Origin of the sequence: Spirosoma oryzae (genome assembly GCF_003002825.1) — a bacterium.
GTDB lineage: Bacteria > Bacteroidota > Bacteroidia > Cytophagales > Spirosomataceae > Spirosoma > Spirosoma oryzae.
Genome location: NZ_PVTE01000014.1, coordinates 1 through 115,343, shown reverse-complemented (window position 1 = coordinate 115,343; position 115,343 = coordinate 1). Strand labels below are relative to the sequence as shown.

97 protein-coding genes, 2 tRNA genes and 1 pseudogene (1 of these 100 running past the window's edge) are annotated in these 115,343 nt (G+C 54.6%); 49 read left to right on the top strand and 51 right to left on the bottom strand.

The annotated features are described in order from the left end of the window. The 3 genes in view from CLV58_RS17000 to dnaE are tightly spaced (at most 11 nt apart) and all read left to right on the top strand, a layout consistent with a single transcriptional unit that may run on beyond the window. A protein-coding gene (locus CLV58_RS17000) for a hypothetical protein (RefSeq protein ID WP_106139025.1) crosses the window boundary here: on the top strand, positions 1 to 71 show its 3' portion. The gene continues 151 nt to the left of window position 1, outside the view; the window shows 71 of its 222 coding nt (coding positions 152–222); its start codon lies beyond the left edge, outside the window; the stop codon is at positions 69 to 71. Next, on the top strand, positions 61 to 399 hold the full coding sequence (locus CLV58_RS16995; protein ID WP_106139024.1) for a type II toxin-antitoxin system RelE/ParE family toxin: 339 nt from the start codon (positions 61 to 63) through the stop codon (positions 397 to 399). The genes CLV58_RS17000 and CLV58_RS16995 overlap by 11 nt, the downstream gene beginning before the upstream one ends. Positions 400 to 410: 11 nt before the next feature. Further along, positions 411 to 4,049: a DNA polymerase III subunit alpha gene (dnaE, locus tag CLV58_RS16990; RefSeq protein ID WP_106139023.1), complete on the top strand. Its 3,639-nt coding sequence runs from the start codon at positions 411 to 413 to the stop codon at positions 4,047 to 4,049. A gap of 9 nt (positions 4,050 to 4,058) precedes the next feature. Here dnaE and CLV58_RS16985 read toward each other — a convergent pair whose 3' ends face one another. After that, a complete protein-coding gene (locus CLV58_RS16985; protein ID WP_106139022.1) occupies positions 4,059 to 4,730 on the bottom strand; it encodes a DUF3226 domain-containing protein in 672 nt (223 codons plus the stop codon). Next, on the bottom strand, positions 4,727 to 5,827 hold the full coding sequence (locus CLV58_RS16980) for an AAA family ATPase (protein ID WP_106139021.1): 1,101 nt from the start codon (positions 5,825 to 5,827) through the stop codon (positions 4,727 to 4,729). Before CLV58_RS16980 ends, CLV58_RS16985 begins: the two co-directional genes overlap by 4 nt. Before the next feature lie 98 nt (positions 5,828 to 5,925). On the opposite strand from CLV58_RS16980, the gene CLV58_RS28995 reads away from it, so the two are divergent. Then, positions 5,926 to 6,048: a hypothetical protein gene (locus tag CLV58_RS28995; protein ID WP_281257925.1), complete on the top strand. Its 123-nt coding sequence runs from the start codon at positions 5,926 to 5,928 to the stop codon at positions 6,046 to 6,048. A 5-nt stretch (positions 6,049 to 6,053) separates the two neighbouring features. On the opposite strand, the gene CLV58_RS16975 is transcribed toward CLV58_RS28995, so the two are convergent. Next, the gene (locus tag CLV58_RS16975) at positions 6,054 to 7,676 is read right to left on the bottom strand and encodes a Na+/H+ antiporter (RefSeq protein ID WP_106139020.1); all 1,623 of its coding nucleotides are present in this window, start codon (positions 7,674 to 7,676) and stop codon (positions 6,054 to 6,056) included. A gap of 127 nt (positions 7,677 to 7,803) precedes the next feature. Then, positions 7,804 to 8,295: a hypothetical protein gene (locus CLV58_RS16970; protein ID WP_245882363.1), complete on the bottom strand. Its 492-nt coding sequence runs from the start codon at positions 8,293 to 8,295 to the stop codon at positions 7,804 to 7,806. Positions 8,296 to 8,437: 142 nt separating this feature from the next. On the opposite strand from CLV58_RS16970, the gene CLV58_RS16965 reads away from it, so the two are divergent. The 15 genes from CLV58_RS16965 (at position 8,438) to hemF (ending at position 29,100) form a co-directional block, all read left to right on the top strand. Next, positions 8,438 to 9,220 (top strand): prohibitin family protein, encoded by a 783-nt coding sequence (locus CLV58_RS16965; protein ID WP_106139019.1) that lies wholly within the window; start codon positions 8,438 to 8,440, stop codon positions 9,218 to 9,220. A 157-nt stretch (positions 9,221 to 9,377) separates the two neighbouring features. After that, on the top strand, positions 9,378 to 10,463 hold the full coding sequence (locus CLV58_RS16960) for a fasciclin domain-containing protein (RefSeq protein ID WP_106139018.1): 1,086 nt from the start codon (positions 9,378 to 9,380) through the stop codon (positions 10,461 to 10,463). Positions 10,464 to 10,682: 219 nt separating this feature from the next. After that, positions 10,683 to 13,799, top strand: a complete 3,117-nt coding sequence (gene polA / locus CLV58_RS16955) for a DNA polymerase I (protein ID WP_106139017.1) — start codon at positions 10,683 to 10,685, stop codon at positions 13,797 to 13,799. A gap of 369 nt (positions 13,800 to 14,168) precedes the next feature. After that, complete coding sequence (locus tag CLV58_RS16950; RefSeq protein WP_106139016.1) at positions 14,169 to 17,465, top strand: glycosyl hydrolase; 3,297 nt, start codon at positions 14,169 to 14,171, stop codon at positions 17,463 to 17,465. A gap of 420 nt (positions 17,466 to 17,885) precedes the next feature. Further along, positions 17,886 to 19,199, top strand: a complete 1,314-nt coding sequence (locus CLV58_RS16945; RefSeq protein ID WP_106139015.1) for an LVIVD repeat-containing protein — start codon at positions 17,886 to 17,888, stop codon at positions 19,197 to 19,199. A 1-nt stretch (position 19,200) separates the two neighbouring features. Next, positions 19,201 to 19,821 carry a hypothetical protein gene (locus tag CLV58_RS16935; protein ID WP_211300871.1) on the top strand — a complete coding sequence of 207 codons (621 nt, stop codon included), beginning with the start codon at positions 19,201 to 19,203 and terminating at the stop codon, positions 19,819 to 19,821. Positions 19,822 to 19,969: 148 nt separating this feature from the next. Further along, positions 19,970 to 21,163, top strand: a complete 1,194-nt coding sequence (locus tag CLV58_RS16930) for an MFS transporter (protein ID WP_106139014.1) — start codon at positions 19,970 to 19,972, stop codon at positions 21,161 to 21,163. Positions 21,164 to 21,473: 310 nt separating this feature from the next. Continuing rightward, on the top strand, positions 21,474 to 22,412 hold the full coding sequence (locus CLV58_RS16925; protein ID WP_106139013.1) for an SPFH domain-containing protein: 939 nt from the start codon (positions 21,474 to 21,476) through the stop codon (positions 22,410 to 22,412). Between the two features lie 70 nt (positions 22,413 to 22,482). Continuing rightward, on the top strand, positions 22,483 to 23,226 hold the full coding sequence (locus CLV58_RS16920) for a universal stress protein (protein ID WP_106139012.1): 744 nt from the start codon (positions 22,483 to 22,485) through the stop codon (positions 23,224 to 23,226). 102 nt (positions 23,227 to 23,328) lie between these two features. Then, positions 23,329 to 23,535 carry a hypothetical protein gene (locus tag CLV58_RS16915; protein WP_106139011.1) on the top strand — a complete coding sequence of 69 codons (207 nt, stop codon included), beginning with the start codon at positions 23,329 to 23,331 and terminating at the stop codon, positions 23,533 to 23,535. 437 nt (positions 23,536 to 23,972) lie between these two features. Beyond that, entirely contained in the window at positions 23,973 to 24,359 is a 387-nt protein-coding gene (locus CLV58_RS16910) for a hypothetical protein (RefSeq protein ID WP_106139010.1), read from the top strand. A 176-nt stretch (positions 24,360 to 24,535) separates the two neighbouring features. After that, on the top strand, positions 24,536 to 26,170 hold the full coding sequence (locus tag CLV58_RS16905) for a carboxylesterase/lipase family protein (protein ID WP_106139009.1): 1,635 nt from the start codon (positions 24,536 to 24,538) through the stop codon (positions 26,168 to 26,170). A 404-nt stretch (positions 26,171 to 26,574) separates the two neighbouring features. Next, a complete protein-coding gene (locus CLV58_RS16900; protein ID WP_106139008.1) occupies positions 26,575 to 27,051 on the top strand; it encodes a hypothetical protein in 477 nt (158 codons plus the stop codon). A gap of 472 nt (positions 27,052 to 27,523) precedes the next feature. Further along, positions 27,524 to 28,150: an ATP-binding protein gene (locus tag CLV58_RS16895; protein ID WP_106139007.1), complete on the top strand. Its 627-nt coding sequence runs from the start codon at positions 27,524 to 27,526 to the stop codon at positions 28,148 to 28,150. Positions 28,151 to 28,188: 38 nt separating this feature from the next. Next, positions 28,189 to 29,100 (top strand): oxygen-dependent coproporphyrinogen oxidase, encoded by a 912-nt coding sequence (hemF, locus tag CLV58_RS16890; protein WP_106139006.1) that lies wholly within the window; start codon positions 28,189 to 28,191, stop codon positions 29,098 to 29,100. A 222-nt stretch (positions 29,101 to 29,322) separates the two neighbouring features. On the opposite strand, the gene CLV58_RS16885 is transcribed toward hemF, so the two are convergent. Next, complete coding sequence (locus CLV58_RS16885) at positions 29,323 to 30,429, bottom strand: o-succinylbenzoate synthase (RefSeq protein ID WP_106139005.1); 1,107 nt, start codon at positions 30,427 to 30,429, stop codon at positions 29,323 to 29,325. 98 nt (positions 30,430 to 30,527) lie between these two features. On the opposite strand from CLV58_RS16885, the gene lpxK reads away from it, so the two are divergent. Next, the gene (gene lpxK, locus CLV58_RS16880; RefSeq protein ID WP_281257924.1) at positions 30,528 to 31,577 is read left to right on the top strand and encodes a tetraacyldisaccharide 4'-kinase; all 1,050 of its coding nucleotides are present in this window, start codon (positions 30,528 to 30,530) and stop codon (positions 31,575 to 31,577) included. A 61-nt stretch (positions 31,578 to 31,638) separates the two neighbouring features. After that, complete coding sequence (locus tag CLV58_RS16875; protein WP_106139004.1) at positions 31,639 to 33,630, top strand: putative porin; 1,992 nt, start codon at positions 31,639 to 31,641, stop codon at positions 33,628 to 33,630. 124 nt (positions 33,631 to 33,754) lie between these two features. Here the strand turns inward: CLV58_RS16875 and CLV58_RS16870 are convergent, their stop codons facing one another. Beyond that, a complete protein-coding gene (locus CLV58_RS16870; RefSeq protein ID WP_106139003.1) occupies positions 33,755 to 34,618 on the bottom strand; it encodes an AraC family transcriptional regulator in 864 nt (287 codons plus the stop codon). Between the two features lie 128 nt (positions 34,619 to 34,746). On the opposite strand from CLV58_RS16870, the gene CLV58_RS16865 reads away from it, so the two are divergent. From CLV58_RS16865 to CLV58_RS16840, 6 genes are all read left to right on the top strand, one after another. Further along, positions 34,747 to 35,733, top strand: a complete 987-nt coding sequence (locus CLV58_RS16865) for a phytanoyl-CoA dioxygenase family protein (protein ID WP_106139002.1) — start codon at positions 34,747 to 34,749, stop codon at positions 35,731 to 35,733. Between the two features lie 326 nt (positions 35,734 to 36,059). Continuing rightward, a complete protein-coding gene (locus tag CLV58_RS16860; protein WP_106139001.1) occupies positions 36,060 to 37,802 on the top strand; it encodes a GMC family oxidoreductase in 1,743 nt (580 codons plus the stop codon). A 45-nt stretch (positions 37,803 to 37,847) separates the two neighbouring features. Beyond that, the gene (locus tag CLV58_RS16855) at positions 37,848 to 38,303 is read left to right on the top strand and encodes a four helix bundle protein (RefSeq protein ID WP_106139000.1); all 456 of its coding nucleotides are present in this window, start codon (positions 37,848 to 37,850) and stop codon (positions 38,301 to 38,303) included. Between the two features lie 4 nt (positions 38,304 to 38,307). Continuing rightward, positions 38,308 to 38,946 (top strand): gluconate 2-dehydrogenase subunit 3 family protein, encoded by a 639-nt coding sequence (locus CLV58_RS16850; protein WP_106138999.1) that lies wholly within the window; start codon positions 38,308 to 38,310, stop codon positions 38,944 to 38,946. Positions 38,947 to 39,301: 355 nt separating this feature from the next. Beyond that, positions 39,302 to 40,825 carry a DEAD/DEAH box helicase gene (locus CLV58_RS16845; RefSeq protein ID WP_106139072.1) on the top strand — a complete coding sequence of 508 codons (1,524 nt, stop codon included), beginning with the start codon at positions 39,302 to 39,304 and terminating at the stop codon, positions 40,823 to 40,825. A 108-nt stretch (positions 40,826 to 40,933) separates the two neighbouring features. After that, entirely contained in the window at positions 40,934 to 42,445 is a 1,512-nt protein-coding gene (locus tag CLV58_RS16840) for a glycoside hydrolase family 32 protein (protein ID WP_106139071.1), read from the top strand. A gap of 381 nt (positions 42,446 to 42,826) precedes the next feature. Here the strand turns inward: CLV58_RS16840 and CLV58_RS16835 are convergent, their stop codons facing one another. Then, a complete protein-coding gene (locus CLV58_RS16835; protein WP_106138998.1) occupies positions 42,827 to 44,419 on the bottom strand; it encodes a bifunctional GNAT family N-acetyltransferase/carbon-nitrogen hydrolase family protein in 1,593 nt (530 codons plus the stop codon). Positions 44,420 to 44,772: 353 nt separating this feature from the next. On the opposite strand from CLV58_RS16835, the gene CLV58_RS16830 reads away from it, so the two are divergent. Continuing rightward, positions 44,773 to 45,084, top strand: coding sequence for a hypothetical protein (locus tag CLV58_RS16830; protein ID WP_106138997.1), 312 nt, complete (start codon positions 44,773 to 44,775; stop codon positions 45,082 to 45,084). Between the two features lie 424 nt (positions 45,085 to 45,508). Here CLV58_RS16830 and CLV58_RS16825 read toward each other — a convergent pair whose 3' ends face one another. Then, entirely contained in the window at positions 45,509 to 46,528 is a 1,020-nt protein-coding gene (locus tag CLV58_RS16825; RefSeq protein ID WP_106138996.1) for a threonine aldolase family protein, read from the bottom strand. 172 nt (positions 46,529 to 46,700) lie between these two features. Between CLV58_RS16825 and CLV58_RS16820 the strand changes: the two genes are divergently transcribed. The 5 genes from CLV58_RS16820 (at position 46,701) to CLV58_RS16800 (ending at position 50,443) form a co-directional block, all read left to right on the top strand. Then, positions 46,701 to 47,273 carry a Uma2 family endonuclease gene (locus CLV58_RS16820; protein ID WP_170108724.1) on the top strand — a complete coding sequence of 191 codons (573 nt, stop codon included), beginning with the start codon at positions 46,701 to 46,703 and terminating at the stop codon, positions 47,271 to 47,273. A gap of 84 nt (positions 47,274 to 47,357) precedes the next feature. Further along, positions 47,358 to 48,170, top strand: coding sequence for an inositol monophosphatase family protein (locus tag CLV58_RS16815; protein WP_106138994.1), 813 nt, complete (start codon positions 47,358 to 47,360; stop codon positions 48,168 to 48,170). Positions 48,171 to 48,276: 106 nt separating this feature from the next. Next, a complete protein-coding gene (locus CLV58_RS16810; RefSeq protein ID WP_106138993.1) occupies positions 48,277 to 48,822 on the top strand; it encodes a YfiT family bacillithiol transferase in 546 nt (181 codons plus the stop codon). Positions 48,823 to 48,839: 17 nt separating this feature from the next. Next, complete coding sequence (locus CLV58_RS16805; protein WP_106138992.1) at positions 48,840 to 49,019, top strand: FeoB-associated Cys-rich membrane protein; 180 nt, start codon at positions 48,840 to 48,842, stop codon at positions 49,017 to 49,019. A 47-nt stretch (positions 49,020 to 49,066) separates the two neighbouring features. Next, on the top strand, positions 49,067 to 50,443 hold the full coding sequence (locus tag CLV58_RS16800; protein WP_106138991.1) for a DUF4403 family protein: 1,377 nt from the start codon (positions 49,067 to 49,069) through the stop codon (positions 50,441 to 50,443). Positions 50,444 to 50,447: 4 nt separating this feature from the next. On the opposite strand, the gene CLV58_RS16795 is transcribed toward CLV58_RS16800, so the two are convergent. From CLV58_RS16795 to CLV58_RS16775, 5 genes are all read right to left on the bottom strand, one after another. Then, positions 50,448 to 51,080 carry a DNA-3-methyladenine glycosylase family protein gene (locus CLV58_RS16795; protein WP_106138990.1) on the bottom strand — a complete coding sequence of 211 codons (633 nt, stop codon included), beginning with the start codon at positions 51,078 to 51,080 and terminating at the stop codon, positions 50,448 to 50,450. 69 nt (positions 51,081 to 51,149) lie between these two features. Next, positions 51,150 to 51,494: a nuclear transport factor 2 family protein gene (locus CLV58_RS16790; protein WP_106138989.1), complete on the bottom strand. Its 345-nt coding sequence runs from the start codon at positions 51,492 to 51,494 to the stop codon at positions 51,150 to 51,152. A 155-nt stretch (positions 51,495 to 51,649) separates the two neighbouring features. Further along, positions 51,650 to 52,234, bottom strand: a complete 585-nt coding sequence (locus CLV58_RS16785) for a DUF1572 family protein (protein WP_106138988.1) — start codon at positions 52,232 to 52,234, stop codon at positions 51,650 to 51,652. 100 nt (positions 52,235 to 52,334) lie between these two features. Then, a complete protein-coding gene (locus CLV58_RS16780; protein ID WP_106138987.1) occupies positions 52,335 to 52,697 on the bottom strand; it encodes a hypothetical protein in 363 nt (120 codons plus the stop codon). A gap of 130 nt (positions 52,698 to 52,827) precedes the next feature. Next, a complete protein-coding gene (locus CLV58_RS16775) occupies positions 52,828 to 53,322 on the bottom strand; it encodes a methylated-DNA--[protein]-cysteine S-methyltransferase (protein ID WP_106138986.1) in 495 nt (164 codons plus the stop codon). A 316-nt stretch (positions 53,323 to 53,638) separates the two neighbouring features. Here CLV58_RS16775 and CLV58_RS16770 point away from each other — a divergent pair, with 316 nt between their 5' ends. Further along, positions 53,639 to 54,292, top strand: coding sequence for a class I SAM-dependent methyltransferase (locus CLV58_RS16770; RefSeq protein ID WP_211300870.1), 654 nt, complete (start codon positions 53,639 to 53,641; stop codon positions 54,290 to 54,292). A 7-nt stretch (positions 54,293 to 54,299) separates the two neighbouring features. Here the strand turns inward: CLV58_RS16770 and CLV58_RS16765 are convergent, their stop codons facing one another. Both CLV58_RS16765 and CLV58_RS16760 read right to left on the bottom strand, forming a co-directional pair. After that, positions 54,300 to 54,674: a hypothetical protein gene (locus tag CLV58_RS16765; RefSeq protein WP_106138984.1), complete on the bottom strand. Its 375-nt coding sequence runs from the start codon at positions 54,672 to 54,674 to the stop codon at positions 54,300 to 54,302. 45 nt (positions 54,675 to 54,719) lie between these two features. Beyond that, positions 54,720 to 55,340, bottom strand: coding sequence for an RNA polymerase sigma factor (locus tag CLV58_RS16760; RefSeq protein ID WP_245882362.1), 621 nt, complete (start codon positions 55,338 to 55,340; stop codon positions 54,720 to 54,722). A gap of 212 nt (positions 55,341 to 55,552) precedes the next feature. Between CLV58_RS16760 and CLV58_RS16755 the strand changes: the two genes are divergently transcribed. Beyond that, entirely contained in the window at positions 55,553 to 57,061 is a 1,509-nt protein-coding gene (locus tag CLV58_RS16755) for a glycine--tRNA ligase (RefSeq protein WP_106138982.1), read from the top strand. A 139-nt stretch (positions 57,062 to 57,200) separates the two neighbouring features. Here the strand turns inward: CLV58_RS16755 and CLV58_RS16750 are convergent, their stop codons facing one another. Next, positions 57,201 to 57,527, bottom strand: coding sequence for a LytR/AlgR family response regulator transcription factor (locus CLV58_RS16750; RefSeq protein ID WP_245882361.1), 327 nt, complete (start codon positions 57,525 to 57,527; stop codon positions 57,201 to 57,203). Between the two features lie 304 nt (positions 57,528 to 57,831). Beyond that, the gene (locus CLV58_RS16745; RefSeq protein WP_106138980.1) at positions 57,832 to 61,809 is read right to left on the bottom strand and encodes a hybrid sensor histidine kinase/response regulator transcription factor; all 3,978 of its coding nucleotides are present in this window, start codon (positions 61,807 to 61,809) and stop codon (positions 57,832 to 57,834) included. Positions 61,810 to 61,964: 155 nt separating this feature from the next. Here CLV58_RS16745 and CLV58_RS16740 point away from each other — a divergent pair, with 155 nt between their 5' ends. After that, positions 61,965 to 62,414, top strand: a complete 450-nt coding sequence (locus CLV58_RS16740) for an SRPBCC family protein (RefSeq protein ID WP_106138979.1) — start codon at positions 61,965 to 61,967, stop codon at positions 62,412 to 62,414. A gap of 146 nt (positions 62,415 to 62,560) precedes the next feature. After that, complete coding sequence (locus CLV58_RS16735; RefSeq protein ID WP_106138978.1) at positions 62,561 to 63,805, top strand: dicarboxylate/amino acid:cation symporter; 1,245 nt, start codon at positions 62,561 to 62,563, stop codon at positions 63,803 to 63,805. A gap of 56 nt (positions 63,806 to 63,861) precedes the next feature. Here CLV58_RS16735 and CLV58_RS16730 read toward each other — a convergent pair whose 3' ends face one another. From CLV58_RS16730 to CLV58_RS16705, 6 genes are all read right to left on the bottom strand, one after another. Further along, positions 63,862 to 64,098, bottom strand: coding sequence for a hypothetical protein (locus tag CLV58_RS16730; protein ID WP_106138977.1), 237 nt, complete (start codon positions 64,096 to 64,098; stop codon positions 63,862 to 63,864). A 112-nt stretch (positions 64,099 to 64,210) separates the two neighbouring features. Continuing rightward, the gene (gene ccsA / locus CLV58_RS16725; RefSeq protein WP_106138976.1) at positions 64,211 to 66,889 is read right to left on the bottom strand and encodes a cytochrome c biogenesis protein CcsA; all 2,679 of its coding nucleotides are present in this window, start codon (positions 66,887 to 66,889) and stop codon (positions 64,211 to 64,213) included. Positions 66,890 to 66,983: 94 nt separating this feature from the next. After that, on the bottom strand, positions 66,984 to 67,424 hold the full coding sequence (locus CLV58_RS16720; RefSeq protein ID WP_106138975.1) for a cytochrome c maturation protein CcmE domain-containing protein: 441 nt from the start codon (positions 67,422 to 67,424) through the stop codon (positions 66,984 to 66,986). A gap of 44 nt (positions 67,425 to 67,468) precedes the next feature. Then, the gene (locus CLV58_RS16715; RefSeq protein WP_106138974.1) at positions 67,469 to 67,735 is read right to left on the bottom strand and encodes a CcmD family protein; all 267 of its coding nucleotides are present in this window, start codon (positions 67,733 to 67,735) and stop codon (positions 67,469 to 67,471) included. A gap of 55 nt (positions 67,736 to 67,790) precedes the next feature. Continuing rightward, positions 67,791 to 68,450, bottom strand: a complete 660-nt coding sequence (gene ccsA / locus CLV58_RS16710) for a cytochrome c biogenesis protein CcsA (RefSeq protein ID WP_106138973.1) — start codon at positions 68,448 to 68,450, stop codon at positions 67,791 to 67,793. Between the two features lie 79 nt (positions 68,451 to 68,529). After that, positions 68,530 to 69,204, bottom strand: a complete 675-nt coding sequence (locus CLV58_RS16705; protein ID WP_106138972.1) for a heme exporter protein CcmB — start codon at positions 69,202 to 69,204, stop codon at positions 68,530 to 68,532. A gap of 61 nt (positions 69,205 to 69,265) precedes the next feature. Here CLV58_RS16705 and CLV58_RS16700 point away from each other — a divergent pair, with 61 nt between their 5' ends. Continuing rightward, on the top strand, positions 69,266 to 70,036 hold the full coding sequence (locus CLV58_RS16700; protein WP_106138971.1) for a sulfite exporter TauE/SafE family protein: 771 nt from the start codon (positions 69,266 to 69,268) through the stop codon (positions 70,034 to 70,036). Between the two features lie 87 nt (positions 70,037 to 70,123). On the opposite strand, the gene CLV58_RS16695 is transcribed toward CLV58_RS16700, so the two are convergent. The 3 genes from CLV58_RS16695 to metG all read right to left on the bottom strand — a co-directional run bounded on the left by CLV58_RS16695 (position 70,124) and on the right by metG (position 75,646). Then, entirely contained in the window at positions 70,124 to 71,185 is a 1,062-nt protein-coding gene (locus tag CLV58_RS16695) for an NAD-dependent epimerase/dehydratase family protein (protein WP_106138970.1), read from the bottom strand. A gap of 52 nt (positions 71,186 to 71,237) precedes the next feature. Further along, on the bottom strand, positions 71,238 to 73,208 hold the full coding sequence (locus CLV58_RS16690; protein ID WP_106138969.1) for a KUP/HAK/KT family potassium transporter: 1,971 nt from the start codon (positions 73,206 to 73,208) through the stop codon (positions 71,238 to 71,240). A gap of 386 nt (positions 73,209 to 73,594) precedes the next feature. Then, on the bottom strand, positions 73,595 to 75,646 hold the full coding sequence (gene metG / locus CLV58_RS16685; protein WP_106138968.1) for a methionine--tRNA ligase: 2,052 nt from the start codon (positions 75,644 to 75,646) through the stop codon (positions 73,595 to 73,597). Positions 75,647 to 76,116: 470 nt separating this feature from the next. Here metG and CLV58_RS16680 point away from each other — a divergent pair, with 470 nt between their 5' ends. Further along, positions 76,117 to 77,154: an NAD-dependent epimerase/dehydratase family protein gene (locus tag CLV58_RS16680; protein WP_106138967.1), complete on the top strand. Its 1,038-nt coding sequence runs from the start codon at positions 76,117 to 76,119 to the stop codon at positions 77,152 to 77,154. A gap of 115 nt (positions 77,155 to 77,269) precedes the next feature. Further along, positions 77,270 to 78,670, top strand: coding sequence for a tetratricopeptide repeat protein (locus CLV58_RS16675; protein WP_106138966.1), 1,401 nt, complete (start codon positions 77,270 to 77,272; stop codon positions 78,668 to 78,670). Between the two features lie 111 nt (positions 78,671 to 78,781). On the opposite strand, the gene CLV58_RS16670 is transcribed toward CLV58_RS16675, so the two are convergent. From CLV58_RS16670 to CLV58_RS16650, 5 genes are all read right to left on the bottom strand, one after another. Continuing rightward, positions 78,782 to 79,510 (bottom strand): carboxypeptidase-like regulatory domain-containing protein, encoded by a 729-nt coding sequence (locus CLV58_RS16670; RefSeq protein WP_106138965.1) that lies wholly within the window; start codon positions 79,508 to 79,510, stop codon positions 78,782 to 78,784. A 126-nt stretch (positions 79,511 to 79,636) separates the two neighbouring features. Next, positions 79,637 to 79,888, bottom strand: coding sequence for a hypothetical protein (locus CLV58_RS16665; RefSeq protein WP_106138964.1), 252 nt, complete (start codon positions 79,886 to 79,888; stop codon positions 79,637 to 79,639). Between the two features lie 103 nt (positions 79,889 to 79,991). Beyond that, complete coding sequence (locus CLV58_RS16660) at positions 79,992 to 80,825, bottom strand: phosphatidate cytidylyltransferase (RefSeq protein ID WP_106138963.1); 834 nt, start codon at positions 80,823 to 80,825, stop codon at positions 79,992 to 79,994. Next, positions 80,806 to 81,024, bottom strand: coding sequence for a putative signal transducing protein (locus CLV58_RS16655; protein ID WP_106138962.1), 219 nt, complete (start codon positions 81,022 to 81,024; stop codon positions 80,806 to 80,808). Before CLV58_RS16655 ends, CLV58_RS16660 begins: the two co-directional genes overlap by 20 nt. A gap of 73 nt (positions 81,025 to 81,097) precedes the next feature. Then, the gene (locus CLV58_RS16650; protein WP_342748921.1) at positions 81,098 to 82,045 is read right to left on the bottom strand and encodes a CPBP family intramembrane glutamic endopeptidase; all 948 of its coding nucleotides are present in this window, start codon (positions 82,043 to 82,045) and stop codon (positions 81,098 to 81,100) included. Between the two features lie 145 nt (positions 82,046 to 82,190). Between CLV58_RS16650 and dusB the strand changes: the two genes are divergently transcribed. The 5 genes from dusB (at position 82,191) to CLV58_RS16625 (ending at position 88,057) form a co-directional block, all read left to right on the top strand. Continuing rightward, positions 82,191 to 83,192 (top strand): tRNA dihydrouridine synthase DusB, encoded by a 1,002-nt coding sequence (gene dusB / locus CLV58_RS16645; RefSeq protein ID WP_106139069.1) that lies wholly within the window; start codon positions 82,191 to 82,193, stop codon positions 83,190 to 83,192. A gap of 93 nt (positions 83,193 to 83,285) precedes the next feature. Then, positions 83,286 to 83,786, top strand: a complete 501-nt coding sequence (locus CLV58_RS16640; RefSeq protein ID WP_106138961.1) for an acyl-CoA carboxylase biotin carboxyl carrier protein subunit — start codon at positions 83,286 to 83,288, stop codon at positions 83,784 to 83,786. A 132-nt stretch (positions 83,787 to 83,918) separates the two neighbouring features. Beyond that, the gene (pyrH, locus tag CLV58_RS16635) at positions 83,919 to 84,647 is read left to right on the top strand and encodes a UMP kinase (RefSeq protein WP_106138960.1); all 729 of its coding nucleotides are present in this window, start codon (positions 83,919 to 83,921) and stop codon (positions 84,645 to 84,647) included. Positions 84,648 to 84,741: 94 nt separating this feature from the next. Next, a complete protein-coding gene (gene frr / locus CLV58_RS16630; RefSeq protein ID WP_106138959.1) occupies positions 84,742 to 85,302 on the top strand; it encodes a ribosome recycling factor in 561 nt (186 codons plus the stop codon). Between the two features lie 166 nt (positions 85,303 to 85,468). After that, positions 85,469 to 88,057 carry a YfhO family protein gene (locus CLV58_RS16625; protein WP_106138958.1) on the top strand — a complete coding sequence of 863 codons (2,589 nt, stop codon included), beginning with the start codon at positions 85,469 to 85,471 and terminating at the stop codon, positions 88,055 to 88,057. A 171-nt stretch (positions 88,058 to 88,228) separates the two neighbouring features. On the opposite strand, the gene CLV58_RS16620 is transcribed toward CLV58_RS16625, so the two are convergent. The 7 genes from CLV58_RS16620 to coxB form a co-directional block, all read right to left on the bottom strand. Beyond that, entirely contained in the window at positions 88,229 to 89,620 is a 1,392-nt protein-coding gene (locus tag CLV58_RS16620; protein WP_106138957.1) for a cytochrome b N-terminal domain-containing protein, read from the bottom strand. 1 nt (position 89,621) lies between these two features. Then, positions 89,622 to 90,179 (bottom strand): QcrA and Rieske domain-containing protein, encoded by a 558-nt coding sequence (locus tag CLV58_RS16615; protein WP_211300869.1) that lies wholly within the window; start codon positions 90,177 to 90,179, stop codon positions 89,622 to 89,624. Next, positions 90,127 to 90,399 carry a cytochrome c oxidase subunit 4 gene (locus CLV58_RS16610; RefSeq protein ID WP_245882360.1) on the bottom strand — a complete coding sequence of 91 codons (273 nt, stop codon included), beginning with the start codon at positions 90,397 to 90,399 and terminating at the stop codon, positions 90,127 to 90,129. The genes CLV58_RS16615 and CLV58_RS16610 overlap by 53 nt, the downstream gene beginning before the upstream one ends. Positions 90,400 to 90,469: 70 nt before the next feature. Then, positions 90,470 to 91,327: a cytochrome c oxidase assembly protein gene (locus tag CLV58_RS16605; RefSeq protein ID WP_106138956.1), complete on the bottom strand. Its 858-nt coding sequence runs from the start codon at positions 91,325 to 91,327 to the stop codon at positions 90,470 to 90,472. Beyond that, positions 91,324 to 91,890, bottom strand: a complete 567-nt coding sequence (locus CLV58_RS16600) for a cytochrome c oxidase subunit 3 (protein WP_106138955.1) — start codon at positions 91,888 to 91,890, stop codon at positions 91,324 to 91,326. Before CLV58_RS16600 ends, CLV58_RS16605 begins: the two co-directional genes overlap by 4 nt. After that, positions 91,868 to 93,562, bottom strand: coding sequence for a cytochrome c oxidase subunit I (ctaD, locus tag CLV58_RS16595; protein WP_106138954.1), 1,695 nt, complete (start codon positions 93,560 to 93,562; stop codon positions 91,868 to 91,870). The genes CLV58_RS16600 and ctaD overlap by 23 nt, the downstream gene beginning before the upstream one ends. Beyond that, positions 93,559 to 94,503, bottom strand: a complete 945-nt coding sequence (gene coxB / locus CLV58_RS16590; RefSeq protein WP_170108723.1) for a cytochrome c oxidase subunit II — start codon at positions 94,501 to 94,503, stop codon at positions 93,559 to 93,561. The genes ctaD and coxB overlap by 4 nt, the downstream gene beginning before the upstream one ends. A 254-nt stretch (positions 94,504 to 94,757) precedes the next feature. On the opposite strand from coxB, the gene CLV58_RS16585 reads away from it, so the two are divergent. Beyond that, entirely contained in the window at positions 94,758 to 95,315 is a 558-nt protein-coding gene (locus CLV58_RS16585; RefSeq protein ID WP_106138952.1) for a DUF4136 domain-containing protein, read from the top strand. 153 nt (positions 95,316 to 95,468) lie between these two features. Here the strand turns inward: CLV58_RS16585 and CLV58_RS16580 are convergent, their stop codons facing one another. From CLV58_RS16580 to CLV58_RS16570, 4 genes and pseudogenes are all read right to left on the bottom strand, one after another. Further along, positions 95,469 to 96,740, bottom strand: coding sequence for a chloride channel protein (locus CLV58_RS16580; protein ID WP_106138951.1), 1,272 nt, complete (start codon positions 96,738 to 96,740; stop codon positions 95,469 to 95,471). A gap of 9 nt (positions 96,741 to 96,749) precedes the next feature. Further along, positions 96,750 to 98,000: a sensor histidine kinase gene (locus tag CLV58_RS29195; RefSeq protein WP_425443534.1), complete on the bottom strand. Its 1,251-nt coding sequence runs from the start codon at positions 97,998 to 98,000 to the stop codon at positions 96,750 to 96,752. A 27-nt stretch (positions 98,001 to 98,027) separates the two neighbouring features. Continuing rightward, positions 98,028 to 98,801: pseudogene (locus CLV58_RS29190) on the bottom strand (PAS domain-containing protein); the annotation flags it as partial. Positions 98,802 to 99,602: 801 nt separating this feature from the next. Beyond that, positions 99,603 to 99,692, bottom strand: a tRNA-Ser gene (locus CLV58_RS16570). Positions 99,693 to 99,891: 199 nt separating this feature from the next. On the opposite strand from CLV58_RS16570, the gene CLV58_RS16565 reads away from it, so the two are divergent. After that, positions 99,892 to 100,269, top strand: a complete 378-nt coding sequence (locus CLV58_RS16565) for a LytTR family DNA-binding domain-containing protein (protein WP_106138949.1) — start codon at positions 99,892 to 99,894, stop codon at positions 100,267 to 100,269. Here the strand turns inward: CLV58_RS16565 and CLV58_RS16560 are convergent. From CLV58_RS16560 to pdxH, 9 genes are all read right to left on the bottom strand, one after another. Further along, complete coding sequence (locus CLV58_RS16560) at positions 100,266 to 103,172, bottom strand: hypothetical protein (RefSeq protein WP_106138948.1); 2,907 nt, start codon at positions 103,170 to 103,172, stop codon at positions 100,266 to 100,268. The two genes, CLV58_RS16565 and CLV58_RS16560, sit on opposite strands and share 4 nt — an antisense overlap. A gap of 115 nt (positions 103,173 to 103,287) precedes the next feature. Beyond that, positions 103,288 to 103,911, bottom strand: coding sequence for a class I SAM-dependent methyltransferase (locus CLV58_RS16555; protein ID WP_245882359.1), 624 nt, complete (start codon positions 103,909 to 103,911; stop codon positions 103,288 to 103,290). 75 nt (positions 103,912 to 103,986) lie between these two features. Beyond that, positions 103,987 to 106,293, bottom strand: a complete 2,307-nt coding sequence (locus CLV58_RS16550) for a glycoside hydrolase family 65 protein (RefSeq protein ID WP_106138946.1) — start codon at positions 106,291 to 106,293, stop codon at positions 103,987 to 103,989. Between the two features lie 351 nt (positions 106,294 to 106,644). After that, on the bottom strand, positions 106,645 to 106,857 hold the full coding sequence (locus CLV58_RS16545; RefSeq protein ID WP_106138945.1) for a DUF2283 domain-containing protein: 213 nt from the start codon (positions 106,855 to 106,857) through the stop codon (positions 106,645 to 106,647). Then, entirely contained in the window at positions 106,845 to 107,168 is a 324-nt protein-coding gene (locus tag CLV58_RS16540) for a hypothetical protein (protein ID WP_211300868.1), read from the bottom strand. The genes CLV58_RS16545 and CLV58_RS16540 overlap by 13 nt, the downstream gene beginning before the upstream one ends. 175 nt (positions 107,169 to 107,343) lie before the next feature. After that, a complete protein-coding gene (gene acs, locus CLV58_RS16535) occupies positions 107,344 to 109,239 on the bottom strand; it encodes an acetate--CoA ligase (protein ID WP_106138944.1) in 1,896 nt (631 codons plus the stop codon). Between the two features lie 383 nt (positions 109,240 to 109,622). Beyond that, positions 109,623 to 109,841: a DUF6814 family protein gene (locus tag CLV58_RS16530; protein ID WP_106138943.1), complete on the bottom strand. Its 219-nt coding sequence runs from the start codon at positions 109,839 to 109,841 to the stop codon at positions 109,623 to 109,625. Positions 109,842 to 109,895: 54 nt separating this feature from the next. Beyond that, a complete protein-coding gene (locus CLV58_RS16525) occupies positions 109,896 to 111,470 on the bottom strand; it encodes an MFS transporter (protein WP_106138942.1) in 1,575 nt (524 codons plus the stop codon). Between the two features lie 242 nt (positions 111,471 to 111,712). Then, complete coding sequence (gene pdxH, locus CLV58_RS16520; RefSeq protein ID WP_106138941.1) at positions 111,713 to 112,363, bottom strand: pyridoxamine 5'-phosphate oxidase; 651 nt, start codon at positions 112,361 to 112,363, stop codon at positions 111,713 to 111,715. Between the two features lie 96 nt (positions 112,364 to 112,459). Between pdxH and CLV58_RS16515 the strand changes: the two genes are divergently transcribed. Then, entirely contained in the window at positions 112,460 to 114,823 is a 2,364-nt protein-coding gene (locus tag CLV58_RS16515) for a DUF349 domain-containing protein (RefSeq protein ID WP_106138940.1), read from the top strand. Between the two features lie 105 nt (positions 114,824 to 114,928). Further along, positions 114,929 to 115,012, top strand: a tRNA-Thr gene (locus CLV58_RS16510). The last annotated feature ends 331 nt before the right edge of the window (positions 115,013 to 115,343 follow it).

The following is a 115,343-nucleotide window of genomic DNA, read 5'->3' as shown; positions in this document are numbered from 1 at the left end:
TGATCCGGCAGGGGAAACTACCCCGTCGTACGTTTGCCGACCTCAAACGGGAGGGGAATAATGCCGAATAGCGTACTGCTCACCCCTCGTTTTGAAAGACGGTATAAACGATTCAGCAAAAAATTCGCTTCGCTAGAGGGTGAATTAGATGAACTTATTGCCGATCTGACAAAGTCTCCAACGATAGGCCAGTCGCTTGGGTCGGGGCTTTATAAAATTCGCCTGGCGGTGAAAAGTAAGGGCAAAGGAAAAAGTGGTGGTTTTCGGATTGTAAGTTATCTGGTTACGGAAAATGAAGACAACACAGACATTTTCCTGATCACCATGTACGACAAATCGGAAGATAGCAGCATCGATAAAGATACCCTGCTGGCTATGATAGCCGATTTGTCAGAATAGTTATACATCTTATGCAGTTTTCTCACCTCCATACGCATACCCAATATTCGCTGCTCGACGGGCAGGCCGACATCAAGAAGCTGATCAAGAAGGCAAAAGGTGACAATATGCCCGCCGTCGCGATTACCGACCACGGCAATATGTTCGGGGTGTTCGAGTTCGTCGCCGAAGCCAGTAAACAGGGGATCAAACCCATTGTCGGCTGCGAGTTCTATGTCGTCGACGACCACACGCGCAAGCAGTTTACCAAGGAGCAGAAGGACATTCGCTACCACCAGCTGTTGCTGGCGAAAAACCCGCAGGGCTACAAAAACCTGGCGAAACTGTGTTCGCTGGGCTACATGGAAGGGCTGTACGGCAAGTACCCCCGCGTCACGAAGGAGCTGATTGACAAATACAAGGAGGGCCTGATTGCGACGACCTGCTGCATCGGGGCTATCGTGCCGAAAACGATCCTGAAAAAAGGTGAGGAAGCGGGGGAAGCCGAGTTCAAATGGTGGCTCGACCGCTTCGGCGAAGACTATTACGTCGAACTGCAACGGCACGAGATTCCGGATCAGATCAAGGCCAACGAGGTGCTGGTCAAATTCGCCCGGAAATACAACGTCAAAATCATTGCGTCGAACGATTCGCACTATGTCGATCGCGACGACTGGGTCGCGCACGACATTCTGCTGTGCGTCAACACGGGCGAAAAGCAGAGCACACCGTCGATGAAGGAATTCAACGACGACGAAGCGATGCCTAAAAACACGCGGTTCGCGTTCTTCTCCGATCAGTTCTATTTCAAGAACACGCAGGAGATGACGACGCTGTTTGCCGATATGCCCGAAGCGATCGACAATACCAACGAGATCGTCGGCAAGGTCGAGACGCTGAAACTGAAGCGCGACATCCTGCTGCCCAACTTCCCGATTCCGGGTGAGTTCCAACTGCATGCCGACGACGTTGCCAACCAATGGGAGTTTCTGAAGCACCTGACCTACGAAGGGGCTCGGAAACGTTACGGCGAAATCGAAAGTCACGTACAGGAACGGCTTGACTTCGAGTTGTTTACCATCAAGACGATGGGTTTCGCCGGGTACTTCCTGATCGTGGCCGACTTCATTCAGGCCGGGCGTGATCTGGGTGTGATGGTAGGCCCCGGCCGGGGTTCGGCGGCTGGGTCGGCGGTAGCGTATTGCATCGGGATTACGAATATCGACCCTATCAAGTACGACCTGCTGTTTGAGCGATTCCTCAACCCCGACCGGAAGTCGATGCCCGATATCGATACGGACTTTGACGATGAAGGCCGGCAGAAGGTAATCGATTACGTCGTGCAGAAGTACGGCAAGCAACAGGTGGCGGCTATCGTGACCTACGGTACGATGGCGGCCAAATCGGCGATCAAAGACGTGTCGCGGGTGATGGACCTGCCCCTGTCCGATGCCAACGCCCTTGCCAAGCTGGTGCCGGACAAGCCGACCTACAACATGACGCTGCGCCGGATTTTCGAAGATCCGATCGACGGCCCCGGCGGACTGGCGAACGTAATTCAGCCGGAAGAAGTGGAAAATGTTCGGCGGATGCGGGCGCTCGAACTGGGCGACCAAAGCGTAGGCCGGACGATGAAACTCATCGATACCGAGAAGGTGCAGAACGTGCTGCAACAGGCGCGTCGGCTGGAGGGTACGGTGCGAAACACGGGCGTTCACGCGGCCGGTATCATCATCGCGCCCGACGACCTGTCGAATATCGTTCCCGTCTCGACCTCGAAAGATACGAACCTCATTATCACCCAGTATGAGGGCAAGGTGATCGAGGACGCCGGGGTTATCAAGATGGACTTTCTGGGGCTGCGCAACCTCACCATCATCAAGGAGTGTCTGCGGCTCATCAAGCAAAACCACGGTGGCCTGATTATCAACGGCGTCGAAACCGACATTGACGACATTCCGCTCGACGACCCGAAAGCCTACGAACTGTTTCAGCGCGGGGAAACGAACGCTATTTTCCAGTTCGAATCCGACGGGATGAAGAAGTACATGAAGGACCTCAAGCCTGACCGCTTCGAGGATCTGATTGCGATGAACGCCCTCTACCGTCCGGGTCCGATTCAGTACATCCCGACCTTCATCAACCGGAAACACGGCCGCGAGGAAGTCAAATACGACCTGCCCGAGATGGAGGAGTATCTGGCTGACACCTACGGCATTACGGTTTACCAGGAGCAGCTGATGCTGCTGTCGCAGAAGCTCGGCAACTTCACCAAAGGCGACGCCGACGTACTGCGGAAAGCGATGGGTAAGAAGGACCGCGCGACGCTCGACAAGATGAAGGGCAAGTTCATGGATGGTTGCGCGGCCAACAAGCTGAACGCAAAGATCTGCGAGAAGATCTGGACCGACTGGGAAGCCTTCGCGTCGTACGCGTTCAACAAGTCGCACTCGACCTGCTACGCGTTTGTGGCCTACCAGACGGCTTATCTCAAGACGTACTACAAGTCGGAATACATGGCGGCCGTTTTGACGAGCTGCCTGGGTAACATCGAAAAAATCACCTTCTTCCTTGAAGAGTGTAAGAACATCGGCATTCCCGTACTCGGCCCCGACGTCAACGAATCGGAGCGGGTATTTGGCGTGAATAAAAAGGGCGAAATCCGCTTTGGGCTGGCCGGTATCAAAGGTGCGGGCGACGCGGCCGTGGAAGCCATCATCGACGAGCGAACCGCCGGAGGGGAATACAAGGACGTATTCGACTTCATCATCCGGGTCAACCTGCGGACGGTGAACAAGAAAACGCTTGAATCGCTGGCCTATGCCGGTGCCTTCGACGCGCTGGAACCCGATTACCACCGGGCACAGTATTTTGACGTACCACCGACTGAAACCAGCCCGTTTCTGGAAAAAATCATCCGGTATGGCAACAACTACCACGCGGAGAAAGCGGCCGCGCAGCAGTCGCTGTTCGGTGCCATGATGGGGGGCGAGCCCATGCTGGCGCGTCCCAAACCACCCACGGTGCCGGCTTGGAATCAGATCGAGAAACTCAAATTCGAGAAAGAAGTCGTCGGCTTTTACATCACCGGTCATCCGCTCGATGAGTTCCGGCTGGAGATGGACGGTTTCTGCAACTGTACGCTCGACAAACTCTACGAGACTAAAACTGCCGAAATAAAAGTCGCCGGTATTGTGTCGTCGATGCAGGTGCGGATCACCAAGACCGGTAATCCGTTCTGTATCTTCAAGCTGGAAGATTACAACACATCTGTCGAACTGGCGCTGTTCGGCGACGACTACGTGCGGCTGGGGCAGTATGTCGACGTGGGTCGTTTCCTGCACATCACGGGCAAGACGCAGAATAAGTGGAACTCCGATCAGCTGGAATTTAAACCCGCGTCGATTCGGCTGCTCAACGAGATGCGCGAGAAGATGTGCAAGGAGCTGCGCGTGTCGCTCACCCTCGACGTGCTGAATGCGCAGTTGATCAGCCAGATCAACGACCTGATGAATGCCCATCCCGGCACCTGTAACCTGTCGCTGAATGTGGTCGACCCCGAAGAGCGGCTGGAGATCAGTCTGCAATCGCGCACGCTCAAAGTTTCGCCCGCCAACACCCTGCTCAACGCCCTCGACAGCCTGGCCGGGGTCAGTTACAAGGTGGCGTAGGAGTTTGATTTAGCTAAAAAGAGTGTTTAGCCACGCGGTAAATCGTTGACACAGGTGGGTATTGTGATCAAGCATTCTTGCTCTGATGGCAATACCCATCGGCTTTCCGGGCTCATCTTGCCAAGAAAGCCAAGTGTGAATTAAGGCCTTGGAGCGATGAACTGGTTTGAATAAACTACCTTGTCCTTTGGCTCTTGCATTATCGACTTCTGTCAGTGCTTGTTTGGCAATTGATAATGTCAAATCTCCGGGAGGAATCATTGTCGAAACAAAATCTTCCAGCATTCCAGGATACTGGACATTATCCGGCATAAGCCAGATTCCTATTTTGGGTTTCCGCCCAAACCCTGCTATGATTGTTCCATCCGGCGCGGGATCGTCAGAAACAGTATAACCTTCTCGTCTTAATAAGTCACGTATGCTTTGCCATCTTGCGGTGAGCGCCTGTTCGGGACTTTCTGTGTCGGCGTCAGCATCAATGACTATTCCTATTACCTCTAATTTTGTTTTTAGGAGGGATGCGAGCTTCAAGTTTACATTACTAACGCTTTCACAATCTACTATGTCAAAGTTATCCGCTAACTGACATGAATTTCGGACGTTGGCAACGACGTGTAAATCCTCTTTTCCCTCAACCAGTAGCTTTTTGAGCCAGTTCCTGCGGTTAATCTGTGTGTTCATCGAGGGTCAACATGGACGCGGGTTGTAGTTTGAACTTCTTCTGAATCGTATAAAGTCGCTTCAATATCACCGTCATAGTTATCGAGACGAATCATATAGCCAAAATCTTTCTTATATTGCTCATTGGCTAAAACGTTTGCAAAAGCATTTATGCAATCGTAGCTGTGAGTGGTGACAAATACTTGAATATTAAGGCGTTCCGCAACGGTGAAAACTACTTTCCAAAGTTGTTCTTGTACAGAATAATGTAGTCCGTTTTCGAATTCATCTAGTAAGAAATAACCATTTTCGCAATTGACCATCGCCAATATAATGGTTAATATGCGATTGATACCATCTCCCATTGAGCTTAAGAATATCGGAAAGTTGTGCCTTCTCAATTTTACCAAAGCTCTTCTTTCTTCCCTTTTGGAGCCCGACACAAAATTTATTAGATCAAGATCTGGTTCAATAATTTTGAGGGCGTCGATAGTTAAATCCTGCTTATGTGTTAGGGTGATTTTATCCCAAAGAAGTCCGTTTACATCGCGGCTTATTTCGTTCGTACGAACGAATTGTATGTTAGGATTTAAATTTAGAATACTAAAACTTCTGCCTAAGCGACGGTCAAGGCTGACTATGCGGGATACATCGGGTAAAGCTACTTCTAATCCTAACTTAGCATTGGCATCAAAATCAGAAATCAGTTTTCTACTTATACGATCCCCCTGCTCGTCGATTTCATCAAGATAGTTTACCAATCTCATTAGAACTACATCTGCATCCCTATATGATTCAGTTAATGTCTGTTGAATTCTAATTCCATCTTCTGGAAGAAAACCAGCTTTCCAATCCGAAAACAGACTTGAGATAGCCTGATAGTTCATTTCTAAGTACCCAGTCGCGTCCGTTAAGTTGCTATAACCAATTTCTCCCCTTGCTTCTAGGATTCGATATAGCCATTGTGGATTTGCTTCATGTACTAATATACTTGCTGCTTCCAGAATAGAAGTTTTACCCGTGTTGTTCTTTCCCAGAAGCAAGTTCACGCGCCCTAACTTTTCAATGGTCAGGTGCTTAAGATTACGATAATTATGAATTTCTAATGAGCGTAGCATTTTACACAAGGGATGCTGTTGATTCCAAAACTACGGCTTTTTGCTTACTCTTTGCTTTGCATGGTTCACACCCCGGCACCTGTAACTTGTCCTTGAACGTGGTTGATCCTGATGAGCGGCTGGAAATCAGCCTGCAATCGTGTACGCTCAAAGTCTCGCCCGCCAACACCCTGCTCAACGCCCTCGACAGCCTGGCCGGGGTCAGTTACAAGGTGGCGTAAGATACTCATACTTCACTGGTTGGGCGACGGATGGTGATCTGCTCAAGGTCGAGTTCAAACTCTTTTCGGCGGAGTAGTTCATCACTGTAAGCGTTTTGGCTGCGGAGCCGGGCCAGCTCCTGCCGGCGGACGCGGATCATCTCGATTTTCATTTCCTGATACCGGCGTAACGTACTGGCTGTTGGCGTATCGCTGTCAGGGGTGCTTTCAACCAAATAGCCGCCCGTATGAGTCAGTCGCTCGTATTTCCGGCGTTGATGGACAAACGGAACTAGCGTAACCGACTCGTGGCGATAGTGCCCCAGAATGTGTGCCAGTGCCGTTTTGGCCAGCCGTGTGTTTAATTCTACCTCGGCGTCGCGGCTGGTATCAGGTTCGGCAGGCGCGATGTTGAGCCAGTTGATCAGCCACGGCAACGGTAGTCCCTGCACAACCAGTGTGACGATAATGACGGTGAAGGCAATGAACATAATCAGTGTTCGAAACGGGAAGGGCGACTGATCGGGGAGGAGCATCGGTATCGTCAGGGCCGAAGCCAGCGTGACAATGCCGCGCATACCGCACCAGCCCAGCAGCACAACGACCCGCCAGCCCGGATAAGGGCTCTGGTCACGTAGTCGGCGACTCAATAGCCGGGGTAGGCAGGTTGCCGGAAACATCCATAGCATCCTGACGACGATCACGGCCAGACTAATCAACAGACCAAAGCCGATCGCTACAGGAAGCGAAATGCCCGCCCGCGAAAGGTGTGAGACAAGTAACGGCAGTTGCAGACCAATCAGGATAAAGACCAGCCCGTTGAGCAGAAACATTAGCGTTTCCCAAACCCCAAGCATTTGTAGCCGCGATGCTGATGTCAGAATCCGCTGGGAATGGTACGACAATACAAAACCGCCACTTACAACCGCCAGTACGCCCGACGCGCCAACGTGTTCAGCCGCCAGGTACATCAGATAAGGCGTCATCAGCGAAACAAGCGTGTCGATGCTTGGCGTTGTCGGCATCAGCCGGTGCATCAGACTCACCAGACTCGCTACGGCCAGTCCAATCAGAATACCGAAGACACTAGTTACCACAATGGCCTGCCCGAAATCCAGCGCCGAGAATGTACCCGACAGGATAGCGGTTACCGTAAAGCGAAATAGCATCAGACTGGCCGCATCGTTTACCAGACTTTCACCCTCCAGAACTGTGACGATGCGTGGGGGTAGTTTCAGCTTCTGGAAGATCGCTGTAGCGGCCAGTGCATCGGGTGGCGCAACCAGACTACCCAGCATAAAACCAAGTGCCAGCGGGAAGTTGGGAATCAGCAGGTGGGCTAATACGCCGACAAAAGCTGTCGTGGTAAACACCAGCCCGAAACCGTGCAGTAAGATCGGGCGTCGGTTGGCCCAGCATTCATGCCAGCAGGTGTTCCAGGCCGCCCGGTAGAGCAGGGGCGGTAACAGGACGATAAACAGCAGTTCATGCCGTAATCGTATGACGGGTAAACCCGGCAGCAGACTGATGCACAGCCCGGCAATAACCAGTAGAATCGGTGCAGAAATGCCGATTCGGGTGCTGAGCATAATCAGCACGATAATCAATAGCGACAGGCTAAGCGCGAGAATGAGATACCCTTCCAGCATGACAGCAGCACAGTAAGTGGTTGTTTGCTGATGGGTACGTATTGAAGTCGGCTGACGTGGTAAGCCGGATGGTTATTTGACATTTTTTAACAATTGCCTTGACGTGCTGTGGCTCGTCAAAGAGCAACTAGTGGCAAGGTGTTTTAGCAAGTCGGTAGCGGTAGGTGCCGCCGGGTTGTTTCAGTGTCCATTTGCCTTGGTGCTCAATGCGTTCGCCCTCGCCCCACGAAATGGAGTCGCCCGAGAGCGTCAGGATCAGCGCGTAGGTTTCGGTCATACCTTCGCCCGATCGTTGCCAGTCGGCCGTAATGGTGTTGCCGGATCGGGTGCCGGTAAATGACCCGCGCGCCCGGTCTTTTTCGTACGGATTGATGTCGATCTGCCCCGATGCGCGGTCACCCGCCAGGACCAGTCGAAGCGTCGTTGTGTCGCGGCTCAGTATCTCCCGGAAGCAGAGCGAGTCAGCAGATACCGGCGATTGGCTGACCGTCAGGGAGTCGGTCGCGGTTTTCTCCGTGCGGGCCGTTTGTGTTGAGCCGCAGCCCAGGCTGTACAGCAGCAGGGTGGTAAAGGTGCCTACGGCCAGGAGCCACTGGCGATAACCGGGACGTGTGGTCATAATGGATGCGTTGATTCTTAGATAAACGTAGTGCAGAGCGGGTTGTTGCCGGAAAGTTTAACAGCAACTTAACACCGGTTCAACGACCATTTAATTCGACGATGTGTCATTCGTGGCCATAACGCACTACACACTGTCAACTATGAAACGTAACCTGCTGTACCTGCTTACTCTCAGCGTTTTGTCATCCTGTACGATCATCCGGCAAGGGGAGGTCGGTGTCAAACGGCGGCTGGGTAAGCTCGATCCCAACGTGAAGGGCTCCGGTGTTCATGGGTATAATCCGCTGACGACGACGATTTTGCGGGTACCCATTCGCACCATCAATCTACCGTTGGCTGTCGAAAACCTGCCGTCAAAAGAAGGCCTGAACATCAGCGCGGAAATGGCTGTGCTGTACCGGATTGTCCCGGAGAAAGCCCCACAGGTACTCGCTACGATTGGCGAACGCTACGAAAACGTGGTGGTCGTCAGTGTATTCCGGTCAGCCGCAGCCGACGTGTGCGCCCGATTTTTTGCGAAGGATATGTATACCGGGCAACGGGAAGAAATCGAGCGGGAGATTGCCGATGAGATGCACAAGGTACTCGAACCACGGGGTATCGTCGTGGAAAGTGTGCTGATGAAAAGTATCGAGTTGCCGAAGGGGCTGGCGCAGTCGATCGAGCAGAAACTCGAAGCCGAGCAGCAGGCACAGCAGATGGACTTCGTGTTGCAGAAAGAACGCAAGGAGGCCGACCGAAAAGTGATCGAAGCCAAAGGCATTGCCGACGCGCAGAAAATTATTTCCGAGGGGCTGACCAAGCAGATTATCGAGTTCAAAAGCATCGAAGCCTTTCGTCAGCTAGCGACGTCGCCGAATACGAAAGTAATCGTGACCGACGGCAAAACACCAATGCTGATCTCATCAGCCGATGATAAATAAGGCGTGTTCGATACTAGTTTGCTCAATCAAATCCGGCAGTCCGTCATTGATTCCGGGCATCCGACCCGGACGGGGCAACAATTGCGGTTAGCCGGAAGTTTGAGAAGAGGAGCGAACTCTGAGTCGCTCGTATACTGTCTATTCCGACTCCTTTTCTATGTCAACCAATCGCCGGACGGTCATTTCCCGCACCGTTGCTTTCGTTTCCCTATCTGTACTGGCTATGCTGGGGTATCTGACGGCCTGCAAGCCCAACAATGATAACACCCCTACGCTGTCGACGATCAATGATCTGCTTGTCAACGGTAACGGTAGTGCCGGCAACCGGTTCACGCTGCTCAATCTGGCCATCCAGCGGGCCAACCTGGGGGCTACCCTGAGTCAGGCCGGAACATATACGCTGTTTGCCCCCACCGACGATGCGTTCAAATCCGCCGGTTATGCCGATGCCAATGCGATCAACAATCTGTCAGTAGCACAGTTACAGGCTATACTTCAATATCACCTGCTGGGCACCCGGCTCGATGCTACGTCGATTCCGACGGCATTCAACACACCACAGACAACGGCCGCCGGCAGTTCGCTGTATATCTCAAGAGGGACGTTGACGACGACGTCGTCGGCGACAGGTACGTCGACAACCGGCACTTCCACGACGGCCACGTCGACGTCGGCAACCTCGACCACGGCATCGGTATTTTCCGTCAATGGCGCACGGATTCTGTCGACGGGGACGGCTGCCAGCAACGGCGTTATTTACCCGATCAACCGGGTGCTGCTGCCGCCAGCTTTCGGCGACATTGCGGCTACCCTCCAGGCTATTCCGACGCTGTACCCCAGCCTATCGTTTTCGTTTCTGAGCGCGGCCGTTTCCCGCGCCGGTATCACGTCGGTGCTGACCTCGACCACAGCCCCCATCACGGTATTTGCGCCGACCAACGCAGCCTTCACAGCTGCCGTACCTGCCATACAATCGGTGGGGGACATCAACGCGATGCCGGTCGATTCGCTGCGCAAGATTCTGACGTACCACGTTGTACCGAGCCGGGTATACACACCACTGGTTACCGCCGGGTCGAGCCTGACGACGGCGCAGGGCGGTACGATTACCGTCGGTGCGAGTACAACTGCCCTGACCGTAACGGGTCGTCGGAACGGCGGCACGGCCTCGACCATTACCCTGCCCGACGTTACTGCCTCCAACGGAGTTATTCACGTCATCGACCGCTTGCTGCTGCCTTAGCAAGAATAGACTATTGTTTATCAAAACGGCCATTTCTGCGCAGAAATGGCCGTTTTTCATGTAGCTAGCTTACGAAAAACCGGAATCAAAACCGGGGCTGTCGTGTTATATAAAAAGGCACTGATCTGTCGTCAGGGCTGGTATCTTTGCGGGCGGTAGACCATCGATGTATCGACGCGTTACCGCCTTATTTTTCGTGTACTGTCTGCTTTTTTTCGCATGGCCAAACCCCAGAAGAAACTGTTTCTGCTCGACGCCCTCGCGTTGATCTACCGCGCTCATTTCGCCTTCAGCAAGTCGCCCCGGATTTCATCGCGTGGGGTCAACACCTCCGCCATTTTTGGCTTCATGAATGCCATGATCGAGGTGCTGACGAAGGAGAAACCAACGCATATCGGCGTCGCGTTCGACTCGTCGAAAAAGACGTTCCGGCACGAGCAATTCCCGGAGTACAAAGCCACGCGGCAGAAACAGCCCGAAGACATCAGCGTCGCGACACCCTACATCAAGCAGGTGATCGAGGCCATGCACATTCCGATTCTGATTCTGGATGGCTACGAGGCCGACGATATCATCGGAACCATCGCCAAGAAAGCGGCTCAGGCTGACTTCGAGGTATACATGATGACGCCTGACAAAGACTACGGGCAACTGGTTGAGGAACACGTACACATCTACAAACCAGCGTTCATGGGCAAGCCCGCCGAGAAGCAGGGGGTGAAGGAAGTGCTCGAACGCTGGCAGATCGAACGCATCGAACAGGTAACCGATATGCTGGGTCTTGTCGGCGATTCGGTCGATAACATTCCCGGTATCCCCGGCGTGGGCGAAAAGACCGCCCAGAAGCTCATTGCCGACTTTGGCTCGGTTGAAAACCTGATTGCCAACGCCGATCAGCTGAAAGGCAAGCTGCGCGAAAACGTGACCAATTTTGCGCAACAGGGGCTGCTCTCGAAGCAACTGGCAACTATTCATCTCGATGTGCCGCTTGCCTTCGATGAGGATAAACTGCGCCATACCGAATACGATAAACCCCGTCTGTCGGCCCTGCTCGATGAACTGGAATTCAAGCAGATGAAGGGCCGGTTGCTGGGTAGTAACTACGACGAGCAGCCACTGCCCACCGCGTTTCAGAATAAGCCGACGCAGGGGCAGATGAGTCTGTTCGACTCGCCGGGCGACGAAAATCCGGCCTTTCTGCCGTTTCCGAATATGGGGCGGTCCGGCGATCCGGCGGTCAACCCGTCCGGTGCCAGCGATCTGCCGTTCGATTTTGGCTCGATTGGAAGCGAAACCTCCGGCACAGATACGTCCGGTGCTGTTTCCGAACCCTCTGCACCAAAGAAGCGGACGAAGAAAACGCCGGTACAGATGCCTGTGGCCTCCGGGTCGGATGCCACACCTGATGCGGTGACCGACACGGTTACGACGGATGACACGCAGGGGAACGAAGTGACGGAAGCCCCCGCCTATCTGGACGTTTACCCCGATTATGAAATCGATGAGGTACAGCCCGAACGGCGAAAAACGATTCTGACCACCGTTCACGACTACCGGCTGGTCGATACCAACGAGTTGCGCGACAGCTTGGTCCATTTTCTGAATCAGCAGGAAAGTTTCTGCTTCGATTCGGAAACGACGGCCATCGATCCCGTCGAAGCGGATCTGGTAGGCCTATCGTTTGCCTATCGGACCGGCGAAGCATTCTACGTTCCCGTGCCGCCCGATCGGGCCGAAGCACAGGCGATTGTCGACCAGTTCAAGCCCGTTTTTGCTAATCCGGCCATTGAAAAGATCGGGCAGAACCTGAAATACGACCTGTTGATGCTGAAAAAGTACGGCGTGGAAGTGCAGGGTAAGCTGTTCGACACCATGATTGCCCACTACCTGATTGAGCCCGAAATGCGGCACAACATGGATATGATGGCGATGACGTACCTGAACTACAGTCCGGTCGAGATCGAATCGCTGATTGGCAAGAAAGGAAAAGGGCAGCTCACCATGCGCGACGTCGACATTCAGAAAGTGGTCGACTATGCCGGGGAAGACGCGGACATCACCCTTCAACTGAAACACACCTTCTCCCCCCAGCTCGAAAAAGACAACCTGCACAAGCTGTTCGATCAGGTCGAGATGCCGCTGGTACAGGTGCTGACTGACCTGGAACTGGAAGGCATCACGGTAGACACCAATGCGCTGGCCGAACTCTCCGCGACGCTGGAAACCGACATGCGGCAGGTGCAGCAGGAGATTTACGCCATCGCCGGCGAGACGTTCAACATTGGCTCGCCCAAGCAGCTCGGCGAAGTGCTGTTCGATAAACTCAAACTCGACAAGAACGCCAAAAAAACCCGGACCGGTCAGTACGCAACGGGCGAAGAAGTGCTGTCGAAACTCGAGGGCGACAATGAGATCGTGCAGAAAATTCTGGACTACCGCGAACTGATCAAGCTCAAGAATACCTACGTCGACGCGTTGCCCTTGCTCATCAGCAAACGCGACGGCCGGATTCATACGTCGTTCAATCAGGCCGTGGCCAGTACCGGGCGGCTGTCGTCGGCTAACCCGAACCTACAGAATATCCCGATTCGGACGCCACGGGGCCGGGAGATTCGCAAAGCGTTCGTCCCGCGTGGCCCCGAGTTTCAGATCATGTCGGCCGACTATTCGCAGATCGAATTGCGGATTATGGCCGCTTTCAGTGGCGATCAAACCATGCTCGAAGCGTTCAACAACGGCGTCGATATTCACACACAGACGGCCAGTAAGGTCTTCCACGTGGGGCTCGACGAGGTAACGGGTGACATGCGCCGGAAAGCCAAAACCATCAACTTCGGCATCATCTACGGGATCTCATCGTTCGGGCTGGCGCAGCGGCTCAAGATTCCGCGCAAAGAAGCGGCTCAGATCATCGAGGAATACTTCGCAGGCTTCCCGGCAGTGAAAGACTACATCGACCAGTGCATCGAAAAGGCGCGGGGCTTTGGTTATGCCGAAACGATCCTAGGCCGTCGTCGCTACCTCCGCGACATCAACTCGCGCAATCAGACCGACCGGATGTTTGCCGAGCGCAACGCCGTAAACGCCCCGATTCAGGGCAGCGCGGCCGATATGCTGAAGATCGCCATGATTCAGATTCACGAATTCATGCAAAAAGAGCAACTGAAGTCGAAAATGATCCTGACCGTACACGATGAACTTGTTTTCGACGCCCACCGCGACGAAATCGACTACCTGCGCGAACGTGTCGACCACATCATGAAGCACGCCATTCCGATGGCTGTCAAGATGGAAACGGGTATTGGCGTTGGCGAAAACTGGCTCGTCGCTCACTAGGACGTTCAGTGACAAGACTACCACACCTGTTTTAAGTCAGGGATTTCGCAGTGGCTGACCGAATGTACCCCCCGCCCCCTGAAGGGGGAGAAGTCCGCGCGTAGATTTCTCCCCCTTTAGGGGGCGGGGGGTAAAGGCAGAGAAGATATACATTGTAGTCACGCAAAAAAATCGCTGCTACTAGGTACACACCGGGTTGCAGCGATTTTTTGTTGCGTGTCGGTTTACGATCACCTGACTTTTTCTGCGACTGCGTGTACTTGGACGATCGGCTGGATTGACCATGAGGATGTTGAGCGCCGTTTCTGCTTTCGTAGGCTAAACCACCCTGGTGACATACACCGCTGGTCAACCTAAGCCTGTATTTGAATGAAAGCCCCTTTCCTGCTCTGCCTGCTCACTCCGGCGCTGGCCTTTGCCCAGCCCGCAACGATGCAGCAACAATTCCGGACGCCCCCGAACGCAGCAAAGCCCCGTGTGTGGTGGCACTGGATGAACGGCAATATCACGAAAGAAGGAATCAAGAAAGACCTCGACTGGATGAGTCGGGTTGGTATCGGTGGGTTTCAGAATTTCGACGCCAGCCTGTTTACGCCGGTCGTGGTGCCCAAAAAACTGGTGTTTATGACACCGGACTGGAAGGACGCGTTTCACTACGCCACCGACGTTGCCCGGACGAATCAACTCGAAATGGCCATTGCCGGGTCACCGGGCTGGAGCGTGACGGGTGGGCCGTGGGTGCCTGCATCGGATGCCATGAAAAAGTACGTCTGGAGCGAGATGCAGGTGACGGGTGGACAACCGTTTACCGGGAAACTGCCTACGCCCCCGGCGACAACGGGTAGTTTTCAGCAGGTGCCGATTGCTGTGCAGGGGATGACCGGAGGTACCACCCAAGCCCTGCCAACCTACTACCAGGATGCCGCCCTGATCGCTTATCGACTGCCTGCCGACGACCAGCCGTTTACGCAGCTGAATCCCAGGGTGTCGTCGAGCGGGGGGACCTTCGACCTGAAGGCCTTGACCGATGGTGACGTTCACAAGGCGACCTACCTGCCACCGACTGCCGTTGGCGAATCGATGTGGATTCAGTACGAATTCGACAAGCCACAAACGTTCCGGGCCTTTTCGATTGCCGGTGCGAACCACACGGCGCTGGAACAATTTAACGGCGGCCCCGAGAACCGGGCACTGAGCGTCAGCGACGATGGTGTAACATTCCGACCCGTCGCGACGATTCCCGGTAGTATCGTGCCGCAGAATACCCGGCGTATCCCGCCCACGACCGCCCGGTTCTTCCGGTTCACGTTTGTCACCCTGAAGCCCGAAGTCAATAGGTTTGCGGCTATGGCCGGGCAAACGGAAGCGCCGAAGCCGGAGGGTGTCAACGTTGCCGAACTGATGCTGTATAGCACCGACCGAATCGATCTGTTCGAAGACAAGGCGGGCTTTACGCCCTGGGTCGAAACGGGGCCGGGTATGGAGTCGGCGGTAGCGGGCGCTATTCCGCTGGCCGACATAGTCGACCTGACCAGGTATATGAAAGCCGATGGGTCACTGAACTGGACACCGCCCGCCGGTACGTGGCAGCTGGTGCGGTTGGGCTATTCGCTGACGGGGCGGCAGAATCACCCGGCTTCGCCCGAAGCGACGGGGCTAGAGGTCGATAAGCTCGACAAAGACGCTGTCCGGCGGTACATCAACACCTACCTCGACATGTACAGCGACGCTACCGGCGGGAAGCTGGGCACCGCAGGGCTGCAATACATGATTCTCGACAGCTACGAAGCCGGGCATATGACTTGGACGAAAGCCCTGCCCGACGAGTTTCGTAAACGCCGGGGCTACAGCCTGATTCCTTGGATTCCGGTGCTGACGGGGCGGGTGGTGAAAAGCTATACGGCCAGCGAAGGGTTTCTGTGGGACTTCCGCAAAACCATCGGCGAACTGATTGCCGAAAACCACTACGATCAGATTGGCGACGTACTGCATCAGCGCGGTATGAAACGGTACACCGAATCGCACGAGAACAAGCGAATTTTCCTGGCCGACGGGATGGACGTCAAGCGGAACGCCGATATTCCGATGTCGGCCATGTGGACGCCGGGTAGTCTGGCCGGTGGGGGCGAGGAGGAAATTCGTAGCAAAGCGGACATTCGCGAGTCGGCGTCGGTGGCGCACATCTACGGGCAGAATCTGGTAGCCGCCGAGTCGATGACGTCTATCGGTAACGCGTTCAGCTACGATCCGCAGCGCCTGAAGCGGACCGCCGATATGGAACTGGCGTCGGGGCTGAATCGCTTCGTTATTCACACGTCGGTACACCAGCCGCTCGACGATAAGAAACCCGGATTTTCGCTGGGGCCTTTCGGACAATACTTTACCCGGCAGGAGACCTGGGCGGAGCAGGCCAAACCGTGGATGACCTACCTTGGTCGCAGTTGTTACCTGTTGCAGCAGGGTAAACCCGTTGTCGACGTGCTGTACTACTACGGAGAGAATAAAAACATTACCTCGCTGTTCACGACCAAACTTGCCGATGTGTCGCCCGGCTACGAGTACGATTTCGTCAATGCCACAGCTTTGCTCAATGTCGTTCGGGCCGAAAAAGGCAAACTGGTCGTACCCAGCGGGCTGACGTACCAATTGCTGGTGCTGGATGAAAGCGCCCGGCAGATGACCCTGCCCGTGCTCCGAAAAATCGGGGAGCTGATAAAGGCGGGCGTGCCTGTGGCGGGCGTAAAGCCGGAACAGTCGCCCAGCCTGAGCGATGATCCGGCGACCTTCCGCACGCTGGTCGACCAGCTGTGGCGAAGTCCGAACGTCACGGTGGGAAAGCCGGTCGCCGAGGTGCTGAAGGCGCTCCGCGTACCGGAAGATGTACTCGTTCGCCAAGAGAAAGCGCCCGTGTTGTTTGTGCATCGGCAGACGGCTACCGAATCGATTTACTGGCTCAACAGTCGGAGCGACGAACCCAACGACGCGGAGGTCAGCTTCCGTATCGCGGGGCGAGTGCCAATGCTGTGGCATCCGCAGACGGGCAAGATCGAATCCGTCTCATACCGAATCGTCGACGGGCGAACCGTTATCCCGCTGCATTTCGACTCCTGGGACGCCTACTTTGTTGTTTTCGGTGAGCCAACCACGACCACGTCGTTCACGAGACCGGCGCGTACCGAAACAAGGGTCGCGTCGCTGACGACTCCCTGGCGCGTTCAATTCCCAACGGCATCGGGTAATCCGCGTTTGCTTACGTTCGACAAGCTGACGTCCTGGACCGACCATGCTGACGCGGCTGTCAGCTACTTCTCGGGGACGGCTACCTACCAGACCTCATTTGCCGTGCCAGACGTAGTCAAGAATGGGCAGTACGTGCTTGACCTGGGCGAGGTGAAAAATCTGGCGGAGGTGATCGTCAACGGAAAGAACGTGGGGATCGCCTGGAAAAAGCCGTTCCGACTCGATATATCGGAGGCCGTGAAAGCGGGGGATAATCAGCTCGAAATCCGGGTGACAAACCTGTGGCCCAACCGGCTTATCGGCGACGCACAGCCCGGAGCCGTGAAAACTACCTTTACGACCATGCCGTTTTATCAGGCAACGTCCCCACTTCTGCCATCGGGCCTCCTGGGGCCGGTACAGGTAGTAGTCAGCACCACGAACTAGCGATGGAAACACTGAGTCAGCAACAGATCGATCAGTTTATCGACACCAGGTACGTCAGCATCGAGTAGGCGTTTTCGGGTGAAACCGCCGATCGATGCCGCGCGCAACTGTGGCAGGTAATTGACCTGAAACCGGACAAGCCCGCGACCTGGACGCAGCCGGTGATCCGCGTGGGAGAAAAGCCAACGTTTATGGCCAGGCCGCCCCTGTTTGCCAAACGAGCCTTTACCCTCGACCAGCCGGCAGCGGCCTGCAGTCCGGTGGAGCGCGCGATTGTGCGCGCCATTTCTTCGTAGATGGTTATCCGGATCGTAGAATTTAGCTACCGTTTAATAAATCAATTGGCTATTCCTGAGGATGTTACAACGGTTAGTCAGTGGGTAGGGTCGTGGGGGTGTACTCTATTCCTGATCGACTGCTATGAAACGAATCCTCTACGTACTGGCGTGTATTCCCTTGCTGTGGACAGCCGTTGCCTGTACAGACAACTGCACCGAGACGCGCGTATTCCGGCAGTACACACCTGTTACCATGACAACCACGCAGGTGCGGCAGGGCGTGGGTATCTCCATCGCGCAGCCGCTGGTTAAGCCGGGTAAGATTTATACGAAAGATGGCTACCTGTTTATCAATGAGCTGAAAGAAGGGATTCACGTCATCGATAACCGCGACCCGTCGTCGCCCAAAACGCTGGCGTTTATCAACATACCCGGCAATGGCGACATCGCCGTTCGCGATCAGTATCTGTATGCCGATAGCTACATGGACCTGGTCACGTTCGACATCAGCGACATCGCCAACATCCATGAAGTAGCCCGCGTTGAAAATGTGTTTATGCAGGGGCAGTTCGACGGTGGCTGGTGGTCGTATCAGCCGGCCAACAACAACATGGTCATCAGCGATCAGCGTGTCGAGTACCGGACGCAGACGGTTCCGACGAACTGTGAAGCGACACCCGCACAACCCACTAGCTGGTGGACCGTCAACACGATGTTTGCGAGTAGTGTATCCAGCGATACCAAAGCCGGATCGGCGGGCGGTAGCAGCGGCACCGGTGGCTCGATGGCCCGTTTTGCCCTGTACGACAAGTTTCTTTATGCCGTCAGCTCGTCGGACATGAAACTCTTCAACGTGCAGCAGCCAGCCAAACCCACGTTCAGCAATACCGTGTCGATGAGCGGAGGTATTGAAACGATCTTTCCTTACAAAGACAAGCTGTTTATCGGTTCGCAGACGGGAATGCTGATCTACGACAACAGCAATCCGGCGCAACCCAAACCACTGTCGACGTTTAGTCACGCCCGTGTGTGCGATCCGGTCGTTGTCAATGGCAACACGGCATACGTGACCCTGCGGTCGGGGAGCACCTGCGCCGGCTTCACCAATCAGCTCGACGTGGTCGATGTCAGTAATCTGCTGAGTCCAAAGCTGGTGAAAAGCTATCCGATGCGCAATCCGCACGGGCTGGGGGTCGATTTTCCGAACCTGTTTATCTGCGAAGGCGATTACGGCCTGAAATCGTTCAACGCCAGCGATCCGCTGCAAATCGACAGGAATCTACAACAGTACATCGAAGACGTACAGGCGTACGACGTTATCCCAATGGGTACGGTGTCGGGACAGAAAATTCTGCTGATGATCGGGCGGGATGGTTTCTACCAGTTCGACTACAGCAATCCGGCCCGGCTACGGCTGCTCAGCAAAATTCCCGTCAACCGGCCTACGCTCACCTAGTATGGCACTCATTCGTACGATTGGCTGTCTGCTGGCTATGCTGGCGGGCAGCGTACCGGCGCTGTGGGCGCAGCTGCCGGTTGTGGAGCGATTGGAGCAGGCACACCCCTTTGTCAACTATACCGAGCTGGGCGGGCTGTTCGGGCGGGTTGCGTACCCGTCGGGCTTCGGATCGCCGACGGAGCAGGTCGAAAACAAAGTAAGCCTGACCATACAAACCTTCAACGGCGTACAGCTGCGGCCCCGGCTGGCGGTGGGTGGCGTCGTCGGTGTCGACTGGTATGCCAACGCATTGCTGTTGCCGGTTGGTGCCGGATTGCGCTACGACCTGACGCGGGTGGAACAAAACGGTGTCAATCTCTTCGTCTCGGCCGACGTTGGGTACGGCCTCACCTGGCTCAACAGAGCGTCGACGGGCAACGAACTGACGAAGGGTGGGCTGATGCTCAACCCCGGTCTTGGCCTGCGATTTGGTAAACCCGGTAAAGGAGCTTTTCTGCTGTCGCTCAGCTACAAACGGCAGACGGTCGACGCCAATAAACCGTTAGGCTGGAACGATATCCGGCGCGACGAACACCGCGTCTACAACCGGCTGGCCGTGCGACTGGGCCTTAGCTTTTAGTCGTTGTTGCACTGATTCGCTAAGAAATACGAACATTCGCAGGTAGTGAAACGAATTTCATTGTTTTGCATTTATCCAAGAATAACCGCCCCGTGCGGGACGATCAGTGGTACAAATAGTAGACTGATTGTAGGAGACTTGCAAACGTATGAAAAAGAACCTGCTGCCACTAACGATGGGTGGCTTCGGCATCGGCATGACGGAGTTCGTAATGATGGGTATCCTGCCTGACCTGGCCCGGACCCTAGACATCTCGATTCCCGTGGCTGGTCACCTGATTTCGGCCTACGCCTTGGGTGTGGTACTGGGCGCGCCCTTGCTGGTGGCCATTGCCGGCAATTATCCGCCGAAAAAAATTCTGCTGGGTCTGATGGCGATGTTCACGGTCTTCAACCTGCTGTCGTCGTTTGCGCCGAGTTATGAGATCATGCTCATTACCCGGTTGCTGTCGGGTTTGCCGCATGGCGCATTCTTCGGTGTCGGCGCGGTGGTTGCGAGTCGGCTGGCTGCCAAAGGCAAAGAAGCGCAATCGATTTCGATGATGTTTGCCGGCCTGACCGTCGCCAACATTGTCGGGGTGCCGCTTGGTACGTATATCGGTCATGAGCTAAGCTGGCGACTGACGTTCGTCGTCATCGGCGTTGTCGGACTGATCACACTGGCTGGGATCTACAAACTACTACCCGACATGCCGGTCGTTGGTCAGACCAACCTGCGCAAAGACCTGAAGCTGTTTACCTACGCGGAACCCTGGCTTATCTTGGGCATCACGGCGATCGGTACGGGTGGTCTGTTTGCCTGGTTCAGCTACATTGCCCCGCTGCTGACCGAGGTAGCCCACTTCCGGGCCGATCAGATTACCTGGATTCTGGTACTGGCCGGTATCGGTATGGCCGTGGGTAATTTGCTGTCGGGGATGGTTGCCGACCGGGTGTCGCCCATCAAAGCGACCATGCTCTTTCTGGGGCTGATGGCGGTCAGCCTGATTGTGGTTTACTACGTGTCGCCGTTCAAACTGCCGATTCTGGCGATGACGTTTGTGACGGGAGCTATCTCGTTCTCGTTGGGCGCACCCATTCAGATTCTGATGATTCGCGCATCGAACGGGTCCGAAATGCTGGCATCGTCGGTGACGCAGGCCGGTTTTAACATCGGGAACGCACTGGGTGCTTTTCTCGGCGGACTACCGATTGCTGCCGGACTTGGGTACGCATCACCGCAGTGGGTAGGCGCGGGCCTGGCCACCGCCGGTCTGCTACTGGGTGTGGTACTGTACATCCGTCAGCAAAACGTATCGTCGCCGACGGTCGACGTCGATATGCCGGAGGAAGTGCTGGCGTAACAAGCGAATTAACGAAATGCATCCGCCCCGCGAGAACCGTATTCCGGTCATCTCGCGGGGCGGATGCATGTTGAACAAACCCGACTTCGTTGCTATTAGTCGCTGTGTTCTTCAATGCGCTCGTGAATCTGCCGTAGCCGCAGCGAAATCAGGATTTACTTCGTCCGGAACCGGTACCAACAAGATGGCAATAGCCCGACATCAATGCCTGTGCACAAACGGAGTCAGTTTAAACCGTTAGTACGGTTTCACTAGTGTCGGATACTGACAAACCGGTAGCTTCGGTCTGTTAACCTAAACACACACTCCCATGCCGTTTTTGCTGATTCTCTTTTTTCTTGCTGCCCTGCTTGTCTTCCTGTCTGTCGTAATCGTACAGCAGGGTACCGTTGCCGTCGTCACGATTTTTGGCAAGTACGCCCGGATCATGATGCCCGGCCTGAATTTCAAAATCCCGTTTATCGAATTCATCTACCGGCGCGTGTCCATTCAGAACCAGTCGGTTGAACTGGCTTTTCAGGCGATCACGGCCGACCAGGCCAACGTCAACTTCAAGGCGATGCTGGTGTACTCGGTACTCAACCAGGAAGAAGAAACGATTAAGAACGTCGCCTTCAAATTCATCGACCAGGCTTCGTTCATGCAGGCCCTGATCCGTACCATCGAGGGGTCGATTCGGAGCTTCGTCGCTACCAAACGGCAGGCGGAAATTCTGGGCTTGCGGGGTGAAATCATCGAACACGTAAAAGCCCAGATCGACACCCTGCTCGAAAGCTGGGGCTATCACCTGATCGACCTGCAACTCAACGACATTGCGTTCGACGAAATCATCATGCGGTCGATGGCGCAGGTTGTCGCTTCATCGAACCTGAAAGCAGCCGCCGAAAATGAAGGGCAGGCCCTGCTTATCACCAAGACCAAAGCCGCCGAAGCAGAGGGGAACGCGATCCAGATTTCGGCCGAAGCCGAGAAAAATGCGTCGCAGCTGCGCGGACAGGGCGTAGCGTTATTTCGGGAGGAAGTGGCCAAGGGTATGGCCGAATCGGCGAAAGTCATGACCGAAGCCAAGCTCGACGCATCGCTGATTCTGTTCTCCATCTGGACGGAAGCCATCAAGCATTTTGCGGAAAACGGCAAAGGCAACGTCATCTTCCTCGACGGGTCGACAGAGGGAATGGACAAGACGATGAAGCAATTGCTGGCGGTGGAAAAGATGGGTGGTATTACCACGGAAAAACCGGCTCAGTAAACAAATTTCCGGTTGGGGGCGGGAATGTTGGCCGTTTCGTTAGTTCTTTCAGAAAGACCACTTCCTACGCATGAACACGTTACTCTTCCCGACCGATTTCACGACCACTACTGAAGCACCGCTGGCCTGGGCCCGTCTGTTTGCCCGCAAAACCGGCGCTACCATCACCTTATTGCACGTGTACCAGCCTATCGTTCCGGATACGACCTTACCCAGCGTTGCCGATCCGGGGGCTGGTATCGCGGTGAGTACGCCGGCATCGCTGGAGCTGGAAACCATCAGCCGTCAAAACCTGGAAGCGCTGGCCATGTCACTCCAAAGCGAGGGATTCTCGGTTGACGCTGATTGGCGAGTCGGGTCGGTCGAAGATGAAATCATTGACGCGGCCAAACAGTACAGGGCTGACCTGATCGTGATGGGCCGGTCGGATCTCAGCACGTTTTTCGATCGGTTATCGGGGACGTCCGTAAGCGATGTCGTCGATAACGTACGTTGCCCGGTGCTGGTTGTGCCAACACCCGATGAAAGTGGTAAGGCGACGTATCCGGCGGAAATAAAGTCAATCGCTTATGCCATGCAGCCGCAAACGCAGCAGAGTGACGTAGCCAGACAGACCGATTCGCTGGTCAACGCCTTCGATGCAACGCTGATGATTCTGACCGAAGAGCAGATGAAGCATACGCTGGCTGATTTGATTGTGATGGAGCTGTACCCGCAAACCGGTTTTCTGGATAAACTCTTTCACCCAAACTACGCTGCCGCGCTGATTACCAAGTCTGACGTGCCGGTGCTGGTTTATCATCAGCCGGATTGATAGATGGTCATACATTAAAAAGAGAGTAAAAAGGCAGGGTGATTGGGTTACCTATTCGCGGATGGCGTATCAACCCGTGAAACCGTAAAATTCACAATCACTATGAAATCTGTAGTTAAATCTACGCTCTTCTTCGCCGTAATGTTGTCAATGGCCGTTGGTTGCCAGTCTAAGAAAACCGAGTCGTCGGAAGCGGCTACCACCGACACGGCTACCGTCGTTGAAAGCGAAACCGTTGTTAGCGGTGATTCTGCCATGATGATGACGGACACAACGAAAGTTGTTATGCCCGACTCGACCAAGAAATAATAAATCGTTGCTTACACGGGTTGATCCCCGGTTCTGTTACTGACAGAGCCGGGGATTTTTTGTAAACGTTGGTCGCATCGAGGAACTGATAAAAGTAGGTAGAACCAACAGTAGGTAGCGAGAATCCAGGTATCGGTTTTATGCGTATAGACAGCGTCTCGATCCATGGTATTTCACTCACTCGTTATGAATCCTGCTGGTATACTGGTCTCCGCTATCTGCTGCTGGGTAGTTACAATTACTTATCTTGATGAAGCCGTACGCACCCGCGAGGGAAAGCTGTGCAAGGTAAAGTGTACGGCTGCGGCTTTATTGTATGCCTCAGTAGGAACGATCATGCTGTGGCTCGTCAGTACAACATAATCCGGCTGCCGGGTATCAGCAGGTTCGATTGGCCTGCGTATGGGAAGTTGACCGGAAACCGGTATGTTTAAGTTGTGAATCGACGCATACACCCCGACGATCTTGGCCAATCGCCCTACAAAGAGGTAATCCAAACGCTGACTTACCAATGGGTACAGGCTACCCTGCCCGCCGACGAACTGGTTTATGCCGATTACGTGCGGTCGGTCAGTACGCTGCTGCTGACCACGCAAAGCCCCGAGCGAACGACGACCATTGTGCAGGCCGTTCTTCAGCAGGCCATCGATCTCCGTAAAACAGCCGCCTGGGTAGATGAAGAGCTTAAATTCGAGGGTATGCTGGAGGGCGCTGATCGGGCCGATTTTCTCCTGTTCGAACTACATCAGGCTGGTTCCCCCGATGATGCCCAGCTCGACCGCTATAATGAACGGATCAAGCGATTCGCCACCAGGAGCGAATGACCTTGTCATCTAAGACACCGGGTTCACAGGGCATAGTGTAGCCCTGCCTGCGCATCCATATTCCTATCTAGCTGTTGGATACAGTAGTTTCTGCTGCTTTTAGCGTTTACGGTCAGAGGCAATATGTACAATAAACGTATTGCTTCTGATCGTGCATCCTAAAATCAATAACACCTATGAAAAACCTGATTATCGGTCTGGCACTGACGACCTGTGCTGTGCTGCCTGGCATGGCGCAGTCGGGCGCAGGGGCGCAGCCGCAGGCCAAAGTGGCCAACGGTACACTGGCTGGAACAGCCGAAGCGAGTGGCGTTCGGTCATTCAAGGGCATTCCGTTTGCCGCCCCACCCGTGGGTGATCTGCGCTGGAAAGAGCCCCAACCGGCGGCTAACTGGCAGGGCGTTCGGCAGGCAACCGCCTTCGGGCCACGCGCGATGCAGCGCCCCATTTTTGGCGACATGGGCTTCCGCTCGAATGGCGTTAGTGAAGACTGTCTGTACCTGAACGTCTGGACGCCCGCCAAATCGGCGAAGGAAAAACTGCCTGTGCTGGTTTATTACTATGGCGGTGGGTTTATGGCGGGCGATGGTTCCGAACCCCGTTACGACGGTGAAAGCATGGCCAAACAGGGAATCGTGGCCGTAACGGTCAACTACCGGCTCAATGTATTCGGTTTTATGGCGCACCCCGAACTGACCGCTGAGTCGTCGCACAAGGCGTCGGGTAACTACGGCTTGCTCGATCAGTACGCGGCCCTGAAATGGGTGCGCGACAACGTTGCTGCGTTTGGCGGTGATCCCAAGCGTATCACGATCGCTGGTGAGTCGGCCGGATCGGTGTCTGTAAGTGCGCTGATGGCGTCGCCCTTGTCGAAGGATATGCTGGCCGGGGCCATTGGTGAAAGTGGCTCGTTGCTGGGTACCTTGTCGCCGGTGTCGCTGGCCGACGGTGAGAAACAAGGAGTAGCGTTTGCCGAGCAGATGGGCGCTAAATCGCTGGCAGAACTGCGGGCTATCCCGGCGGAGAAGATACTGGCCGCGACGGCTCAGCCAAATACCCCCCGCTTCTCCGTCGTGGTCGATGGTTACTTTTTCCCGAAGTCGCCCCTGGCCATTTTCGAATCCGGGCAGCAGGCGCACGTGCCGCTGCTGGTCGGCTGGAACTCCGAGGAAATGAACTACCGCGCCATGCTTGGCAAGGAAGCGCCCACGGTCGATAATTATACAAGCGCGGTAAAAAGGATGTATCCGGAACAGGCCGATGCTATTTTGAAGCAGTACGCTGTTCAGTCGGACAGCGACGTTGAAACCGTAGCAACAAGTCTGGCCGGTGATCGCTTTATCGGGTTCAGCACCTGGAAATGGTCGGACTTGCAAAGTCAGACGGGCGGCAAGCCGGTCTATCGGTACATGTACACGCGGGCACGGCCGGCAATGACCGAAAAAATGGGCGATGCCACGCCGGGTTTAGCGGGTGGCGTGGTGAAAAGCAACGACCCTAACGCGATAAAAATGCCAGCCGCGAAAGGTGCTGTTCACTCGGCCGAGATCGAATATGCCATGGGCAATCTGGCGACAAACAGTGTATACGCCTGGACGCCCGACGACTACAACGTATCAAAAACGATGCAGCGGTACTTCGCCGGTTTCATCAAAACGGGTAATCCAAATAGCAAAGGGCTACCAAATTGGCCCGCTGTCGTACCCGGAAAACCAGCGAGTGTTATGTATATTGACGTGAATACGCGGGCTGAAACAGAAAAAAATCGGGACCGTTATCTACTACTTGACCGCTTTATGTTGAAGCAGTAATAAGCAGGTAAGTGTATTTCTTAACGTGCGAATCACCGGTCAATTTATAGGCCGGTGATTTTATTTTTTACGTCGTGCAGGAGTTCATTTCGATTGGTTCAGGCTTGTCTTACCTGATTGATAAACAATTGCGTAGCGTAGTTATTTGCCACGATCTTGGGCAATAAGCAGGTTGATGAAGACTGGAAGATAGCGACCGTGCTCGATTGATCGCAGTAGGTTCATCGAGTAATTTTGTGAAATAGTTCGCCGGGGAATTGACGCGAGAAAAGAGAAAAAACTAAAAGGTACGGGTAACTTTATCGTAAAATTGTGAGTTGCTACTAAACAGGAAAAAAAGCTTGCTTTAGGATTTCTATAAAGCGGTTTGTTACCTTTGTCCTGTCAAGAAAATTCACTGTCACATGAAAGCAAAAAATATTCGATTCTACAAACCCGAAGACAATAACGCCGAGAAAGAAACGAAACCGGCTGCCGAGAAAAAAGTGGTGAGCACCGGCTATATTTCAGGCGCGGGCAAACTGGTGTTTCCGATGAAATCGGTGGACCAAATCGGATTGAAGCCGGAAGAAGGCCAGTTTATGATCGGTACGCAGGAAGGCAAGCGTAAAATTAAAGCCCTTTATCTAGTTCCAGCGGGTGCGGATAATGAGGAAAGCTTTGTCATGGAGAAAGCTGCGAAGAGTTACACGATTTCGCTCGGCGCTATTCTACAGAAAGGAAAACTCGACTACGCCAGCACTAAATATACGTTTACGATAAAGCCGTTTTCATACAGCGAAGGTGTAACCGGTTATGAACTTCTGCTGAACGACACGACCGAAAAAGCACCGTACACCGGTAAGCCACGGGGCCGTAAACCAAAGAACGTAGAAGCCTAGAACATACAACTAAAAAAAGCCGCAGCTCATCACGAGTTGCGGCTTTTTTTATGCCTAGGTATACAAAAAGTGCTGACGTTGGTCGGGCGTAACGATTGAGAATTTCTGGCGTCAATTACTCCGCGTTCCTGCTCGTTACTGTGATTCGAGTTGTATCAGAAGAACGGACTTGGTATCCGATCCTGCGTACGTGTTGATTATCAGATGACAATCTTTCTGTTCGTTGCGTGTACACTGGGTAACGCCAGTTAGTCCGTATCGCGATTGCGATGTTTGGCTTTATACTAACCTGTTTCGTCGGCGAATGATCGTGTTTTCAGGACCGTGTAAATTATGATGAATAGCGAAAAATAGTACGGGAAACTGTTTATTTTTAAACGCGAATGAGTCAAAGGCTGTTTTTAGTATAGTTCAGTCACGCCGTAAAAGAATGGGCCTGTCGTAGCCCGTATTTCTCGTTTATCGATTCTGCATGACCCGAAACCAACTCGATGATCTGATTGCGCGGGGCGAAGGTACCCGGCTCGAATTTAAACGGACGATCTCAACGTCGCACCGGATTGCGCGTACACTGGCGGCTTTCGCCAACACCGCCGGTGGGACGCTATTGATTGGTGTTGCCGACGACGGACGTGTTGTCGGGGTACCGTCGGAACTGCGCGAAATGCGCCGGATCGAAGAAGCAACCGACCGGCTTGTCGACCCTCCGTTAGCGGTGAGCTACGAAGTGCAGAAACCCGATGGGCGCGTGATCCTGATCATTACGGTTGCCGAGAGCGAAGAAAAACCGCATTACGCCATCGACGAGCATAGTCGGCGTACGATCTACGTGCGGGCAAAAGATAAGTCGGTACCAACCAGCAAACTTATTCTGGGCAGTGAAAATGCCGATGCACACCTGCTCAAATCACCCACCGTGCGAACGCTGGTACAATACCTGCGCCGGAACGAGTCGATCACTGACGACAAACTCGCCAAGCTCATCAATATATCGGCGTACCGGGCGGGTAAACTCCTACGCCAACTCGCTGAGCAGGGGTTGCTACTGCTGATCGATAAGCAGCGGCCGACGCGCTACACGCTGAAATTAGGCGAGTGAGTGAACCGGGTTCGCCCAAAAACGGCGACCTTTGCGGCATGATTACCGATCAGACCCTCAGCAAAGAAACCATCAGTCAATTTTTTATGGATTTGCAGAACCGCATCTGTCAGTCGCTCGAAGCGGCCGATGGTGTGGGTCGATTCCGCACCGATGCCTGGGAACGACCGGGCGGGGGCGGTGGTCGCTCGCGAACGATCGCGGGAGGAGCTGTCATCGAGAAAGGGGGCGTTGGCTATTCGGCGGTACATGGCGAAGCAACGGAAGCCACGCTGCGGTCACTCAACCTGACCGAACCAGCGGAGTTCTACGCAACGGGGGTGTCGATTGTGCTGCACCCACACAGTCCGCGCGTGCCGATCATCCACATGAACGTGCGCTACTTCGAGATGAGCAGCGGACACAGCTGGTTTGGGGGCGGTATCGACCTGACTCCTCACTATGTCGATGATGCTGATGCACGGTGGTTTCATCAGTACCTCAAGACGGTCTGCGATCGGCACGATGCTGCGTACCACCCGCGCTTTAAAACCTGGGCCGACGAGTACTTCTACATCCCGCACCGGCAGGAAACACGGGGTGTCGGCGGTATTTTCTTCGATTACCTGAAACCTGCCAGTCCCGCCCATAAAGCCGATCTGTTTGCGTTTGTGCAAGACGTCGGTAACGCCTTCGCGCCCATCTACACGCACTTCATGGTCAACAACCGCGATCTGCCGTTCGGCGAGCGCGAGAAGCAGTGGCAACTGCTACGTCGGGGCCGGTATGTGGAATTTAACCTAGTCTGGGACCGGGGGACCAAGTTCGGTCTGGAAACGAATGGCCGTACGGAGTCGATTCTGATGAGTATGCCCCCGCAGGCCAACTGGATCTACGATTTCCACGCGGAACCCGCATCGCCCGAAGCCGATACACTCTCGAAACTGGTTAAGGGTATCGACTGGGTGTAGAAAGACGTTTGTGGGTACTGACAAGTTTTTTGACAGGATTCACAGGATGAACAGGATTTAGCGCCGGAACTTGCTGATTTCTCATGTCTCCAAGGTCTGTAGCGATCTCCCAGGTCTGTGAAGACACAGACCCCTTGCGGTAGCTGTTGCATGCAGGTCTGTGTCTTCACAGACCTAGGTGAAGATCCGGACTGGTTTTAGGCAGTTCCGACTGGCGGAATGCTAGTCCCTGGCCGATTTCAGCTCCGACAGGGTGCTGAAATCCCAGCGTTGGGCGGGATTGTAGTGAAGTGTACCAGCGACGATTGTGAGTGGGCTGTCGATGTTGTTGTGGTAGAGTTGCCCGGTACCCAGTCCTTGTGGGGCGAGGTTACGGAATTGGGCCGTATACTGCGCAATGGCATTCAACCCGATGTTCGACTCTAGCGCCGAAGTAATCCACCAGTCGATGTTGAGCCGGCCGGCCAGTTCGATCCATTCGTCGCAGTGGCGCATGCCACCCAGCAACGTTGGCTTCAGGATAATATACTGGGGCTGAATCTTCCGCAGCAGCCGGAACTTGTGCATGTACTCCATTTGGCCGATCAGCTCTTCGTCGAGTGCAATCGGTACGGGGGTACTGCGGCAGAGATCGGCCATCAGGTCCGGTTGCCCTGCCCGGACGGGCTGCTCGATGGAATGCAGCTGATACGTTGCCAGCCGTTCCAGCTTGCGCATCGCTTCGTCGGGCGAAAACGCGCCGTTGGCGTCGACCCGCAACGTAATCTGTTCCGCCGTATACTGACTGCGAATCATGGCCAGGAGGTCGCATTCCTGCTCGAAGTCGATAGCGCCAATCTTCAGCTTGATGGTTGTATAACCGGCTGCGAGTTTCTCATCAATCTGCTGCCGCATAAACGATTCACTGCCCATCCAGATCAGGCCGTTGATCGGCAGATTGCGGGTGCCGTTGGTGAAATCGGATGGAAACAGTATCCGCTGACCGCCCGCCAGAAAATCGTGCATGGCCGTTTCAAAGCCAAACAGAATACTGGGAAACGTTGGCTCGATCAGCTGATTCAGAATGATGGGAATATTCCAGCTGAACAGTTGCAGATCGAGGTCGGTAAACTGCTGACAGTAGTCCTGCAACTGCGATTCAAAATCGGGTCGATCGTCGTAACTCAGGCCCACCAGCGGTCCGCATTCGCCGTACCCAATAACCGTTGGATCGGTGGTATCATACAACCGAACGATGTACGACGTTTTTTCAGTCAGCGTCCCGCGCGACGTACCCGCTTCGAAGCGAAAATGCAACGTATGTTTCAGGTAGTCGGCCTTTAGACTCATCAGACAGGTGAAGGGAGGAGGAGATTCTGCAACCCTAAAAGTACTACTTTTGACTGCTCAGCAAGAGCAATGTTACGAAATTATTAGGTCGACAGGCAGTGAGTGGTAACATACTGGTTCCCCTGGGGTATCTGTACGGAAGCGTCATGCGGGTGCGTAATGCATTCTATGACAATGGATTATTTAAAAAAGAACGGCCTGCGCTTCGCGTAATCAGCGTGGGAAACCTTACCGTAGGTGGGACGGGAAAGACACCCCTGGTTGAGTTTTTGATTAAACGGTACCTTCCGCAAGACACTGGTCAATTGCCAGAAACCGCCACGTTGAGTCGGGGCTATGGCCGAAAAACCAGCGGCTTTCGTGTGGCTGCCAATACGGATACCGCCCAAACGCTGGGGGACGAACCCTTACAGATTTACCGGAAATTCGGGCACCTGATTCGGGTGTGCGTGGGTGAGCGACGTGCCGACGCGCTTCGGCAGATGCAGCAACTGTTCCCGCAGCTACGACAGGTTTTGCTCGACGATGCCTACCAGCACCGGGCCGTCGACCCGCACCTGAATCTGCTGCTGTCGGACTTTAACCGGCCGTTCTATACCGACTATCCGTTTCCGGCGGGGCGGCTGCGCGAAAGCCGGTCGGGCGCGAATCGGGCCGATGCGGTCATCATCACAAAATGCCCCGATGCCCTCTCCGCCGACGAACAGGAGCGGATTAAGCAGGCTGTGCGTCGCTATAGCCGGGCGGATGTACCGGTGCTATTTGCGGGTCTGCACTACGGACAGCCGGTTGCGTTTGCAACGCATCGGTCGGACGATACGCGCCAAAACGTCGTGCTTGTGTCCGGATTGGCTAACGCCGATCCGCTGGATGCGTACGTACGGCAGTCCTTCACTATGCACAAGCATCACCGCTTTGCCGATCACTATGCCTACCAGCGTGCTGATCTGGATCGCCTGTTGGCTGCGCTACCGGCTGGGACATCGTTGCTGACGACGGAAAAAGACTGGGTCAAGCTCGACGCGCTCCTGACCCCGGACGAACGGGCGACGTTACCGCTCTATTACCTGCCGATAGCGGTCCGTTTTTTGCCCGATTCTGCCCGGCAGTTCGATCAGTTGCTGGCTGCGTTCGACGCTAACTCTTAAAAAAAACTAACACGCGCACCGGTCTTCTAGGAACAGCCGCTTTTGCCGTACTTTTGAGTCAATGAATAGATGCATACCTTTTTTGGTGCTGTTGTTAAGTCTGGTCGGAACGGCCTGGGGGCAGCAGGTTCCGGGCGGATTCGGTAATACGGGCTTCGGAGCAACCCAGCCCATGTCGACCACCAATACATCGCCATCCGGAATCGACGACTCAACGAAAGTAATCTACGGCCCCACCACGACGCGCTATATACTGGAAGACGACGTACTGAACAATCGGCGTACACTGTATCCCGTCGATACGACGATGGACGAGGTGCACCGGTTTTTGTACGTGCAGCGGAGCCATAATCTGTACCAGGATCTGGGCGCACTGGGTACACCCATGCACCCGGTGTTTGTCAACGTTCCCGATCAGTTGGGGGCGCAGACGGGCTACACGGTGTTCGATGCCTACGCGTATCAGCCCCTGAGTGTGAAATACTACAACACCAAGTCGCCGTTTACGGATATGTACGTAGCGCTGGGGGGGCGGAATCAGAACATCCTTCGCTTCGATTTTGCCCAGAACATCACCCCGCGCTGGAACGTGGGCTTTGCCGTGCAGCGCTTCACATCGCAGAAACAATACGGCGTAGCTGGTACCAACGATCCCAACAAGTTACTGGCGCAGAACTGGAGCGGGGTGATTCATACGAATTACCGCTCAAAGAATGAGAAGTATACGCTGCTGGCGAATTTCATCAACATGAATCACTCGCTCGATGAGCAGGGTGGGGTGCTATCGGGTACGTCGGTGACGGGGGAAACGATCATTTATAACTATACCGGCAACTCCCGTTTGACGGGAAACTCGGTTGGTAATGGTTATTTCACGAGTCCTAACAGCAGCGAAATTCGTAACGACTACCATATCTACCAGCAGTTTGCGCCAGCCGAAGGCATTCAGCTCTTTCACCGACTCGACTACAAACGGCACAAGAATTTTTATCAGGATACGACGCTGGCTGTCAACGCGGGCTTTTATAAGGAAATTCTGGGTACCGCAGCGAATCTGGGCGATACATCGAAAATAGTGCTCGACGCGCGCTTCCGGTTACTCGAAAATCAGGTCGGTCTCAAAGGTATCTTCGAGCGGAACGGATCGGCGTTCAACTACCGGGCGTACTTGCGCAACCGAATCTATGGGCAGTACACGCAGTATGCCACCGGATACGCGCAATCCAACGAATACGAAACCCGTCGCTTTGAAACCTTTCTGGGGGGCTGGCTGGGCTACTACTTCCCCGACAGTCTGTCGCAGATCACTGCCGAAGCGGAATACCAGGTCGGAGGTGGCTACCGACTCCAGGGGCAGCTGACGAGTCGACTGCTGACGGCGGGGTATTCGTCGATCTTCGTACAACCAACGCTGTTGCAGGAGCGATTTCAGAGCAATATTATCAACTGGCGACGGGAAGGGTTCAACCTGCGGGGCTACAACCATGCGTTCGGCAAGCTGAACCTACGCTACCGCAAGCTGCAAATCGAACCGGGAGTCAATTATTACCTGCTGACCAATTACGTTTATTTCGATCAGCAGGCCATTGCCCAGCAGGCATCCGGCTCGTTTTCGGTGCTGCAAACAGGGCTGGGCTACCGGCTTGCGGCTGGTAAATTTCTGGCATCGGGACAAGCGTACTACACCTTGCAGTCGACCCGTAGTTACCTGCAAACGCCCCCCTTTTTCATGAACGCCCGCTTCCAGTATGAAGTGCTGTATGCCAAGGCGCTGTACATTCAGGTGGGGGTCGATCTGCATTACAAGTCGCCTTACTACGCCAACGCCTACATGCCCATTACCCAGCAGTTTTACCTGCAAAACAGTCAGCAGGTAGAAGGCTACATCCTTGCCGATCTGTACGCCAACCTGCGGGTCAATCGGACGCGTCTGTTTGTTAAGCTGACCCACGCTAATCAGGGCGTCCTACAACCCGGTTATTTCGTCGCGCCCAACTACCTGCAAATGCGTCGTGGCTTTGCCTTCGGTGTCGACTGGTACCTCTTCGATTAACGGTTTTCTGTTTACGGTTTACAGAAATTGGCCCGTTAGCGTATCGGCCATGAAAAGGTATCCAGTACGGAATAGTCGCCATGTAACGTGCCACCGTAATCCGAATACGGAAAACCGTAAACCATCATACCGTAAACCGACGCTTGAACCCCCTCGGGCTGTCGCCGGTTGCGCGCCGGAAGACGCGGTTGAAGTACGACAGGCTCTCGAAACCACTGCTGAAACAGGCTTCCGTGACGCTGCGTTGCTGACGCAGCAACAGCTTGGCCTGCTGCACGCGGTACTGATTGACGTATTCTGTAAAGGTCATGCGGGTCATCTGACGCATGTATCGGCAGAAGGCTTCGGGTGTCAGATTCGTCAGATCGGCGAGTTCGGCACTATCGAGTTTACGCTGGTAATGCTGTGCAACATAGTCGTGTACCCGTTGAATGCGATCCATCTGCCGTTGGCTATAGGGCGACTCAACGGGGTGGGGATGAAGCAGGGTCGCATCCGGAGCGGTGGCCAACTGATTGAAGATCGATAACAACTCGACAAACTGCGCAAACTGAGGCAGGCCGGGCAGGCGCAGCATCCGTTCACCAATCACAGCTTTCGTCGCTTCGCCAAACGCAATTGCCTGTCGCGACTGCTCGAAAAGCCGGCCAATGGCGGTCAACTCGGGCGTTTGTGTCAGACCCGTACCGAGAAAGGAAGGGCCTACCTGCACCACTACCTTGCGGTAATCGGTCCGGACGCCATAGTCGAAATTGAGATGCGGGATATACGGTCCGATCAGGACCAGGTCGCTACCCGTGAACCGGGACAGGTGGTCGCCAACCTGCCGGGTGCCGTCCGCCCGGTCGATGTACACCAGTTCGTATTCGGGGTGAAAGTGCCAGTAATAGAAGTCGTTCAGGTGGGGCGTCACCAGAATACGGAACGAACTATCGGCGTCCGGCCTGACCTCCTCTCGAACGAGTGTATCGCCCCCCTTTTTGACCATGATTGCCTTATTTTATGGGTCAAGCTATCGAAAAGATCAATAGCGTTCAACTATTGGCTAGTTACGTTGTACAATAGACGAGTGCGTTCGCTGAATTTTGTGGTATTAATTCACAAAATACTACTACGATGATCCCTGAACCACAGCAGACGATGGCCCCGACGATGGTACCCAACAACGCACATAAAGATATTCCCGGCAACCCGTCGACGGCCAAGAGTAGTCACCTCAAACTGAACGATCGTTCCAACGGAATGCCATTGCGCGTGCTGTCGGAGGCCGACTGGCAGTTCTGGGTGGAAAATGGCTATATCGTCATTTCCAACGCGGTGCCGCGCGAACAGGCGCAGCAACTGGCCGATCTGCTGTGGGAGTTTGAAGAGAAAGAGCCCAACGATCCATCGACCTGGTATGCGCCACCCCGCGCCGAAATGCAGATGAAAGAGCTGGTCGGTAGTGGGATGGTCGAACTGTACAACCACCCGTACGAATGGGCCAACCGGCAGACACAACGGGTGTACGACGCGTTCGTCGACATCTGGGGAACGGAGAAGCTGTGGGTCACCATCGACCGGGCGAATCTGAACCTGCCGCTCCGTCCACAGGACACGTTCAAAGGCTTTATTCACTGGGACTACGACCCCGAAACGCGTCCGCAGAACGTGCAGGGCGTGCTGGCACTGGCCGATCAGACCGATGAAAACATGGGTGGCTTTCAGTGCATTCCCGAACTGTACCGCACCTACGATACCTGGAAGCTGACGCAACCCGCCGACCGCAACCGGTTCCGCCCTGACATTTCGGACTTTGAGGACAAGCTGGTCAAAGTGAAAATGAACGCGGGTGATCTGTTGATCTTCAACAGTACGCTTCCCCACGGTATCCGGCCCAATCGATCGACCGGAAAGGTCCGGCTGGCGCAATACGTTTCGATGATGCCGGCTGAAGAAACAAACGAGGAGTTACGGCAATGGCGGATTCGGTCGTGGCGTGACCGGATCGCGCCCGAAGGCTACGCGTTTCCCGGCGATCCGCGTGGCTGGGAGCAGTCGCGCTACGCAACCGCCGAACTGTCCCCACTAGGCCGTCGGCTGCTGGGCCTGGACAGCTGGTAGCTGTGTAGCCTAGCCGGTGTGTAGCCTGGACCTCCAGGTCCGGGTGGACGCAAAGCGGCCTAAAAAGCTGCCGCCTGAATCAATTGGCCTGACGGCCACCCGGACGTGGGCGTTCAGGCTACATAACTACCAGGCTACCTAATTGTCAGGTATACATACTTTGATCAAAATAGGGTCGTTTTGGGTAAATAATGAGTATGTCGAGGGTAAATTTGGCTTGTACTCATAGAAGTCAGAGGTCGGTGCGCCCGTAATTGGCCGCCGACCTTTATTTTAGTCGTGCTGTTTCGACAGCCTGCTGTCTATTTCTAATCTCAACTAGTTGTATGGATCCCTTTCAGATCAAAAAAGCCCCGGTAGAATACGATGTAGCCATCGTTGGTTCGGGAGCCGGTGGGGGTATGGCCGCCTACTCGCTTGCCAAATCAGGGGCAAAAGTCGTGCTGCTCGAAGCCGGTGGTTATTTCGACCCTGCCGACCCAAAGTACATTACCCAATTAAAATGGCCGTGGGAATCGCCCCGGCGCGGTGCCAGTACGACCCGCCCGTTCGGTGATTTCGATGCCGCCTGGGGTGGCTGGGACATTGAAGGTGAACCGTACACGACCGCCAAAGGCACTGAGTTTCACTGGTTCCGGTCGCGGATGCTGGGTGGTCGTACGAACCACTGGGGCCGTATTTCGCTCCGCTTTGCTCCCGATGATTTCCGGCGTAAAACCATGACCGGTATCGGCGAAGACTGGCCAATCGGTTACGACGACCTCAAACCATTCTACGACCGCGTCGATAAGTTGATCGGGGTGTTCGGGTCGGTAGAAAACATGCCGTCGGAGCCCGATGGCTTTTTCCTGCCCCCACCCAAGCCGCGTCTGCACGAGCTGATGATTCGCAAAGGTGCCCGTAGTATCGGTATTCCCGTTATCCCGTCCCGGCTATCGATTCTGACCAAGCCCATCAACGACGAGCGTGGCCAGTGTTTTTACTGTAGTCAGTGTGGGCGGGCGTGTCAGGCCTATGCCGATTTCTCGTCGTCGTCGGTACTGGTGAAGCCAGCCATGAAAACGGGTAACGTTACGCTTATCAATGGAGCCATGGTCCGCGAAGTGCTGACCGATCCGGCGTCGGGCCTGTGTACGGGCGTGAGTTACGTCGATACGCAGACGTTGCAGGAGGTGACGATCAAGGCGAAAACGGTGGTGCTGGCGGCTAGTGCGGGTGAAACGGCGCGGCTGCTGCTCAACTCGAAATCGGGTCGGTTCCCCAACGGATTGGCCAATAGTAGTGGCGTGGTCGGTAAGTACATCAACGACTCCACCGGTGCCAGCCGGTCGGCCTTTATCCCGGCGCTGATGGACCGGAAGCGGTACAACGAAGACGGTGTCGGTGGTATGCACGTCTTCACGCCCTGGTGGCTCGACAACAAGAAACTGGATTTCCCGCGTGGGTACCACATCGAATACTGGGGTGGCATGGGTATGCCGGCCTACGGTTTCGGCTGGGGTATCGAAGCGATGAACGGCATGCTGGCCGCCCGTGATGGCTCGAAAAAGCCGGGTGGTGGCTACGGTGCCAGCCTGAAAGACGACTACCGCCGGTTCTACGGTGCCTACATCGGTATGGCCGGTCGGGGTGAGCCGGTACCGCTCGAAAGTAACTACTGCGAAATCGATCCCAACGTGGTCGACAAATACGGTATCCCGGTGCTGCGCTTCAACTACAAATGGTCGGACTACGAGATCAAGCAGGCGAAGCACATGCAGGATACGTTCGAAGAGATTATCCACGCGGCCGGTGGTATTGCCCTGGGCAACAAGCCCGGTGCCGAGACGAACTACGGACTGGAAGCACCCGGCAAAATCATTCACGAGGTCGGTACGGCGCGTATGGGGAAAGACCCGAAAAACTCGGTGCTGAACGGCTACCAGCAGGCGCACGACGTGAAAAACCTGTTCATCGTCGACGCGGCTCCGTTCCCCTCGCAGGGCGATAAAAACGTTACCTGGACGATTCTGGCCAGTTCGATGCGCACGTCGGAGTACATCGCGGATTTGGCAAAGAAGAAAGTTTAATTACAGTTTGTAGTTTGTTGTTCGTAGTTTGTGGTTAGTGCGTAAATGGCAACAATTCAACGATTTGAAGACCTGAAAGTCTGGCAGCAGGCGCGCGCTGTTGCCAAACACATTTACGTTCTCACAAAGACGACAAGTCTTTCCAGCGACTATGAACTACGAAATCAGATAAGTAGGTCCAGTGGTTCAGTGATGGATAATATTGCTGAAGGATTTGGGCGCGGAAGCCGAACCGAATTTATTCAGTTCTTAGGCTATTCGCTAGGATCAAATGATGAAATGAAGTCACAGCTATACCGTAGCCTTGACCGTAATCATCTTGACCAACACCAATTTGATGAGCTGTATCAACAGGTGGATGTAGTTACGAAAATGATAGTTGCATTTATACATTATCTGAAGCGAACAGAACACAGAGGTTTGAAATACAATACGACTGTTGGTGTCGAAGAGCCAAACTTGGTAAACTACGAACCACAAACTACAAACCACGAACAGTAAAAATATGAAACGCAGAGACCTGCTCAAAGGCATACCCGTGACAGCATTTGGCTTTGCTGTCAACCCCACGGAAGCGGCCGTTCCCGCACCCCCCGACGTTAAGCCCCTCAAGATACCCGGCGGGCGGCAGAAATTTGAAGCCGTGCGTGATGCGGCCCTGAACGCCGAGAAATTCTTTACCCCCCACGAACTACAAACCGTCACTGTGCTGTCGGACATTATCATTCCGGCCGATGCGAAGTCGGGTAGTGCGTCGCAGGCGGGTGTACCGGCCTTCATCGAGTTTATGATGAAAGACCAGCCCCGCAACCAGACACCCATGCGGGGCGGCATCCGGTGGCTCGACAACACCTGCACCAAGCGCTACGGGAAACCGTTTGTGCAGTGCACCAAAACGCAGCAGATCGACATGGTCGAGCAGATCGCCTACCCGGCCATCGCAAAGCCGGACATGACGCAGGGAGCCACGTTCTTTAGCATGATGCGCAACCTGACGGCCAGCGGCTTCTTCAGTAGCCAGATGGGTATCAAAGACATCGGCTACGTAGGTAACACACCCAACCAGTGGGACGGCGTTCCCGACGAGGTGTTGAAGCAATACGGCCTTGCCTACGAAGAGCGCGAGCTGAACATGGGCAAGTAAATTGGTTTTGAACTGTGATTCGTTTGATTCTGCTGATAGACTATGATTAGTTAAATCAACGGAATCAGTAAATCAGACAAATCACAGTTCAGGACCAAAAAAGCGCCCCCGTTACCGCACTGGTAGCGGGGGCGCTTTTTTAGTGAACGGACGGGAAGTGCCGGTTACTAAACGGGACAAAAGGCTGGCAATTCTGCTCCCTTTTTGCTATATTTGGCATAAATCAATCGAACCGTCGTAGCGACGGTGGGCTGACCAGGGAAACAAGGTCAGCGTTGTATCACATCAAGTAGCTGAACTCTTGACATTTTCCGAATTCAATCTCCACGACGACCTGTTGGCTGGCGTGGACGCCATGAACTACCTGAAGGCAACGCCCATTCAGGAAATGGCCATCCCCCGTATTCTGGAGGGAAAAGACCTGATCGCCAGTGCCCAGACCGGAACCGGCAAAACAGCCGCCTACCTCATTCCGTTGCTCGACAAGATTTCGCATGCCGACCACGACCACACCAGTACGCTGATTCTGGTGCCGACGCGTGAACTGGCCAAGCAGATCGACGAGCAGGTAGAAGGATTTGGCTACTTCGTACAGGCCAACAGCATTGCTATCTACGGCGGTGGTAAAGGCGATGACTGGGACAAGCAGCGGAAGGCGCTCGAAACGGGTGCCGACATCATCATCGCGACCCCCGGCCGGCTGATCGCACACATGCAGCTCGGCTACGTCAAGTTCGATAAGATCGACTACCTCGTCCTGGACGAAGCCGACAAGATGCTCGACATGGGCTTCTCCGATGACATTCTCAACATTGTCGACAAGATCCCGGCTAAACGGCAGACCCTGCTGTTTTCGGCGACCATGCCGAACAAGATTCGCACGTTCGCCAGCCGCATCCTGACCGAGCCTGAGGAAATCCGGTTGGCCGTGTCGAAGCCGGCGGCTGGTATCGATCAGCAGTTCTACCTGGCCTACGACAACCAGAAGCTGCCGTTGCTGGCGCATCTGATCAAGACCAGTCCCAAGCCCGTGAATAGCATGGTGCTGTTTACGTCGCGTAAGTCGGAAGTGAACAGTATCGTTCGAACGCTGAGCAAGCTGGGCTACGAAGCACGGGGCATCAGTTCCGATCTTGAACAGGATGCCCGTGAAGTTGTGCTGCGCGATTTTAAAAACAAGGCGTTCCCTATTCTGGTCGCGACCGATGTGCTCTCACGCGGTATCGATATCGACAACCTGACGCACGTGGTGAACTACGATACGCCCCGCGATGCCGAAGATTACGTACACCGTATCGGCCGGACGGCGCGGGCAGCGACTACCGGTACCGCCATCACGTTTATCAGCGATCAGGATCAGAACCGCATTGTCGCGATCGAGAAACTAATCGAGCGCGACCTCGACAAGCAGTCCATCACCGAAGAGCTGGGCATGGGTAAATCGCCCGTGTACGACCCGAAACGGTTTAGCGGCCTGCGTGGTAAAGGTGGCTCAGGCCGGGGTAACGGTGGGCGACCCGACAACCGGAGCCGCAGCAACGACCGTAGTCGGCCACCGCGCGAAAACCAACCGGCACCGGCTGAATCGGTACCGGTGGCAGAAGGTGTGGAAGGCGAAGCACCATCGGAAAAAAAGCGGCCATCGCGTAACGACCGTCGGCGACGGCGGAAGGGAAATAGTACCGCGCCTACGGCAGAACAGGCACCGATAGCGGCCGAGAATGGCGCTGTTGATGCGGGTAGTGTACAGTCTGCGGGAGCAGAGGGTGCAACGGCCGACAAACCGAAGCGTCGGAAGAAACGCCGGCGGCCAAGCGGAGAAAAGCGGACCAATGGCGAAACGGCTGCAGCGCCTGTACCAACGCCGGGAGTGGAGTAGTTGTACGGGCTCAGGGACGCTTTGCTAGCGAAATTGGCCGGTTTTTCGTTGATTTACACCATTAGAAAGGCAGCCTTGGGGGCTGCCTTTCAGTGTATAACGACTATGATGTATAAACGAATCGTCACAACTATCGCGCTGTTTGCCCTGACGTATGCCGCGTCTGCGCAACCGAGCCGGGAGCCGTACCGGGAACAGTTTCACTTCTCTCCCAAAGCGCACTGGATGAACGACCCCAATGGAATGGTCTACTACCAGGGTACGTATCACCTGTTTTTCCAGTACTACCCAAACGGTACGACCTGGGGACCGATGCATTGGGGGCACACGACGAGTAAAGACATGGTACACTGGCAGGAACAGCCCATTGCGCTTTATCCCGACAGTCTGGGCCTGATTTTCTCCGGTAGCGTAGTCGTCGATACCGACAATACCAGTGGATTCGGCAAGAACGGACAGGTGCCGCTCGTCGCCATTTTTACGCAGCACAACCAGACGCTGGAAAAGGCAAAATCCGACAAGTTTCAGTACCAGAGTATTGCGTACAGTCTCGATGCCGGTAAAACCTGGACGAAGTACGCAGGCAATCCGGTGCTGCCCAATCCCGGCATTGTCGACTTTCGCGATCCTAAAGTGCGGTGGTTTGCACCGACGAAACGCTGGATTATGACGCTGGCGACGAAGGACCGGATTACGTTTTATTCGTCATCTAACCTGAAAAACTGGACAAAGGAGAGCGAGTTCGGCGAGACGCTGGGCGCGCACGGTGGCGTTTGGGAATGCCCGGACCTGTTCCCACTGAACCATAACGGCAAGACCGTCTGGACGCTGCTGAGCAGTATCAACCCCGGTGGGCCCAACGGTGGCTCGGCCACGCAGTACTTTCTGGGTGATTTCGACGGGCATACGTTCAAACCCCTGACGACTAAAACGCGCTGGATGGATTATGGTCCCGACAACTACGCCGGTGTAACGTTTGCCAATACCGGGAACCGAACCATCCTGATGGGCTGGATGAGCAACTGGGATTACGCCAATGCGGTACCGACAGAGGGCTGGCGCAGTACGATGACGGTGCCCCGTGAGCTAGGCTTGCAAATGGCTGATAACGAGTTGTATCTGACGTCGGTGCCGGTGAAGGAGCTGAGTAGCCTGAACGGCAAAACGGCGACGCTAACGAATCTGAAGCTGACCGATAAACCGCAGGACCTGACGGCTCGGCTGGGTGGGAAAGCGACAACCTACACGTTGACCATGACTGCGCCCGCTCCGGCCGACGTCGAACTGATCCTGTCGAACAGTGCGGGCAATGAACTGCTGATCGGGTACGACAAAGCCAGTAACGTGTACTACATCGACCGCCGAAAATCAGGTAACGTTTCCTTCGAGAAAAGCTTTGCCCGACGCAGCACTGCGCCCCGTTTGTCGACGAGCAAGACACTGTCGCTGAGCCTGCTGGTCGACGTGGCTTCGGTTGAGCTGATCGCTGATGACGGCCTTGGCGTGATGACCGGTATTTTCTTTCCGGAGGAGGTTATGACGAAGCTGTCGATCCGTTCGTCGTCAGCGCTGGTCATTCCCAAACTAAGTTGTACACAGCTCAGGCCGGCATTGCCGTAAGCGATAGTCAATTAAAAATAATCTTCGTCTTCGCCAGCCGGACGTGGGCTAAACAGGCAGGAGAGGAATAGATAAAAAGTAGTTGATTTGACGCTGTGATAAACAGGCCGGGCCGTTTTTCTACCGTAGGCCGACGTTGGCGTTCGGATAAGTGACCGTTTTAGCGATATCGACATCATGGGCGGGGCTGGTTAGGTAATTATACGATCAAAGTACGGCCGTTGGTCCGGATGCGATGTTAAAGAGACATTAACTATCCTGAACGGGATATGGACCTTACCTCATAAATGGGTGGCTATCCCCGCGCTGGTCACTGAGTAATTATAGCAAAGGCTACTACCGATCCGGTAGTAGCCTTTGCTGCCTGGTGCCCTACGACTGTCAATTGGCAACCACGATCAACGGAGCGACCTGCTCGGGGCTGTTTTCCGGGTCAGCCTTGCGCTCGGCCGCTTTGCGGGCCGTCTTTTTGATTTTGACGTCGTACAGATCCGTTCGCCGGTCTTTCAGTACCTGAACCGAACCGTGTTCGTGCAGTTCTTTCAACAGACTCAGGTCGACGTCGGCAATCAGCACCATTTCCGTGTTGGGCGTAGCTTCGGCCTTGACCGCATTCGTCGGAAACTGAAAGTCCGACGGGGTAAACACCGCCGACTGCGCGAAATTAATGTCCATGTTGTGCACTTTCGGCAGGTTGCCAACGCAGCCCGCAATCGCAACATAACACTCATTCTCGATGGCGCGGGCCTGCGCGCAGTGACGCACGCGGGAATAGCCGTTCTGCGTATCGGTGAGGAAGGGAACAAACAGAATCTGAATACCCTGCTGTGCCAGAATCCGACCCAGTTCCGGAAACTCGACGTCGTAACAGATGACCATGCCGACTTTGCCACAGTCCGTATCGAAGGCGCGAATCTCATTGCCGCCGACCATGCCGTAGTGTTTCACTTCGTTGGGGGTGATGTGAATCTTCCGGTATTCTTCGTACGAACCGTCGCGCCGGTAGAGGTAAGCCACGTTGTATAATTTACCGTCATCGAGCAGCGGCATCGACCCGCCCACGATGTTCACATTGTATGAAATAGCCAGTTCACACAGCCGATCGCGAACCGGTACTGTATAGTCGGCCAGCCGGCGAATGGCAACCGGTTCGGGCAGGTCGTTGAATTCTGCCATCAACGGGGTGTTGAAGAATTCCGGCAGCACCATAAAGTCGGCCCGGTAGTCGCTGACCGCGTTGGCAAAAAACTCGACCTGATCCATAAACGCGTCGAGATTTTTGAACAGCCGCATCTGCCATTGAATAACGCCCAGCCGGATAATCGAGTCGGTATGCGGCTTCTTGTCTTTTTCGTCGACGTAATAGATGTTGATCCATTCCAGCAGCGTCGCGTATTCCTTCGACTCCGTGTCGCCGGGCAGATAACCGCGTAGCACCTTCCGGACGTGGAAGTCGTTCGAGAGTTGAAAGGTAAGCGTCGGGTCGTAAATCTCCTTTTGCTTCACCTTGGCGATGTACTCGCGAGGACTCAGATCGTCGGAGTACTTGTTGTAGTTCGGGATTCGTCCACCGGCAACGATACCTTTCAGGTTCAGCTGTTCGCAGAGTTCTTTGCGGGCATCGTACAGCCGCCGTCCCAGCCGCAGGTCGCGGTAGTCGGGGTGCACAAACACCTCGATGCCGTACATGTAATCCCCTTCGTCGTTGTGGGTTTTGAAGGTGTAGCCCCCCGTGATTTCGCTGTAGGTATGGGTGTCGCCGAAGTCGCTGTACCGCACCCGGATCGCCAGCGCACAGGCGACCACCCGACCATCGACTTCTACGCAGAATTGACCTTCCGGGAATATGTTGAGCAACTTATTGATTTTGCTTTTTTCCCAGTAGTCACCGCCGATGACGCTATACACTTCGACCATCGCTTCTTTGAGGTCCTGATAGTCGTCTTTCTGTAAAGTCCTTACCTGTATGTGCATGATTGTTACAAACTGTCTATAAACGAGCCGGTTGATTTGTTGGGTAGCTGCCTTACGGTAATTGGCCTGATTAGTTGGTCAGGCTTTGTGCCTTGCTCGTATAACAACGGGCTGGTTTTGATCCGTTCCAGCAAGCACCCGAAACTGCCAGATCGTCAGAAACTAATTAAGGCAGTTGCAGAGCGGTAAGTAACTGACTGTACGTGGTTTGTGAGTCTGTATGAACAAGTCTGTTGGTGCAGCTTACGCCGAAAATGTAACGCACGGGTAGCCGATCGACGAGAAAAAGACAGATGCGCTCACCGAAGCGCACAGTTATTGCATATGGAAGTAGGTCGCTAGATAAGCTATGTATGTCTCCCGAATTATCGCAAGCCGCGCTGGCCCTCGGTCTCGAATTTGTAGCTGATATCAGTTATAATCCACGCACAAACCAGTACCGTATCGACCTGGTAGAACCCTACCGTTCTGAGTTACCCAAAACGCAGAATTTTCTAACTGTCGATGTTCAGGAGTTTACGGTCGACAAGCTGCTGACGTTGTTTGAGCAAAAGGTGGTAGCGGTTTACGGCGACAAATACGAAGCCGCAAAACAAGTGCTTGTCCGGGCGAAAGAAAGCGTACATACAGCGCCTGATCCGAGCGAGACTCCATTCGATAAGTAACACCAGTTCGCCGGCCTGGTCGTGCGATATTGCCTACATTTGGGTCGGATCAACTGCTCGTCAGAGTAGTACCGGGCCGTTAAATTCACAGATGTCATGAGGTATTCAACCGTTGTCGTACTCGTTTTAGTGGCTGCTGCGGGTTGTTTTGCCGGCTACTGCTACGCCTTATTCGACTGGATACAGGATGTCAGAGGGGGCGTTTATCAGCACGAACGATTTGAAGGGTTTTGCGAAACCTCGGCTTTGGTGGGTTACCACGCGTACGGGCTACATTTTCTCCGTACCAGAAAAGCGTAGTGGTTAACTGGCCACGGCGTCGTATACAACAAAGCCCCGGCTCTTAGAGTCAGGGCTTTGTGCTTTTCTGTATTTGCGTTGTCAGATGACAGGTCGATCGTCTCGTACCAGCTTCGTACCTGTATCAGGCCGGGCGAAGGCGGTGGCCCAACTCGGTTAGCATGTCGTCGGTGAAGTCGAGGTGCGTCACGAACCGGACCAGGTGTTTGCCGAACGACACGGCCTTGATGCCTTTGTCGCCCAGCGAACTGACGTAGTCAGTGGCCAGTATCGTGTTGGGAAGCTGGAAGATGACGATGTTGGTATCGATCGGCAGAATGGCCTCGACCTCCGGCAGATGTTCCAGCATCGTTCCGATCTGGCGGGCGCGGGCATGGTCGAGTTTGAGTCGTTCGATATGGTGATCGAGGGCGTAAATACCGGCGGCCGCCAGAAAACCAGCCTGTCGCCAGCCTCCACCCATTAACTTCCGGTACCGGCGGGCCTGTTGAATCACAGCGGCTGTACCGAGCAGCATCGACCCCACCGGGCATCCTAATCCTTTCGACAGGCAAATGCTGATCGAATCGAACAACTGACCATAGGCATGGGTAGGATCGCCCGTTTCGATCAATGCGTTGAATAGGCGGGCTCCATCGAGGTGAAGAATCAGCCCGTGTTCGTCGCAGACCTGCCGGATTGCGGCAATCTCCGGAATGGTGTAGTAGCACCCTCCGCCTTTGTTGACCGTATTTTCCAGGACGACCAGCCGCGACAGGGGTTTGTGCGGGTCGGCAGGGGAGTAGATATGTTCCCGGATCAGGGCGGGCGTCAGTTTACCACGTTCCCCCTGTGGCAGGCTCGCTGAAGCCAGCGCATTGACCGAAATACCGCCCCCTTCATACTGATACACGTGCGACAGATAGTCGCAAATGACGTCGTCGCCGGGGCGACAGTGGGTCCGAATAGCCAACTGATTCGTCATCGTCCCACTGGCGCAAAACAGGGCCGCTTCCATGCCGAACAGGGCGGCAACTTTTGCTTCCAGTGCGTTGACCGTTGGGTCGTCGCCCAATACATCATCGCCCAGAGGAGCGGTAAACATAGCCTCGCGCATGGCGGGCGTAGGTTGAGTAACAGTGTCGCTGCGCAGATCGATAATCATAGAGTAAAGGTCGCTCAGAATGTACTAGACAACAAGCAAAAAGCCGGTTTACTGTCAGCTACTGGCCTTTTGTCAAACGGCTGTGTTGCATCGGCTACGTATTTCTGTAGTTTTACCGGCTAACTATCCACCGTATACTACTATGCAGAGCCCCGAATCATATACTAAAGCTATGACGGTTGAGGACTATTTAATCCGGGAAGAAAAAAGCGAAATTCGTCACGAGTTTTACAACGGTCAGGTGTATGCAATGGCTGGCGGCACCGTCAACCACAACCGGCTGATTCGGCGCGTGTCTAATATGTTAGAAGGGCAACCGTCACTAAACCGCTGTGGCATCTTCTCCGAGAATATAAAGGTTGATGTGATGCAGGGCGTTTACATGCCGTACCCGGATGTCGTAGTAACCTGTCATCCATTCGATCTGCGGGGCGACAACACCGTCGTGCGGCAACCCCGGCTTTTGATCGAAGTACTGTCGAAGTCGACCGCTTCGCACGATCGGGGGTTTAAGTGGCTGCGCTACCGGCGGATGCCATCGTTATGGTATTACATGCTGATTGATCAGTATACCATGACGGTCGAACTGTTCAGTCGTATCGAAGAGACGGACGAATGGATAAATACCATCTATGAGCATCCAAACGATATACTGGTGTTGCCTCGCCTGAATTGTGAACTGCCGATCAACGACATATACGCCGATATCGAATTGATTCCAGACGTCGAAGATGATGTAAATTAAGATCAACACAGAGGCACAAAGAATAGTAGTGAGTCGAAACCTTTGTGTTCTTTGTGCCGCCTCTGTGTTTAAAACCATTCTTTCGTGCAGTACAACCTATCTCAGATTACCGAACAGATCAGCGCCATTGCCATGGACGCTGGTGCCTTTTTGTTGCAGGAACGAAGCCACTTTCAGTCCGATGCCATCGAGTACAAAGGACTGAATAACCTGGTGTCGTACGTCGACAAGGAAACCGAAAAACAACTGGTGGAACGGCTAAGCCAACTGCTGCCGGAAGCGGGCTTCATCACCGAAGAGGGCACCACCGGTCAGGAGGCCGACCCGACGGCGCTGAACTGGATTATCGACCCGCTCGACGGAACGGCTAATTTCATCCACGGCCTGCCTGTCTTCTCCGTCAGTATCGGTCTCGCGCAGGGCAACACCCCCATTGCGGGCGTTATCTACGACCCGAACCGCGACGAATGTTTCGCGGGCTGGCAGGGTGGGGGTGCCTGGCTGACGCACAAGGGAACGCGCACCCGCATGCAGGTATCGTCGGCGGCAACGCTGGGCGAAAGCCTGATTGCCACGGGTTTTCCGTACTACCAGTTCGATCAGATGCAGCCATACCTGCACATTCTGGAATCGCTGATGCAGCAGACGCACGGCCTGCGCCGGATGGGTTCGGCGGCTATCGATCTGGCCTACGTAGCCTGCGGCCGGTTCGAAGCGTTTTATGAATACAACCTGAACTCGTGGGACATGGCTGCCGGGGTACTGCTCGTGCGCGAAGCGGGTGGCGTCGTCACTGACTTTGCTGGCGGTAACGAATTTCTATTCCGGGGCGACGTGCTGGCCGGTGGGCCGGTTCACACCGAGCTGATGGCCGTCGTGCAGCAATACTGGACTTAACTATACAGTTTACGGTTTACAGTTTTCGGTAGTTCAACAGCTCGACAACTGACGCGTCTGCCTGGCCGGGCACTGTAAACCGTGAACCAAAAACTGTAAACCGACTATGAAATTCACCACCGATCCCGACCCGCTGCGTTATCCAATCGGGCAGTATGATATGGCTACCGAGCCCGACGCCGAACAGGTACAGCAAAACATTGTTGCCATCGCGGCTTTACCGTTGAAACTGGCTGACCTGGTACAAAACTGGTCCGACGAGCAGCTTGACACGCCATATCGCCCCGGCGGCTGGACTGTTCGGCAATTGATTCACCACATCGCTGATAGCCATATCAACGCCTATCAACGGACCAAGCTAACGCTGACAGAAGCGAATCCGACAATCAAACCGTACGACGAAGCGCTTTGGGCCGAGCTACCCGACTCGTCGTTGCCCATTGCGCCGTCGCTTCACCTGCTGACGGCCTTGCATCAGCGCTGGGTGACGATGCTGCACAAGCTGTCGGGGGATGAATTACAGCGGACGTACTACCATCCCGGTATGCAGCAGTCGTTTACGCTGGCAGCGATGACGGGGCTGTATAACTGGCATGGCGAACATCACTTCCAGCACGCTTACCAACTGGCGCTACGGAACGGCTGGCTGTAAAACGCTGTTGAACGGGCATGCAGGAACTTATCATTGGACTCGTTTTTGTTGCCGCCCTGATCTACATGGGACGCCGATTGTACAGCAGCTTTTTTGTCAAGAAGGCAGGCTGCGGAAAAGGATGCGGCTGCGCGATAGATAGCCGCGCACAAGCGGTAAGGATACTGGAAAAAGGCAACCAAAACCGGGTATCCTAACATTTCACGGCCGGGTCCTGTTTACACGGATAGTAAACGCGTGACCGATGAGTCGTTTTTATACATATTGCGTTCTCTTTCTTTTTGCACTCGCTGGTTGTCAGCGTGTTAAGCCTGACTTGCCCGTAGCGCAGGCGTATGAGCCTGCCATCCCTGACCCCATTTCCTACCTGGCCGGTCAGATTACCTTTCCGGTTGCTGAACTGGAACGGAAAATCAACAGCGCACTCGACCCGGTTCTGGTCAAGGAAGATGCCTTCGAAGGAAAGAAGGGCGAGGCATGGCGACTGCGCGTCGAACGGACTGGCCCCGTTAAGATTCATTACGATGCGCAACAGGTTTTCTTTTCGGCTCCACTGCGGGTACTCTACAGCAATCCTATTGCGCTGACAAAGAAACGGAGAAGCCGTACGCTCTGTGCACTGGCCGTTAATTTCGCGTCGCCCCTGGCCGTGGGGGAAAACTGGCGGCTTACCACCCGCTCGCACCTCAAAGACTACCGCTGGATACAGAAGCCGACGGTGCAAATGCTGGGTATCAAGATCAACGTAACGAAGCTCGCCGATAAGATTCTTCAGAAGCGCCGGGCTGATATTGAAGCGGCTATCGACAAGGCCGTTCGCAACGAACTTCAGCTGAACAAAGAAGTGCAGCGGATATGGGCGGATATGCAGAAGCCGCTGCGCATCAGCAAGAAACCGGCGGAACTGTGGCTGGTACCAAAACCATTCAGCGTTGCGACGGCACCGGTGCGGGGCAACGCCAGGGCCATCGTCGTTCCAATCCGCATTGCGTTTCGCGTCGATACCAAAGTCGGGGCGGAGCCGGCATTGACTGAACTGGAACCCCTGCCCCGGTTGATGCGCCGGGACTCGCTGGCTGGCGAATCGAGCCTGCACGTGCTGGCTTTTGTATCCTATACAGACATTAACCGGGTGCTTTCGGAAACTATTAAAAACGATAAAATCAGCCTGTCGGGTAAAACGCTGACAATAAAAGACGCTGTCATGTCGGGCGGGGGTAAGTCGCTGATTCTAAAGACTAATGTAGGTGGTGTTGTGAACGGAACACTCTACTTCCGGGGAAAGCCACAGTATGATACCTTGACAAATACACTGACGGTTCAGAACCTGAACTTCGACGTACAGACGCGTGAAACGCTGATGAAAACAGCCGACTGGCTATTGCACGACTCATTGCGCGATACGTTGCAGGCGGTTACCGTCGTACCGCTGGGCAGCGAAATCGCGCAACTGCCCGACAAGATCCACACCGCCTTTGAAAAAGGTGGGCCCGGTAAAAATACCGATCTGGATATCAAGGCATTCCGGCTCGTTCCACAACGAATGGTCGTCCGCCCGAACGGTATTCAGGTACTAATCAGCGTCAAGTCGAAAGTCGACATTACCATCCGGCACATTTAACCGGCTAAGCCGCCGGTACAGCATCGGGCTTCCATTGCCACAAATACCGGCTGGCTGTGCTGCGATAGGGACGCCACGCGTCGGCAATCTGATGAAGCACCTTATAAAGCGCACGACCAGTCAGGCCGGTGGTTTGATCGGGATAAGCCCGCATCATGCGCTGGCGAATAACCAGATCGTCGATGGGAAACACGTCAGGCCGGTCGAGTACGAACAGGAGCAGCATTTCCACCGTCCACCGCCCGACCCCCCGAATTGGCAGCAGGTACTGCACGATTTCCTCATCCGTCAGCGTATCGATATACGCCCGATCAAGTGAGTGTGCACTGACGAACGTGGCCACACTACGCAGGTAGTCTATTTTCTGTCCTGATAATCCGGCCCCGCGCATCTCTTCGGTTGTCAACTTCAGCAGTTGTGCCGCGTGCGGATAGTGATCGGCAAACAGCGCCCGGAACCGGCGAAAAATAGCGTCGGCGGCTTTAACGGAGATCTGTTGCGACACGATACTTTCGAGCAGCGCCAGATAGAGGTCGTTTGCCCATTCCGTAAAAGCGGGCTGGGGGGCTGGTGTTTGCTCAATAATCGCGGCCAGAACCGGGTCCTGACTAAGGTGGCGAATGACTTCAGGTGGCATGTGAAAACGGTGTTGGTACGAGTGGCTTCACGAACGACTTATACGAAAAACGGCGTTTTCGACAGTTAGTTACCGTTCGATAGTCATCGTCCGTACTTTTTCGTCCGCAACGCTGTACACATGGGTGAGTGTGTCGTCGCTCAGTAATTGACCGGCTACGTCGTGGATGATCTGATGGACCCGAATAGCGATTTGACCGTCGGGTCTTGTGTCAAACGAAATGGGTTCGACTTTGGGGCTGATTTGCTGCCACTGGCGGACCCAGTACGCGCGGACATCATCATGCCCGGTGACGTAACCACCTTCCCAACCGTTGGGCCAGGCTACGGCGGGATGCAGATGAGCCAGAATAGCATCGATACAACGGTCGTTGAAATCCTGATAAAGCTGACCTAGCATTGGCCGATAATTCATGAGTCGAAACGAGTTTAGTAATGCCCCAAAACTAAGCCCGTCTGCCACGACCGAACGTCGGTGGAAATTGAGATTTTGACAGATCTCCTTGAGAAGACGATTTGTTGATTCAATAGACCCTCGTGTTGGCCTCCATAGTAATTAGCGCGACGCAATCAACGAAGCAACTCGTCCGTAAAATGCTCCTTCCGTTTGGGTTGCGCGAACTTGTTCGCATTGTAGTTCTTCGAGTTGCCGCGAGGAATCGACAAGCTTGTCCAATCGGAGTCGAGAGCCATTTTGCCAATGAAGACAATCTGGCCAACATGATACGGGTAGTGAGCCAACTGCCGGTTGATCGCTTCCACGACCGAATGCCCCATATTGCGGATAAAAATCTCCTTTTGCAGGTCTTCTCCTTGCAGACTATCCAGCGTCGATAGCAGGCAATCCCAGCCTGCATGCCATCGATCCATCAATTCTGCCCTAGTCCGACTGTCATCCTCAAACTCACTATCCCGATTTCGCCAGTCTTTCTCACCATCTGTCGTCAGAAAGTCAGTCCACCGCGAGAGCATGTTTCCCCATAGATGCTTTACGATGAGCGAAATGCTATTGCTTTCTGCGTTGTACTGCCAAAACAGCGCTTCGTCAGGTAATTGATTAATCGTTTGCTCGCCCAACAATTTATAATAGGCGAATTGCTTTTTTGCGCTGTTTAGGTAATCGATGCTTAGTGGTGAAGCTGATGAGTGAGCCATGATTATCTATTTGGGTTATTTCGACCAAATCGATGCGATTTGTTTGGCAGGATAACAGCACTCGGTATAAGGCTTGAAATGGCCTTAGTTGCATGCGTGGTTAAATAGACTTGGGTTTCTGAGAAACTATCTCTATCCAGTAAATACCATCTGCGCCTTTTGACGTTCTATAATGTACGTTTGCGCGCGTGATAGTCGATCCGTTCTTTTCGGCCCAAGCCTTGTCTTCCAGTGGTCCATTTGGCTCCCAACCGTATGTGATCTTGGTAATAGTAATCTTACCATCATGCTTGTTCGTCAAAACATCCGCTTTCTCAAGATCTTTTAACGAATTAGCGATACGAACACCCGTTGGGGATACCAGCGACAAGTTGTCTTCGGCAGTCAACTTATCACCAGAATGACATCCGCCCAACAGACTACCTCCCAAAAGAACCGCAACTATCAATGATTGTCTCTTCATGGCTATATAACAATACGTTAGATGACTAAAGAGTTAACTTCTGTCGGCGAATAGTGGTATACAAACGAGCTTATATCAACTATTCGGTCGAGCAAAACTCAAAACGGTCTGATAGCGTATCCGATACAGTTTAAAACAGGCTCATCTGGCCTTTTTTCTGGTCGGGGAGGGCACCTTCGTGTTCGAGTAGCCAGCGTTTGCGCCAGAGCCCGCCGGCGTAACCTGTCAGCGATCCGTCGGAGCCGATAATGCGGTGGCAGGGTACGACGACCCAAAGCGGATTCTTACCATTGGCGGCCGCTACCGCCCGAATCGCCTTTTCGTCGCCGAGTCGGCGGCTCAAGGTCAGGTACGATTCCGTCGTGCTGAAGGGAACATCGCGCAGAGCCTGCCAAACGCGCTGCTGAAACGGCGTACCGGTCGGATTGATCGGGAAGTCGAAGGTCTGTCGGGTGCCGGCAAAATACGCCGTTAGTTGTTCGGCCGCTTGCCGGAGTGGGAGTGGGGCTTCCGTGGTCGTTTGTTCCGGGACGGGTTCGTCAGTGCAGGTGATTGCCGAGACACCCGTTTCATCGCCTGTAATGCGGACCGGACCAAGTGGCGAGAGAATTGATAAAATAGCCATGACAGTCGTAAATTGACTGGTAAGATACGGTTCCGGCCGTAGATAAACACGGGTTTGTCGTTGAAAAGAGTACGCTAGCGGCAAACAAACAGCGTATCGGTAACGGATGAACTTCAGTACGTATCTCCTCCCTGCCTGTCGCCCTCAATGCGTATACGGTCAAAAGGGAAGGGCGCGAAATACGCGGTTATCGCAAAAGAAAAACCCGATTTATACTATACATTTACGCTGGTCACGGCCACGTTTTACGCTGATTACGATTTCGTTGTCAGCAGCTATTCACCCACAAAAATACGTTGAGAAACGTACAAATACCTTGACTGATTCTACTATACAAATTGATGAGACACGAACGGTATACGATTGGACGAATGCGGAAGCGCCCCATTCCTGCAATTACGTAACGCCGAAGGTAATGGAGTGTATCGGTGCACTCAAACCCAGTCGTATTCTGGACATGGGTGCGGGAAACGGCATCCTGTGCGCTGATCTGAACCGGGCTGGGTACGATGTTGTCGGAACGGATTATGACGAAGTTGGCATCGCGATTGCCCGCCAAGCCTACCCCCAGTTACCGTTCTATACGTTTGGTGTACAGGATGATCCCGCGTTACTGCTGAAAACCGAAGCCAAGTTTGACCTGGTCGTGTCGACGGAAGTGGTGGAGCATCTGTACAACCCGCATCAGTTGTTTACCTACGCGTCAGGCGTATTGAAGGAGGGCGGATACTTACTCGTGACGACGCCCTATCACGGCTACTGGAAAAACCTGATGCTGGCTGTGTTTGACAAATGGGACGAACACCACGCGCCACTCTGGTACGGCGGACACGTTAAGTTCTTCAGTAAACAATCGCTTCGACAGCTGTTTGCCGATACGGGCTTCGACCCGATTGAGTTTCATGGCGTTGGGCGTCTCCCCTATTTATGGAAAAGTATGGTTGTGCTGGGTCGTAAGCGGAGCCAGTAAAACCTGATCAAGATACGTCTTTCGTGGAGTCGTCCGGGCGGGCTTCGTCATCGCTGCCGCAGCGTCTGCCCCAGCGTTGCCGCATTCGTTCGCGCTGCTCGGGGCTAAGTTGCTGCCAGCGTTCCGCCATTCGGTTTTTCCATTGGTCCCGGTTAAACCCGCCGAAGCCGGGTTTATTCCAGGGGCCACGGAAACCGCCGAACAGGAGTCGTGACAGTAGCAGCAGGGCCAGCGCCTGCCAGAATGTGATGGCCGATACGCCCTGGATGATGAGCGGCAGGGTGGCATTCCACAGGCGCATCACGACGTACCCCATCAGTCCGATAAAAACGACGGCAAATACAACAGATCCAACGATTTTGCCAATTCGAGAGCGTTTCATGCGCGCAGTGACAGGTGCGTTACGTAATAAAAATGGAGTGAACAGTCAATCGGTCAGGTCGTCATACAAATCCTGCAACCGTTCGCGCAGGTGCAGCACCGCATACCGTTTTCGCGATAGTAACGTATTGACCGGAACACCCAGTTCAGCCGACATCGCGTTGAACGATTGACCATCCATTTCGTGCCGCCAGAACACGTCTCGCTGCTCGGCAGGTAACTCGCCGAGGGCGGCCGTCAGCGCATCCAGAAATGCTTCGCGAAACAACTCTGTTTCGGGCGAATCATCGTCGCCGATGAAATCCATGAGCATCGGTACGTCATCGTCAGAAAAAGTATCGTTCGCGCGTGGTGCGTTGAGCGAAAAAGCCTTGGGTCTGCGGTACCAGTCGGCAATTTTGTTACGGGCCACCGCAAAAAGCCACGCGGCTGCCCGTCCGATGGGGCGCGTCAGTCGGTACGCTTCTGTCAATTCATAGAAAACGTCCTGGAGTACGTCTTCGGCGGCTTCGGCATCGGGCAGGCGACGACGGATAAAGTCGAGCAGGCGACCGCGTTCGCGCCGGACCGTTTCCTGAATCTGGTCGTTCTGCGCCTGCCAGCCACCTGCGTCTGGGTCATCCATTGGCGGCATCAACTGGGTATATGTCAGCGGGATTGCATTCACGGGTAATCAAAGTCGTCAAAAGAGCGGCTCATACGGACATAGTCGGTTTCGCAACAAAAATATTGTAGCGAACCGACCACTAGTTTCGAGATTATGTTGCTAGACGGTCCAGATCACGGTTTGCCGGGGAAAGGGTCGTACAGGCGGTTATCGGCGAAAAAGCGGGTGGGTATACGGCCTTGTGATTGGTTATTGTACTTTTGCGGTTACGTATGAGCACTACACAAAACGCGCCCGCCGAAACGCCGGCGGCATCCTTGCAGGATATAATTGCCCACGCTAAGGAATACGGCTTCGTATTTCCGTCTTCCGAAATCTACGATGGGCTACAGGCCGTGTACGACTACGGTCAGAACGGGGTTGAACTGAAGAACAACCTGAAAACGCTGTGGTGGAAAGCCATGACGCAACTCCACGACAACGTGGTCGGTATCGATGCGTCGATTTTCATGCACCCGCTGACCTGGAAAGCGTCGGGCCACGTCGATTCATTCAACGATCCGATGATCGATAACCGCGATTCCAAAAAGCGGTATCGCGCCGATCAGTTGCTTGAGTTAAAAGCCGAAGAGTACGCCAACGCGGGCGACGAAGCGCGCAGCAGTGCGCTACTACAGGAAATGGGCCGTTTGCTGGGCGAAAACGATCTGGACGGCGTTCGCAACCTGATTATCGCCGAAGGGATCAAAGATCCGGTTTCGGGTACCGATAACTGGACCGAGGTACGGCAGTTCAACCTGATGTTTTCGACGCAGGTAGGGTCGCTGGCCGAAGACGCCAGTCTGATCTACCTCCGGCCCGAAACGGCGCAGGGTATCTTTGTCAACTTCCTGAACGTGCAGAAAACCGGGCGGATGAAAGTGCCGTTCGGTATTGCGCAGATCGGGAAAGCGTTCCGGAATGAGATCGTAGCCCGTCAGTTCACGTTCCGCATGCGCGAATTCGAACAGATGGAGATGCAGTTTTTCGTACGGCCCGGCACGGAAATGAGCTGGTACGAGCAGTGGCGGGACACGCGGATGAAATTCCACCAGGCAATTGGCCTGCCCGCTGAAAAGCTAAAATTTCATATCCACGAAAAGCTGGCGCACTACGCCAACGCTGCCGTCGATATCGAATACAAATTTCCATTTGGCTTCCGCGAAATGGAAGGTATTCACTCGCGGACGGACTTCGACCTGAAAGCGCACCAGGAGCTGAGCCGGAAAAAGCAGCAATACTTCGACAATGAAGTTGATCCGGCAACGGGTAAGCCTTACGGCAACTACGTTCCGTACGTCGTGGAAACGTCGGTCGGTGCTGACCGGCTGTTCCTGGCAACGTTCTGTAATGCCTTTACCCGCGAGACTGTCGGCGAAGGCGACGAGAAGAAGGAGCGTACCTACCTGAAGCTGCACCCGGCACTGGCACCGGTCAAAGCCGCTGTATTCCCGCTAGTACGGAAGGACGGTCTGCCCGAGAAAGCCGAACAGATCGTGAAGAGCCTGCGGTCGGAATTCCGGGTGATCTATGAAGAGCGGGATGCCATCGGCAAACGCTACACCCGGCAGGACCTGATCGGTACGCCGTTCTGTATTGCCGTCGATTACCAAACGCTGGAAGACGATACCGTAACCATCCGGTACCGCGACACCACCGAGCAAATCCGCATTCCCATCAGCGAACTCAAAGCACGCATCGGGCAGGAAGTGTCGATGGAGCGCGTACTGGAGAAGATGTAACTTTCGGTATTCAGTTTTCGGTATACGGTTTTCAGCCTGTCTCGTATGGGACCGTATACCGAAAACTGAATACGCTGCACCAAAAAGGCGGGGGGCAAATCGATTCGATTTGCCCCCCGCCTTTTTGGTGTCTGTTGGACTAGTTGAGGTGCGGCATGATGGATACCAACTGCCGGCGGACCGTACTCCAGCGCCGGCGCGATACGGGGAGGTGGTCGCCTGTCGACAGGTGTACGACGCCACCCGTCTCGGTGCGCTCCAGCCGCTCGATGTACCGACGGTTGACCACACAGTTGCGGTGAAGGCGGATAAACCAGTCGGACGGTAATTTAGGGGTGTAGTACTTGAGGGTACGGGGCATCAGCATCCGCTTCCCATCCATCCAGTTAAGCCAGCTGTAGTTCGCTACGGCCTGCATGTAAACCAGGTCAGCGACGGGGAACGACTGACGTCCTGATTCTCGCAAGTACAGTTTAAGAGGGGGCCAATCGGCGGGCATCGTACGCGATGCAGGTGTGATAGACGAAAAGTAGGTCATGTGGTTGATAGGGGCTGATGGTGCTTCCAGGAAAGCTGTATGCAAGTTTAAGCAGCTGTTAATCAACCGACGTACAGTTATGTAACACGCCCTATCAATTTTAGAACATCGGTAAAATAGGCCGTCGGTATGTGTACGAACGGTTAAAAATGGGGTACGAATGGGGCTCGCTTATCGATACGGTTATCTATATACGAACCATATTCGGGCATCAGCAAACGGGCAATTGGAATCAACTGTCGGAGCGGTGCTGCTCGACAAATTCGGAGGGCGTGACGCCGTAATGCTCCTTGAAAACTTTGGAGAAATAGGCCGGGTTGTCGAAACCGACGGCGTACGCTACGGACGACACGGACGTATGCCCCAGCAGCATTTCGCCCGCCCGGTTCAGGCGTACGGCGCGGATTAGTTCGTTGGGGGAGAGTCCCGCCAGCGTCTTCAACTTCCGGTTCAGGTGCATCCGGCTCAGCTGAACCGCTTCGGCCAGATCGCCAACGCCGAACTTGGGATTATCCAGTTGGGTGCGGATGGCATCGTACACCCTGTTCATAAACTCATCGGCGGGCTCCGGGCTGGTAGCGGGCAAGTGCCCTTCGCCCAGCAACTGACTCCGTAAATGCAAACGGGTCCGACGCTGCTGCTCCAGCCGATTCCGTACCCGCCACCGCAACTCGTCGACCTGAAAAGGTTTCGTCAGGTAATCGTCAGCGCCTGCCGAGAGACCCTTCAGTCGACTTTCGGCGGCTGATTTGGCCGTCAGCAGTAGAATGGGAATGTGGCTGGTCGCCGGATTTTGCTTGAGCTGACGGCACAGTTCGTACCCGTCCAGTTCGGGCATCAGTACGTCACTGATAATCAGATCCGGCCCGTAACGAAGCGCCATATCGATACCTTCGCGTCCATTGCGCGCCCGCTGCACCGACCAGTCGTCACTGAGGATACTGACAACGAATTCGGCAATATCATTGCTATCTTCCACCAGCAGAATTTGCGTCTGTCCGGGTGGCGTGTCTGATTCGGTCGACGCGTCCGCTGCATTGGCCGACGGGGTATCGTTTGCGGGAGCAGCAGGTCGTGCCGTGACAAGAACCGGGGCAAGCGGCAGATCGACGGTAAACGTTGTTCCCTGACCGGGCTGGCTTTCGACCCGAATCGTGCCGTTCATTAATTCGACAAGTTCGCTGACGTACGACAGGCCGATGCCGGAACTGCCCACGGGTCGATCGCGGGTAGGATCGGCCTGGTAGAAGCGTTCGAAAATGTGCGAAAGATCGCCGGGCGAGATGCCTGTTCCCGTATCACGGACCGTAAGCCGCACATGATCGACGAGCGACTCCCCCTGTGTTCCGGCCTTCGTAACGAGTAAGGACTGCTGACTTAAGGCTACGTCAATCTGCCCGTTAGCCGACGTGAATTTGAGCGCGTTGATCAGCAGATTGTTGATGATTTTTTCCAGCTTATCGGCATCGAACTGGTAGCTGTTGTGTGTCAGTTGCGTCTGAAACTGAAGCCGGACCGACTGGCGCTGCGCTTCCTCCACGAAAACGGCCACGATCTGCTCCACAAAATCGACCAGATTGGCCTGCGTAAGTGTCAGGCGAAGGTTACCCGCTTCCATGCGGGCCATGTCGAGCAGTTCGTTGATAAGCCGCAACAGCTGGGTTGCGTTACGGTGTACCAGCGTCAGGCGATTCCGTTGTTGCGGGTCGCTGATTTCGGCCAGCGTAAGTTCCAGCGGAGGTAGAATCAGCGTCAACGGCGTACGGAACTCGTGGGTGATGTTCGCAAAAAAGCGCGACCGCCACTGATCCAGTTGCTGTAATTGCCGCGACTCCTGTTCTTTGAGCGCCACCTGACTACGCAGTTGAACCCGCCGAACCCGTACGCGAACGAAAATGGTTACCAACAGGATCAGCAGCAGTGCATAGAGCGTGTAAGCCCACCAGCTGGCCCAGGGAGCTGGTTGAATCGTAAGCCGAATCTGTCGGGTTTCCGGGCTCCACACGCCCGACGTATTCGACGCATTAACGACGAACGTGTACGTGGCCGGCGATAGGTTGGTGTAGGTAGCCGTGCTTTGACTACCGCTGTAAACCCAGTCGTTATCGAGTCCGATAAGTTTGTACCGAAACTGATTCTGTCCACTCTGATTGTATTGAAGCGCGGCAAAGTCGAACGCCAGGAAGTTCTGCCGGTGTGTCAGCTGAAGCGCCGTCAACTGCTCGATCGACGCGGCAACGGGCGAGTCGGGGCTGAGCGGATTAACGGCTTTGTTATTGATGCGCAAGCTTGTCAGTGCTACCGATGGGGCGTAGGGATCATCCTGAATCTGGTTCGGTCGAAAACTTACGTAGCCGCCTATGCCACCGAAAACCAGTCGCCCATCCGGTAAGGCAATGGCCTGGTGCCGGATGAACTCATCGCTGGGCAGGCCGTCGTCACTGGTGTACGTGCGAACGTCGAAGGAGCGGGTGTCGAATCGACAAAGGCCCCGGTTCGTACTGAGCCACAGATGCCCCGCCCGGTCGGGTTGAATCCCGTAAACAACATTGTCGGGCAGACCCTGCTCTACAGTGAACGTGCGAATTTGCCCGGTTCGCTTGTCGAGTCGGCACAGACCCCGGCCGTAGGTGCCAATCCAGAGATAATCATATTGATCGGAGTCCTGCTGTAAGCTGAGTAAATAGCGGATGGGCAGCGCATCAGAACGCTGGGGATCTTCCCGCCAGTGAATGATTCGCTTGGCCGTACGATCAACACGAATAAGCCCGTTGCCCTGGGTCGCCAGGTAGACGTGATCGCCGTCGACACTCATGTCGTTGACGGCGACGGCGGGATAGGTGTCGGGTAGCAACGGCCACGCCAGAAACCGGTCGCGGACGCGATCGTACTGCACAAGCCGACGACCACTGGCATCGGTCAGGGCCCACATATTCTTGGCGGCATCGATCGTCAGGGCACGACTGTACAGATTCCCGTTGGTCAGCCAGTCGCCGGGTATGCCCTTTGTCGTGAGTGGTGTGAACCGTTGGGTCGTCAGGTTGTACCGATACAAGGGGAGTTGTGGTCCACCCAGCCAGCAACTACCGGCCTGATCGAAACGGTATCGGATGCCGGTCGGACTTTGTGTCGATATGGCCGGCGGAATCACCGATGCGGGAACAAGCAACTGCTGCGTCAGCCAATCGACCGCAAACGATTGAGACGGTATGGCTGTAAATGGCAATGGGTTGAGACTGACTTTGACAATGCCGTTGCCCGCCGTGCCGATCCAAAGCGTATTCGACTGGTCGATCAGCATGCAATCTGGCGTGGGTGGAACCTGCCGGATATTGACCGGAAGGGGTGTGAGGCCGTTTTTATCGGTGAATGTGTTCAGGTCGACGTATTCCTTACCCCCCGGTCCCTGCGCAAACAGGGGTACGCGCGCCTGACCGGGTAGTTCGAGGATCAGCCGGGTGGTAGCCAGTCGCGGGTTGAAAAAGTAAAGGTGGCCTGCCGTACCGACAACCAGTTCGCCATTGCTCCGTTGCCGCAGGAAACGAACAGGTTGCTGGGGTAAACCCGTGGCCGCGCCAAACTGTCGTACCTGACGAGTCGCTGGATTGTACTGGTACAGCCCCGTGCGGCCACCCAGCCAGACGAGTCCTGTCCGGTCGGTAAAGATTGAGTGAATCAGCGGTGGCTCCGTGCCTACACCGGGTAGCGCCTGCCGGTCGGTAAGCTGCCCGGTACTATTCAGGTGCGCCAATACGCCCGCCCGGGTAACGACCCATACGCCCCTGGTGGTATCGACGGCCATTCCCGCCAGGGGCGACGCTGCCGTCAGTTGCCGAAACGCTTTCGTGTTCGACACCCGCGTGGCCTGCTCCGATACAGGGTTGAAGCGGTCTATGTGATTGTCTTCAGTTTGCAGCCAGAGCCAGCCGGCCCGATCGGTCTGTATGTCGACAATACTGCTGTAGGAAAGCGAGCGGTCGTTCAGCGGCTCGTAGGTAAATACCTTGTACCGCGATCCGTCGTAGCGGCAGAGGCCATTGCGGGTGGCAAACCACATAAACCCCCGTCGACTTTGTACGATGGCGCTGACGAAGCCCTGTGGCAGACCGGTTCGCACCGACAGGTACTCCGGTGTGGGCGATGCCGGAAAGCCTGTCTGTATGGACAAGCTGGCAATCACCCCTAAAAACCAGTACCTCAGCCAATGCATACAGTGTACTAAACGTCAAGTCGATCCGGAACACAGGTGCTGATATGCCCTTTAAAAACGCAGTAGATGCGCAACTTCGCATCTAGTAACCACCCTGTGCTTATTTTTTATCGCAGTATTCAGGGAAAAGTGAGTAAGCAATTCGTTTACGGTTCATGCACATTTTACTAACTACGCAGGTTCGCCAACCGGTCGATCAGGTATGGGCCGGCTTCAACCGGACACTTTTTGATCGATTAAGTCCGCCATTTCCACCCGTCGACGTCGTTCGGTTCGATGGCTGTCTGACGGGCGATGTGGTCCAACTCCGGCTTAACTTTCTGGTGTTCAGGCAGGAATGGACGAGTCACATTGTCGATCAGCAGACTACCGCTGACGAAATTTATTTTGTCGATCAAGGAACAAAGTTACCGTTCTTTTTGGCTTACTGGCATCATCGACACCGGCTTCTGCGCGATTCCTCGGGGGGGACCCGCATTGTCGATGACATAACCTTCCGTACGCCTTACCGCCTGACCGATTACCTGCTCTATCCGGTCATGTGGCTGCAATTTGCCTATCGGAAACCCATTTATCGCCGAATTTTTGGTTCGCCGGTCAAGTAAAGATGGCCTGGCCTGTTTGATGGATGTTGTTGCGTGTATATGTACGCAACGAGTACCAATGGGATAGTGGTGGGTCAAGTTTGGGGGACGGGCTTTCGTAACTGCCCGGATTGCGTTATTTTTGTTCAGACCGCATACCCCACTGCATGAAATTACCGAACCTTACTACACGCATTTTTCTGGGCATGGTGCTCGGTATCCTGATTGGTTATCTCTTTCCCGTAACCGATTCAGGCTTCTCCGGTACCGACCTGAACATCCTCTCCAAAATCTTCCTCCGGCTGATAAAAATGATTATCGGGCCGCTGGTTTTTGCCACATTGGTGGTCGGTATCGCCAAACTCGGCGACTTCGGTACCGTCGGGCGCGTTGGCCTGAAAACACTGGCGTACTTCTATTTTGCCACGATACTGTCGCTGGTGGTCGGTCTGCTGGTCGTCAACATCATGAAGCCGGGCGAAGTCATGAGCCTGCCATTGCCCCCGAAAGGCACGGATACGGGTGTCGAAGTACAGAAACTGACGTTTGACAACTTCATCACGCACATCGTACCGACCAGTTTTATCGATGCGATGGCGAACAACGAGATTTTGCAGATCGTCATTTTCAGCATATTCTTCGGTATTGCCGTCGGCTCTATCGGCGACTACGGGAAGATACTGATCAAAGGTCTCGACGCCCTGTCGCACGCGATGTTCAAGGTGACGAGTTACGTAATGTCGTTTGCTCCCTTCGGTGTTTTGGGCGCTATTGCCGCCGTTGTGGCGCAGCAGGGACTGGGTATCCTGACCGGCTACGCCTACCTGATTCTTTGCTTTTTCGGTGGCCTGTTATTTTTCATCTTCGTCGTATTGTCGGTAATCTGCCTTGTCGTACGAATACCGTATGTGGCCCTGCTACGGGAGGTGCGGTCAGCTATCGTTCTGTCGTTCAGTACGGCTAGTTCGGAAGCGTCGTTCCCGCAAACCATCGAAGCGCTGCGTCGATTTGGCTGTTCGGAGCGTATCATTTCGTTTGTGCTGCCACTGGGTTACTCGTTCAACCTCGACGGGTCGATGCTGTACATGACCTTTGCGACGGCATTCATTGCACAGGCGTACCACGTGCCCCTGTCGATCGAACAGCAGATTACGATGATGCTGACGCTGATGATTACCTCGAAAGGTATTGCCGGTGTTCCCCGCGCGTCGCTGGTCGTCATTGCCGGTACGATGTCGCTCTTCAACCTGCCCATCGAAGGACTGGCGCTGCTACTAGGTATCGATCAGGTACTTGACATGGGTCGTAGCGCAACGAGCGTAGCGGGTAATGCCGTGGCTACCTGCGTTGTCGCCAAGTGGGAAGGGGAATTTCGGACCGAACCCGTCAAGACGGAAGAACTAACTGCCTGATTGTACTGATAGAAGTCATAACAGAAACGCCCGACTGATGAGGTCGGGCGTTTTCGTTATGACTTCTTTTTCTTCTTTCGATCGTCGACCATCTGCTTGATGGTGGGCGACACGGCTTTCTCACGCTCCAGTCGCTTGTTCTTGACAAACTGAAACCCCAGCAGACAGCCGAGGCAGAGCATCAGCAACCAATAACTTTCGGCGAAGCTTGTGCGCTGGTACTCGGCGATCCAGAGAATCAGAAAGCCTGCGCCACCCGCCAGCAATAGCACTTCACCTAATTTTAATTTCATTACGGTCGTCAGTTTTCGATATACGGCTTACGGATTGTTCGCTCACGGCGGCTGATCTGGCTGATTCGGAAGTCGGTACGCCAGCTACCGAAGACTGGCTACCCTAAACCGACTAGATGGCTTCCTTACCGCGCATTTTGGTGAACTCACGATACCGGCGAACCATCGAGATCGCGAAACCGAGCAGTACGACGAGCGTACCAATCCAGAGGATGTTGATCAGCGGTTTCTCATACGCCTTCATCACGATGTAATCGCGCTGGGTCCGGTTGACGGCAAAGGTGAACTTACCCGTTTGCGGATCGATCTGACTAAGCTGAATCCGTACCCCGATTTCGTCATTCATCTCGGCGGGGTGCGCTACCATCCGATCTTTGATAACAAAGGCCGGCGACAGGATGTGTTCGCCGTTTTTACTCAAGACCCGAACCTTTGCCCGAACAGCCGCGTCGTTGGCCCCAATCTGAATACCAGCCACATCGTTCGTACGGGCTACGTCGTCCAGAATCGCGACGTAATCGTTCAGGAAAAATGTGTCTTTGATGGCAACCGAGTACGTCTCTGTTTTCTCCCACTTTTCTTCCGCGTTCGGGTCCGGTACCGACGAGACGAAGGTATACATGTCGCGGTCGGTCTTGTGGCGAATGTCAGGCGATGCCAGCAGACCCATCCGCTCGTTTACCTGCGCCCGTGGGTAGAGTGTGAAAATTTTGCCGTTCGGCTCGCGGTATTCGACGGCATAGTAGGTGTTCTCCGGATACAGCGCCAGCGTATCGCCTTTCTTGTGGTATACCTTACCATCCTGTGCGATGTCGGTCAGGGCGATGCCGTGGAAATTAAACTGCTTGTCGCCTTCGATCAGTTCGATGTCTTTGCGGGGAATATAACCCGGTACGTCACGCGCTTCGATCTGTTTTCCCCGGTAGGTAAGCTGATAGGGGCCCATCTGTTCCGGCTGATTCAGCCACAGCAGCTTGTTTTCCTTATTTTCCTTGTTATCGTTCTTGGTAAACTCATCCTGCTTGGAGATCATCAGGCCGCTCGTATTGAGCGAAATGACCTTCGTGAAACCCGACGAATACAGGATACCGATGAGCATCAGCGCCATACCCATGTGTGCAATGGCCCCACCCGACAGCCGGTAGTTACCCCGAATGACGTCAAGCAGAATCGACCCGTTGGCGGTCAGGGCAAAGATCGACGCAACGACCAGTACCATGTAAACCGGGTTCTTGATCGACCCAAAGGCGATGATGCCCGCGCTGATCAGCAGGGTCAGAATCAGGGGTGTCATCAGCGCATCCCATTTCCGGCCTTCAATCCGACGCCACCACATAAACTGCCCGATACCGGTCAGGACGGCGATGACGACGAAGAACCAGATTTGAAACTTGGTATAGTGAGCAATCTGATCGGCAGGCAAGGCGAGGTTTGAGATCTTGCCAAACGATTCCAGCACTTTGTTGTAGACCGGGATCGAGGTCGTAGCGATGACTTGAAACGCTGCCAGACAAAGCACCAGTGCGCCCATGAACAGCCAGAATTCTTTCGTGTAGACCGAGGCTTCTTCCGCATCGGTCGGAATGTGCTTCCATTTCCAGAACGCCAGGCCAATAGAAACCACGACGAACGCCATCAGGTACAACAGCAGTTGACCCGACAGGCCCAGATCGGTGAACGAGTGAACCGAAGCATTCCCCAGAATGCCGCTGCGGGTCAGGAAGGTGGAATAGAGAACGAGCAGGAACGAGGTAATCGTCAGAATAATGGCCGACTTCAGGCCCGTCGAGCTACGCTTAGCAATCAGCATGGTGTGCAGCGCGGCAACCATAACCAGCCACGGTACATAGACGGCGTTTTCGACGGGGTCCCAGTTCCAGTAACCGCCGAAGTTCAGCGTTTCGTAAGCCCAGTAGCCGCCCATCATAATCCCGGCACCCAGGATCAGGGAGCCAAGCAAGGTCCAGGGCAGCGCCGGCCGAATCCAGTTATAGGGTTGATTCCGCCACAAGCCCGCAATGCAGAAAGCAAACGGCACCAGCGCCAGGGCAAAACCGAGGAACAGGGTAGGCGGGTGAATGACCATCCAGTAGTTCTGAAGCAGCGGATTCAGGCCGTTCCCGTCTTTCGGTACGAAGGTGGGATCGGCGGTGAAAATGGGCGCGTCGGGCATCGCTTCGGTCAGCAACAGGAATGGCGACGAACCGATTTTGAACGTATCACCGAAGACAACACCCAGAATCATCGACGCCAGAAACGCCTGTACCAGCGCGAAGATGGTCATCATGGGGGCTTCCCAGACCTTTCCCGCCGTACGAATCAGGATAAAACCGACCAGCGCGTCCCAGAACAACCACAGCATGAACGAGCCTTCCTGCCCTTCCCAGAAACACGAAATAACGTACTGCACCGGCAGCGCCCGCGACGAGTGGCTCCAGGCGTAGTGGTACTCGAAATAATGGTTGTAGATAATCCAGTACAGACAGGCTCCTACGCCGGTCACCGCCAGACCGTGTAGGTAAAACGCCCAGCGGGCCAGCGTCCGCCAGTCGTCACGGGCTGTCTCAACGGGGGGCGTTGCCTTGGTCACGCGCCGTTTGGCTGATTTGCCGCCGAAGCTGCTTTCGCCCGCGTAGGCCAGTTGCGGTTCCTCCACCTCAACGGCTTCTGCCACCGCCCCCGACCGCTTACCGATCGCTGACAGGAAGTAAGCCACCGTAGCGACCAGTGCCGTTACAAACGACAGAATAACGAGAAAGTGGCCGAGTTGCCCGACTGTTGTATGTATCATAGTCAATGACTGAATGATAGAATGATTGAGTGTTGAATGGCTGCCTTACACTGGGTATTCAGCCATTCTATCACTCAATCATTCTATCATTGAATTAGAGTTGTGCGGTTTTAGCTTCGTGCTCGGTTGTTTCCAGCTTGCCGTCCTGGTATTTCGACGGACATTTAAGCAGGATTTTCTGACACTGGAAGTGGTCGCCCTGCATGGCACCGATTACAACGATTTGTTCCGAGCGGTCGAAGTCCTGCGGCTTAGGGCTATTGTAGATGACCTTTTCGGCGCGATTGGCATTGTCGACCAGCGTAAACTCGAAATGGTTAGGGTCGATGGCCGGGTTGTACAGCATGTCGGTAATCCGGCCCTGCGCATCTTTCTGCACCTTGCCGACTACGTGCACCTGCTTGGCGTCGCCGTCTTCAGCCAGCTCGTTGGCCTGCGTGAAGTTAAGGTATACACTGGCGTCGCCCGCTGTCGATACGATGATACCGATGGCTAATGCAATAACGACGATGCCGATGATATGGGTGATTTTCATAAAATAGTCGGGTAATACAGTACGGAGTATTGCGGAATATAACGTTAACGAAGCCGGACGTCCTGCTCCTGTGGGCTGTTGGTATGTATATCTTTCTCCAGCTTACCGAGCCGCATGTCGAGCCGCACCAGGTAGACGATGATGCCGATAAAAACGGCCGCGATAACCGCTACGACAACCCATATTTTACCATCGGCCCGGAGCCGGTCGGCCATTTCGACGCCGTCGGCAACGGGCTGCTGGGCCAGCAGCGTTTGGCTGTGAAGTAATAGTGAAGCGAGGATGCCGGCGAAGAATAGCGAAGCGCGCATAAGAAAGAGAGGGTACTAGCTTGTCAACGAAAAAAAGGATTGAAACATTCCGAAATTACTCATCAAGCGTGGCTTGCAACCGACGCATCCGGACGCGTAGTTCGGTAATCCAGACACCCAGCAGCGTAAAGCCGATAAAGGCCGGATATAATACCATTTTCATCCGACTATCCAGGTCGTATTTGCCGAAGGCTGGATTACCACCATTGCCCGGATGCAGAGAATCAGTCAGTCGGGGTAAGATAAAAATCAGGGGGACAAACACGGCGAAGGCAAGTATATTGTACACCGCCGAGATACGGGCACGCCGTTGCTCATCATCGAACGAGCCACGCAGAATAATGTATGCAATGTACATCAACATAGCCACAGCTGCTCCATTGAGTTTCGGGTCATTGGGCCACGGCTCGCCCCACGTAAAATTGGCCCAAAGTGAACCAGTAGCGCAGCCCAATAGACCGAACATAATGCCTGTATTTGCGAATTCAACCGCAACTATATCATCACCAATACGATTCGAACGCAGGTACCGAATCGAATATATGGCCGAAGTCAGTAGAAGAGTAGTCATACCAAACCAGAGCGGTACGTGGAAATACACATTCCGAATGCTCTCGTTTAGAATTGGTTGACGAGGTACTACGCCTAATAACCCTTTAAGAATTACGTAACTTAGAATCAAGACTGAAAGAACTTTCCACCAGTTTTTTTTCATAATGTAACGAGGGCTTACACCCACTTGTATACTAAAATAGTGCGGGTTTCTACCGCAACGACGGACCGTCCGCGTTACATTAACTCCGCCATAAAAACGGAAAGAGTAACCATGACAACGTTAAAGTAATGGCATCAAGGGCGAGAACGGTTCCCATCTCATCCCAGCTTACGCTTCGGTCGAGACCGTCGAGTGCGTTTTTTGAAATTTTTAGCAGCATCAGCAGCAGCGGCAAAATGATCGGGAAACTTAGAACGGCCATCAACGTTGCCGGATTCTCAGCCTTACTGGCAATGCCTGCTACCAGAGTCAGAGAGGCCGCAAAACCGATGGCACCCAGAATGAGTGTTAGTAAGTATAACGGTATGTCGTGAACCGGATTGCCTAAAACAAAAGCATACACACTGAAGCCCAGTAGCGCTAGCACCAGCATTAGCGCCGTGTTGTAGCCAATCTTCGCGAGAATGATCTGTTGCGGACTTGCCAGTGTGTAATAGTACAGCTGACGTCCGGCCCGTTCCTGCACGAAGCTTTTGGCTATGGCGTTGATGGCCGTAAACAACAGAATGATCCAGAACAGCGTATTCCAGACAATGGGCGTCAGCTGCCCGGGCCGGGCGTTGAAGCTGAGGTAGCAGACAAAAACAGCCCCTACGATGTAGAGCAACATGCCGTTGAGGGCATAGCGTTGCCGCCATTCGAGCAGAAATTCCTTCCGCATCAACGCGCCCCACTGTCGTACCGATTCTGCCATGCTGCAAATTTACGGCGCGATAATGAGGGGTAAAAGAAATAGTTTTGCGGGCTGAACACCTATGAACCTTACGACACTACTTACCCTCTGTTCCTTCGCCTTTCTCGCCGGTTTTGTCGACGCAATCATCGGGGGCGGGGGACTTATCCAAACGCCAGCTACCTTGTTCACCCTGCCGCAATACCCCATTCCGACCCTGATCGGGACGACCAAGATACCGTCGTTGTCGGGTAGTCTGATGGGCGCGTTTCAGTACAGCCGGCGTGTGGCGGTTGTGGGGCGCTTCATCGGGCCGATGATGGGACTAGCCTTCGGTGCGTCGTGGCTGGGGTCGCTGGTGCTGACGAAGGTGCCGAACGGCTTCATGAAACCACTGGCGCTGGTGATCCTGATTGGCGTATTTGTATATACCCTAACCAAAAAAGATTTTGGACAGCTGCCGCAGCGCGCGATAACGGCCCGGCAGCAACAAATCAGGATGGCCATTATGGGCGTCGTTGTGGGGTTTTACGACGGCTTTTTCGGACCGGGAACGGGTAGCTTTCTGGTGCTGGGGTTTATCGCCCTGATCGGGTTCGACTTTTTGCGGGCGAGTGCCCATGCCAAGCTGGTCAACGCGTCGACTAATCTGGCGAGTGTACTTTTTTTTGTGAAGGAAGGTACAATCCTGTACGCCGTTGCGCTGCCGATGGCTGTTGCCAACCTGACCGGTGCGTTTCTGGGCGTACGACTGGCTATTTTAAAAGGCAATCAGTTCATCCGCGTCTTCTTTCTGTTCGTCATTGCCGCCACCATCCTGCGCTTCGCGTGGGACTTGTGGGGGCGGGTTTAAAGTTTGGTGTTCAACGTTTAAGGTGGGGAGGGTCGCATGCAAACGCAACTATACACGACCTTAAACGTTGAACATCAGACCTTAAACTTACTTCAAGATCGGCTCCAGCGCGGCCCGGTTCTCTTTGAGCCACTCGTGGATGTCGCTGACGATTTCACGGATGCCGAGTTTGGGTTCCCAGCCGGTTAGTTGTGTCACTTTCGTGTTGTCGGTGACGTACAGGCGGATGTCGGCTGCGCGGTTTTCGGTAACCTCCTTAATCGGGATGGTTTTACCCGTCACTTCCTGGCAAACCTTGGTCAGCTCCTGTAGCGATGCACTGCTTTGCGTGCCACCGCCAGCGTTCAGAATCTCACCATTAACCGTATCGAGATTATGCAACTGCCAGTCGATCAGCCGGTACAGGTCGGCGATGTGCAGCATGTCGCGGGTTTGCTTGCCGGTGCCGCCGTAACCGATATACGCCAGTTGCTGTTCGAAGAAGTGCTTGGCGATCCAAAGAACCATCACGCCCTGATCGACCTTGCCCATCTGCCACGGCCCTGTAATGACCCCGCAGCGATTGATGACCGTCTTCAGGCCATAGAATTCGTTGTATTCCTGAATCAGCAGCTCCGACGCCAGCTTGGTCGTGCCGTAGAGCGACCGGGCTCCCGTCAGCGGGAAATCTTCGGCAATGCCTTTTGACGAAACACCGGGAACGGGCTGGTCGTCGGTCAGAACGAAGCGCGTTTCGGCTTCGGTGAAATTGAGCGTTTCGATCGTTTTGATCGGGTACACCCGGCTTGTCGACAGAAAGATAAAGCTAGCCTTGTGCTTGAGCGCGTAGTTCAGGCAGTTTACCGTACCGAACAGATTGGTGTTGATGAGGTAGTCGGGCGTACCGTCCAGACCTGCCAGTACCGATGGTTCGGCCGAGGCTTCGATTACAGTATCGACGGCGGGCAGCGCATCGAAATCCTCTTTGCTGCGAATGTCGCCGTGCAAAAACTCGATACCGGCCGCTTTCAGGCGCGGCAGACTCAGTTCCGAGCCGCGTCGCTTGAGGTTGTCGAGCGCGAAAATCTGGTAGTCCGGATAATTCTGCTTGAGGGAAATGGCCAATGACGAGCCAACGAAGCCGGCTCCGCCGGTGATGAGAATCTTCATAGTTATACTGATTGAATGATCGGGTGACTGACGGGTTGATTTGCCGAAGGGATCATTCTTTTACGCGTTCGCTCTTTGTTTCTGAGGCAATCCGTTTGAGTCGAACGTTTTCCACCGGCCGGATAACCAGCGGGACTTTTTCTACTTTGACTGAGCTGCTATCCAGCCCAAACCAGCGGTCTTCGGGTGTTGTAAAGCTCTTGATGTTGAAATAAATATTCATGATCAACCGCTCACGGGCTGGCAGCTCATTCTCGAACGAAAGGAATTTTTCGAGCACGACGAAGCGGAAGTCGCCGATAACGTTCTGACCCCGCAGAGACTCGTATCGACTGGTGATATCCACTTCTTTATTTTTTACCATGTCCTCGATGACTTTACGGAAGAACAGGTTGATACGCTGCTCAACCCGGAATCCGAGCCGGAACGTGACCTTATACGCGTCATCGGGAGCCAGCGTGTTGACCTTATACTCCATGGTATACGGGTCGTCAGTCGTGTCGACGTGGACGAACCAATAGATGTCGGCTCGTTTGGGGCGCTTCTGAAAGATGGAGTAAATAATCTTGGACTCGATCTCCGACTGCCGAGCCGCGTTGCTCATAAAAACCAGGTGCGTGGCGTATTTCGGAATACTGATGTCGCGACTCAGTTCCTTGATCGTCTGTAGATAATGATCGATACGGACGTACTCAGTCAGGCGGAGTTTAATCTGGAAGGCTTGTAGCCAGATGTACATCACACCAGCGATCGAAGCACCGATCAGTACCGATACGAAACCACCATGCGGGAATTTGATTAGGTTGGCGATCAGGAACGAACCCTCGATCGCCAGATACACAAACAAAAACAGCACGACGCCCCACGCCTGGTACTTGTGCGTGTACAGATAGTACGACATCAGCAGGGTCGTCATCAGCATCGTCAGCGTAATGGCCAGACCGTAAGCGGCTTCCATATTCGACGATTCCCGGAAATACAGGACTACACCCACGCAGCCTGCCCAGAGCAGCAGGTTGACGCTTGGCACGTAAAGCTGTCCTTTCTGAGAGGATGGATAACGGAGCCGTACTTTAGGCCAGAAATTAAGCCGTATCGCTTCGCTGATGAGCGTAAATGAACCACTTATCAGGGCCTGACTGGCAATAACTGCGGCTGCTGTTGCGATAACAATGCCAATCGTCAGGAACCAGGGCGGCATGATCTGATAAAAGGGAATCCGATCTTTCAGGATCTGTCCCTGAACACTCAGTAGCCAGGCTCCCTGCCCGAAGTAGTTTAGAATCAGACAGGTCTTGACGAATACCCAGCTGACGCGGATGTTTTTACGTCCGCAGTGCCCCATGTCGGAATACAGGGCTTCGGCACCCGTCGTACAGAGAAACACGGAGCCCAACAGCCAGAATCCGCCGGGGTATTCGGCCAGCAGCCAGTACGCGTAATAGGGGTTCAGGGCCGTCAGGATGCCGGGGGCCTGCGCGACCTGAACCAGCCCCAATGCGCCGAGCATGATAAACCAGACGAGCATGATTGGGCCGAACGCTGTACCAACGACACTTGTGCCAAACGCCTGAATCAGGAACAGTATCGTCAGAATAACCAGGACGATGGGTACCGTTTCGATATTCGGATAAATCAGTGTCAGCCCTTCGACAGCCGATGATACCGAGACCGGGGGGGTAATAATACCGTCGGCTAGTAGTGCTGATCCACCGATGATGGCGGGGAGCGTAAGCCAGCGGGCATGCCGTCGAACCAGGGCGTAAAGCGCAAAGATGCCGCCCTCACCCCGGTTATCGGCCCGTAGAATCAGGATGACGTACTTCACGGTTGTCTGGAGCGTGAGCGTCCAGAAGATACAGGAGAGAGCCCCCCGGACTACGTCGGCCCGGATTTCATTTTCTGCTCCAATGATAGCACGAAGTGTGTAGAGGGGCGACGTACCGATGTCGCCGTAGATGATACCCATAGCCACCAGCAAGCCGGCCGCAGTAACGGTATCTAAATGTTTCTTTTCTTCCATGAAGTCAGGACGTAGTCGTTTCGCAAGCCCGGTGGCGATGGTGAGACCTCGCAAAGATAAACGTTGTTATGTGTGATTAGCGCACCACAGGCGGAAAGATAGCGTTGCTGACTATGCGTTCGGGATGTATACTTACTGACTGGATCTGGACGCACTTAGTTGCGCCCGATTGAATCCAACTGATCAATCTATGCGTATATGTAACGTAGTTACCCTATCAATTTTAGCTGTTGATAGCTTAGCTTAATTAGGTGTGTTTAAGCAGACAGCCCGCTCAATGAGCGGGCTGTCTCTGTTTTATATCGGTTTACGGTATTCTGTATACGGTTTGCGGTGGTTACCGCCGGATAATTCCGTAAACCGCATACAGAATACCGTAAACTCACTTACGACACCGTGCCGCCGTTCCAGACGGGTTGGTCGGGTTGTAGCAGGGCTAATTTACCATCCCGGTCTTCGGCCATCAGAATCATACCCTGCGATTCCTGCCCCATCATCTTACGTGGTGCCAGATTCGCCAGGAATGTAACCTGCTTGCCGACGATTTCTTCAGGACTGAAATGCTTGGCGATACCACTCAGTATCTGCCGCGTACCCATCCCATCATCGACTTTTAGCTTGAGCAGCTTATCGCTCTTCGGAACACGCTCCGCTTCGGTGATCGTGCCGATGCGAATATCCATTTTGGCAAAGTCGTCGTATTGAATTTGCTCGCGCAGGGCGGGGACTGTCTTTGTTTCCAGTTCGTTCATCCGTTTGGCGTCCAGCAGTTTCTTCATCTGCTGGTCGATTTCATCGTCTTCAATTTTGGCAAAAAGCAACTCACCTTTGCCCAGTTCATGCCCTTCGGCCAGCAAGTCGGCCCGGCCGGCGTTTGTCCAGTCGAACGAATCTGTAATCGCCAGCTGCGCCCGTAGTTTTTCCGCTGTAAAGGGGAGGAACGGTTCACAGACGATGCTGAGCGATGCCGAGATTTGCAGCGCCAGATTCAGAATGGTATTGGCGCGTGCCGGATCGGTTTTTACCGCTTTCCACGGTTCGGTTTCTGCCAGGTACTTATTCCCGAGCCGCGCCAGATCCATCAACTGCATCAGGGCCTCCCGGAATCGATACTGCTCGATCGACCGCCCGATTCGGTCAGGAAACTGCGCCAGTTCGTCCAGTACCTGTTGGTCGTAGTCGGTCAGGTTCGTGGCGGCCGGTACCTTGTTGTCGCAGAATTTTTGCGTCAGTACGACCGCCCGGTTGACGAAGTTGCCAAAAATGCCGACCAGCTCGGCGTTATTCCGGGTCTGGAAATCTTTCCACGTAAACTCCGAGTCTTTGGTTTCTGGCGCATTGGCCGCCAGCACATAGCGAAGCACGTCCTGCTTGCCGGGCATCTCGTCGAGATACTCGTGCAGCCAGACCGCCCAATTGCGCGACGTGCTGATTTTGTCGCCTTCGAGATTCATGAACTCGTTGGCGGGAACGTTATCGGCCAGGATGTACGATCCATCCGCCATCAGCATCGCCGGGAAAATGATGCAGTGGAAAACGATGTTGTCTTTGCCGATAAAGTGAACGAGCTGCGTGTTTTGATCGCGCCAGTATAATTCCCAGTCGCGACCTTGTTGTTCGGCCCATTCTTTGGTCATGGAGATATAACCGATTGGCGCGTCGAACCACACGTACAGCACTTTGCCGTCGGTATCGGGCAGTGGTACCTTGACACCCCAGTCGAGGTCGCGGGTCATGGCGCGGGGACGTAACCCTTCTTTCAGCCACGACTGACAGGCACCGGCTACGTTGGTTTTCCACTCCGGATGGCTGTTGACATACGTCTCGATCTGCGGTTGCATCCGGTCGAGGGGTAGGAACCAGTTTTTGGTGGCCCGCAGCACGGGACGCGAACCCGACAGCGTCGAGTGGGGTTCGATCAGTTCGTTTGGGCTGAGGGCCGTGCCGCATCGCTCACATTGATCGCCATACGCGTTGGGGTTACCGCAAACGGGGCAGGTGCCAACAATATACCGGTCGGCCAGAAACTGATCGGCTACTTCGTCGTAGTACTGCTCGGTGACTTCCTCAATAAAATCGCCCTGCTCGTACAGCTTCGTAAAAAACGCCTGCGAGGTGTCGTGGTGAACCGCGTTGGTGGTGCGGGAGTAAATGTCGAACGAGATGCCGAAGTCGCTGAACGCCTGCTTGATCTGCGTATAATATTTATCGACTACCGCCTGCGGACTGATGCCTTCTTTTTTGGCTTTAATCGTTATGGGAACTCCATGCTCGTCGGTACCGCTGATAAACGCAACATCTTTCCCCGTGGAGCGCAGGTAGCGTACGTAAATGTCGGCGGGGAGGTAGCACCCGGCCAGGTGACCGATGTGAATGGGCCCGTTGGCATAAATAAGGGCTGCCGTAACGGTGTATCGCTGAGGATTTTCTAAAGGCATGAGTTGTTTTCGATTCCTGGCTTCTGCCTGCGCGGTCGTTTTTATCAATCGACCGAAAAACGTAGTTCGAAAACCATATTCGCCGGCAAAATTAGCAATTCAGCGTCATTTGGCGTTATGTTTACGCAAAGAGACCGCTGGTTGCGCATAAATCACCCTCCTGAATCCAGCCCTACGCAGCCATCGGCCAACTGTGTCACTGTCCACTTGGTATACAGGGTAACTGTTTGTATCCAGCCGTTTAATCAAGAGATTCTGCCATCGCACGAGTTATTTCATAAACTCGCCTACGTCTATTGTAGCCTTATTTCGATTTTTATTGTACTTATCCTAAACTAATTAGCTTAACAACTACATATGAATTGCAGTACAACGAGCAGGTCCCGTATTTCAGCCTACCATGCCTTGCCACCCCGTGTTGTGCCGATTGGATAACTAGTCAACAAGTGTCCACCACTTTCCTGTAAATAATGCCTTCTGCTTTACCTAAACACGTTTTTGTCACCGGAGCAACGGGCTTGATTGGCTCCCACATCGTTCGTCGTTATCTAAGTGACGGTTATCAGGTGTCGGCTCTCAAGCGCCCGGCTTCCGGCTATGGATTACTCGCAGATATCGCCGATCGGGTTCGCTGGTACGACGGCGACGTACTCGACATTCCATCGCTTGAAGCGGCCATCCAACCTGGCACCGATGTCATTCACGCGGCTGGGCTGGTGTCGTTTCTGGGTCGGGATAACCGGCGTATGGAACGGATTAATGTCGAGGGAACGGCCAACGTGGTAAATGTTTGCCTTAAAGTCGGTGTTCGAAAATTTGGCTACGTGAGCGCGGTCAAAGCGCTGGGGAGACCCAGTCATCGACAGGCATCGGACCCCGAGAGCCGGTTCGAACCAATTCTAATCGATGAAGACCAGAAGTGGGAGGAGTCACCCCGAAACTCGCCCTACGCCAAAACAAAGTACTGGGCCGAACTTGAGGTATGGCGGGGCGTTGCCGAGGGGCTAACGGCCGTCATTATCAACCCCGCTACCACACTGGGCGTTGGAAACTGGGAAAACAGCAGTTTACAGATCGTACGGTACATCGCGAAGGAGAAGAAATTTTATCCCGGTGGGCTGGTCAATCTGGTTGATGTGCTCGACGTGGCTGAGGCAATGGTTCGCCTGATGGAAAGCGATAGTGCCGGCCGGCGATTCATCCTGTGTGGGGGCACCATTCCGTACCAGTCGTTGTTTGATCAATTAGCGAAAGCCATGCATAAACGTGCGCCGGAGGTGCGTGCGGCACGGTGGGTTACGCGTTTGATCTGGCCGCTGGAAGCAGTCAGGGCGTGGTTTCTGCGGACAAAACCGTTAATCACCAAGGAAACGGCCCGGGACTCCAACCTGCTGTATATCTGTGACGGACGACGGATAAAAAAAGCCCTTGGCTTTCAATACCGGCCGCTGGAACAGACCATTCAGCGCGTGGGAGAAGGCTTCCAGAACGGAGAAAAGCGACAGTAACTTTTTGCTGATACTGATTTGGATTTCCGCTAAACGGAGGTATATTGACTAGCCACAGGATAAACCGCGTCGATGATGCGGCCCCTATCCGCTCACCATTTTTAGAGGCACACGTATGGAGCAAGAGTTTGAAGAACGGGAAGGAGATATAAAGGAATCGATACGGCGTTTTGAGCAGATGCTGGATCGGCAGGAGAGTCAGTTCTTCGACCTCGACGTTTATGAGCAAATGGTTGAACATTACCTCAATCAGGGCGATCTGGACAAGGCATTCAAAGCAACCGAAGCTGGTCTTGAAAGCTTTCCGTACGCGTTGGAACTGATGCTCGACAAGGCGCAGATACTGGCCAATTTTCAGCGATTCGACGAATCACTGGGTTTACTGGAGCAGGCTGCTCTGTTCAACCCCGGCGACCTCGACGTATCGTTTATGGAAGGGTCTGTGCTGAACATGGCCGGGCGTTATGAGGAAGCAATCAGCGTGCTGGAAGACCTGCTGGGTCGGGCCGAAGACAAAGACGACATTCTGTTTCAACTGGGCCAAAGCTACCAGAACTGGGGTAAATACGACGAAGCGATCAAGCAGTACAAACGGTCGATTGCGCTGAATATCAACAATGAAAATGCGCTTTACGAACTGGCGTTCTGTCTGGATATTACGGGCGAACTGGAGAACAGTCTGAGCTACTATCAGCAGCTGATCGACAAAGACCCGTATTCGTACAATGCGTGGTATAATATCGGTATTGCCTACAGCAAGCTAGCCCGCTACGCCGAAGCCGCCGAAGCGTACGACTACGCAATTATCATCAAGGAGGATTTTTCGTCGGCGCATTTCAATCTGGGGAACACGTACATGAACCTCAGTCTGTTTGAAAAAGCCGAACAGTGCTACCGCAACACGCTCAAGTACGAGGAAGCGACGGCCGATACGTACTGTCATCTGGGCGCAAGTCTGGAAAAGCAGGACCGGATACCGGAAGCGATTGCGGAGTACCGGGAAGCGATCCGGCTTGATGCCCTGTGGGACGAAGCCTGGCATGGTATCGGCGTTTGTCTGAGCGAATCCGGCAAATGGTACGAAGCACTGCCATTCTTACAGAAGGCGATCAAGATTAACGACAACAACGGAGAGTACTATCTGGCGCTTGCCGAAACTGAGTATAAGGTTGGTAATGTGCTATCGAGCATCGAAGCGTTTGAAAAAGCAGCAGAGGTCGATGGGCAGAACCCAGATGTGTACCTGACCTGGTCGTTGGTGCCGTTTGATCAGGGTGATTTCCTGAAAGCAAACGACATCATTCAGATGGGTATCGACGACATGCCTGCTGAAGCGGATCTGTATTATCGATCGGCCGTGTACCTGATTCATGCCGGCCACTACCGCGAAGCCTTGATTCGCCTGGAAGCGGGTCTGTCACTTGATTACGACGCGCATGTGCTGCTTTTTGAGTTCTTCCCCGAGCTGGAAAAGCAGAAGGCACTGTACAAAATCATCCAGCAGTATAAGAAGTAGTTAGTTTACGGTATTTGGTTACTCTTACCGTAAACTGAATACCGTAAACCGTCCTGATTTGGGCATAAAAAAACCACCGCGAACGGTGGTTTTTTTATGCCCAAATCAGGACTAGTTGCTTTGATTCAGCAGGTCTTTGCGGGATATGTTTTCGGGGGGTGCCTGATTGTATTGCGCCCGCCACTCTTTGCTCTTGTAATCCCCCCGCTTGACGGAGCGGATAAAGTTAGCCCAGGCGAAGGGGTTTGTGAACGCAAACGTTGGCGTAAAACTCCGGTTTGCAATCGACTCCCGACCCAGGAACTGCTGATTCACAAAATTCTGGAAGTTGCCCACGGCTCCCATCGGCATCGTAGCCGCCATGCGCATGATGGCCGCCGGATCGGTGTTTTTAGCCAGGTTAGCCCGCTCTTTCTCGTCGGGCAGCTTCAGATTGACGAAGGCTTCCTTAAACAATTCCTCGGTCGCGTACGGGTAAACCTTGACCTCAGCCAGCGTGGTTACATCCTCCTGCAACGCTACCACCGCCGAATACGTAAGGTCAGCAAGGCGTTGTGGAATGATATGGAACTGCGATTTAAAGCCGACATAACTAAACACGATACTGTCGCCGGGCAACACGGGTAGGGCAAAGTAGCCATTGGGTGCCGTCAGAATACCTTTTCCCGCCCGTGGAATGTACACATACGCGCCCGGCAGCGGCTCGTTATTCTTACCGCTCGTCAGGAAGCCCGTAAACGTAACCTGACGATCCTGCCCCTGCGCGCGAACGGTCGAAAGCGATCCTGCCGTGAGTAGCAGTAACGCCGTGAGCGCCATAAAAACTATCGTGTGCCTCATGCTGACCGAATCAGAACGGATTCTCTACCGATTTCGACAAAATAACGAACGCCGTTCCACACTTTCGAATCCTGTCAAATCATTTAAGATTTGTTAAGAATCAGGCAACTGACGTTTATTCAATCGTCAAAGATAGTCTTTTTTGGCTTCATCAAGGTCAGTTTCCGTAAGTTCTCCCATTTGTCCGAGCGTCGTCAGAACCTCGATCGTGTGGGCGCGGTCGGGGTCGCTGGTTTTGTCGAAAACCATATCGCCGTAGACGGCCTGCTCGACGGCGTCGCGGAGCTGGTTGACGTTAGTTTCCGCAAACGATTCATTCATATTGAGGTGGAGCGGAGGCTGACTGCCGTCGGCGGTTGTTGTCTGTGTCGTGTTCATCAGCGTTTGTATAGGTGTTTGTTAGTGGCTTAACCACAAAAAGGCCCGTTGGTTAGTGCAACGGGCCTTTTTGTTTAACGAAAAATAAACAAGTAGAAAGAAGCTATGGAAACAGTTTCAAAAAGGTGATAATGAAGGGGGCTGCCAGTAGCAAACCGTCGAAGCGATCGAGGAAACCGCCGTGACCGGGAATGCTCGACCCCGAGTCTTTAATGGCAATGCTGCGCTTGAACAGCGATTCGACCAGGTCGCCGTACGTACCGGTTACGACGATAATCGCACCCACGCAATACCACTGCCAGGGGCGCAGCTCGTTGTCGAACAAGGCCAGCGCGAAAGCGACCAGACCGGCGGCAACAGCACCACCGACGGAGCCTTCCCACGACTTTTTGGGTGATACCCGCTCAAACAGCTTGCGTCGGCCGAAGTACGTTCCGGCGAAGTAAGCACCGATATCACTGGACCAGAGCAGCAGTAGGCAACCGATGATCGTGACGGGATGAAAGGCGTTGTCGCGCAGAGCGAGAATAATCAGCAGGGCAAACGGCATCGCGACGTAGATGATCCCCAGAAAGGTAAAGCCGATGTTGGTGAACGGCTTCATGTCGCGCTTTTTGTAAAGCTTGATCAGAAAGATCATCGACGACGCCGGGCAGATCAGGAAATAGCTGCCGGTGCTGATCTGGTTGGTCTCAACGAAATAAGCCAGTACACAGATCATGGTGCCGACGACCGTGCCGTAGGCCGTTAGCGGTTCGAACCCGTCGAGACCGAGCAACCGGTAAAACTCCCGCTGTGTCAGGGCGCTGATAAAACAAAAGAGCAGCGCCAGTGTCCAGGCATCATACCAGATCATGAACAGGATGAGAGGAGCGCCGGCGACGGCTGCAATAACCCGCTGTTGCAGGTTAGTCATGTTAGCTAAAGCTTGCTTCATTCTCCAGAATAATCTTGGCTACAATGGCGTCTTTAGCCAATACGTGAACTTCACTGTTTCCCAGTCCGGCAACGGGATAACTACTACTTTGCCGGTTGACGACTACTGCCGTGATGTTGTGTTCGTGCAACAGTGCTTTGGCTAATTCGGCCCGGTGGGACAGGGGCGTGACGAGTATGGATTCCCAGATTTCGTTCATTCGTTTATTGGATAAATGATTGGATCGTAGCCAGACCAGCCAGACCAGCCGGACGATCTGACGCCGTCGATTGTCAGGCGGATTGGGGCTGGTTGCGTTGGCGGAAGTAGTACAGCAGCCCGGCCGTAAACAAGCCTGAAATCAGGGCACCCAGTACCGGTACCGACTCCGTATTTTCGACGTTGATGCTGGTCATCTTCTGTTGATGCAAGTAGACCATCAGTACGGTAAAGCCGTTGTTGGTGAAGTGGGCCAGAATGGGTACCCAGATATTCCCCGACCAGAGGTACAGATAGCCGAACAGAGCGCCCAGCAACATACGCGGAAAGAAGCCGAGAAACTGTACGTGGACGGCACTGAACAGGGCGGCTGCCAGCCAGACGGCTGCGTGGCGGTTACCGGTCCAGTAGTGTAGCATGCGCTGCAATACGCCCCGGAACAGTACCTCTTCACCAATTCCCGGAATGACGGCGATAACCAGTATGGCTACAACCAGCTGCGCGGGGGACTCGAACGTCGTGAGGAAGCGCGTGACTGATTCCAGACTTTTTTCCTTGGCCCGAACCCAGTTTTCGATAGGAGCCAGCGTCTGCGGTAAATGAATGTTCTGGTTCCACTCGATAATCAACCCGTCGAACGGCATAAACAGAATGACGATCAGTCCGACGATCGACAGGGCGGCTACCCGTTCCAGCGGCCGGTTGTTGAACTGCGGCCACGTGCGTTGTTCAATCCAGTACCAGTAGGCGAGAGCGGGTAGCAGAAACGAGCCCAGGTGGTTGACCGCCTGCAAACTCATCAGCTCGAACCAGCCGCCCGGCAGTGAAGCCGGATCGCTGGCCAGTAGCCGCAGATGCTGCTGTACATCGCCGAAGGAAAGGCCGCCAAACAGCATAAAACCCAGTAACATCAGGAGCGTACTGAGTACACCGCCCATCAAAATAAAGCCTAACAGCATCAGCAACCCGCCAAAGGTGGGCGGTCGTGAAGTTGGTAGTACGCGGGTATAGTCGGCGTTCATAAATCGCGTAAATTTACAGACTCGTTTGTATAATCCGAAAAAGGGAACCGAACGGCCCTTCGAATTGTGCTAAAAGGAAGGTATTGGCCTGCAAGGTCGGAAAAGGACTCGGTTTATGCGCCGGGTAGCGATAATTTACGAACATATGGTACGTATTGGTGATATAGAACTACCAGATTTCCCGTTGCTGCTGGCACCCATGGAAGACGTCAGCGATCCGCCGTTCCGGGCGGTATGCAAGGCCAACGGGGCTGATCTGATGTATACAGAGTTTATCTCGTCGGAGGGGTTGATTCGGGACGCGGCCAAGAGCGTGCAGAAACTCGATATTTTCGAATACGAACGGCCTATCGGCATTCAGCTATTCGGGTCGGACGTGGAGACAATGGGCGAATGTGCCCGTATTGCCAGCCGCGCCAACCCCGACCTGATCGACATCAACTACGGCTGCCCGGTGAAAAATGTGGCCTGCCGGGGTGCGGGAGCGGCTTTATTACAGGACATCCCGAAGATGGTGCGCATGACCGACGCGGTTGTCAAGTCGACGCACTTGCCCGTTACGGTAAAAACCCGGCTGGGCTGGGATGAGAACACCAAAAACGTCGGCGACGTGGCCGAACGGTTGCAAGATATTGGCATCAAAGCGTTGACCGTACACGGTCGGACGCGGGTGCAGATGTACAAGGGTGAAGCCGACTGGACGCTCATTGGCCGCATCAAAGAAAATCCGCGTATTACGATTCCAATCTTTGGAAACGGCGATATCGACTCACCCGAGAAGGCGCTGGAGTACAAAAACCGCTACGGCGTCGATGGGGTGATGATTGGTCGCGCCAGTATTGGTTACCCCTGGGTTTTCGACGAGATCAAGCATTTTGTGAAAACGGGCGAACACCGGCCGGCTCCGACCATCGCCGATCGCGTGGCCGTTTGTCGGCAGCACCTGGATTTTTCGATTCGCTGGAAAGGGGAGATTGTCGGATTGTTTGAGATGCGTCGGCATTACGCCAACTACTTCAAGGGGCTTCCCGATTTCAAGCCGTACCGGATGCAACTCGTCACGACCGACTCGTATGCGGGTGTCAGCGCCGTGCTGGACGAGGTTGCCGAGCGGTACATGGGTGAACTGACAGCGACCGTCCAGTAAGTAAAGCAGAAGCGACACGGCTGGCGTTTGGAATAAGTATAGCCGCTTGGTATCTATGCTTTTCTGATCGCTGCCGACAAACACAACCCCTGCATGTTAACCGCTTCCGTCAACAACACTGAACCCGTTACCGTCGATTTCACCGCCACCGGGCCAACGCTCAACAATGCGCCGTTCCGCTGGGACATGGTTCGGCTCTCGGATCGTACGTTTCATATTCTCCACGAGAACCGGTCGTACAATGCCGAGTTGCTGGAGCTGGATCGCGCGACAAAAACCGTCAGTCTGAACATCAACGGCCATGTACACACCGTTCAGGTGAAAGACCGCTTCGACCAGCTACTGGAGCAACTGGGAATGAGCAATGCGGCAAGCGCAAAAGTTGGTGATCTGAAAGCGCCTATGCCCGGCCTGATCGTTGGTATCAGCGTACAGCCCGGCGACACGGTTGCGAAAGGCGATAGCCTGCTGATTCTGGAAGCTATGAAGATGGAGAACAACCTCAAAGCCAGTGCCGGCGGAACCGTCAAAACAATCCGGATAGCCAAGGGCGATCGGGTAGAGAAGGGCCAGGTACTCATCGAATTTGTATAAACCGGCAGCTTGTCGCGCCGGACAGGGCATATTCGTGTACGCCTGTACGCCAATCGGTGGGGAACCGTAGACGCGTTTGGTTCCGCCCTTCGGCCTTTTTGTTCTATCTTTGCCCCCGCAAAAAGGAACCCCATGACATCACAGACGAACTACAAACGGATTCTGCTCAAGCTGAGCGGGGAGGCACTGGCTGGCCCATCTGGTTATAACATCGACCCTGCCATACTGGAGCAGTACAGCAAGGAGATCAAAGAAGTCGTCGACATGGGGGTGCAGGTCGCCATCGTCATCGGCGGAGGAAACATCTTCCGGGGTGTATCGGGCGAGCGGTCGGGTATCGATCGGGTACAGGGCGATTACATGGGCATGCTGGCAACGGTAATCAATGCCATGGCCATTCAGAGTTCGCTGGAAAAGCACGGTATGTACACCCGGGTGATGTCGGCTATCAAAATGGAGCAGGTCTGCGAACCCTACGTCCGCCGGCGGGCGGTGCGCCACCTCGAAAAGGGGCGCGTCGTTATCTTCGGTGCGGGTACGGGTAGTCCGTACTTCACGACCGATTCGACGGCCAGTCTGCGGGCTATCGAAATCGAAGCCGACGTCGTGCTGAAAGGGACCAAAGTGAACGGCGTTTACACGGCTGATCCCATGAAAGATCCGACGGCAACCCGTTACACGACCATTTCCTTCGACGATGTGTACGAGAAAAAACTCAACGTCATGGACCTGACCGCGTTTACGCTTTGTCAGGAAAACGATTTGCCGATTATTGTTTTCAATATGAACGAAACGGGCAGTCTGCTTCGTATCGTGAAAGGCGACACCGACACCGGTACCCTCATCAGCTCAAAAGTATAGAGCGATCAGGGCGCATCGGCCTGTGCCAGTGTGCTGCCACCAAACCGATAAGCTACCAACGCTATCCTTTTGAAACGTTTCAACTCATAGTAAAATGGAAGAAATAGAGTTATATCTGGACGATGCCAGAGACACGATGGAGAAGGCGATCAAGCACCTGAACATCGAGTTGACAAAAATCCGGGCTGGTAAAGCCAATGCCGGTATGCTGGACGGTATTCAGGTCGAGTACTACGGTATGCTGTCGCCCCTGAATACGATTGCCGCCATCAATACACCCGACGCCCGCACCATTTCGATCAAGCCGTTTGAAAAAAAGATGATCGGCGAAATTGAAAAATCCATCCGGAACTCAAACCTGGGGCTGGCACCTAATAACGATGGTGAAGTCATCCGGCTGAGCATCCCGATGCTGACCGAAGAACGTCGGCGCGATCTGGTGAAGCGGGTAAAGCAGGAAGTCGAAGTGGCCAAGGTGAACGTTCGGAACATCCGTAAAGACACCAACGACGGTATCCGCAAGCTGACGAAAGAAGGCGTTTCGGAAGATGCCGTGAAAGTAGGCGAGGAGCGCGTTCAGAAGTTGACCGATGCCTTTATCGCCCGCATCGACGAAACCTTCGTTGCTAAAGAAAAAGATATTCTGTCGGTATAAAGTCCCTCCGATAGTCGCACGAAACGGCCAGCCCTGCGTCATACAGGGCTGGCCGTTTGCTTATCCCGTACCGGCGGTCGGTCGCTGCTATTGGTGGCTACAATCCGCAGCGACCGACCGCCGTTTTTAGGAAAGCCCTATCTTTGGGTCGTACTGTCTTTTCTCCATGAACCAACCGTCTTTTTTTCAACGCTACCTGCCCCACATCCTCGCGATACTGGGCTTGCTGGTGCTGTCGACCATTTATTTTTCGCCGGTACTATCGGGTAAAACCTTATCCCTGATGGACGTGCAGCAGGCATCGGCCTCGACGCAGGAAATCCGCGAGATTGCTAAACAAACCGGTATCAAGCCCCTCTGGACCGATGCGCTCTTCAGTGGTATGCCGGCTTATATGATCGACTTCGATTACCCGCATATCTACATCTACAAAGCCATTACGGCGGTGCAGAATCTGCTGCCGCCGTTTGCCAGTATCGTGTTCATCATGATGGTAAGTGCCTACGTGCTGTTGGTCGTGTTGGGCTGCAACCCGTGGCTATCGGCGATGGGTGCGGCAGCGTACGGGCTGGGTACGTTCTCGATCATCAGTCTGGAAGCGGGCCACGTATCGAAACTGCTGGCGCTGGGTTACGGTGCGGGCGTGATCGCCGGGGTGATTCTTTGCCTGCGGGGGCGGTACTGGGTCGGAGCGGCCGTTACGGGTCTGTTTCTGAGCATGGAATTCGGGGCCAACCACATTCAGATCACGTATTACCTCTTTCTGACAATTGGCCTGCTGGTGCTGATCGAAGGGATCGCGCTGGTACGGGCTGGCAAAGGAAAGCAACTGGGTGTTGGTCTGGCCGTGCTGGCGGTGGTCGGCGTGCTGGGTGCAGGCAGCTTCGGTAAGCGACTGCTGGTGCTGAATCAGTTCACGAAAGAAACGATCCGGGGCCGCTCGGAACTGACGGCTAAAACCACGAATCCCGATGGGAAGTCGTCAACCAATGAGTCGAAGGGCGGGCTGGACAAGGACTATGCGTTCAGCTACAGTTATGGTAAGGCCGAAACGCTGACCCTGCTGATTCCCAACCTCTACGGCGGTTCGTCGGGTGGGGGACTGACCACGAGTTCGGAGTTTTACAAAGCCATGGTTAGCCGGGGTGTCGATGCGGGCATGGCCAAACAATATGCCGAGCAGGGGGCACCGGCTTACTGGGGGGATCAGCCGATGGTGGGCGGACCGGCTTATGCTGGCGCGGCTCTGGTGTTCCTGTTCGTGCTAAGCATGTTCGTGCTGCGTGGCCCGACGCGGTGGTGGTTGCTGAGTGCAGCCGGGCTGATGATCGTGCTGGCGTGGGGAAAAAACCTGCTCTGGTTTAACGAACTGTTGTTCGACTACCTGCCGTACCTGAACAAGTTCCGGGCCATGACGATGGCGCTGTGTCTGGCGCAGCTGTTTATGGCCGTCGGTGCGGCACTGGGTGTTCAGGCCATTATCGATCAGAAGCTGACGATGGCGCAACTCAAACAACCGCTGACGATCAGTCTGGCCCTGACGGCTGGTCTGTCGCTACTGTTGGCCGTGCTGGGCGGAACCTTCTTCTCCTTCCAGACACCGACCGACCTCGACCAACTGAGCGGTAGTTTCGGCGACGCGGCCCGTGATGTGTTGAACGCCATCATTAGTGACCGGAAAAGCCTCCTGCGAGCCGATGCCTTCCGGTCGGCTATCCTGATTTTGCTGGCGGCCGGGCTGGTCTGGGCGTTCGTCAACAACAAACTCAAGGCGGGGCTATTTTACCCATTACTGCTGGCGGTGGTTGTCTTCGACTTGTTTTCGGTCGATAAACGCTTCCTGAACAGCAACGATTTCATCAGCAAGACGCAGGCAACGGAAGCGTTTGCGCCTACGGCTGCCGATGAGCAGATCATGCAGGACAAATCGCTGGGCTATCGTGTATTCGATCAGTCGCCGAGCTTTATGAGCAGCAACCGGGCGTCGTATTTTCACCGGTCGATTGGGGGCTACAACGCGGCTAAACTGCGCCGGTATCAGGAGCTGATTACCTACGCTTTCCAGACGAACACGCTGAATATTCTGAACATGCTGAATGTGAAATACGTCATTCAGCAGCCACAACAGGCCGATCCCAACAATCCGCAGCAACCCGCCGGACCAACGGCGCTGACCAATCCGGAAGCGTTGGGGGCCGGCTGGTTTGTCAGCAGGCTCATCCCGGCTGCCGACGCTGACGCGGAAATTGCGGCTATGAAAACGCTGAATACGCGCGATTCGGCCCTGGTGAGTCAGGCCGATATGAGCAAGCTGGCTGGTCTGCCGAGTCAGCTGGACCATACCGGCAGCAGCGTACAACTGACGAGCTACCGAGGTGATAAACTGACGTACACGGTGAATGCAGCCCGCGAAGGTGTCGTTGTCTTTTCCGAAGTCTACTATCGGGGGAATGAAGACTGGCAGGCGTTTGTCGATGGTAAGCCCATGCCGCACTTCCGGGCTAACTACGTATTGCGGGCGATGCGGATGCCGGCGGGTAAGCATACCGTCGAGTTCCGGTTCGACCCACCGCTGGCCCATACCGGCGACACCATCGACCTGATCTGCAACGTACTCCTGATCGGTCTGATCGGTTTTGTCGTCGTCAAATCAACCCGCAATCAAGCAAGTGGTAGCGAACCGGTAGCACCTGCTGATCCACTACGACCCGTCGTATCGGAGTCGGTACTGGACGAGCGGAAGAAAAAGCGATAGGTCATACCCGTGCTATACCAGTCAGCCCCGGCAGAAACATATTCTGCCGGGGCTGACTGCTTTTATACTGTGGGTTGACAGTGACCAGGCCTGATTGCCAGTTGCGGTTTCGTGCCGACATGCAGGGCCACATCACCTGCCGATTAGCACGCAGGAGCGTCGCTGAACGTACTATTTCTGCGCGCTTAAGAAGGCGACGATATCGCGGAGTTCGTCTTTGTCCAGCGACCCACCGTAGGCCGGCATATTCCCGCCACCGTTGACGATCTGTACCGTAAGCTGATTGGCTGTCCAGTTTCGGCCAATGTCACTAAGGTTCGGGCCTCTAAGGCCACCTTCGCCATGAACCATATGGCAATATTGACAGCCTTTTTTGTAGAACAGCATGGCCCCGCGTTTGAGCTGTGGGTTCTGGTAACTGACAAGGGTAGCGACTGATTTGGTGTCGAAGCGGGGCGACCACGGTTCGATCTCGCCAATGACCAGCAGCGCCCCGACAAAAATGACTACGCAGATGACCCCGAAGACGGCCCACGGCCGGCGAATCGGGCTGCGTTCGCCCCGGTTCGACAGGAACGGTAACGCGAACAAGGCCAGTACCAGCAGCACCGGTCCGAAAAAGATCAGGTAGGACTCGGTTTTGGGGGGCACCAGGGCAAAGAGCGCGAAGATAGGCAGCATGTACCAGTCGGGTTCGGGCGAGGTGTCGACAATCGACGGGTCGGGTGGCTGCGTCAGCGCGGGTGGTCCAACGACGACGGCCAGGCCAACGATGGTCAGAATAACCAGTGACCCAAAGAGGGCATCGCGCCAGGCTGCGTTTGGCCAGAAAGGTACCCCTTCCCGTTTGAGCATGGTCTCGTACCATGCCCGGTAGGTTTTCGGATCGACAGGTCGGCCTGCTTTGGGTGGTTCAGAAATACCGTTGCGGATGACCAGAAAGAGATGCAGGCCAACAAGGGCGAAGATGAGCGCCGGGAACAGAAAGACGTGGTAAGCAAAAAAGCGACTCAGCGACTGCCCACCGATGGTATCGCCCCCCAGCAGCAGCCGGGCCAGCGTTGTGCCGATCAATGGGATACGACCAAGGTTCTGGGCCGCCACTACCGACGACCACACGCCGTTAGCGTCCCAGCGCAGGAGCTGCCCCGTAAAGCCCATAATGATCGTCAGAAACAGTAGCAGCACGCCGGTCAGCCAGTTCATCTCGCGGGGATATTTGTAGGCCGCCATGATGTATACCCGAATCATGTGTACGCCCACGAACAGTACCATACCCGACGCGCCGAAGAAATGGATGCCACGCAGCACCCGACCGAAGACCGCCTGATCGGTGATAAACTGCAACGACTGGTAAGCCGCATCGGACGATGGCTGATAGAGCAGCGCCAGCCCTACGCCCGTTACTACCTGTAGTATGAAACAGAACAGCGTTGCGCTGCCGAACACATACGCCCATTTCGCCCCCGGTGGTACCAGGTGATTGAGGATTGGCCTGATGGCGGCCATAAGCCCCGTCCGGTCTTCAAGCCAGTCACCCATTTTACGGAGTATCGTCTTCATACTACTGACCATCGCTGAAGTTAGTAATCGGAATGGGCGCTGTACCGATCTGTACGTGACCCTGTGCGACACGAATCGCGTAGCGCGGTAACGGCTTGGGGGGCGGACCGGCCGCCACGGACCCATCGCGGTAGTACACGCCACCGTGACAGGGACACATAAAGAGATCGGCCTCTGCTTCCCAGCGTACCGGGCACCCCAGGTGCGTACAGTTGACCGAAAAGGCAATGAAGTCCTCGTCGGATTCGCGCCGTACCCAGGCCGCCGTACGGGCCGTTTCGCCAGCCCAGGCCCTTGGATCAGCGTTTTCGAACTTGACGAGCGTTGTACTACCCACCCGAAACTGATCGGTCGTACCGACAGTCCGCCACACTTCGGGTTTATCTTCCAGCAGCGGTGCAATTAGTGCGCCGACTACCGGCACGGCCACCGCAGCTGCCGCCAGTCCGCCCAGACCCAGACTTACTTTCAGCATAAAATCCCGGCGGCTGTCATCGCTGGCTTGATTATCGGCGGTCGGCTGCTGTTGATCGGTTGTTTCCGCGTTTTCCTGATTCATGTCGTAAGTCGGTTATCCAGCCCGTCAGGGCAATAGTCAGTATCACTAAACCTGCACCGGCAATGACCCATCCGGCTTTTACGCTCCAGCCCAGAAATGCCAGTCCCATCGCAAAATAGAACGGCCAGTAGGTTGGGCGGGGTAGCTTCCGGGGCCGGGCTGCTTCCCAGTTTTCCCGATTCTGAATTCGTTCGTACTGCTCTTTATTCATGATGATCATCGAAGGTGTAGGTGCTGAATCGATCGACAGACCTGACAGGTTTCGAAAACCTGTCAGGTCTGTATCATCTTTAGTGTACCGGCGCGATCTGACCAGCCTCATCGTCGTCGGTTATCCAGTGGATGAACAGACTGATGGCACCAGTTAGGTAAATCAGACAGCCAGGTACCCACATCAGCAGGCCAGCCATCTGCTGATCGACGGCGGGTTCTGCCGGCCAGCCGGCCGGGAGCACACTCAGCATGGCATAGTACGACTGGCCGGGAACGTAGGGGTAGTAGCTACCAGCAGGCGCAAACGTAATGAGCATGCCCAGCAGTGAACACCCGATACAGGCCGTAAACAGGTACAATACCCCCGTTAATGGGAACATACGCTGACTGGGGCGGGGGCCTAGTAACGGCCACGCGAAACAAACGCCTGCCATGACCAGACTGATCGGGTGGACCAGATGAATCAGATTGGCTGCCCAGTCGGTCGAGGGGCCAGCCAGCGTACAAAGAGGAATGATCCCTGTATCGCCATGCGCCAGGCTGGCCCGGTAAGTGCCCGGAATATGCCAGAACCACATCGTTCCCAGACCCATCAGCCAGCCGATCCACGGGGCTGTGCTAAAAAAAGCCGACAGTCGATCGATGTGCGTTGCGCTCCAGCCCGTCGGCCGACGCGGTAATCCCAGCACCAGGAGCGGAGCGACCACCAGCAGGAGTAGCATATGGCCGATCATGTGCGCGCTCATCGAGCAGGTCAGGGCCAGCGTATGCAGCGGGGAAAACTGCACCAGCGCCAGCAGAACCAGTCCGGCTCCATACAGCCCCGCGCCCCGTTGCCGACGCCAGCCAGCCATACTGCCATATAGTAAACCCAGTGCCAGCAGGATCGCCAGACTGGCCAGGTCGAAGGTCCAATAGTGCATGACGGGCATCATAAGGTGGAGTCGGCTAAGACGTGAGGTAATACATAAACGACCATAAACACCACCGCCCAGACCGCGTCGACGAAGTGCCAGTAAATACCCACCGATGGTAGCAGGACCGAATCCGGATCGTCGAGGTCGCCCAGAAAGGCCAGGTATATTACGATCGACAGAATGATCAGGCCGATCAGGACGTGCAGCCCGTGAAAACCGGTTAACGTGAAGAAGCTGGTCGTGAACGTACCCTGGCTGATCGTCAGCTGTTCCCGGAAAAGGGTACGGTATTCCAGCCCCTGCCCAAACAGAAATACGATGCCCAGCACCACGGTTCCGATCAGCCACAAGCGCAACTGCTTCGTCTGCCCGCGCCGAAAGCTGACTTCGGCGCGCCAGAACGTGAAACTACTGCTCAGCAACAGCACGGTAAACAGACCAGTCGAGGTCAGGTCGAGCCGGCTGACCAGGCGCGGATTCAGCGTCGGTACGTAGCTGAAATACACGAACGCCATCAGCAGGGCCAGAAAAAAAATGGTTTCTGACCCGACAATCAGCTTAATCAATGTCTTTTGTGCCATACTTTTCTTCGTCGGGTTTTTTGTAGTCGCCGATCTCCGGATGGTTCAGGTCATGTACCGGCCGAAAACTGTAGACTGGTGGCAGCGTGGTAAAATTTTTCAGGGGTGGGGGCGAGCTTGTCAGCCATTCGAAGGTATAGCCGTCCCACGGATTATCGCCCGCCCGTTTACCCCGTTTCAGGGCGTCGTAGAGCAAATACAGAAAGACCAGCATCGACAGGCCCATCAGAAAAGCACCCAGCGACGAAGTTAGGTTGAGGGCACTGTAGCCTGCCAGGGCGGGATAGGTGTAGACCCGGCGCGGCATCCCGATGATGCCGAGAATATGCTGCACGAAAAAGGTCAGGTTAAAGCCGATTACGAAGAGCCAGAAGAACCAGTTGCCCAGTCGCTCACTGTACATCCGGCCACTCATTTTCGGAAACCAGTAGAAAAGACCCGCAAACAGGCCGAACAAACTTCCCCCCAGGAAAACGTAGTGCAGATGGGCGACGACGTAGTAGGTGTCGGTCAGCTGCCAGTCGATGGGTACGATGGCGAACGAAATGCCACTCAGCCCACCAATCGTAAACTCGACCAGAAAGGCGGTGGCGAACAGCATGCCCGTTGTAAAGCGAATTGACCCGCCGTACATCGTACCCAGCCAGTTGAACACCTTAACACCCGTGGGAATACCGATAAGCATGCTGCTGACGGCAAAAAAGCTGTTGACGGTATGGCCCATACCCGTTGCGAACATGTGGTGGACCCATACGCCGAACGCCAGCAGTGAAATGGCGATGCCCGACCCGACGACAAACGGATAGCCGAAAATGGGTTTGCGCGAATACACCTGAAATACTTCCGATAGTACACCGAATGGCGGTAGCACAACGATGTATACTTCGGGGTGACCAAACAGCCAGAATAAATGCTGCCACAGCAGTGCTGACCCGCCCGCATCCGTATTGAAAAAATGCCCGTCCAACTGCCGGTCGATGAGTAGCATGGCCAGCGCTGCGTTGAGCGACGGAAACGCGGCCAGAATCAGGAAGCTGTCGATAAACACCATCCAGACAAACACCGGCATGTACTTATACTGCATACTGGGTGTTCGCAGGGTTATGATTGTGACCGCCAGATTGCCCGCCGTAGCGACCGTGCCGATACCCGACAGCAACAGGCCGATGCAGTAGTAATCGATGCCGGGTGAAGCGGAGTACTGCGTCTGATTGAGGGGTGCATAACTGAACCAGCCCGCGTCAGGCGCTCCACCAGCCAGAAAGCTGAAATAAAGAAGCAAGCCGCCGAACAACGAGATCCAGAAGGAGAAGGCGTTTAGCCGTGGGAACGCCATTTCATTCGCGCCAATCTGTAGCGGGACCAGGTACACGGCCAGGCCCAGAATAGCGGGTGTCAGTACGAAGAAAATCATCGTCGTGCCGTGCATCGTAAACAGCTGATTATAGGCGTCGGGCGCGAGAAAATGATTGTTCGGCACCAACAGTTGGACGCGCATCAGCAGGGCCAGCAGGCCGCCTACAAACAGATAGAACAGGGCCATCAGCAGATACATGATGCCGATTTGCTTGTGATCGACCGATGAAATCCACATCAGTAACCCCTGATCGGAATTGACTGTCGCGCCCGGCAGCGATTTCTCTGGCTCGGGAAGTTCTACGTCCGTTATCATTTCAGCGAGGATAAATAATCGACCAGTACGTTGATGCTGTCTTTCGGGTAAATGAAGCGGGGCATCAGCGCACCGGGCTTAACGTGTTGCGGATCGGTAAGCCACTGCCGCAGGTTGTCGGGGTTGTTTTCCATTAGTCCGGCCAGCATCGTCCGGCGGCTGGCAAAGTGAGTCAGGTCGGGACCGACGGCTCCCGTGGCGGCCGTGCCCCGGATACGGTGGCAACTGCCGCAGGGCTGCCGACTGAAGAAGGCCGCTCCGGCCTGCGCCGAAGCACTCAGCACCGGATTTGCCACCTGTGCCTTCCGGGCCACCCAGTCTCGAAACTCGGGTTCTGGCTGGGCTACGACCTTGATGCGCATCCAGGCATGCTGAGCCCCGCAGAATTCACTACAGGCACCCTCGTACACACCCGGCTTCGTAATCGTTACCCATAGGTGATTGGTACGGCCGGGGATGGCGTCCATCTTGGCCCCTAGTGCCGGTACCCACCAGTCGTGAATGACATCAGCCGCATTGATATGAAGCAATAGCCGACGCCCGACGGGAAGGTGAATTTCGTTGGCAACAATGGCTTTCGTGCCGGGGTAGCTGGCTTCCCACCAATAACGGTGCCCCGTAATGACGACATCAGGCTGGGTCCCGCTGTCGGGTGGTAATACATCGGCCATCGTGTCGAGCGTCAGGTACATAAAGACGATGACGAGTAGTGTCGGTACGCCAATCATGAACCCTTCAACGACCTTGTTTCCGGTAAACTGCTCCGGCTCCGCATCACCAGGTCTGGCCCTGAAGCGCACGACTATGTAGATCAGCAGACCGATGACGATGGTCAGCACGAGCAGGGCTGCAATGGTGAAATAGGCGGTTAATGAAGCGATGCGGTCGGCCTGTGCAGCAGCGGGTCTTAGCAGCGACGGCAGCATCGAGAGTGTTTCCATATAGCTTCTAGGTGCGGATAGGTACTCGTCAACTGAGTTCTGGTCACCCATTCACAAGTAGCAAACTGGATTGATCGGACATAGTCCTTCACCTTAACAAAACTTTAATAGAACAGACGTACTGCCGCTGGTTATTTACCATCGATACATGACCAATCTGTATCCAGGGACGTTGGTCGTACCGTTCGCTCAGCGTCGATACGACCAATAAATGTACAAAATATCATATATAACCTATCAAACAATCACGAATTATGAAAGCAATGGTTCTCGCAGCAGCTCTACTGCTGGCTGTCGGCTTCACGCAAGCGCAGAATGTGTCGATCAATGCCGAAACGATGCCAGATATCGACTTTTCCAAGTACAAAACCTACGCCTGGGCTTCGCAGGTAGACAGCAAGCTTGATCCGGGTTTGTACTTCCTGAACGACCTCGAACTGAAACAGCGCGTGCGGGGTGCCGTGGGCTATGCCATGGACGGACGCGGGTATACATTTACACGCCAGTCGCCCGACCTCGTCGTCAATTTTCGTGTGTTCGACAAACCGGCCAGTATTCAGACGTACAGCGAATACGGCTCCGATTACTTCACGCCCAATGAAGTCGCGTCATTGCAGGACCCCAAGAAAGTAACCCTCGATGCTGGCTCGTTAATCATCAATATGATTGACCGGAAAACCGGACAGACGGTATGGTTTGGTACGGCTTCGGGACTGACGAATACAAATGGCTTCGACCGTAGCGAAAACAAAATACGGCAGGCTGTTAACTTGATTTTCAATCAGTTCAATTACCGGGGCGATAAATATTAGTGCAACTGCCGTTCTATTTCGATTCTGACCGCTGCCGGTGACTCATTCGCTGTCGGCGGCTTTTTTTAACCATAGAACCTAGGGCAGAAGTCTTCTGTGTGTAACGGTATGCCCGGACTGACTCTTCAGCGTGGGGCCAGGCTACAAAACGAACTACGGCTCCTTGTCTTTATCCGATGCGCCGAGTTCGCGGCCAAGGCGGGCGCGTATCCCTCTTGATTTGGCTACGGCCAATACCTGCGATGTGTACAAACTCTGGTGGCCCGACAGCAGAAAGCTGATGACGCACGACACGGCGGCATACGGCGCTACGGCCGCGCCAAACAACTCGATGGCCAGGATGCTCGTCGCAATTGGCGTGTTTGTCGTGCCGGCCAGCAGGCTGACGAAACCGATGGCGGCAAAGGTCGCCCGGTCGGCCCCAACGAGGTCGCCGAAGAAGCTGCCCGCCGTTGCACCGATAAAGAGAATAGGCGTGATGACGCTGCCGCTGCGACTGATACTGAGCGTGATGATGGTGAAGAGTGCCTTGAGCAGAAACGCATAGCCGACGACAGGAGCACCACGCACGCACGACTCCATCAGGTTCAGGCCCAGTCCCAGGTAGTCGCGGGAAAAGAGCAGGGTCAGCACCACCAGCACAGCTCCGCCCAGTAGGCCCTTGAGCGGTCGCCAGATGGGGATGCTCGTGACGGCGCGGGTACTGGTACGGATTGCCCAGATCATACCGTATGCGCACAAACCGAAGAACATACCACCCGCCATCAGCTTGAGGAAAAAGCCCTGCCCGAAGGCGGGAACAAAGGTCAGCGGGTAATAAAAGAACGTCACGCCCAATGCCGACGATACCTGATAGGCCGTAATCGACGCGACAAAAGCAGGAAGCAGTACGTCGTACAGAATGACACCGACGGCCAGAATCTCGATGCCGAACAAGGCTCCCGCCAGTGGCGCGCCGAACACACAGGCGAAACCCGCGCAGAACCCGCACAAGACCATCTTCCGCCGGTCGATGTCGTCGACACGAAACAGATTGGCGAATACCGAACCGATACCCGCGCCGATTTGTGCGCAGGGGCTTTCTTTACCCGCCGAACCACCCGTTGCCAGAATCAGTATGACGTTGATTACTTTGGTCGGGATAAAACTTCCCTCGATTTTACCGTAATTTTTGTTGATCGCAGCAATCAGCGCGTCGGTGCCAAGGTGGCGTTTCAGCACGAACTGACTCAACAGATTGGCCGTAAAAAAGCTGGCGGGAAGCAGCAGGAAGATGTACTCGTAACGGTTGCCCTGCTCGATAACGAAATGAATGAATCGGATAAAGGCCGAAGCACTAAGCCCGGCTACGCAACCGATAAGTGTTGACAGCAGCAGCCATTTCAGGACCGATAGAAAGAGAATCAGCTCGTCGTTGGCGCGCATGAAGGATAGCTAATGAAGGCGGACAGTGGCCGGTTGGCGGGGATCGTTCACGGGCAGGTAGATACTAAACGTTGCTCCCTGACCGGGCTGGCTGCTGGCGCGAATAGCGCCCCCGTGATTCGCGACGACTTTTTCGCAGATGGCCAGCCCAATGCCCGTTCCCTGGTACTGCTGCTTGGTATGCAACCGTTGAAAAGCCTGAAAGATGCGGTCGAGGTATTTTTCGTCGAAGCCAATACCGTTGTCCCGCACGTCGATGCAATAGAACTGCCCCTCCCGGCTGACCGGAACGGTATTGCCGGGTAATTGCTCGGCCGAAACGATCGCACAGACAAGGCGGATATGGGGCACCACGCCGGGACGCCGGAACTTGATGGCGTTACTGAGCAGATTCTGGAACAACTGCCGCAGTTGCAGTTCGTCGCCCTGTACGGTAGGTAACGTATCGGATTCGATTACTGTCCCACTTTCCTGGATAGCTACCGAGAGATCGTCTTCGATACTAGCAATCAGCGCACCAAGCGCCACCTGCTGATCCCAGTGCTGGTGATTGCTGGTAGAGATACGGGAGAAGCTGAGTAGTTCGCGGATCAGGGTCGACATGCGCCAGGCGGCCAGCTGCATCCGTTGCAGGTAGTCGACGCCGGTGCCCAACTGTTCCTGATATTGGTTCAGCAACAGGTCGCCAAACTGCTGAATCTTGCGCAGCGGTTCCTGTAAATCGTGGCTGGCGATGTAGGCAAACTGCTCCAGGTTTTCGTTGGACCGACGCAGCACCTCGTTCATGGCATCGAGTTCCTGGGTACGTTGCTGCACACGTTCTTCCAGTTGCGCGGCCAACTGTCGGTAGCGGTCCTCACTTTCCTGTAGATGCCACCGATTCATCACACTTTCCTCGACGTCGATAGCCACGTTTAGAATCGCATACACTTCTCCGGTTGCATCGACCAGCGGCTTGTAGGTGAAATTAAAGTGCGACGTGACCAGTTTTTCGTCGACCTGAAGCGTTGCTGGTGCCTCCCTGGCGTGATAAGCGATGCCGGTCGTGTACACATCATCGAGTTGTTTCAGAAAGGGTTGTCCTTGTAACTCGGGTAGCGCGGTCGCTAATGGTTGGCCGATAACGGAAGCGGATTTCCCCCAAATGAACAGCATAGCCTCGTTCGCCAGTTCGATTGTCATGTCCCGGCCTTTGTAAACGGCAATGGCCATGGGCGACTCATCGATCAGGCCCTGTAGACGCTGTTCGCTGGCCTTCAACGCCTGACTGGCCAATACCTGCTGGGTGATGTCGGTGATAATCGACAGGACCGATGTCGTAGTATTGTGGCAGTCGCGAACGGGGGAGTAGACCAGATCAAAGAAAGGCCCCGCTCCGGGATCATCCGGTTGGACCGTCGACGGGAAGTGGGTGCCGTAATACGGAATGCCGCTGGTGAAGACTGCCTTTACGATAGGCTGTATGTCCTGCAACTCGTCGCTGGTTACGATGTCGGCCAGCGGGCTACCGATAATAGCTGCCGATTTATTCCATAAGGCAAGCATGCGCTCGTTGGCCAGTTCAAGCACCATGTCGGGCATTCGGTAGAGAGCGATGGCTACCGGTGCCTGTCGAATAACGGCACGTAGTCGCTGTTCACTCTGCTCGGCAGCCTGCTGCGCCAGTACCTGCTGCGTAATGTCGACCGTGGTAACGAGCACGTAGGCAACCTGCTGGTGGGTGTCGACGATGGGCTTCAGCACTTTTTTCAGGTAGATACTGCCAGTACCTGTGCTGCTTGGCTGCTCGTAGGTCGGCAGCGTACGGGGCTGTCGGTCGCGAATGACGGCCACTAGTGTCTGCTGAAACGATGCATTGCCGATCGGGTCGATGGGGGCATTACTGAAGCCGTCGGTCAGGGATTTGCCCACCAGTTGCGCGCGTTGGTAGCCAAGCAACTGCTCCGCCTGGTCACTAACGACCAGTATCGTGTATTGGGGCGAATCGGCACGAAGAACAAGTGAAAAATCGAATTGCTCTAGAAACGGAATCAACGTTTGTTCCGAGAAAAGACTTTTCATGGACGGTGAGATGATTAACCGTGTGGATGCTGTTGGTTGCTGCGTTAAAAATTGGGCAAAAGAGGGTGGTCTTGCTGTACGTTGCTTACGGGTAGGGCTATCCTCAAAAGTATGGATTTATCGCCAGCCGTTGGTCCCCGCCGGATAATTAGCGGAGTACGTGCAGGTCAGACACCCGGCCCGATACAGCGTAATCTCTTATTGATGAGTACGATTAAACGAGGAAAAGGTTCAGAACAATTCGCACAAGGGTGATGCCCCGACCTCCCAAATGCCGCCTGTAATGCGTCCAACTGTTGGGGCTGGACACCTTCAGGGCCAAGTCGTTTCTGCTGTAACTGCCTCCGCTACTGGCCCAGACTGACCAGCGGCTCCCTGATCGACGGGGCTATCCGGCTGCCATCGTCCCCCTGGTCCACGCTCAAAAGTTCTCATTCTGAGTAGGGGGTCGACCCAGGATGTGCGCCAGTAGAACCGGTCAACTCCGCTTAGTAAGAACGCATGCCATGTTGGTCACGCCTTTTTATTTGAGTTGCTTTATCTGAGTGGTAGATTAAAACTTTATTAAAAAAATATCAATTCGTAGCTGATTGCCTGTGAGCCAGCCCAAAAAGCAGTTGTAACCGCATGTAACCGCCTGGTTTCAGTTTAAACGATCATATGCTGAGTGCCGATACGATCGGGCAGGGTGCTTTGATAAGCCGCAGGTCAGCCGCGAGTGAGTGGCATGTGCATAAAAAAGCCCGTCACGAAGCCGTAACGGGCACTCTCAATTGGGTGAAAACTAGTCTTTTAAATACTTGGCAGAGAGGAAGGGATTCGAACCCTCGATACGGTTGCCCGTATACACACTTTCCAGGCGTGCTCCTTCAACCACTCGGACACCTCTCTGTGTAGTCAGTAAATCGAAATGAAATTACTTACCCTGGCTGATGCCCCAAAGGTAGGTACGGCGCGGCAGGGATGCAAGGTGCCGCATGCGTGATTTGGCGCGGAGTTGGTGTGATAGTTGTTAGTCTACTAAATCAGGGGATATAAAATCGGTAGTCATTGTAGAACCGTATATGTTGTCTAACAACAAATTATATTGATGAAACGAATCAATCTGACCAGTCAGTCCGATGCGATAAGTTACCTGTCGAGCAATAGCAATTACACGACGATCTATTGCACGGACGAAACCAACTGGTTGCTGGCAAAGACGCTGAAAGCATGTCTGGTCGAATTGCCCGCCTTTATTCGGTTGCACCGGCAATACGCTGTCAATCCGCGCTACATCGTCAAAGTCCGGCTGGTAGCCCCCAAAACGGCCGAAGTTCTTGTCGGCACTACCTGGCTACCCGTTAGTCGCCGGCTGTTCCGGGAGGTCGACCAAAAGATGGGCTTAACCCAACCGGGACCCGGCCGGGGCCGCTGGCATTACGTGGACATCAAGCACGATCAGCCCGTCCGGGGCGACCGATTCTAGAATCCGATATCAATTACGAGCGGCTGTATCAGTGGCAGGCCGGTATTCACATTGTAAATGGTACGAATACCGGCTTCCAGTGGCGTTCTGATGCGCAACACGTTAAACACCAGCGATAGGTCGAGCCCTACCGTCTGATACTGGTAATTCGTACCCTGAGCGAAATCGTAGAACACGTTGGCCTTCACCCGCTGTACGTAAGCCAGCCGACCCAGCGACCAGTGTGTGTCGGCCAGGGGTAATCGGTAGTCGGCGCTGGTGGTGTACAGTTGCGTCGTGCTAACGTACGCCTGCCCGCGCGGGTAGGCCACGGCTGGGCTAAATAGGTAGCTGTCGCCAGCCCCCTGTTGCTGATAACCACCCCGCAGGCGCAGTGAATGGTGCTTCCCAAGTCCCGGCACATACAACAAACCCTGTGCTGCCAGCTGACCAGCCTGTAATCGGCCACCGAAAGGTGTATGGCGATAACTGATCGACAGGGCCTGCCCCCAGCGAGGGGCTACGTCCCGCTTGCTTTGCCGGATGACCTGCGAAAAACTGAACCCATATGTCAGGGCGCTGAGCGATCCCGCAAAACCAACTTCGGTTGCATACCGAACAGGCAGGTCATAGCCTGTCACCTGCTGGTAATTGTAATACGTCGACAGACTCATCGACCGGACGTACTTCGAATTGGTCAGCCGCCAGGGCAGTCGGACGCCAGCCGTTAGTTGATTGTATTGCCAGCGGTCTGACCGTAGGGAGTCGTTGGGTGCCGTGCGGTCGATATAAATCGACGTGTTGCGATGGCCTCGCTGAAAACTCAGGTCGAAGATGGGGTAAGCGCCCTGATAACTCAGGTTCGCAAAGAAATTACCCACGCGCTCGGCCTGATTGTAAGCGTAGCCGACGCCAAACTGCGTGGTACTGAGCAGGTCCTGCGAATTCAGGCCGACGGTCAGGCTTTGACCGGTACTGCCCAGAACGGCACCCCACGAATAAGGATTGAGGGCATGCCCCAGCCGGCTGAATCGCTTCGCCCGATACGTAACCGACGGCACCGAGTCGCGCAGGACAGCCCGTCCGGCAGCGGCACCAGGGTCCTGCTGCGGGAGCTTGCCGAAGAAGCGCACGGGTGGTGTACTGCCGCCGTTAGCGGGTACAGCCGAAACGACTGTCCATGACGTAGGGGCAAACGGCATGGTCTGAATGCGCGATCCGGTGGCGGCAAAATCGTCGAAAGCCAGCGTCCGGCCCGATGGTGAGACGGCTGCATGGTAAGCCGCCAGTGGGCGCGACGTTACCTGCGCCACCTGCCCCGATCGCGTATCGACCGCATAAATGTTGTCGATGCCGGACCGGGGTGAGTTGAACAGCACATAGTCGCCGGCAGGCTGTGGATTGCTGCTGTTATCGCCGGAACGGGGGAGCAGATCCGTTGTTTCGCCGGTCTGCGTGTCGATGCGCTGAATCGTTTTCTGCCCATTTTTCAACCAGACAACCACGATGGTTCGACCGTCCGCCTGCCAGCGTGGGTGCTGGTAGAAGGCGTCGTCTGGATTCGCCAGTGTTTTCAGAACTGCCCCGGTTTTGGCGTCTAATACCAGCAGTCGGGTATGGTAGTCTGTCGTGTTGTCGACAACGAGCAGCCGGCTATTGTCGGGCGAAAGGGCCACGGCGGTATACCGGGTTCGATGAGTCAGTCGCGTCAGCTTGCCAGTCTTGATGTTTAGCAACCGAATGGTCGAATATAGGCGTTGCCCCCAGCGCGGGTCGTAGCCAAACTCGATCCAGCTAACCATCGTCGGCGTGGCCGACAGCATACCGGGATCATTGGTGAATCCCTGCACATGAATCGTCCGTTCTGGTTTGTTTTCGCTTAACAAAACCAGCCGGGGTGTGTCGCCCAGCCCGCTCTTGACGCAGATCAGCGTGGAGTCGTTCAGAAACTGCGGGTGCTGGTAGTTTGTAAAAACGGGGCGGCTTGTCTGTTGCTTTTCCGCCGAAACGGGCAGGTTGGTGGCGGGTGTCAGCGTCAGACCCGCCCGCTGTTTTTCCCAGCTGTCAGTCGCGTCGGACATCGATTGCTGGTACAGGGCTTCTACGCTCAGACCGGGCTGCGTGGCGATTGTTGTGACGTCGCGGATGCTGCGCGAAAAGGCAAAGGGCCACGGGAAGCGCCGGTAGTTTCGGTTCAGAACCCGATCCCACACGTCGGGGCCGTAGGTGCGCTTGAGGTAGGTCGTCATGAAATAACCCAGCACGTAATGGTTCGGCACGTTGTCGCGGAACGAGCCGCAGACGGCTTTCTGGTAATCGAAGTCCAGTCCGGCGAGTCGATTGGCTCGCATGCCGAGGTCAAAATTCGGAATGCGCCCCCGGCCGCTGGTGCTGAGCAGGGTTTCGGTACCCACGGCATCGCCTTCGGCAAACCAGTCGGGAACAGTCAGCAGGGGGATGTACAGCCCCGTATTCCCCAGCAGCGAATACAGTACCTTGCCGTAGTGTTGCAGGGCTTTGTCGTACTGTACGACATGACGAAACTCGTGAACTGCCAGCAGGTCGAGCCAGTTGAGCGTGCCCAGTAGGGTAGGGTCTTGTGGGGGTACGGCAAAAAACTCCGACCGACGTGGGTAGAGCGTCACAAAACCGTTACTGCTTGTGTTCTGATTCTGTAGCAGTACCGAGATGCGCCGGGGCCGTTTCCCGAGCGACGCGCTGACTGGTTCGTAGAGTTGTTCGAGCCGCCCGGCGGTCCGTTGCGCGGTACTGTCGAAGCCCGTCGGGTAGAGTACCCGGAAGTGGGGTGTATTGAGCTGATACCAGCGCAGACTGGCCGGGTTCTGATCGAGTACAGGCAACGACTGGGCCACGCCCAACCGGCCGACGATCAGCCAGAAAAAGACAAGTAGATACGTTCTCATAGACAGGAACACAAAAGTATCTGTCGGCACCTTCCAACCCGAAAAAAGCTGCGTTCTTTTGAGAATACGTACCGCAGCCGGTTTGGGTTACGACAGCGCAACGACTTAGTCTGTACTAGCGCCACCACTCGGCCGAGACCATACCCCACACCTGCGGGCATTGACCGGCGCGGTTGAGCCGGGTTTCCGATACCAGCGATTGCCAGCTGGCTAGCCGACGTGTTTCGATGTTGGCTGTCAGGCGGAAAAACCAGATCATCACCTGAATCAACGCACGTTGCCAGCGACGATCGGTGCGAACAAAATCGGTAATCAGCAGGATGCCGCCGGGGCGTAAAGCACGGAGCAGGGCTGGTAGCATTCGCTCACGGATGGTTGATTCCGTGAATACGTCGAGTACGAAGGGGAGGATGATTACGTCGAACTGATCGGTCGGGGTTAAGGCCTGTTCGGAGCCATGCTGGAATGTAACCTGCCCCGTCAGTTGCTCCCGGATCATCCGCTGACTGGCCCGCGCCAGCATCTGCCGGGAGGCTTCCAGAAACAGCAGCCGGCCCGGTTGTCTGGCGAGTAGCGGACCCAGCAGGGCACCCGTTCCCCCACCAAGCACCAACACCGATGCCCCCGCCTGAATCTGGGACAGCCATACGGTTTGAGCCCGCTCCAGGCGACGCCCAAACACAAGTCGGCTCAGCGCATCATAAACGGGGGTAACGGTATCGAAATGGGGTGGATTCATTCGCAGGATTGTCACAACCCGCATCCTGTATCCGAACAACAGGATGCGGGTTGCGACAACGAAATGAGGGGACTGCTAAACCGTTTGTGATTGGTTGCCCGCTATCGTGAGTGGCTGACCGTTAACTTGTAACGTGATCGGTTGGGTCGAAAAGTTCTGCACGGTCACGTCGGCCTGCGTTGCGGTGACGGCCAGCAGATTACCCCGGAAGCGAATCTTGAACGACAGCGCCTGCCAGTTTTCGGGACAGTACGGTGCCAGTTGCAGTTGTCCGTCGTGGCTGATGCGCATACCACCGAAGCCTTTCACTACCGCCAGCCACGTCCCAGCCATGCTCGTGATATGGCAACCGTCTTCGGTGTCGTTGTTGTAATCGTCGAGGTCGAGCCGGGCGGTACGCAGATACATTTCGTAGGCCTTCTCTTTCATCCCCAGTTTCGACGCCTGAATCGAGTGGACGCAGGGGGATAGCGACGACTCGTGCACGGTCATCGGCTCGTAGAAGTCGAAATTGCGTTTGAGCGTGTCCGTATCGAACTCGTCTTCGAAGAAATACAGACCCTGCAACACGTCGGCCTGTTTGATGAAGCACGACCGTAGAATCCGATCCCACGACCAGTGCTGATTCAGCGGACGCTGCCCTTTCGGGATGTCCGACACCGGCATCAGATCCTTATCGAGGAAGTCGCTTTGCTGTAGGAAGACCTGCCGCTCCGGATCGAACGGGTAGTGCATGTGGTCGATAATGTGCCGGGCAGTCGCCGTTTCTTTCTCCTCGCGGAAATGAATCCGGTCGATCAGCTCAGCGTAACGATCGGGCGCGATGGCCTTGACTTTCTCCACCGCTTCGAGCGTATAGCGCAACGTCCAGGCCGCGATGTAGTTGGTGTACCAGTTGTTGTTGACGTTGTTTTCGTACTCGTTCGGCCCCGTCACACCTAGCATCACGTACTGGTTTTTCGCCTTCGACCAGTTGACCCGCTGACTCCAGAACCGGCTGATCGCAATCAGGACTTCCAGCCCGTAGTCGGCCAGATACTGTTCGTCGCCTGTGTAGCGGACATAGTCGTAGATGGCGTAGGCAATAGCACCGTTGCGGTGGATTTCCTCGAACGTGATCTCCCACTCGTTATGGCATTCTTCCCCGTTCATCGTCACCATCGGGTACAGCGCGGCCCCGGCCCGGAAGCCTAATTTCTGCGCGTTCTCGATGGCTTTGCCTAGCTGTTTGTGGCGGTAGATCAGCAGGTTGCGGGCTACTTTCTGATCGGCCGTCGACAGGTAGAAGGGCAGGCAATACGCTTCCGTATCCCAGTAGGTACTACCGCCGTATTTCTCGCCGGTGAATCCTTTCGGACCAATGTTGAGCCGCTCGTCTTCGCCGGTGTAGGTCTGGTTGAGCTGGAAAATGTTGAACCGAATACCCTGCTGGGCGGCTACGTCGCCGTCGATGGTGATGTCGTTCGTCTTCCACTTGTCGGCCCAGGCCTGTTGCTGCTCGACCAGCATCCGATCGAACCCCTTGCGGCTGATCGTCTGAATGGCCGTGTGGGCTTCGCGCATCAGCGAATCGCTCGGCATGTTGAGCGACGACAGGTTGACGGCGTACTTGTAAACGACCGTTTCCTGCCCCCGCCGGCAATCGAGCGAGATGCGGTTGGCAACGTATTTCTCGTATTTGATCGGCTGCGACTGGTAGTCGATCCGTACACCGTCCTGCTCGATCTCCACGCACATCCCCGTCACGACATGGAAGCCGGTCTTCCGTGTCCGCAGCTGAATGTACGCTTCGCCGTAGGCCGTTTCCTTACGCACTTCGTCCCAGAACGTTTCGTCATAGTTCGCGTCGCGGTTGCGGATGCCGCCGTCGACGTAGGGCGTGACGGTAATCTTCGCGTCGAAGTTGAGTGGCGTGATGGCGTAGCGGATGGCACCGGCTTCGTCGTCGACGATCGAGCAGAAGCGTTTCGCATTGACCCGTACTTCCTTACCACTTTTCAGCACGGCCACAAACTCGCGTTCGAGGTAGCCTTCCTGCATGTTGAGCACGCGCCGGAAATCACGGACTTCACACTGCGCCAGATCGAGGGCTTCGTACTCAATGTCGACGTCGATACCGATCCAGTTGGCAGCGTTGAGCACCTTGGCGAAGTATTCGGGGTAGCCGTTTTTCCACCAGCCGACGCGCGTTTTGTCGGGGTAGTACACCCCGGCTACGTAGTTGCCCTGTAACGTTTTCCCGCTGAACTTCTCCTCGAACGAACCACGGCCTCCCAGTCGGCCGTTGCCCAGCGACATGACGCTTTCGGTAATTTCGTTGTAATCGCGATGGAACCCGTCTTCAACAATGCGCCAGGGGTCCTGAGTCAGGTAATGCTTCATCAATAGGTTATGGTCAGTTTAGCGTAGTGATCTAATTCGTTTTGGGTACAGATGGCCACTGAAGTGACCGGCAATCTACTGATTTAGCCGGCTGTAGACAAACCGCCAAAGCTGCGTGTACGACAAGATACCCGCTGCTCACAATAGGCTGACGTTTATCGGTTTGATGACAGTCAGTATTGTTAATGCTGATAAATCAGCGAGTGGGGCCGTGTAAACTGTTGAGCGAAAATTCAGCTCATCTTCTCTAGTGCAGACAGTGGCTGAATGATACATTTCGCTACAACGCCCGTGCTCACTGCGTTGCTATCGGGTAACAATGGGTTTCGGCTGAGCTTAATACGAGCCGAATTATGCCGTGACGGTTTCGAAAGAGATCGGAATGTTTCTGTGATCGGCGGGGCGAAAGTTGAGTTTTTCAAAGCCGATTACTTCACCCTGCGCATTCTTCATCAGAACGAGTTCGTCACCGGTTTCCTCGCTTGTTATCTCGTCCTGCCTATTCCCAAACCAGACAGTCAGCGTATTACCTTCGATGTCGTGAAAAACCGTTATCTTGTCCATAGTATGTCGCCTTCTTTGATGGCGTCTGTTGGATACGCAGTTATCAAAAAGCTTTCTTCGCTGTCCTGATGCTTGACAACGACGCAGGTCCAACGCTTTGTGCCTGTTGTTCTATAAAACAAATAAACTCGCTCATCGGATTTACTTCGGCGAATCTCATCCGGGTCTTCAAGCGTCAATTTAATCAATTCTTCCTGACCAGCCAGTACTGGATGTTTCTGCGTAACGATAAGCTGCCAGCGGTTTTCGGAAAGCGATACAACAAAGTCAAGCGGTGTTTCAACGGCAAACAAAATAGGATTCGTATTCATGGTAAACAGGACCTTATTTGCCGCATCGCCACTATATTTTCGGGCAGAACCTGCCCGGATACCAGATGGGATGAGCCCTGTCGACTATCCATCTGATATCCGAATAGTTTCGTTGCCTAACGGCTACTCAATGACACAAAATCAGCGCTGATTCCATTAATCAGGTTCATTCGATTTACAGCGCGCCTGCCTTGATGTCCTCGACAACGGCCGGGTCGAGCAGGGTAGTGGTGTCACCGAGGTTGCTGGTATCACCTTCGGCGATTTTTCGCAGAATCCGGCGCATAATTTTGCCAGACCGGGTTTTGGGTAAGCCTGAGACGAACTGAATCTTGTCGGGTTTGGCGATGGGGCCAATGACGCGGCTGACGGTGGCGTTGATGTCCCGTTTGGTCAGGTCAGCGTCCTTGTCGTCCAACTCGTGTTCGGTAATGACATAAGCGTAAATGCCTTGTCCTTTGATATCGTGGGGGTAGCCAACCACCGCGCTTTCGACCACACCCGTGTGCATGTTGATCGCGTTTTCGACTTCGGCCGTTCCGATGCGGTGGCCCGATACGTTCAGCACGTCATCGACCCGGCCAGTGATGCGGTAGTATCCGTCTTCGTCGCGCAGACAGCCGTCGCCGGTAAAGTACAGACCGGGATAGGTCGCAAAATAAGTCTGTCGGCAGCGTTCGTGGTCGCCGTAGGTCGTGCGTAGAATGCCCGGCCAGGGAAATTTCATGCATAGGTTGCCGCTAACGCCGTTTCCTTCGATTTCTTTACCGTTTTCATCAACCAGAATGGGTTGTACGCCCGGCAGGGGCAGCGTCGCGAAGGTCGGCTTGGTTTTGGTGATGCCGGCCAGCGGTGAAATCAGAATCCCGCCCGTTTCGGTCTGCCACCACGTATCGACGATTGGGCAGCGGTTCTTGCCTATGTTATCGTCGTACCAGTGCCAGGCTTCTGCGTTGATCGGCTCGCCCACCGAACCCAGCACCTGTAGGCTACTCAGGTCGTGCTTTGCCACGACATCCGTCCCGAAGCCCATCAGTGAGCGAATCGCGGTTGGAGCCGTGTAGAGAATATTGACGTTGTGCTTGTCGGTAATGTCCCAGAAGCGCCCGGCATCGGGGTAAGTGGGCACCCCTTCGAAGATCAGTGATGTCGCACCACAGGCCAGCGGGCCGTAGACGATGTAGCTGTGGCCCGTAATCCAGCCGATGTCGGCGGTGCAGAAATGCACCTGGTTGTTTTCGTACTGAAATACGTTCTGAAACGTGTAAGCCGCGTAAACCATGTAGCCGCCACAGGTGTGCACCACGCCTTTCGGCTTACCCGTACTGCCAGAGGTGTAGAGGATAAACAGCATGTCTTCGGCATCCATCTCCTCGGCGGGACAGTCGGCCGTGACCTGCTTCAGCTCCTGTTCCCACCAAACGTCGCGACCCTTTATCATCGACACTGGTGTGCGGGTACGGGTCATGACGATCACCCGCTTCACACTCGGGCAGGCGATCAGGGCATCGTCAACCGTATTTTTCAGCGGTACTTCTTTATTACCGCGATACGAGCCGTCGGCGGTTACGACCACTTTACACTGGGCGTCGTTGATGCGGTCGGCAATGCTCTGGGCCGAGAAGCCGCCAAACACAACCGAGTGAACCGCCCCGATGCGGGCGCAGGCCAGTACGGCAATGGCCAGTTCGGGTACCATCGGCATATAGATACAGACGCGGTCGCCCTTGACAACGCCGTTGCGTTTCAGCACGTTGGCAAACCGGCAGACCTGATCGTGCAGCATTCGGTACGTGAGCGTCGTGCCCGCTTCGTTCGGGTCGTTTGGTTCCCAGATTATGGCCGGTTGATCGCCCCGCTCGGCCAGATGCCGGTCGAGGCAGTTCTCGGTGATGTTGAGCTTGCCGCCAACGAACCACTTGATACTGGGCTCTTCAAAGTTCCATTGCAGGGTTTTCGTCCAGGGTTTGCGCCATTGGAAATGCTGAGCCACTTCCGCCCAGAAGGCTTCGGGGTCTTCGACGCTTTTCTGATACGCAGCCTGGTATTCTTCAAACGAACGGATACGCATGGGTCTATGATGTTACTAGGGTTTTTTTGTATTCACCCGGTAAAGGTAGAAATCCCGGCGCACTTCCGGGACCATTTTGCCGACAATCCTCCTCAGTCGCCGTCGAACCGGGTAGTATGACTAAACAGCGCGTAGAGAAGCGTTCATGGGGTTATGCACCGCGACAAACGGCGTTAGTACCGAAGCAGGCTACTAAGAACCAGCCGGTTGGCAGGCTATACAGTGATCGCATCGCATCGACCGGAAGGGCCGGTACAACTATCAGAAAAGCAGACAGATTGGCCTATACCTAAACGCAGTCGGGTTGTCAGGACGATAAATTAATAGTTTCCTAATGATGAATGCCGACGAATACCGTACTGTACGATGGTGCAGACCATGAATCAGTCGTCGTATTCGCCCTGTAAGGCGTATAGGCCAAAGCGAACCAGGCCACCCACAATGATCGGCATCAGTACAAAAACAATGATGATACCGAACACCAGATCGTCGGTTTTGTCGGAAATCAGTTTGGGAATGCCCAGTGAAAACAAACCGAAATAACCCGTAAGAGCGGCCAGGGCCAGCCACACAATGCCTAAGTAGCGTTTAAGTGCATTCATATCCGTGCGGGGAAGAAGCTAGTCAATACGAATAGAGGAGTGAACGTAAATAACCTAGTCCGTTACCTGTGCGCGGTTGCTGAGGTAGACTACGCCAATCACCAGGCTTACGGCGGCAACGATGATCGGGTACCACAGCCCTTCCAGATACGGGGCGGCATAAGGCAGCGCTGCCCCCGCTTTTTCGGCGACTGCGTTGGCTTCTTTAGCTTTCGTAGCCAGGTAGGTGGCTACGGCCGGGAGTAACCCACCGAACACCCCGTTGCCGATATGATACGGTAGCGACATCGACGTATACCGAATCTTGACCGGAAACATTTCGACCAGAAAAGCCGCAATCGGTCCGTAGACGAGCGTGACGAACAGAACCTGAATAAAAACCAGCCAGATCAGTGTCCAGCGGTCCGACGTGTTAAGCAGTACCGATCTTTTTACGTCCGATTTACCCGTGTCATTCGTGGAAGCCGACGAAGCCGCTCGTTTCGTCGTCTCCATCAGCCGGGTACCGTCGGTATATAGGTGCGTTACCGTCGTTGTCTTGAGCAGCCCACCTTTCGGGTCGGGTGTCGTCGTTGTCTTGATCGACAGGCCGGCCGGAATCTCCTGTCGGTTTGCCAGATTCGTCGTCTGATACATCGTCTCGTAGATCGTCCGGTACGACAGAATGGCCACCAGCATCCCCGTCAGCATGATGCCTTTCCGGCCGATTTTATCGGACAGCCAGCCAAAGACGACGAAGAAGGGCGTCCCCATAAGCAGCGCGACAGACATCAGTTCATCGGTCTGCATAGCGTCGACGTTACAGACGGTCTTGATGAAATTCATGGCGTAGAATTGACCGGTATACCACACCACGCCCTGTCCCATCGTCGCACCGAACAGGGCCAGCAGGACAAACTTGAAGTTGTATTTGTTACCGAAACTTTCCTTCAACGGATTGGTCGACGTTTTTCCGGCCGCCTTAGCCTTGGCGAATAGGGGTGATTCATGCATGTTTCGCCGGATAACGTACGAAATCGCCACCATCAGAATCGAAACCAGAAACGGTACCCGCCAGCCCCAGTCGTCGAAAGCGTCCGTCGACATTGACGTGCGTGTCAGTAGAATGACCAGCAGCGAGACGAACAGACCCACCGTGGCTGTTGTCTGAATCCACGACGTCCAGTAGCCGCGTTGTCCGACGGGCGCGTGTTCGGCTACGTAAGTAGCGGCCCCGCCATATTCACCGCCCAGCGCCAGTCCCTGCAACAGCCGCAGCACCAGCACCAGCGTCGGTGCCCAGAACCCGATTGTTTCGTAAGCCGGGATTAGGCCAATGGCAAACGTAGCCCCGCCCATCAGCAGCAGCGTTACCATGAAGGTGTACTTCCGGCCAATCAGATCGCCCAGCCGACCGAAAAACAGCGCCCCAAACGGACGTACCACGAAACCAGCTGCAAACGTCGCCAGTGTCGACAGGAAAGCCGCCGTCGGATTCCCCTCCGGAAAAAACTTGGTGGCCAGTACGGTCGCCAGCGATCCGAAGATGTAAAAGTCGTACCACTCGATGAGCGTGCCGACGGAAGAAGCCCCGATCACGCCGATCAGGCTGCGGGTATCGGTGACGGGCTTGGGCGATGCTGAGATCATAAACGGTCCTCAGTTGGGAAAAGGTCAGAACAAGGTTGTGTGTAAACTGGCAGGTATGTGCGGCCTGATAATCAGTTTTTCCGTTAATTCTACTGATGGTGTCGCTGGTCGTAGCCTTGTCAATGCCAAATTTTTCCGCTGCCGGGAGCGAATCGTTTCCTAAACGGCGAAGCCCCGATCGGTCTCAGCATAGGTACACTGAGACCGATCGGGGCTTTTTATAGATCGTATATATAGCGTCGTTACGGGGCCAGCCGGTCCAGTTGCCAGTTGGCCGAATCGGTGTCGGCACGCCGGTAACGGACCCGGTCGTGCAGGCGGCTGGGGCGGCCCTGCCAGAATTCGATCAGGTCGGGAACAACACAGAAACCGCCCCAGTGTGGTGGGCGGGGTACCGGCTGATCGGCAAACTGGGCTTCATACAAGCGTTGCCGTTCGGTCAGTGTCTCGCGCGCGTCGATGGGCTGACTTTGGGGCGATACCCAGGCACCGATCTGACTACCGCGCGGCCGACTGGCGAAATACACGTCGGATTCGGCATCGCTGACCTTTTCCACGCGCCCTTCGATCCGAATCTGCTGTTCCAGATCAGGGTAAAAAAACGTCAGGCAGGCAAATGGATTGGCCAGCAGATCGCGACTTTTCCGACTTTCGTAATTGGTGTAAAAAACAAAACCAGCGTTCGATACGTCTTTGAGCAATACGATTCGACCATCCGGACGACCATTTGCACCGACCGTACAAAGGTGCATGGCATTGGGCTCGGAAACACCGGCTTGCAGGGCTGCGTCGAACCAGCGCCGGAACTGCGCAATCGGGTCGGGAAGGACATCGGCCAGGTCGAGTCCCTGCCGGGTGTATTCTTTTCGTAAATCGCTAATAGACGCAGTCATAGAGAAAGAAGAGTAGGCGGCTTTTCCGATTTGGCAAAAAGGGGAAAATTCGCATAAATATGTACTTTTGCAAAAGTAATCGGTACGTTTTTTAACATGGCAAACCAGGAACAGGAAATCAACCAGCCGTCGGAGAACGCAACGCCCGCACCCGATACGCTGGCCGTTCATACCTCCGACGAGACGAACGCTACGTCGCTGCCCGCAGCAAGCAGTGATGCAGCTGAAACGCCCTCGGCATCAACAGCCCCCGTCGAAGCCCCGGCAGCGCCCGTGGCTGCTGACGCTGCTGCGGATCAACCCGCCGATGAATCGGTGTCGACACCAGAAGCGACGAGCGATGCCGCTGCAAGCGCCGAAACGCCCGCAACGACCGAACTGAGTCCGGCGGAAGCAATCGCTGTGGCCGCCCCAGCAGAGCTGCCCAGCGTGGAATCGCCCGGTGTGGATGCACCCAGCGTGGAATCGCCCGGTGTGGATGCACCCAGCGTGGAATCGCCCAGCGCTGAAACAGCGGAGGTAGCGGCAAGCGGTGTCGCTGACGCGGTACCGGCGGATGAAATCAGCACGGAGTACGCGAACGTAGCCGAAACGGAAGAAGCGGACGAAGCACACGCCGAGCCAGCCGCTGACTACAGCCAGTTCTCGCGGCAGGACTTTGTTCAGTTGCTGGAAACACAGTTGGCCCTTGTCAGCAAGCCGGAGGTAACACCCGGCGATTTCAAGAAGGCGGACCTGGTGCTGAAAGAAAGCAAACCCCCGTTCGATCAGATGAAGCGGGCCGAGCGCGAAGCTGCGTTGCAGGCGTACGTTGCTGAAACCGGTTCGGAAGATGGCTTTGCCTTCAAACAGGACGACGTTGTGCAGCAGTACGAAGAGCTCTACAAGCAGATCAAGAGCTTGAAGAACACGTACTTCCAGAACCTCGACAAAGCTAAAGACGGAAACTTCGCGGCTAAAACCGACCTGCTGACGCGCCTGCGCGAACTGGTCGAAACCGACGAGTCGAACGCGGGCGACCCCAAGACGAGCTGGAACGAGTTCAAGAAAATTCAGGACGAGTGGAAAGCGGCTGGAAACATGAATTCCCCGCACAACGCTACGCTCTGGGCGACGTACCACGCGCTGGTCGACCGCTACTATAGCAACCGGAACATCTACTTCGAACTGAAAGACCTTGACCGGAAACGGAACGTAGGCCTGAAGACCGACGTGATCGAGAAGGTAGAAGCGATGGTGAAAGCTTCCGAAGAAAACGCTGTCACCCGGCAGGTGATCGACGAAGCCAACGCCCTGTTCGAAGAATACAAACACATCGGTCCGGCTCCAAAAGCTGAGCAGGAAGTACTGTGGGGTCGGATGAAAGCCGCCCTCGACGTGCTGTACGACAAACGCCGTGGTCAGACCAACGAGCAGCGGAAAGAGTCGGCACAACTGTACGAAGAGAAATCGGCCATCTACGAAGAGCTGGTTCCGATGACCTCGTTCACGTCGAGCAGCATCAACGACTGGAACGACAGAACGAAAGCCGTTATGGCGTTGCAGGATCGCTGGAATGCCATCAAAGGGCCTATGCCGCGTGAAGAAGGCAAGGAACTGAGCAAGAAATTCTGGGCTGCGCTGAAAACGTTCTTCCACAACAAGGGCGAATTCTTCAAGCAACTGGAAAGCAAGCGGGAAGAAAATCTGCGTCAGAAAACCGAATTGTGCGAGCGAGTCGAATCCATTCTGGCATCGGGTGAAGAATCACCGGAGATGACCCAGATGGTAATCGACCTGCAACGGCAGTGGAAGAATATCGGACAGGTACCAGAGAAGCAGAAGAACTCCATCTTCGACCGGTTCAAAGCTGCCTGTGACGCGTTCTTCAACAAGAAGCGCTCGAAAAACCAGGATACTGACCGCGAGTTCGAAGCGAATCTGGCGAAAAAGATCGCCCTGATCGAACGCATTGAAGCAGCCGCCACCGAAAATGCCGATCTGTCGCAGCTCAACGAGTTCAAGAAAGAGTGGAACGAGATTGGGTTTGTACCGAAGAAAGACATGCAGACGACGCAGAAGCGGTACATCAATGCCGTCAATGCGTTGGTAGGCGCGACAGGCAAGATTCCGGCGAAAGACAAAGAGCGGATCATGCAGCAGAGCGAAGCGGAAATGGGCCGGGGCGGTGCACGTTCGGGTGGTTCGCGCGGTGGTCGTGATAGGGATCGTGGTGACTACGGTCGCAACGAGTACAGCCGTGGCGATTACGGTGCTTCGACCGGCAACAAGCGGGAGAGTGACATCCGCCGTCGTATGACCGGCATCGAGAACGACATCGCTACATATCGGAACAATATCGAATTTTTTGCCCGTTCGAAAAACGCCGATAAGCTCCGCGCTGACATCGATCAGAAGATTGCAGAGGCTGAAAAACAGCTTGATAGCCTGCGGCAGGAGCTGAGAGCGGCTCAGGAATAGCAATTATGGCGTAGACCTGCCTGGGTCTACGCCATAAAAAAAGTGAAAAGTGGTTTGGAGGCAATGGTAAAAAAGCCTAAGTTTGCACCACAAATCACGACAGTTGCCAGTGTCGGATAGCGGTCGATTCCGCCTGATTTGTAATCAGGATGCGCAAGCGCGTCGGGGGTTCGAATCCCTCCACTGGCTCTCTCTGAATCAAGCACTTACGTTAGTTCGTAAGTGCTTTTTTGTTATTCCAAGTAACGCGTGTGCAATGCGATGTACAATGCGTTCAGATAAAGTGAGAGCGGTCAGATGGTTTGATCAATGTATCAGTGAATCTAGTTGTAATTAGAACCTGGTCCGTACCGTACGTCGCACTACTTTCGGCAGCAAGCATCTGCCACTGCAACCATATAGAATAAAAATAGCCCCACTACGACTAGAGTGTGTGGACAATCATAGTAAACTTAGCGAATAGTATGACCTTTGTGGTATGAAACGCTACGAGCTGTCTGATCAACAATGGACCCGAATT

Bases quoted from the DNA above. Each gene is read 5' to 3' on its own strand.
- dnaE (WP_106139023.1), top strand. From the start codon at position 411: ATGCAGTTTTCTCACCTCCATACGCATACCCAATATTCGCTGCTCGAC.
- CLV58_RS16545 (WP_106138945.1), bottom strand. From the start codon at position 106,857: ATGGACAAGATAACGGTTTTTCACGACATCGAAGGTAATACGCTGACT.
- ccsA (WP_106138976.1), bottom strand. From the start codon at position 66,889: ATGATACATACAACAGTCGGGCAACTCGGCCACTTTCTCGTTATTCTG.
- CLV58_RS16670 (WP_106138965.1), bottom strand. From the start codon at position 79,510: ATGAGGCACACGATAGTTTTTATGGCGCTCACGGCGTTACTGCTACTC.
- CLV58_RS16620 (WP_106138957.1), bottom strand. From the start codon at position 89,620: ATGAAGACGATACTCCGTAAAATGGGTGACTGGCTTGAAGACCGGACG.
- CLV58_RS16915 (WP_106139011.1), top strand. From the start codon at position 23,329: ATGAAATCTGTAGTTAAATCTACGCTCTTCTTCGCCGTAATGTTGTCA.
- CLV58_RS16805 (WP_106138992.1), top strand. From the start codon at position 48,840: ATGCAGGAACTTATCATTGGACTCGTTTTTGTTGCCGCCCTGATCTAC.
- CLV58_RS16765 (WP_106138984.1), bottom strand. From the start codon at position 54,674: ATGAAACGCTCTCGAATTGGCAAAATCGTTGGATCTGTTGTATTTGCC.
- CLV58_RS16800 (WP_106138991.1), top strand. From the start codon at position 49,067: ATGAGTCGTTTTTATACATATTGCGTTCTCTTTCTTTTTGCACTCGCT.
- CLV58_RS16585 (WP_106138952.1), top strand. From the start codon at position 94,758: ATGAAAGCAATGGTTCTCGCAGCAGCTCTACTGCTGGCTGTCGGCTTC.
- CLV58_RS16825 (WP_106138996.1), bottom strand. From the start codon at position 46,528: ATGATTATCGATCTGCGCAGCGACACTGTTACTCAACCTACGCCCGCC.
- CLV58_RS16885 (WP_106139005.1), bottom strand. From the start codon at position 30,429: ATGAGTCTAAAGGCCGACTACCTGAAACATACGTTGCATTTTCGCTTC.
- CLV58_RS16655 (WP_106138962.1), bottom strand. From the start codon at position 81,024: ATGAACGAAATCTGGGAATCCATACTCGTCACGCCCCTGTCCCACCGG.
- CLV58_RS16615 (WP_211300869.1), bottom strand. From the start codon at position 90,179: ATGAATCAGGAAAACGCGGAAACAACCGATCAACAGCAGCCGACCGCC.
- CLV58_RS16985 (WP_106139022.1), bottom strand. From the start codon at position 4,730: ATGAACACACAGATTAACCGCAGGAACTGGCTCAAAAAGCTACTGGTT.
- CLV58_RS16775 (WP_106138986.1), bottom strand. From the start codon at position 53,322: ATGGCTATTTTATCAATTCTCTCGCCACTTGGTCCGGTCCGCATTACA.
- frr (WP_106138959.1), top strand. From the start codon at position 84,742: ATGGAAGAAATAGAGTTATATCTGGACGATGCCAGAGACACGATGGAG.
- CLV58_RS16930 (WP_106139014.1), top strand. From the start codon at position 19,970: ATGAAAAAGAACCTGCTGCCACTAACGATGGGTGGCTTCGGCATCGGC.
- CLV58_RS16855 (WP_106139000.1), top strand. From the start codon at position 37,848: ATGGCAACAATTCAACGATTTGAAGACCTGAAAGTCTGGCAGCAGGCG.
- CLV58_RS16860 (WP_106139001.1), top strand. From the start codon at position 36,060: ATGGATCCCTTTCAGATCAAAAAAGCCCCGGTAGAATACGATGTAGCC.
- CLV58_RS16895 (WP_106139007.1), top strand. From the start codon at position 27,524: ATGACCCGAAACCAACTCGATGATCTGATTGCGCGGGGCGAAGGTACC.
- CLV58_RS16945 (WP_106139015.1), top strand. From the start codon at position 17,886: ATGAAACGAATCCTCTACGTACTGGCGTGTATTCCCTTGCTGTGGACA.
- CLV58_RS16965 (WP_106139019.1), top strand. From the start codon at position 8,438: ATGAAACGTAACCTGCTGTACCTGCTTACTCTCAGCGTTTTGTCATCC.
- CLV58_RS16785 (WP_106138988.1), bottom strand. From the start codon at position 52,234: ATGGCTCACTCATCAGCTTCACCACTAAGCATCGATTACCTAAACAGC.
- CLV58_RS16705 (WP_106138972.1), bottom strand. From the start codon at position 69,204: ATGGCAGAATCGGTACGACAGTGGGGCGCGTTGATGCGGAAGGAATTT.
- CLV58_RS16740 (WP_106138979.1), top strand. From the start codon at position 61,965: ATGCACATTTTACTAACTACGCAGGTTCGCCAACCGGTCGATCAGGTA.
- CLV58_RS16680 (WP_106138967.1), top strand. From the start codon at position 76,117: ATGCCTTCTGCTTTACCTAAACACGTTTTTGTCACCGGAGCAACGGGC.
- CLV58_RS16980 (WP_106139021.1), bottom strand. From the start codon at position 5,827: ATGCTACGCTCATTAGAAATTCATAATTATCGTAATCTTAAGCACCTG.
- CLV58_RS16840 (WP_106139071.1), top strand. From the start codon at position 40,934: ATGTATAAACGAATCGTCACAACTATCGCGCTGTTTGCCCTGACGTAT.
- pyrH (WP_106138960.1), top strand. From the start codon at position 83,919: ATGACATCACAGACGAACTACAAACGGATTCTGCTCAAGCTGAGCGGG.
- CLV58_RS16950 (WP_106139016.1), top strand. From the start codon at position 14,169: ATGAAAGCCCCTTTCCTGCTCTGCCTGCTCACTCCGGCGCTGGCCTTT.
- CLV58_RS16970 (WP_245882363.1), bottom strand. From the start codon at position 8,295: ATGACCACACGTCCCGGTTATCGCCAGTGGCTCCTGGCCGTAGGCACC.
- CLV58_RS16935 (WP_211300871.1), top strand. From the start codon at position 19,201: ATGGCACTCATTCGTACGATTGGCTGTCTGCTGGCTATGCTGGCGGGC.
- CLV58_RS16845 (WP_106139072.1), top strand. From the start codon at position 39,302: ATGAACTACCTGAAGGCAACGCCCATTCAGGAAATGGCCATCCCCCGT.
- CLV58_RS16515 (WP_106138940.1), top strand. From the start codon at position 112,460: ATGGCAAACCAGGAACAGGAAATCAACCAGCCGTCGGAGAACGCAACG.
- CLV58_RS16995 (WP_106139024.1), top strand. From the start codon at position 61: ATGCCGAATAGCGTACTGCTCACCCCTCGTTTTGAAAGACGGTATAAA.
- CLV58_RS16865 (WP_106139002.1), top strand. From the start codon at position 34,747: ATGATCCCTGAACCACAGCAGACGATGGCCCCGACGATGGTACCCAAC.
- metG (WP_106138968.1), bottom strand. From the start codon at position 75,646: ATGCCTTTAGAAAATCCTCAGCGATACACCGTTACGGCAGCCCTTATT.
- CLV58_RS16715 (WP_106138974.1), bottom strand. From the start codon at position 67,735: ATGCGCGCTTCGCTATTCTTCGCCGGCATCCTCGCTTCACTATTACTT.
- CLV58_RS16610 (WP_245882360.1), bottom strand. From the start codon at position 90,399: ATGATCATCATGAATAAAGAGCAGTACGAACGAATTCAGAATCGGGAA.
- CLV58_RS16525 (WP_106138942.1), bottom strand. From the start codon at position 111,470: ATGATCTCAGCATCGCCCAAGCCCGTCACCGATACCCGCAGCCTGATC.
- CLV58_RS16835 (WP_106138998.1), bottom strand. From the start codon at position 44,419: ATGCACATACAGGTAAGGACTTTACAGAAAGACGACTATCAGGACCTC.
- CLV58_RS16660 (WP_106138963.1), bottom strand. From the start codon at position 80,825: ATGAAGCAAGCTTTAGCTAACATGACTAACCTGCAACAGCGGGTTATT.
- CLV58_RS16560 (WP_106138948.1), bottom strand. From the start codon at position 103,172: ATGAGAACGTATCTACTTGTCTTTTTCTGGCTGATCGTCGGCCGGTTG.
- CLV58_RS16850 (WP_106138999.1), top strand. From the start codon at position 38,308: ATGAAACGCAGAGACCTGCTCAAAGGCATACCCGTGACAGCATTTGGC.
- CLV58_RS16690 (WP_106138969.1), bottom strand. From the start codon at position 73,208: ATGGAAGAAAAGAAACATTTAGATACCGTTACTGCGGCCGGCTTGCTG.
- CLV58_RS16605 (WP_106138956.1), bottom strand. From the start codon at position 91,327: ATGATGCCCGTCATGCACTATTGGACCTTCGACCTGGCCAGTCTGGCG.
- CLV58_RS16820 (WP_170108724.1), top strand. From the start codon at position 46,701: ATGACGGTTGAGGACTATTTAATCCGGGAAGAAAAAAGCGAAATTCGT.
- CLV58_RS16530 (WP_106138943.1), bottom strand. From the start codon at position 109,841: ATGAATGCACTTAAACGCTACTTAGGCATTGTGTGGCTGGCCCTGGCC.
- CLV58_RS16565 (WP_106138949.1), top strand. From the start codon at position 99,892: ATGAAACGAATCAATCTGACCAGTCAGTCCGATGCGATAAGTTACCTG.
- CLV58_RS16730 (WP_106138977.1), bottom strand. From the start codon at position 64,098: ATGAAATTAAAATTAGGTGAAGTGCTATTGCTGGCGGGTGGCGCAGGC.
- CLV58_RS16790 (WP_106138989.1), bottom strand. From the start codon at position 51,494: ATGAATTATCGGCCAATGCTAGGTCAGCTTTATCAGGATTTCAACGAC.
- CLV58_RS16640 (WP_106138961.1), top strand. From the start codon at position 83,286: ATGTTAACCGCTTCCGTCAACAACACTGAACCCGTTACCGTCGATTTC.
- CLV58_RS16625 (WP_106138958.1), top strand. From the start codon at position 85,469: ATGAACCAACCGTCTTTTTTTCAACGCTACCTGCCCCACATCCTCGCG.
- dusB (WP_106139069.1), top strand. From the start codon at position 82,191: ATGGTACGTATTGGTGATATAGAACTACCAGATTTCCCGTTGCTGCTG.
- ccsA (WP_106138973.1), bottom strand. From the start codon at position 68,450: ATGAAAAAAAACTGGTGGAAAGTTCTTTCAGTCTTGATTCTAAGTTAC.
- acs (WP_106138944.1), bottom strand. From the start codon at position 109,239: ATGCGTATCCGTTCGTTTGAAGAATACCAGGCTGCGTATCAGAAAAGC.
- CLV58_RS16720 (WP_106138975.1), bottom strand. From the start codon at position 67,424: ATGAAAATCACCCATATCATCGGCATCGTCGTTATTGCATTAGCCATC.
- CLV58_RS16550 (WP_106138946.1), bottom strand. From the start codon at position 106,293: ATGAAGCATTACCTGACTCAGGACCCCTGGCGCATTGTTGAAGACGGG.
- CLV58_RS16810 (WP_106138993.1), top strand. From the start codon at position 48,277: ATGAAATTCACCACCGATCCCGACCCGCTGCGTTATCCAATCGGGCAG.
- CLV58_RS16555 (WP_245882359.1), bottom strand. From the start codon at position 103,911: ATGAATCCACCCCATTTCGATACCGTTACCCCCGTTTATGATGCGCTG.
- CLV58_RS16600 (WP_106138955.1), bottom strand. From the start codon at position 91,890: ATGGCACAAAAGACATTGATTAAGCTGATTGTCGGGTCAGAAACCATT.
- CLV58_RS16795 (WP_106138990.1), bottom strand. From the start codon at position 51,080: ATGCCACCTGAAGTCATTCGCCACCTTAGTCAGGACCCGGTTCTGGCC.
- CLV58_RS16900 (WP_106139008.1), top strand. From the start codon at position 26,575: ATGAAAGCAAAAAATATTCGATTCTACAAACCCGAAGACAATAACGCC.
- CLV58_RS16735 (WP_106138978.1), top strand. From the start codon at position 62,561: ATGAAATTACCGAACCTTACTACACGCATTTTTCTGGGCATGGTGCTC.
- CLV58_RS16975 (WP_106139020.1), bottom strand. From the start codon at position 7,676: ATGCTGGAAGGGTATCTCATTCTCGCGCTTAGCCTGTCGCTATTGATT.
- CLV58_RS16695 (WP_106138970.1), bottom strand. From the start codon at position 71,185: ATGAAGATTCTCATCACCGGCGGAGCCGGCTTCGTTGGCTCGTCATTG.
- CLV58_RS16870 (WP_106139003.1), bottom strand. From the start codon at position 34,618: ATGGTCAAAAAGGGGGGCGATACACTCGTTCGAGAGGAGGTCAGGCCG.
- polA (WP_106139017.1), top strand. From the start codon at position 10,683: ATGGCCAAACCCCAGAAGAAACTGTTTCTGCTCGACGCCCTCGCGTTG.
- ctaD (WP_106138954.1), bottom strand. From the start codon at position 93,562: ATGATAACGGACGTAGAACTTCCCGAGCCAGAGAAATCGCTGCCGGGC.
- pdxH (WP_106138941.1), bottom strand. From the start codon at position 112,363: ATGACTGCGTCTATTAGCGATTTACGAAAAGAATACACCCGGCAGGGA.
- CLV58_RS16675 (WP_106138966.1), top strand. From the start codon at position 77,270: ATGGAGCAAGAGTTTGAAGAACGGGAAGGAGATATAAAGGAATCGATA.
- CLV58_RS16780 (WP_106138987.1), bottom strand. From the start codon at position 52,697: ATGAAGAGACAATCATTGATAGTTGCGGTTCTTTTGGGAGGTAGTCTG.
- coxB (WP_170108723.1), bottom strand. From the start codon at position 94,503: ATGGAAACACTCTCGATGCTGCCGTCGCTGCTAAGACCCGCTGCTGCA.
- CLV58_RS16650 (WP_342748921.1), bottom strand. From the start codon at position 82,045: ATGAACGCCGACTATACCCGCGTACTACCAACTTCACGACCGCCCACC.
- hemF (WP_106139006.1), top strand. From the start codon at position 28,189: ATGATTACCGATCAGACCCTCAGCAAAGAAACCATCAGTCAATTTTTT.
- CLV58_RS16580 (WP_106138951.1), bottom strand. From the start codon at position 96,740: ATGCGCGCCAACGACGAGCTGATTCTCTTTCTATCGGTCCTGAAATGG.
- CLV58_RS16875 (WP_106139004.1), top strand. From the start codon at position 31,639: ATGAATAGATGCATACCTTTTTTGGTGCTGTTGTTAAGTCTGGTCGGA.
- CLV58_RS16665 (WP_106138964.1), bottom strand. From the start codon at position 79,888: ATGAACACGACACAGACAACAACCGCCGACGGCAGTCAGCCTCCGCTC.
- CLV58_RS16540 (WP_211300868.1), bottom strand. From the start codon at position 107,168: ATGAATACGAATCCTATTTTGTTTGCCGTTGAAACACCGCTTGACTTT.
- CLV58_RS16700 (WP_106138971.1), top strand. From the start codon at position 69,266: ATGAACCTTACGACACTACTTACCCTCTGTTCCTTCGCCTTTCTCGCC.
- CLV58_RS16755 (WP_106138982.1), top strand. From the start codon at position 55,553: ATGAGCACTACACAAAACGCGCCCGCCGAAACGCCGGCGGCATCCTTG.
- CLV58_RS16925 (WP_106139013.1), top strand. From the start codon at position 21,474: ATGCCGTTTTTGCTGATTCTCTTTTTTCTTGCTGCCCTGCTTGTCTTC.
- CLV58_RS16745 (WP_106138980.1), bottom strand. From the start codon at position 61,809: ATGCATTGGCTGAGGTACTGGTTTTTAGGGGTGATTGCCAGCTTGTCC.
- CLV58_RS16905 (WP_106139009.1), top strand. From the start codon at position 24,536: ATGAAAAACCTGATTATCGGTCTGGCACTGACGACCTGTGCTGTGCTG.
- CLV58_RS16830 (WP_106138997.1), top strand. From the start codon at position 44,773: ATGTCTCCCGAATTATCGCAAGCCGCGCTGGCCCTCGGTCTCGAATTT.
- CLV58_RS16960 (WP_106139018.1), top strand. From the start codon at position 9,378: ATGTCAACCAATCGCCGGACGGTCATTTCCCGCACCGTTGCTTTCGTT.
- CLV58_RS16920 (WP_106139012.1), top strand. From the start codon at position 22,483: ATGAACACGTTACTCTTCCCGACCGATTTCACGACCACTACTGAAGCA.